The organism is Methylobacterium sp. Leaf361, from assembly GCF_001424445.1.
Taxonomy (GTDB): domain Bacteria; phylum Pseudomonadota; class Alphaproteobacteria; order Rhizobiales; family Beijerinckiaceae; genus Methylobacterium.
Genome location: NZ_LMPY01000034.1, coordinates 300,287 through 385,810, shown reverse-complemented (window position 1 = coordinate 385,810; position 85,524 = coordinate 300,287). Strand labels below are relative to the sequence as shown.

81 protein-coding genes and 3 pseudogenes are annotated in these 85,524 nt (G+C 71.5%); 25 read left to right on the top strand and 59 right to left on the bottom strand.

What is annotated here, in order from left to right; genetic code table 11:
• Window positions 1-299: 299 nt before the first annotated feature.
• Together ASG32_RS22480 and ASG32_RS22475 are read right to left on the bottom strand one after the other, a co-directional pair.
• Window positions 300-1,508, bottom strand: a complete 1,209-nt coding sequence (locus ASG32_RS22480; RefSeq protein ID WP_056530881.1) for an IS91 family transposase — start codon at window positions 1,506-1,508, stop codon at window positions 300-302.
• 4 nt (window positions 1,509-1,512) lie between these two features.
• Window positions 1,513-2,421, bottom strand: a complete 909-nt coding sequence (locus ASG32_RS22475; RefSeq protein WP_056530878.1) for a tyrosine-type recombinase/integrase — start codon at window positions 2,419-2,421, stop codon at window positions 1,513-1,515.
• Window positions 2,422-3,009: 588 nt separating this feature from the next.
• On the opposite strand from ASG32_RS22475, the gene ASG32_RS22470 reads away from it, so the two are divergent.
• Entirely contained in the window at window positions 3,010-5,871 is a 2,862-nt protein-coding gene (locus ASG32_RS22470) for a winged helix-turn-helix domain-containing protein (protein ID WP_082557999.1), read from the top strand.
• 64 nt (window positions 5,872-5,935) lie between these two features.
• Here ASG32_RS22470 and ASG32_RS22465 read toward each other — a convergent pair whose 3' ends face one another.
• From ASG32_RS22465 to ASG32_RS22405, 14 genes are all read right to left on the bottom strand, one after another.
• Window positions 5,936-7,048: an alkene reductase gene (locus ASG32_RS22465; RefSeq protein WP_056530872.1), complete on the bottom strand. Its 1,113-nt coding sequence runs from the start codon at window positions 7,046-7,048 to the stop codon at window positions 5,936-5,938.
• An 89-nt stretch (window positions 7,049-7,137) separates the two neighbouring features.
• A complete protein-coding gene (locus ASG32_RS22460; protein ID WP_020096133.1) occupies window positions 7,138-7,653 on the bottom strand; it encodes a VOC family protein in 516 nt (171 codons plus the stop codon).
• Between the two features lie 22 nt (window positions 7,654-7,675).
• Complete coding sequence (gene paoC, locus ASG32_RS22455) at window positions 7,676-9,889, bottom strand: aldehyde oxidoreductase molybdenum-binding subunit PaoC (RefSeq protein ID WP_056530869.1); 2,214 nt, start codon at window positions 9,887-9,889, stop codon at window positions 7,676-7,678.
• A gap of 1 nt (window position 9,890) precedes the next feature.
• Complete coding sequence (locus tag ASG32_RS22450; RefSeq protein WP_056530865.1) at window positions 9,891-10,841, bottom strand: xanthine dehydrogenase family protein subunit M; 951 nt, start codon at window positions 10,839-10,841, stop codon at window positions 9,891-9,893.
• Complete coding sequence (paoA, locus tag ASG32_RS22445; protein ID WP_043713390.1) at window positions 10,841-11,416, bottom strand: aldehyde dehydrogenase iron-sulfur subunit PaoA; 576 nt, start codon at window positions 11,414-11,416, stop codon at window positions 10,841-10,843. The genes ASG32_RS22450 and paoA overlap by 1 nt, the downstream gene beginning before the upstream one ends.
• Before the next feature lie 101 nt (window positions 11,417-11,517).
• Entirely contained in the window at window positions 11,518-12,354 is an 837-nt protein-coding gene (locus ASG32_RS22440; protein ID WP_056530862.1) for a VOC family protein, read from the bottom strand.
• A gap of 234 nt (window positions 12,355-12,588) precedes the next feature.
• Window positions 12,589-12,747: a M55 family metallopeptidase gene (locus ASG32_RS35325; protein WP_234080784.1), complete on the bottom strand. Its 159-nt coding sequence runs from the start codon at window positions 12,745-12,747 to the stop codon at window positions 12,589-12,591.
• A 3-nt stretch (window positions 12,748-12,750) separates the two neighbouring features.
• The gene (locus tag ASG32_RS22435; protein WP_056530859.1) at window positions 12,751-13,827 is read right to left on the bottom strand and encodes a P1 family peptidase; all 1,077 of its coding nucleotides are present in this window, start codon (window positions 13,825-13,827) and stop codon (window positions 12,751-12,753) included.
• Window positions 13,824-14,726 (bottom strand): glutathione ABC transporter permease GsiD, encoded by a 903-nt coding sequence (gene gsiD, locus ASG32_RS22430; RefSeq protein WP_056530856.1) that lies wholly within the window; start codon window positions 14,724-14,726, stop codon window positions 13,824-13,826. The genes ASG32_RS22435 and gsiD overlap by 4 nt, the downstream gene beginning before the upstream one ends.
• A 7-nt stretch (window positions 14,727-14,733) precedes the next feature.
• Window positions 14,734-15,654: a glutathione ABC transporter permease GsiC gene (gsiC, locus tag ASG32_RS22425; RefSeq protein WP_056530854.1), complete on the bottom strand. Its 921-nt coding sequence runs from the start codon at window positions 15,652-15,654 to the stop codon at window positions 14,734-14,736.
• Window positions 15,655-15,759: 105 nt separating this feature from the next.
• Window positions 15,760-17,307, bottom strand: coding sequence for a glutathione ABC transporter substrate-binding protein GsiB (gsiB, locus tag ASG32_RS22420; protein ID WP_244492113.1), 1,548 nt, complete (start codon window positions 17,305-17,307; stop codon window positions 15,760-15,762).
• A gap of 31 nt (window positions 17,308-17,338) precedes the next feature.
• Complete coding sequence (locus ASG32_RS22415; protein WP_056530848.1) at window positions 17,339-19,252, bottom strand: dipeptide ABC transporter ATP-binding protein; 1,914 nt, start codon at window positions 19,250-19,252, stop codon at window positions 17,339-17,341.
• A gap of 8 nt (window positions 19,253-19,260) precedes the next feature.
• Window positions 19,261-20,238 carry an isoaspartyl peptidase/L-asparaginase gene (locus ASG32_RS22410; RefSeq protein ID WP_020096123.1) on the bottom strand — a complete coding sequence of 326 codons (978 nt, stop codon included), beginning with the start codon at window positions 20,236-20,238 and terminating at the stop codon, window positions 19,261-19,263.
• A complete protein-coding gene (locus ASG32_RS22405) occupies window positions 20,235-21,173 on the bottom strand; it encodes a MurR/RpiR family transcriptional regulator (RefSeq protein WP_056530963.1) in 939 nt (312 codons plus the stop codon). The genes ASG32_RS22410 and ASG32_RS22405 overlap by 4 nt, the downstream gene beginning before the upstream one ends.
• Here ASG32_RS22405 and ASG32_RS34575 point away from each other — a divergent pair.
• From ASG32_RS34575 to ASG32_RS22375, 8 genes are all read left to right on the top strand, one after another.
• A complete protein-coding gene (locus tag ASG32_RS34575; RefSeq protein WP_170868042.1) occupies window positions 21,069-21,284 on the top strand; it encodes a hypothetical protein in 216 nt (71 codons plus the stop codon). The two genes, ASG32_RS22405 and ASG32_RS34575, sit on opposite strands and share 105 nt — an antisense overlap.
• 306 nt (window positions 21,285-21,590) lie before the next feature.
• On the top strand, window positions 21,591-22,058 hold the full coding sequence (locus ASG32_RS35830) for a hypothetical protein (RefSeq protein ID WP_331327395.1): 468 nt from the start codon (window positions 21,591-21,593) through the stop codon (window positions 22,056-22,058).
• A gap of 275 nt (window positions 22,059-22,333) precedes the next feature.
• Window positions 22,334-22,978, top strand: a complete 645-nt coding sequence (locus ASG32_RS22400; RefSeq protein WP_026605400.1) for a TetR/AcrR family transcriptional regulator — start codon at window positions 22,334-22,336, stop codon at window positions 22,976-22,978.
• A 21-nt stretch (window positions 22,979-22,999) separates the two neighbouring features.
• The gene (locus ASG32_RS22395; RefSeq protein WP_056530844.1) at window positions 23,000-23,983 is read left to right on the top strand and encodes an MDR family oxidoreductase; all 984 of its coding nucleotides are present in this window, start codon (window positions 23,000-23,002) and stop codon (window positions 23,981-23,983) included.
• A 152-nt stretch (window positions 23,984-24,135) separates the two neighbouring features.
• Window positions 24,136-25,356, top strand: a complete 1,221-nt coding sequence (locus ASG32_RS22390; RefSeq protein ID WP_020096119.1) for an ABC transporter substrate-binding protein — start codon at window positions 24,136-24,138, stop codon at window positions 25,354-25,356.
• 12 nt (window positions 25,357-25,368) lie between these two features.
• Window positions 25,369-26,604, top strand: a complete 1,236-nt coding sequence (locus tag ASG32_RS22385; protein WP_103985789.1) for an MFS transporter — start codon at window positions 25,369-25,371, stop codon at window positions 26,602-26,604.
• A gap of 20 nt (window positions 26,605-26,624) precedes the next feature.
• The gene (locus ASG32_RS22380) at window positions 26,625-27,446 is read left to right on the top strand and encodes an enoyl-CoA hydratase-related protein (RefSeq protein ID WP_020096117.1); all 822 of its coding nucleotides are present in this window, start codon (window positions 26,625-26,627) and stop codon (window positions 27,444-27,446) included.
• Window positions 27,443-28,891 (top strand): fatty acid--CoA ligase family protein, encoded by a 1,449-nt coding sequence (locus tag ASG32_RS22375; RefSeq protein WP_244492111.1) that lies wholly within the window; start codon window positions 27,443-27,445, stop codon window positions 28,889-28,891. The genes ASG32_RS22380 and ASG32_RS22375 overlap by 4 nt, the downstream gene beginning before the upstream one ends.
• Window positions 28,892-29,204: 313 nt before the next feature.
• Here ASG32_RS22375 and ASG32_RS22370 read toward each other — a convergent pair whose 3' ends face one another.
• From ASG32_RS22370 to ASG32_RS22345, 6 genes are read right to left on the bottom strand one after another with little or no spacing between them, the layout of a single operon-like run.
• On the bottom strand, window positions 29,205-30,671 hold the full coding sequence (locus ASG32_RS22370; RefSeq protein WP_234080787.1) for a class I adenylate-forming enzyme family protein: 1,467 nt from the start codon (window positions 30,669-30,671) through the stop codon (window positions 29,205-29,207).
• Window positions 30,672-30,708: 37 nt separating this feature from the next.
• A complete protein-coding gene (locus ASG32_RS22365; RefSeq protein WP_020096114.1) occupies window positions 30,709-31,464 on the bottom strand; it encodes a CoA-transferase in 756 nt (251 codons plus the stop codon).
• Complete coding sequence (locus tag ASG32_RS22360) at window positions 31,457-32,284, bottom strand: CoA transferase (RefSeq protein ID WP_020096113.1); 828 nt, start codon at window positions 32,282-32,284, stop codon at window positions 31,457-31,459. Before ASG32_RS22360 ends, ASG32_RS22365 begins: the two co-directional genes overlap by 8 nt.
• A gap of 25 nt (window positions 32,285-32,309) precedes the next feature.
• Window positions 32,310-33,026 carry an enoyl-CoA hydratase/isomerase family protein gene (locus ASG32_RS22355; protein WP_020096112.1) on the bottom strand — a complete coding sequence of 239 codons (717 nt, stop codon included), beginning with the start codon at window positions 33,024-33,026 and terminating at the stop codon, window positions 32,310-32,312.
• A 10-nt stretch (window positions 33,027-33,036) separates the two neighbouring features.
• Window positions 33,037-34,194, bottom strand: coding sequence for a CoA transferase (locus ASG32_RS22350; protein WP_020096111.1), 1,158 nt, complete (start codon window positions 34,192-34,194; stop codon window positions 33,037-33,039).
• Between the two features lie 15 nt (window positions 34,195-34,209).
• On the bottom strand, window positions 34,210-35,025 hold the full coding sequence (locus ASG32_RS22345) for an IclR family transcriptional regulator (protein WP_056530838.1): 816 nt from the start codon (window positions 35,023-35,025) through the stop codon (window positions 34,210-34,212).
• Window positions 35,026-35,302: 277 nt separating this feature from the next.
• Here ASG32_RS22345 and ASG32_RS22340 point away from each other — a divergent pair, with 277 nt between their 5' ends.
• Both ASG32_RS22340 and ASG32_RS32805 read left to right on the top strand, forming a co-directional pair.
• The gene (locus ASG32_RS22340; RefSeq protein ID WP_020096109.1) at window positions 35,303-36,610 is read left to right on the top strand and encodes an MFS transporter; all 1,308 of its coding nucleotides are present in this window, start codon (window positions 35,303-35,305) and stop codon (window positions 36,608-36,610) included.
• A gap of 15 nt (window positions 36,611-36,625) precedes the next feature.
• Window positions 36,626-36,730: pseudogene (locus tag ASG32_RS32805) on the top strand (integrase core domain-containing protein); the annotation flags it as partial.
• Between the two features lie 213 nt (window positions 36,731-36,943).
• Here the strand turns inward: ASG32_RS32805 and ASG32_RS35320 are convergent.
• The 14 genes and pseudogenes from ASG32_RS35320 to ASG32_RS22280 form a co-directional block, all read right to left on the bottom strand.
• Window positions 36,944-37,712: pseudogene (locus ASG32_RS35320) on the bottom strand (transporter substrate-binding protein); the annotation flags it as partial.
• Between the two features lie 99 nt (window positions 37,713-37,811).
• Window positions 37,812-38,066, bottom strand: a pseudogene (locus ASG32_RS35315) (transporter substrate-binding protein); the annotation flags it as partial.
• Between the two features lies 1 nt (window position 38,067).
• Window positions 38,068-38,420: transporter substrate-binding protein (locus ASG32_RS35310; RefSeq protein WP_244492109.1), on the bottom strand; the 353-nt coding region annotated here is incomplete at its 3' end.
• 175 nt (window positions 38,421-38,595) lie between these two features.
• Window positions 38,596-39,432: an urease accessory protein UreD gene (locus tag ASG32_RS22330; protein ID WP_056530835.1), complete on the bottom strand. Its 837-nt coding sequence runs from the start codon at window positions 39,430-39,432 to the stop codon at window positions 38,596-38,598.
• Between the two features lie 2 nt (window positions 39,433-39,434).
• The gene (gene ureG / locus ASG32_RS22325; protein ID WP_020095176.1) at window positions 39,435-40,061 is read right to left on the bottom strand and encodes an urease accessory protein UreG; all 627 of its coding nucleotides are present in this window, start codon (window positions 40,059-40,061) and stop codon (window positions 39,435-39,437) included.
• A 42-nt stretch (window positions 40,062-40,103) separates the two neighbouring features.
• Window positions 40,104-41,816: an urease subunit alpha gene (gene ureC / locus ASG32_RS22320; RefSeq protein ID WP_056530832.1), complete on the bottom strand. Its 1,713-nt coding sequence runs from the start codon at window positions 41,814-41,816 to the stop codon at window positions 40,104-40,106.
• 10 nt (window positions 41,817-41,826) lie between these two features.
• On the bottom strand, window positions 41,827-42,522 hold the full coding sequence (locus ASG32_RS22315; protein WP_056530829.1) for an urease subunit beta: 696 nt from the start codon (window positions 42,520-42,522) through the stop codon (window positions 41,827-41,829).
• A gap of 10 nt (window positions 42,523-42,532) precedes the next feature.
• A complete protein-coding gene (locus tag ASG32_RS22310) occupies window positions 42,533-43,216 on the bottom strand; it encodes an urease accessory UreF family protein (protein WP_056530826.1) in 684 nt (227 codons plus the stop codon).
• Entirely contained in the window at window positions 43,210-43,674 is a 465-nt protein-coding gene (ureE, locus tag ASG32_RS22305; protein ID WP_056530822.1) for an urease accessory protein UreE, read from the bottom strand. Before ureE ends, ASG32_RS22310 begins: the two co-directional genes overlap by 7 nt.
• Before the next feature lie 90 nt (window positions 43,675-43,764).
• Window positions 43,765-45,072, bottom strand: coding sequence for a type III glutamate--ammonia ligase (gene glnT / locus ASG32_RS22300; protein WP_056530819.1), 1,308 nt, complete (start codon window positions 45,070-45,072; stop codon window positions 43,765-43,767).
• Between the two features lie 75 nt (window positions 45,073-45,147).
• The gene (locus ASG32_RS22295; protein WP_056530816.1) at window positions 45,148-46,476 is read right to left on the bottom strand and encodes an FMN-binding glutamate synthase family protein; all 1,329 of its coding nucleotides are present in this window, start codon (window positions 46,474-46,476) and stop codon (window positions 45,148-45,150) included.
• Window positions 46,477-46,579: 103 nt separating this feature from the next.
• Window positions 46,580-47,266 carry a GXGXG domain-containing protein gene (locus ASG32_RS22290; protein ID WP_056530813.1) on the bottom strand — a complete coding sequence of 229 codons (687 nt, stop codon included), beginning with the start codon at window positions 47,264-47,266 and terminating at the stop codon, window positions 46,580-46,582.
• Window positions 47,267-47,315: 49 nt separating this feature from the next.
• Complete coding sequence (locus ASG32_RS22285; protein WP_056530810.1) at window positions 47,316-48,224, bottom strand: glutamine amidotransferase family protein; 909 nt, start codon at window positions 48,222-48,224, stop codon at window positions 47,316-47,318.
• A gap of 101 nt (window positions 48,225-48,325) precedes the next feature.
• Window positions 48,326-49,012 carry an XRE family transcriptional regulator gene (locus ASG32_RS22280; protein ID WP_020095167.1) on the bottom strand — a complete coding sequence of 229 codons (687 nt, stop codon included), beginning with the start codon at window positions 49,010-49,012 and terminating at the stop codon, window positions 48,326-48,328.
• 308 nt (window positions 49,013-49,320) lie between these two features.
• Between ASG32_RS22280 and ASG32_RS22275 the strand changes: the two genes are divergently transcribed.
• From ASG32_RS22275 to ASG32_RS22260, 4 genes are read left to right on the top strand one after another with little or no spacing between them, the layout of a single operon-like run.
• The gene (locus tag ASG32_RS22275) at window positions 49,321-50,772 is read left to right on the top strand and encodes an FAD-binding oxidoreductase (protein WP_056530807.1); all 1,452 of its coding nucleotides are present in this window, start codon (window positions 49,321-49,323) and stop codon (window positions 50,770-50,772) included.
• A gap of 59 nt (window positions 50,773-50,831) precedes the next feature.
• On the top strand, window positions 50,832-51,251 hold the full coding sequence (locus tag ASG32_RS22270; protein ID WP_026605246.1) for a DUF4383 domain-containing protein: 420 nt from the start codon (window positions 50,832-50,834) through the stop codon (window positions 51,249-51,251).
• Complete coding sequence (locus tag ASG32_RS22265) at window positions 51,248-52,375, top strand: hypothetical protein (RefSeq protein ID WP_244492108.1); 1,128 nt, start codon at window positions 51,248-51,250, stop codon at window positions 52,373-52,375. The genes ASG32_RS22270 and ASG32_RS22265 overlap by 4 nt, the downstream gene beginning before the upstream one ends.
• Window positions 52,359-52,658 carry a hypothetical protein gene (locus ASG32_RS22260; RefSeq protein ID WP_056530802.1) on the top strand — a complete coding sequence of 100 codons (300 nt, stop codon included), beginning with the start codon at window positions 52,359-52,361 and terminating at the stop codon, window positions 52,656-52,658. Before ASG32_RS22265 ends, ASG32_RS22260 begins: the two co-directional genes overlap by 17 nt.
• Window positions 52,659-52,693: 35 nt before the next feature.
• On the opposite strand, the gene ASG32_RS22255 is transcribed toward ASG32_RS22260, so the two are convergent.
• The 11 genes from ASG32_RS22255 to ASG32_RS22205 all read right to left on the bottom strand — a co-directional run bounded on the left by ASG32_RS22255 (window position 52,694) and on the right by ASG32_RS22205 (window position 64,348).
• Window positions 52,694-53,038: a hypothetical protein gene (locus ASG32_RS22255; protein ID WP_020095162.1), complete on the bottom strand. Its 345-nt coding sequence runs from the start codon at window positions 53,036-53,038 to the stop codon at window positions 52,694-52,696.
• A gap of 128 nt (window positions 53,039-53,166) precedes the next feature.
• A complete protein-coding gene (locus ASG32_RS22250; protein WP_244492107.1) occupies window positions 53,167-54,078 on the bottom strand; it encodes a lysozyme inhibitor LprI family protein in 912 nt (303 codons plus the stop codon).
• A 112-nt stretch (window positions 54,079-54,190) separates the two neighbouring features.
• Complete coding sequence (locus ASG32_RS22245; protein WP_056530795.1) at window positions 54,191-54,610, bottom strand: hypothetical protein; 420 nt, start codon at window positions 54,608-54,610, stop codon at window positions 54,191-54,193.
• Between the two features lie 141 nt (window positions 54,611-54,751).
• Window positions 54,752-55,561, bottom strand: a complete 810-nt coding sequence (locus ASG32_RS22240) for a hypothetical protein (protein ID WP_056530793.1) — start codon at window positions 55,559-55,561, stop codon at window positions 54,752-54,754.
• Between the two features lie 67 nt (window positions 55,562-55,628).
• Window positions 55,629-56,393: a hypothetical protein gene (locus ASG32_RS22235; protein ID WP_056530789.1), complete on the bottom strand. Its 765-nt coding sequence runs from the start codon at window positions 56,391-56,393 to the stop codon at window positions 55,629-55,631.
• A 52-nt stretch (window positions 56,394-56,445) separates the two neighbouring features.
• A complete protein-coding gene (locus ASG32_RS22230; RefSeq protein ID WP_056530786.1) occupies window positions 56,446-57,789 on the bottom strand; it encodes a hypothetical protein in 1,344 nt (447 codons plus the stop codon).
• A gap of 12 nt (window positions 57,790-57,801) precedes the next feature.
• Window positions 57,802-59,229, bottom strand: coding sequence for a peptidoglycan-binding protein (locus tag ASG32_RS22225; protein WP_056530783.1), 1,428 nt, complete (start codon window positions 59,227-59,229; stop codon window positions 57,802-57,804).
• Window positions 59,226-60,587 (bottom strand): hypothetical protein, encoded by a 1,362-nt coding sequence (locus ASG32_RS22220; RefSeq protein ID WP_056530960.1) that lies wholly within the window; start codon window positions 60,585-60,587, stop codon window positions 59,226-59,228. Before ASG32_RS22220 ends, ASG32_RS22225 begins: the two co-directional genes overlap by 4 nt.
• Window positions 60,588-60,609: 22 nt before the next feature.
• Window positions 60,610-62,565 (bottom strand): AAA family ATPase, encoded by a 1,956-nt coding sequence (locus ASG32_RS22215; RefSeq protein ID WP_056530780.1) that lies wholly within the window; start codon window positions 62,563-62,565, stop codon window positions 60,610-60,612.
• A gap of 85 nt (window positions 62,566-62,650) precedes the next feature.
• A complete protein-coding gene (locus ASG32_RS22210) occupies window positions 62,651-63,751 on the bottom strand; it encodes an AAA family ATPase (protein WP_056530777.1) in 1,101 nt (366 codons plus the stop codon).
• 3 nt (window positions 63,752-63,754) lie between these two features.
• Window positions 63,755-64,348 (bottom strand): hypothetical protein, encoded by a 594-nt coding sequence (locus ASG32_RS22205; protein WP_056530774.1) that lies wholly within the window; start codon window positions 64,346-64,348, stop codon window positions 63,755-63,757.
• 274 nt (window positions 64,349-64,622) lie between these two features.
• Here ASG32_RS22205 and ASG32_RS22200 point away from each other — a divergent pair, with 274 nt between their 5' ends.
• The 3 genes from ASG32_RS22200 to ASG32_RS22185 all read left to right on the top strand — a co-directional run bounded on the left by ASG32_RS22200 (window position 64,623) and on the right by ASG32_RS22185 (window position 68,297).
• Window positions 64,623-65,255 carry a response regulator transcription factor gene (locus tag ASG32_RS22200; protein WP_042671988.1) on the top strand — a complete coding sequence of 211 codons (633 nt, stop codon included), beginning with the start codon at window positions 64,623-64,625 and terminating at the stop codon, window positions 65,253-65,255.
• 79 nt (window positions 65,256-65,334) lie between these two features.
• Window positions 65,335-66,219, top strand: coding sequence for a hypothetical protein (locus tag ASG32_RS22195; RefSeq protein WP_244492106.1), 885 nt, complete (start codon window positions 65,335-65,337; stop codon window positions 66,217-66,219).
• Between the two features lie 431 nt (window positions 66,220-66,650).
• Window positions 66,651-68,297 carry a hybrid sensor histidine kinase/response regulator gene (locus tag ASG32_RS22185; RefSeq protein WP_056530766.1) on the top strand — a complete coding sequence of 549 codons (1,647 nt, stop codon included), beginning with the start codon at window positions 66,651-66,653 and terminating at the stop codon, window positions 68,295-68,297.
• A 15-nt stretch (window positions 68,298-68,312) separates the two neighbouring features.
• On the opposite strand, the gene ASG32_RS22180 is transcribed toward ASG32_RS22185, so the two are convergent.
• The 7 genes from ASG32_RS22180 to urtA all read right to left on the bottom strand — a co-directional run bounded on the left by ASG32_RS22180 (window position 68,313) and on the right by urtA (window position 74,835).
• A complete protein-coding gene (locus tag ASG32_RS22180; RefSeq protein WP_056530763.1) occupies window positions 68,313-68,609 on the bottom strand; it encodes a hypothetical protein in 297 nt (98 codons plus the stop codon).
• A gap of 100 nt (window positions 68,610-68,709) precedes the next feature.
• Complete coding sequence (locus ASG32_RS22175) at window positions 68,710-68,916, bottom strand: hypothetical protein (RefSeq protein ID WP_020095148.1); 207 nt, start codon at window positions 68,914-68,916, stop codon at window positions 68,710-68,712.
• 302 nt (window positions 68,917-69,218) lie between these two features.
• A complete protein-coding gene (gene urtE, locus ASG32_RS22170; RefSeq protein ID WP_020095147.1) occupies window positions 69,219-69,914 on the bottom strand; it encodes an urea ABC transporter ATP-binding subunit UrtE in 696 nt (231 codons plus the stop codon).
• A 2-nt stretch (window positions 69,915-69,916) separates the two neighbouring features.
• Window positions 69,917-70,627, bottom strand: coding sequence for an urea ABC transporter ATP-binding protein UrtD (gene urtD, locus ASG32_RS22165; RefSeq protein ID WP_042675143.1), 711 nt, complete (start codon window positions 70,625-70,627; stop codon window positions 69,917-69,919).
• Between the two features lie 89 nt (window positions 70,628-70,716).
• Complete coding sequence (gene urtC / locus ASG32_RS22160) at window positions 70,717-71,871, bottom strand: urea ABC transporter permease subunit UrtC (protein ID WP_056530760.1); 1,155 nt, start codon at window positions 71,869-71,871, stop codon at window positions 70,717-70,719.
• A gap of 5 nt (window positions 71,872-71,876) precedes the next feature.
• A complete protein-coding gene (gene urtB / locus ASG32_RS22155) occupies window positions 71,877-73,448 on the bottom strand; it encodes an urea ABC transporter permease subunit UrtB (protein WP_056530756.1) in 1,572 nt (523 codons plus the stop codon).
• A 91-nt stretch (window positions 73,449-73,539) separates the two neighbouring features.
• Complete coding sequence (gene urtA / locus ASG32_RS22150) at window positions 73,540-74,835, bottom strand: urea ABC transporter substrate-binding protein (RefSeq protein WP_056530753.1); 1,296 nt, start codon at window positions 74,833-74,835, stop codon at window positions 73,540-73,542.
• 325 nt (window positions 74,836-75,160) lie between these two features.
• Between urtA and ASG32_RS22145 the strand changes: the two genes are divergently transcribed.
• Window positions 75,161-75,379, top strand: coding sequence for a hypothetical protein (locus ASG32_RS22145; protein ID WP_056530749.1), 219 nt, complete (start codon window positions 75,161-75,163; stop codon window positions 75,377-75,379).
• Window positions 75,380-75,592: 213 nt separating this feature from the next.
• Window positions 75,593-76,372, top strand: a complete 780-nt coding sequence (locus ASG32_RS22140) for a Crp/Fnr family transcriptional regulator (protein ID WP_056530746.1) — start codon at window positions 75,593-75,595, stop codon at window positions 76,370-76,372.
• A 3-nt stretch (window positions 76,373-76,375) separates the two neighbouring features.
• Here ASG32_RS22140 and ASG32_RS22135 read toward each other — a convergent pair whose 3' ends face one another.
• Both ASG32_RS22135 and ASG32_RS22130 read right to left on the bottom strand, forming a co-directional pair.
• The gene (locus ASG32_RS22135) at window positions 76,376-77,095 is read right to left on the bottom strand and encodes an HWE histidine kinase domain-containing protein (RefSeq protein WP_056530743.1); all 720 of its coding nucleotides are present in this window, start codon (window positions 77,093-77,095) and stop codon (window positions 76,376-76,378) included.
• Between the two features lie 56 nt (window positions 77,096-77,151).
• The gene (locus ASG32_RS22130; protein ID WP_056530740.1) at window positions 77,152-77,883 is read right to left on the bottom strand and encodes a Crp/Fnr family transcriptional regulator; all 732 of its coding nucleotides are present in this window, start codon (window positions 77,881-77,883) and stop codon (window positions 77,152-77,154) included.
• A gap of 424 nt (window positions 77,884-78,307) precedes the next feature.
• On the opposite strand from ASG32_RS22130, the gene ASG32_RS22125 reads away from it, so the two are divergent.
• Genes ASG32_RS22125 through ASG32_RS22105 form a run of 5 tightly spaced genes read left to right on the top strand, consistent with a single transcriptional unit; the run spans window position 78,308 to window position 83,387 of the window.
• Window positions 78,308-79,258 (top strand): ABC transporter ATP-binding protein, encoded by a 951-nt coding sequence (locus tag ASG32_RS22125; RefSeq protein WP_082557998.1) that lies wholly within the window; start codon window positions 78,308-78,310, stop codon window positions 79,256-79,258.
• Window positions 79,255-80,148, top strand: a complete 894-nt coding sequence (locus tag ASG32_RS22120; RefSeq protein WP_042675144.1) for a branched-chain amino acid ABC transporter permease — start codon at window positions 79,255-79,257, stop codon at window positions 80,146-80,148. The genes ASG32_RS22125 and ASG32_RS22120 overlap by 4 nt, the downstream gene beginning before the upstream one ends.
• 27 nt (window positions 80,149-80,175) lie before the next feature.
• On the top strand, window positions 80,176-81,189 hold the full coding sequence (locus tag ASG32_RS22115) for a branched-chain amino acid ABC transporter permease (RefSeq protein WP_244492123.1): 1,014 nt from the start codon (window positions 80,176-80,178) through the stop codon (window positions 81,187-81,189).
• 33 nt (window positions 81,190-81,222) lie between these two features.
• A complete protein-coding gene (locus ASG32_RS22110) occupies window positions 81,223-82,590 on the top strand; it encodes an ABC transporter substrate-binding protein (protein WP_056530735.1) in 1,368 nt (455 codons plus the stop codon).
• Complete coding sequence (locus tag ASG32_RS22105; RefSeq protein WP_056530732.1) at window positions 82,587-83,387, top strand: ABC transporter ATP-binding protein; 801 nt, start codon at window positions 82,587-82,589, stop codon at window positions 83,385-83,387. The genes ASG32_RS22110 and ASG32_RS22105 overlap by 4 nt, the downstream gene beginning before the upstream one ends.
• 27 nt (window positions 83,388-83,414) lie before the next feature.
• Here the strand turns inward: ASG32_RS22105 and ASG32_RS22100 are convergent, their stop codons facing one another.
• The 3 genes from ASG32_RS22100 to ASG32_RS22090 form a co-directional block, all read right to left on the bottom strand.
• A complete protein-coding gene (locus tag ASG32_RS22100; protein ID WP_056530729.1) occupies window positions 83,415-83,624 on the bottom strand; it encodes a hypothetical protein in 210 nt (69 codons plus the stop codon).
• 98 nt (window positions 83,625-83,722) lie between these two features.
• Window positions 83,723-84,973: a hypothetical protein gene (locus tag ASG32_RS22095; protein ID WP_056530726.1), complete on the bottom strand. Its 1,251-nt coding sequence runs from the start codon at window positions 84,971-84,973 to the stop codon at window positions 83,723-83,725.
• Between the two features lie 55 nt (window positions 84,974-85,028).
• Window positions 85,029-85,307, bottom strand: a complete 279-nt coding sequence (locus ASG32_RS22090; protein ID WP_020095131.1) for a hypothetical protein — start codon at window positions 85,305-85,307, stop codon at window positions 85,029-85,031.
• Window positions 85,308-85,524: the final 217 nt, after the last annotated feature.

Here is an 85,524-nt window from a genome sequence, read left to right as displayed (position 1 = left end):
CCTGAAGAGTTTCGGTCGCCGCGAGGCGTACGAAAGTCTTGGATGAACGAACCCGCGGGATGGCGGGCGGGCCTATGGGGATTTGGGCTGGGCGTCGCCCCCAGCGGCGGAGCGACGGCGGGCAAACCTCGCCAGTGGCGTGCTTGGAAGTCCCCGGATTGGCAAGGCCTCAGCGCTTGGCGAAGCGAACCGGGGTTCGGCGATCGCGGGGGCACGGTTCATCCTGAGGTTCGGCACAGGGTGAGGCATGCCCCGAGGCGCGGTTCCTCGGGTGGTTGGCGGCGTCAGGTCATGCCGGGTCATGGCGAACCTGCCCGGTGCGACGTGGAGCGGAACGGCGGCCCACGGGGCTGATGCCAGCCCGCGAAGGACCCGACGATCGTCATGGGACCGCCGCAGCAGGGGCAAGGTGGCCGGGCCTGRCCGGGGCTGTCTTGCGGATCGGGTGCGTCGGCGCTGGGCCGCGGCGGGGCCGGGACGCCGAGGACCGCGCGGATGCGGTCCAGGCCTGCCGTCCGGTTCGAGCCCGTGAGAAAGCCGTAGTGCCGGATGCGGTGGAAGCCGCGCGGCAGGACATGGAGCAGGAAGCGTCGGATGAACTCCGCGGCCGACAGGGTCATGACCCGCGGCCGCCCGGCCTCGTCGCGCCKGTAGTCCTTGACGCGGAAGCTGACGCTCGCCCCGTCGAAGGCGAGGATGCGGCGGCTGGAGATGGCGACGCGGTGGGTGTAGCGCGCCAGATAGGCGAGCACGGCCTTCGGTCCGGCAAAGGGCGGCTTGGCGTAGACCACCCAGCGCTTCCGGCGCACCGGGGCGAGCGCGCGGGCGAAGGCCCTGGGATCCGAGAGTGGGGCCAGGGGGCCGAAGAAGGCGAGCGCCCCGGCCGCGTGGAGCGCGGCGAGCCGTTCGAGGAACAGGCGGCGGAACAGCAGGCCCAGCACCCGCACCGGCAGGAGGAAGCCGGGGCGCGCGGCGATCCAGCGGGTCCCGTCCGGGGAGAGGCCGCCGCCGGGGACGATCATGTGGACATGGGGATGGTGGGTCATGGCCGAGCCCCAGGTGTGGAGCACGGCGGTCAGCCCGATGCGGGCCCCGAGGTGCCTTGGGTCGGCGGCGATCCGCATCATGGTGGTGCTCGCCGCCCGGAACAGCAGGTCGTAGACGGCGGCCTTGTTGTGGAAGGCGATGGCGGCGATCTCGGCCGGCAGGGTGAAGACGACGTGGAAGTAGCCGACCGGCAGGAGGTCGGCCTCGCGCGCGGCGAGCCAGTCGCGGGCGGCCGCGCCCTGGCACCGGGGGCAATGCCGGTTGCGACAGGAGTTGTAGGCGACGCGCAGGTGGCCGCATGCGTCGCAGCCCTCGACATGGCCGCCGAGGCTGGCGGTGCGGCAGCGCTCGATCGCCGCCATCACCTTCAGCGTATCCAGGCTCAGATGCCCGGCCTGCTCGGCGCGATAGGCCGGACCGGCGGCGCGGAAGACGTCGGCCAACTCGATCGCGGCGGGCATCGTCTCAGTCCGGCGCTGCCCCCTGTCTATGGAACAGGGCGAGCCTGTCGAGGGGGCTGGTCACGGCCCGCACCGTCCGGGTTGCGACCTTGGCGTAGAGGGCGGTGGTGTCGAGCCGGCTGTGCCCGAGCAGGACCTGGATGACGCGGATGTCGACGCCGTCCTCCAGGAGATGGGTGGCGAAGGRGTGGCGCAGGGTATGGGGACCGACCCGCTTGGGGATCCCGGCCGCGCGCGCCGCCTCGACGACGACGCGGTGAAGCTGGCGTGTGCTGATCGGCCGTGCCCAGTCCTGGCCGGGGAACAGCCAGCCCTGGCGCTGCAGGACACCCTGCCGGTGGCCCTCGCTCCACCAGCGCCGCAGCAGGTCCAGGAGATCGGCYGACAGCATGGYATTGCGGTCGCGGCCGCCCTTGCCGCGTTCGATCCGCAGGATCATGCGGGTCGAGTCGATAYCGCCGATCCTGAGCGCGGCGACCTCGGCCACGCGCAGGCCCGCGCCGTAGGCGAGCGACAGGGCGGCGAGATGCTTCAGGCAGACCGTGGCATCGAGCAGACGCCCGACCTCGTCGGCGCTCAGCACGTCGGGCAGGGTGCGGGGATGGTTGAGGCGGACCAGCCTGCGGGCGAGATCRGGGCGGCTGAGCGTGTGGACGAAGAAGAAGCGCAGGGCGGAGACGATGGCGTTCATCGTCGGCACGCCGAGGCCGAGTTCCTGCTGGGCGATCTGGAAGCGGCGCAGGTCGTCACCGGTCGCGGTATCGGGCGATCGCCGCAGGAAGGCGGCCAGCCGCCCGACGTCGCGGATGTAGTTGCGCTGCGTCGCCCGGGAGAACCGGCGCAGGGTCATGTCGTCGATCAGGCGCTGACGCAGCGAGCCGCCGGCAGCGGCGGGAACGGCAAGGACGGTCATGGGATGGCTCCGCTCGAAGGGAGCCGGGATCGTCCGCCCGGGCCGGGCGACGCTCAATCGGCGCAGGGCCTTCGGCTCAACCCGCCGACGTCGACGCTGCCACCCCTCCCGCGCGAGCGGGTTCGTTCAANCGTCCGCCCGGGCCGGGCGACGCTCAATCGGCGCAGGGCCTTCGGCTCAACCCGCCGACGTCGACGCTGCCACCCCTCCCGCGCGAGCGGGTTCGTTCATCCACCCACCCTGGTCATCCGAGGTACAGACCAGTGGGGCTGGACTTGGCCGTAAGCGGAACGGCCGCTTCTGAACTCATTCGCCGGGAAATCGGACGGGCTCCTGGCGATCCAAGCCAGTCAACCTGATCGCCGAAAGCTCTTTCCTGATACGTCGATGTGGATGCCACCTGCCGGCATCGATCAGCCGGAGTGAAGATTTTGCAAGACCATTGCCGGAGGCATCCACCCCGACGCTTCCGCATGAGCAGACCGGACGAATGGCTGAGGCCTCCACGACATGCTAGCGGTGCTGCAACCGACAGCGTAGCAAGGCCATCTCTCCGGGATCGAACAGGAGTGCGATAGCGACAGCTGCATGGATACGCGGGAAGGCAGAGCCGTTCGCTACATCTTCGACGATTTCGTATTGAGCCCGTCCGAGCAGCGGCTTTGGCGAGCCGAAAAAGTCGTAAGGCTCGGGGGACGACCTTTGGAAATTCTGACCGCGCTCGTCGAACGCGCAGGTCAGGTCGTAAGCAAGGCGGATCTCCACAAGCGCGCATGGCCGCGAACGACGGTTGATGAGTCCAATTTGAAGGTCAACATCGCGGCGATCCGGCGCGCACTCGAAGGAGCGGAACCGGAGAAGCGCTTCATCGCGACGGTGAGCGGACAAGGGTACCGCTTCGTCGCGCCCGTCGACGTCATGTCCTGGCCGATTTCGGCAGCAGCGCGGCGCCATAACCTTCCGAGACCGACGGACCTGCTCGGCCGATCCGAGGATCTCGCGGCGATCGCCACGACGGTGCTGCAGCGACCGCTGGTCACGATCACGGGTCTCGGCGGCGTCGGCAAAACCAGCCTGGCCGTGACGGTGGGACACGCCCTCGTCGAGCAGTTCCCGGACGGGGTCTGGATGGTCGATCTGTGCGTCATCGACAGCGACCGCTATCTCGCGAGCGCGTTCGCTCAGGAAATGCGCATCGCAATCCATGCAGACGATCCACAGGCTGCACTGGCGACTGCCCTGGCGGATCGGCAGTGCCTGCTCGTCCTCGATTGTTGTGAGAACGCCCTCGATCAGGCGGCCCGGCTGGCCACCATGCTCGCGACCGCCGCGCCCAGAACTCACGTATTGGCCACGAGCCGGGAGCCGCTCCGGATGGCGCACGAGACCGTGCATCGCCTCCAACCCCTGCCGGCTCCGACAGCGTTCGGGACGCTCAACGCGAAGGATGTTCTGACTTTCCCGGCCGTGGCGCTGTTCGTCGCGCGCGCCTCGGCCGCTGCTCCAGACTTCAGCCTCGAGGACGACGACGCGTGGGCCGTCGTCGAGATCTGTCGCCGCCTCGACGGGTTGCCGCTGGCGCTGGAACTTGCCGCGACGCGGGTCGGGGCGTTTGGACTTCGCGGCCTCCTCCGTCTGCTGAACGAGCGCCTGGACCTTCTGGACGACGGCCGACGGGCAGGTCATCCCCGGCACCGTGGCCTGACCGCGACCTTGGACTGGAGCTACGGACTGCTGTCGCAGGGAGAGCAGACCCTGTTTCGACGGCTGTCCGTCTTTCACGGCGTCTTCCCGCTCGACGCCGCGCTCGCGGTCGGCCGTTCTGCTGGGGAGGCCGAGCATGCGTGCATCGGCCACTTGGCCGATCTCGTCGCCAAGTCGCTGATTGTCGCTATTCCTGGGTGGTCGGCCCGGTACCAGCTTCTCGACACGACGCGGGCCTACGGATTGCAGCGCCTCGCCGAGAGTGGCGAGGATGATGCGGTCCGTCGGCGGCACGCGGAGTTTTGTGTCGCGCAATGTCGCGACGTCTCGGCGCGCAGGAGCGCGAAGGCGGCATCCGACCCGCGCGAGGAGTTGGTCGCGCTCGTCCAAAACGTCCGCGCCGCACTCGACTGGTGCCTAACCGACCGGCGCGATCCCGTCCTCGGTCGAACGCTGGCAGCCGAGGCGCTTGTGGTGTGGGACACGCTCGCGCTGCTCCAGGAACGGATCGAGGCGAGCGAGTGGGCGCTCGCGTCGGCCGCCCCCGCCGACGGTCCGGAAGACCGGTACGAGATCACGCTGCGGGCGTCGCTCGCTGCGGCCCTGCTGCAGGTCGAGGGTCCGACGGCGCGGATTGCGGAGTTGTGGAGCGGGGCGCTCGCCCGCGCCGAACGGCTGTCCGACCGCGATGGCCAGTTGCGGGCGCTCTGGGGCTTGTGCGACTTCCAGACCTGGGTTGGGGACCACGGCGCCTCGTTCGCCCTGACGGAGCGCATCAGGACGCTGGCGGCCGCCAGCGGCGATCGCGCGGCCGGCGCGGCCGTCGACAGGCCCGCCGCCACCGCGCTCCGCTATCTCGGCCGTCTCGACGAGGCTCGCGAGGCAGCGGAGCGCCTGCTGGCCCGTGCGGCCCGCCGTGACAGTCCCGGCCGGCGGCTGGAGGATCACGGCTTGATCGCGGCACGCGGCACCCTCGCGAACGTCCTGTGGCTCCAGGGACGGCCGGATCACGCCGTCGCGGCGGCGCGGCGCGCGCTCGTCGAGGCCGAAGCCAACGGCCAGGCCTTCGCCCTTACGAATGCCTTGGCGCACACGGTGATCCCGATTGCACTCCATGGCGGCGATCTCGACGAAGCCGAGCGCGGCCTCGCCCGCCTCGGGGACCACGTCGCGCGTCACGCCATGCGCATCTGGCAGGTCATCGCCGATTGCCTCGAAGCGATCGTGAGCCTCAGCCGGGGCGATGCGGGCGGGCTGCACCGCCTCGAGGATGCCCTCGTCGAGATGGGGGAGATCGGCTTCCGGATGCGGCGTCCGGCCTATATCGGCTCGCTGGCGTCCGGCCTCGCGGCGCATGGCCACCTTCCGGACGCGCTCGCTCGCATCGACGACGCGCTCGCCGCCTCCGAGCACGGCGGCGAACTCTGGTGCCAGCCGGAACTGCTGCGCATCAAGGGCGAGATCCTCCTCGCCTCCACCGGCGTCGCCGGCGAGGCGGACGCGGCGCGGCACTTCCTGCAAGCGATCGATCTGGCCGGCAGCCAGGGAGCGGCGATATGGCGCCTACGGGCCGCGACGAGCCTCGCCGCGCTGGATGACCGGTATGGTGGCCCGGCAGCCCTCGCCGCCGTCCTCGGCGGCTTCGACGAAGGGCTCAACACGCCCGATCTCAGGGCTGCGCGGGCGCGCCGTGCTGGTCGGGGGGGACTTGGCAGCGATGCGGGCCGGCCGGTCTCCCTGGCCTGACGCCGCCGCCCATGAGCCGATGTGCGGCGAGGGCAGCGGATCGGCGCTCAACAGGCTCCCTCCTTTATGCGTTCCCTGAAACGTCCAAGGTCGGATAATCGGTATAACCCTCGGCTCCCCCGCCATAGAACGTCGCCTGATCGGCCTCCGCGAGAGGGGCGTTGCGGCGCAGCCGCTCGACCAAATCGGGATTCCCGATGAAGGAGCGACCGAAGGCGATCATGTCGGCGTAGCCGGAGGCGATCGCCTCGATGGCGAGCTGCCGGTCGTAGCCGTTATTGGCGATGTAGGCCCCACCGAAAGCGGCGTGCAGCGCCTTGTAGTCGAACGCGGACGACCCGTTCGGCCCGCGCGTCTGCCCCTCGACGCAGTGGAGATAGGCCAGTCCCAGCTCCCCAAGCCTCCGAGCGAGATAGCCGTAGGTTGCCTGCGGGTCGCTGTCGAGCGGGGTATCACCGACAGCCCGCGTCATCGGCGAGAGCCTCAGGCCGACGCGGTCGGCACCCCACACCTCCGCGACCGCCTCTACGACCTCAACGGCAAGCCGCGTGCGGTTCTCGACCGAGCCGCCGTAGCGATCTGTCCTCCGGTTCGTGCTGTCGCGGATGAATTGATCGAGCAGGTAGCAGTTCGCGGAATGCACCTCGATCCCGTCGAAGCCCGCCTGCATGGCGAGGAACGCGGCGCGCCGATAGTCGCCGATCAGATCGGGAATCTCGTCAGTTCGGAGCGCGCGCGGCATGGATGGAGGTGCCTGCGTGCGGCTCTCGAGGAAGACGAGCTCACCGGCCTGGATGGCCGAGGCCGACACGGGCGCCTTGCCATTCTCCTGGAGGCTGACATGCGACATGCGCCCGACATGCCAGAGCTGGCAGACGATCCGGCCGCCTGCCTCGTGCACGGCCGAGGTCACACGCGACCATGCCTCGGCCTGCACCTCCGTGTAGATGCCCGGCGTGAAGGCATAGCCCCGGCCCTGCCGTGAGATGTTGGTCGCCTCGGTGATGATGAGGCCGGCCGATGCGCGCTGCCGATAGTACGCGACGGCGAGATCCGAATGGACGCCGTCCATGCCGGCACGCGAGCGCGTGAGCGGTGCCATGGCGACGCGGTTGGCGACGTCGATGGCACCGATCTTCGTTGGAGAAAACAGATCACGATCTGCGGTCGTCGGCATGTGCGGGATCTCTCCTTGCCTCACAGGTTGCAGACGCGCGCGTTGCCCGGCATTGGGAATCCGACCGCTGCGTTTGCAAGTCTCGCCTCTCACTCCGCCCGGGCGGCCGTCGCGCTCCGGTTGGCGTACATGAGCTCCGTCGAGTGCGAGTAGATCTCGATCAGGTTGCCCCAGGGATCCTCGCAGTAGACCGCCTTGAACGGCTCTCCTTCGAACAGTGTCCAGACCTTCGAGCGCTGCTTGCCGCCCATCTCAGCGATCCGCCGCGCGAGGCCCTCGACGTCGGGGTCGACCAAGCAGAAGTGGAAGACGCCGGTCTTCCAGTAGCGGAAGTTGTCGTCGACGGCTTCCGACTTCGGTGTGACGAACTCGAAGAGTTCGATCCCCACCCCGTTCGCGGTGGCGAGGTGGGACACGTATCCCTCCTCAAACCGATCACCGAAGATCCCCTTGAATACCTCGCCGATATGCGAGCCGTCGTGCCTGACGTGCAGGGGCCCGATGATGTGCCGGCAGCTGAAGGCCTTGGTGTACCACTCGGTCGCTGCCCGGATGTCGGTGACGGTCAGGCCGACATGCGTCACGGGAACGGGATGATAGGCCATCTCTCTCTCCGCAGGTGAAGAATCAGGCCGCGCGCGGCAGCCGGTCGAGCAGCTTGTCGAGGGTGATGGGATAGTCGCGGACGCGGATGCCGGTGGCGTTGTAGACGGCGTTCGCCACCGCCGCGGCCGCCCCGCACAAGCCGATCTCGCCGATGCCCTTGGCCTTCATCGGGGACGAGACCGGGTCCGGATGGTCGAGGAAGACGACGTCGAGGTGCGGGATGTCGGCATGGACCGGCACCTCGTAGCCGCCGAGGTCGTGGTTGATGAAGAAGCCGTGGCGCGTGTCGACGACGAGCGCCTCCATGAGCGCCGACCCTACCCCCATCGTCATGGCGCCGATCACCTGGCTTCGCGCCGTGAGCGGATTGAGCACCCGGCCGGCATCGATGACCGCGAGCATGCGGCGGACGCGCATCTCCCCGGTGAACCGGTTCACGGCGACTTCGGCGAACTGCGCCCCGAAGGTGGCTTGGACGAACTCCTTGTCGAGGTCGCCGTAGGTGATCCGGTCCTCGGCGGTCAGTGATCCGGTCTCAACGGCGTCGCGGAGAGGTACGCTCCGACTGCCCGCCGTGACCCTCCCGTCCGCGAACGCCACGTCCTCGGCATTGAAGCCGAGCCGCGCCGCGACGCTCGCCCGCAGCGCCACGCAAGCGGCGTAGAGCCCGGACGTGGCGTTGTTCGCGCCGAACTGTCCGCCGGACCCGGCGGCTTCGGGGTAGTCCGAGTCGCCGAGCCGCACCGTCACGGCCTCGATCGGCACACCCATCATCTCGGCAGCCGTCTGGGCGAGGATGGTGTAGCTGCCGGTCCCGATATCGGTCATGTCGGTCTCGACCGACAGCCGGCCATCTTGCTCGAGCCGGACGCGGGCACCGGACGGCATCAGGAGGTTCTGGCGAAAGCCCGCCGCCATGCCCATGCCGACGAGCCAGCACCCATCGCCCACAGCGCCGGGCACCGGGTTGCGGCGCGCCCAGCCGAAGCGGTCCGCGCCGAGTTGGAGGCACTCGATCAGGTGCCGCTCCGAGAACTGCCGGTGCGGCTTGCGCGGATCGACCTGCGTGTCGTTCCGAATCCGGAAGGCGACGGGATCGATGCCTAGCTTCTCGGCCATCTCGTCCATCGCGATCTCGAGCGCCATCAGGCCCGGGGCCTCACCCGGAGCCCGCATGTCGTTGCCCTCGGCGAGATCGAGGGTCGCGAGCCTCATGGACAGCTCGCGGTTCGGGGCCGCGTAGATGAGCCGTGTCGGCGCGATCGCCGCCTCCGCGTAGGCGCCGGACAGATTTCCGTTGAGGCTGTGGTGGCCGATCGCTGTGAGCCGCCCGTCATGAGTCGCACCGAGACGGATGCGCTGGATCGTGCCGGCGCGGCGCGTGCCGTTATTCGCGATCAGCGGACGCTGCAGCGCGACCTTGCACGGGCGTCCGACGGCTCTGGCGCCGAGGGCCGAGAGGAGCGCGTCGCTCCGCATTATGAGCTTCGATCCGAACCCGCCGCCGATGAACGGCGCGTCCAGCCGCAGATCCTCCTTCGCGATGCCAAGCGCCTGCGCGAGGCTGTTGCGGTGCCAGGAAACGACCTGCGCCGAAGTCCAGATCGTCAGCTTGCCGTCGCGCCACGCGGCCGTGGTGGCGTGCGGCTCCATCATCGCATGAGTCTGGTCGGGGGTGGTGTAGATCTCGTCCAGGATCACGGGAGCGGCGGCGAGCGCTTCCTCGAACGCCCCGATCCGATCGACCACGGGGTAGTCCGGATTGTCGCGATCCGCGATCGGCTCGGCCTTGCCAGCCTCCGCCGCCAAATCGCAGCGCGCCGGCTCGGCTTCGTAGTCGACGCGGACGAGGTGGGCGGCCGCGCGCGCCTCCTCGAAGGTCTCTGCCACGACGAGCGCGACGGCTTGATGATAGTGGCGTACCTCGGCACCGCCGAACAGGTGGAGGGTCGTCCGGAACCCCGGCGGGGCGGAATCGTGCTCGAGCGTCGTCAGGATCGCGAGGACGCCCGAAGCCCTTCGTGCGGCCGCGGCGTCGATCCGCGTCACCCGACCGCGGGCGATCGTGGCGCCGACGATCCAGCCATAGGCAGGATCGGTCGCCGCATCGTGCCGCTCGTAGGCGTAAGGCGCCGTCCCGGTGACCTTCAGGGCGCCGTCGACGCGCCGATGGGGCTGCCCGACGATGGTCTGACCGTCGATGGAGTTCTGCCCGGCAGGCGTGTCGAACCGCATGTCACACCCTCCCTTCGCTCAGCACCAGTGCGAGCGCGCGCTCGGCGAGCGGGATCTTGAAGGCGTTCCCGGCCGTGGGCGTCGCGCCCTGGAAGGCCGCCGTGATGACGGCTGCCGGTCCACCCGGCAGGAGCGCCTCCGCATCCTCCACCCGCCACGGTCGCGGTGCGACGCCGCCGAATGCGACCCGCCCCGTCCCGTCCTTGTGCAGGACGACTGCGACTGACACGATCGCGAAGGCGTAGGAGGCCCGGTCGCGGACCTTGTGATAGTGGTGCGTCCCGCCCGGCGGTCGCGGGAGCGTCACGGCGGTGACGAGCTCGCCCGGTTCGAGCGGGTGCTCGATCTCCGGCCGGTCGCCCGGCAGCAGATGAAAATCGCCGATCGCGATCCGGCGCTGCGACCCGTCGGGCCTGACGGTCTCGACGGTTGCGTCGAGGACACGCAGCGCCACGGCCATGTCGCCCGGGTTCTGAGCGATGCAATGCGGGCTCGTGCCCACGACGGCGAGCGAGCGGGTGACGCCCCCGAGGGCCGAGCAGCCCGAGCCCGGCTGGCGCTTGTTGCACGGCAGGGACGTCTCGTAGAAGTACGGGCAGCGATTGCGCTGCAGCAGGTTGCCGGCGGTCGTCGCCTTGTTGCGCAGCTGCCCCGTGGCGCCGGCCACGATCGCCCGCGCGAGGACGCCGTAATCGCGCTTCACGCGCGGGTGGGCGGCAACCTCGGTGTTGGTGGCGAGCGCACCGATGCGCAGACCGCCGTCCGGCAGATCCTCGATGGCCTTCAGGGGCAAATGCCGGATGTCGACGAGATGGGCCGGCGCCTCGATCTGGAACTTCATCAGGTCGAGCAGGTTCGTACCGCCCGCGATGAACCGGGCGCCTGGCCGGGCGGCGACGGCCGCCACGGCCGCTTCGGCGCTCGCGACGCGCTCGTAGCTGAAGGGCCGCATCAGGGCCTCCCCGCGACGTCCGCCACGGCATCGGCGATGTTGGAGTAGGCGCCGCATCGGCAGATGTTGCCGCTCATGCGCTCGCGCAGTTCGCCATTGTCCAGCGTCATCGGTGCCATGAGGTCGCCGGTGGCGTAGCTCGGCACGCCCGCCCTGATCTCGGCGAGGACAGCCACCGCGGAGCAGATCTGGCCCGGCGTGCAGTAGCCGCACTGGAAGGCGTCGTGCGCGATGAACGCCGCCTGCATGGGATGAAGCCGGTCCGGCCGGCCCAATCCCTCGATCGTCGTCACCGCGTCCCCGTCGTGCATGGCCGCGAGGCTGAGGCATGCGTTGATGCGAATCCCATTCACCAGCACCGTGCAGGCACCGCAATGGCCGTGGTCGCACCCCTTCTTGGTGCCCGTGAGGTGCAGGTGCTCGCGCAGGGCGTCGAGCAGCGTCACGCGGCTGTCGAGATCGAGACGCCGCCGTTCGCCGTTGACCGTGAGCGAGAGGGAAAGCGAACCGGATGCCTCCGGAGCGTGCTGATCGACCGCCCTTTGATCGACCTCATGTGGCCTGGGAGGACTCATCGGGTATCCCTTCCTCGTCGATCCAAACTGGCGCGATGGCCGTTCCGCACGGCCGAAGCGCCGAAATCAGGCTCTCGTCTCCCCTCTTCGGCCACCTCACCTCAGCCCCGGTTCGTCGCCGCCCGGCGCGCCTCGGCGGCGTCAGCAAACGTCTTTTTTACGGGACCGAGCACTTGGACGAATTCGAGCTGCTCGCCCTCGGGCCCCTTGCAGTAGATGATCGACCAGCCGTTCGACGGACCCTCGTGGATCTTGATCGTATTGGTATCCCTCGGCGCCGCGCGGCGCTGCTCCTCGGAGTGCACGGGTACGGTGCGGTTCGCCCTGACCTGCGTCATGCCGCGGCGGGCGCACTCGGCCTCGAGATCAGCGATGAACTTGTCGAAGTTCACGTCATCGCGGACGTAGAAGCAGATGTGCATCGAGCGCGGGTAGGCCGGGCTCATGTGGTCGCGCGGCTCGGCCCAGCTGTCGACGCCGCCCATCGGCTGCGTGGCGTCGCGATACTGCAGGAGTTCGATGACGACGTTCTCGAACTGGACGAAGCGGACATCGAGCCGCTGGGAGCCACCCTTCAGGTCCGGGACGCCGATGGTGCGAGGATCGACGCGGCGCTCGCGGGCAACGATCTCTTGATCGGCCATCAGCGTGAAATGGACCGGCTCCCCCTTGAAATCGCCATCACGCATGACCTCGGTGCCGCCGAGTACCTCGGTGTAGAAGGCGAAAGCCCGGTCCATGTTCTGGACCGTGACGCCGAAATGCTGCACGCCTTGCAGGCGCGCGCCGAGTGGACCATCGTCACGTCCGCCCAGTCGCCCAGTCTGCGCGGAGGCAGTAGTTGCTCCGAGAAGGCCCACGGCTGCAGCGGCACCGGCAACCTGAAGGACTTCACGGCGAATGTGTCCGCCATGCCCGTCGTTGCTTTGATGGTTCATAACGATACACCGGCTCGAGGTTCTCAGCCCAGAGCTATACTAATGTCGCGAGCGATGTGCAGGTAAAAAAAGGTTAAATTCGACAAGGCGCCGGCTCTCTGATGGGGCGGCGCGCAGCACCGAAGGTCTGCTTCTTGGCTAATGACCGAGTGCAGGTTGTGGTGAAACTGGAATGCGCAAGTTGAGCTGCTATAAAGTCCGCTTCGAAGAAGCGGGCCCGGAAACGCGGACGGGCTAATACCGGCCCAACCCGGCTGCCTGGCAACGTTCACGTCGGCCTCGAGAGCGGTCATCAGCAGCCGCGCGCTCGTATTCGGGTTTGCCCGGTGTCGTCTGGACGCGGTGATAGATCCCGGCGACGCCCTCGATATTCGTCGAGATCGGGACGCGCATCGCTCAGACTCCGAGGATATCGGCCCAGCCGGGCAGGAGATCGGTCAGGGCGTCCCGCCGGTGGCCGTCGCGGCCCGTGACCGCCTCGGCCCGCCAAAGGGCGTGGACGATCGCTTGCTCGATCCCGTCCGCGGCGGCCTCGAACAGCGGGTCGAGCTCCGCGTCGTGCAGCAGGGCGGGCGCCGGCATCGGGCGGCCGGGATCCTGCGGCACCGTGTAGGCGGTCGAGAAGGCGAGCGCGATATCGCCGCTGCCGTGGCCGAACACCGAGCCGGTCCGGGCGAGGCCTGCCCCGGCCCGCAGGGCGAGGCGGCGGAGCTGACGCGCGTCGAGGGGCGCGTCGGTGGCGACGATCATGATGATCGAGCCCTTCTCCGGCGGTTCGGTGCCGGATTCCGGCTTCCCGGCGGCCCCCCGGAGCTGAGCGGCGAGCGGCACGCCGCGGACCCGAATCTGGGACGGCTTGCCGAAATTCGACAGGACGAGCGAGCCCAGCGTGAACCGGCCCCGCGCGCGCGCGCGGACCCGCCGGGAGGCGGTGCCGATGCCGCCCTTGAGCCCGAAGCTCGACATCCCGCGCCCGGCCCCGACCGACCCTTCCGCGACGGCGGCGCCCGCCGCGTCCAGGGCGTCGCGATAATGGGACGCCTCAACTGCCATCCGCTGAAGGTCGTTGAGGTAGCCGTCGTTGCACTCGAAGACGAGCGGGTTGAGCGTCGGCAGCGCGCGCCCGATTTCCGGATTGTCGGCGATCGCGGCGCGGATCTGGGCGGCGACCACCGCCGGCACCGCGAAGGTGTTGGTCAGGGCGATCGGCGTCTCCAGCACACCGAGTTCCTCGACCTGCATCAGGCCGACGGACTTGCCGAAGCCGTTCAGCACGACGCCGGCCGCCGGAACGCGGTCCCGGTATGTATCGCCGCCGTGCGGCCGCACGACTGTAACGCCAGTCTGAACGTCGCCCTCGGCCAGCGTGCAATGGCCGACCGTCACGCCCGGGACGTCGGTGATGGCGTCGCGCGGACCCCGCGGCAGGCGGCCGACGCGGGGCGCGGGGCGCGGGGGGCCGGCCGGCGTCACAGGCGGTCGATCTTCGGGTCGAGGGCGTCCCGGAGGCCGTCCCCGAGGAGATTGAAGGCCAGCACCGTGAAGAAGATCGCGAGGCTCGGGAACAGCGCGACGTGCGGTGCCGAGACCATGTCGGCGCGGGCCTCGTTCAGCATGGCGCCCCATTCGGGCGTCGGCGGCTGCGCGCCCATGCCGAGGAAGGACAGGCTCGCGGCCGTGATGATCGAGGTGCCCAGCCGCATGGTGAAGTAGACCACGATGCCCGAGATCGTGCCCGGCAGGATGTGGCGCAGGATGATCGTCCGGTCCGGAGCGCCGATGCTCCGCGCGGCCTCGATGTAGGTGCTGTTCTTCAGGACCAGGGTCGTGCCGCGCACGAGGCGCGCGAAGGCCGGGACGCTGAAGACCGACACCGCCGCCACGACGTTGACGAGCCCCGAGCCCAGGATGGCGACGACGCCGAGCGCCAGCAGGATGCCCGGGAAGGCGAACAGCACGTCGGACATGCGCATGACGATCCGGTCCCACCAGCCGCCGTAGTAGCCCGCCAGGAGACCGAGCACGGTCCCGACGAGCCCGCCGACGGCGACCGAGAGGAAGCCGGTCGCCAGGGAGATCCGCGCGCCCTCGACGATGCGGCTCAGGATGTCGCGCCCGAGGGGATCGACGCCGAGCCAGTGCGCGAGCGACGGGCCCTCGTTGATCCGGTCGTAGTCGAAGTCGTTGACCGGGTCGTAGGGCACGATCCACGGCGCCAGCACGGCGACCACGACCAGCAGGCCGATGAAGCCCAGGGCGAGGACGGCGACGCGCTGGCGCCGGAACTTGCGCCAGAATTCCGACCACGGCGTCCGGATGCCGGTGGGGACGGGCGCGACGGTGGGGACGGCGGGGACGAGGATATCGGTCACGGCCGGCTCACCTGTAGCGGATGGTCGGGTTGATGAGGCCGTAGAGCACGTCCACGACCAGGTTGATCAGGATGAACTCCAGCGAGAACAGCAGGACCAGGGCCTGGATCACCGGGTAGTCGCGCTGGTTCACGGCATCGACGAGCAGGCGGCCCATGCCGGGCCAGTTGAACACCGCCTCGACGACGATCGAGCCGCCGAGCAGGAAGCCGAACTGCAGGCCCATCATGGTCACGACCGGGATCAGGGCGTTGCGCAGGCAGTGCTTGGCGATCACGACGCGCTCCTTGAGCCCCTTGGCGCGGGCGGTGCGCACGAAATCCTCGCCGATGACCTCCACGAAGGCCGCGCGGGTGAAGCGGGCCATCACGGCGGCCACGGCCGCGCCGAGCGTCAGCGACGGCAGCACGTAGTGCCGCCACGTGTCGGCGCCGACGGTCGGCAGCCAGCCGAGCTCGACCGAGAAGATCTGCATCAGGAGGATGCCGAGTGCGAAGGCGGGGAACGAGATGCCGGACACGGCGAGCGTCATCCCGAACCGGTCGGGCCATTCGTTGCGGTAGACCGCCGAGACGATGCCGATGATCAGCCCGAAGGCGACCGCCCAGGCCATGCTGGTGAGGGTGAGCAGGAGGGTCGGCAGGAAGCGCTCGCCGATCTCGGTCGAGACCGGGCGGCGGGTGCGGATCGAGACGCCGAGATCGCCGCGGGCGAGGTTGGCGAAGTAGCGCACGAACTGTTCCGGCAGGGGCCGGTCGAGGCCGAGCTCTGTGCGTACCAGGGCCACCGTCTGGGCGTCGGCATCCTGCCCGGCCGCCAGCCGCGCCGGATCGCCGGGAAGCAGGTGGACGAACAGGAAGACGAGGACCGAGACGATCAGCAGCGTCGGCAGCAGCCCGAGGAGCCGCTTGAGCAGGAAGGTCAGCATAGGCTCGCGCCCGCGATCCGGGGTTTGCGTGAAGCGATCGCGCGGGACGTCCGCGCCGGGCCGGCCATCGTCCGGGCCGCTCGGCGCGGGGTCCGCTGGCGGCGGCTAGGGAGCGACGGCGATCTCGCCGGAATCGATGTTGCCGTCGGGCATGACGTAGACGCCGGAGAGCCGCGCGGAGGTCGCGTAGAGGTTCTGCTCGGTGACGAGCGGCGCCCAGGGGGCGTCCTTCATCACGATCTCCTGCGCCTTGGCGTAGAGCTCGGCGCGCTCCGCGTCGTTCGTCGAGACCAGCGCCTTGGCGAGAAGGGCGTCGAACTCGGCGTTGCTGTAGTAGGCGGTGTTGTTGAGCTTGGGCGGCCACGCCTCCGTCGCGAGCAGCGGCCGCAGGCCCCAGTCTGCCTCACCGGTCGAGGACGACCAGCCGGCATAGTAGAGGCGGACGCGGGCGGTCTTCGGATCGGGGGCGGTCTGCACCCACTCGGTGCGCTGGCCGGGCTCCAGCGCCAGGGTCTGCACCTTGATGCCGACCTGGCCGAGCTGCTGCTGGAGGAACTGGATCGCCTTCTGGGCGGTGGTGGTGGTGTAGGCGCTCCAGAGGGTCGCCTCGAAGCCGTTGGCGTAGCCGGCCTCCTTGAGGAGCTGGCGCGCCTTGGCCGGGTCGTAGGGCCAGGGATCCATCTTGTGGGCGTAGCGCACGCCCTGCGGGACGATGCCCTGCGCCGGGAAGGCGTAGCCCGAGAAGGCGACCTTGGCCAACGCCTCCTTGTTGATCGCGTAGTTGATCGCTTGGCGGACGCGCAGGTCGTCGAACGGCTTCTGCAGCACGTTCATGCTGAGATACCGCTCGATGATCGAGGCGTGGACCTCGATCTTCAGCTTCTTGCTGGCTTCGAGCATCTTGGCCTGCTCGTAGGGCAGCGGGAAGGCGAAGTCGGCCTCGCCGGTCTGCAGCATGGCGGCGCGGGTGCCGTTCTCGGGCACCGGCTTCCACGTGATGGTGTCGACCTTCGGGAAGCCGGTCTGCCAGTAATCGGCGAACTTCGCGCCCTTGACGTAATCGGTCTGCTTCCAGTCGACGAAGGTGAACGGCCCGGTGCCGACCGGGTGGAAGGCGATGTCCTTCCCGTACTTCTTCAGGGCCGTGGGCGAGATGATCGCCGCCGAGGCGTGGGCCAGCGAGTTGATGAACGGCCCGAAGGGCTCCTTCAGGGTGATGCGCAGGCTCGTGGGCGAGAGCACCTCGATCGTCTTGATGCGGTTGAACTGGTTGTACCGCGCGAGGTGGTTTTGCGGGTCGAGGACGCGGTCGAGGTTGGCCTTCACCGCAGCGGCGTCGAACGTCGTGCCGTCGTGGAATTTCACGCCCTCGCGCAGCTTGAACGTGTAGACGAGGCCGTCGGGCGATGTCTCGTAGCTCTCGGCCAGGACGTTGCGGACCTTCAGATCCTTGTCGAAGCCGAAGAGGCCCTCGTAGAACGACTTGGTGACGGCGGTCGTGAGCGTCGTGTTCGTATTGTACGGGTCGAGGGTCTCGGGCTGGCCGCTGATCGCCAGGATCGGGTCGCCGGCCGCGGCGGCGGGCGCGGTTGCCGCGGCGAGCAGGCCGGCGGCGAGGAGGAAGCGCTCGAACATGGTCAGACCTCGGGGCATGGGACGATCCTGCTGGCGGGGATAGGCGGTGTCAGGCGGCGAGGCCGCCGACCGTGTGGCGGGCGACGAGATGGCCGGGGCCGATCTCGACGAGGGGCGCGACCTGCGGCTCGTCGCCGAGCGCCCGGACTGGGCTCGGGATCTCGTCGGTCAGGAGCCGGCGGGCGCGCAGGTGCCGGTGGGCCGGGTCGGCGACCGGCACCGCCGCCATCAGCTTGCGGGTGTAGGGGTGCTGCGGGTCCTCGAAGATCGCCCGGCGGGGGCCGATCTCGACGATCTGGCCGAGATACATCACCGCCACCCGGTGGCTGATGCGCTCGACCACCGCCATGTCGTGGCTGATGAACAGGTAGGCGAGGCCGAACTCCCGCTGGAGATCGAGCATCAGGTTCACGATCTGGGCCTGGATCGACACGTCCAGGGCCGAGACCGCCTCGTCGGCGACGATGACCTTCGGGTTCAGGGCGAGGGCCCGGGCGATGGCGATGCGCTGCCGCTGTCCGCCCGAGAACTCGTGCGGGTAGCGCTGGGCCTGGTCGGGCGTCAGCCCGACGCGCTCGAGCAGCCACGCCACCCGCGCCTCGGCCTCCCGGCGCGTCGCGATCCTGTGGACCAGCAGCGGCTCCATGATCGAGAAGCCCACGGTCAGGCGCGGATCGAGGGACGCGTAGGGATCCTGGAAGATGAACTGGATGTTGCGCCGCAGGCCGCGGAGCCGCCCGGGGGGCAGGTCGCGGACGTTGCCGCCGTCGAACTCGATCAGGCCGCTCTCGCTCTCCACGAGACGCAGGAGCGAGCGGCCCGTCGTGGACTTGCCGCACCCGGATTCGCCGACGAGGGCCAGGGTCTCGCCGGGATGGAGATCGAAGCTGACCTGCTCCACCGCGTGGACGCGGCGGCGCACGCGATTCAGAAGGCCGCCGCGGATGTCGAACCGGGTGACGAGGTCGCGCACCCGCAGGATCGGCCCGGCGCCGGCGCGGACGGTGTCGTGGGGCACGTCGACCGTGGCGGGCGCCCCCTGCCCTGCCGGCTCTTCCCGGGCCTCGGCCCGCAGCAGGTCGAACTTCCGGGGCAGATCGCTGCCCGCCATGGCACCGAGCTTAGGCACGGCGGCCAGCAGCGCCTTGGTGTAGGCGTGGCGCGGCGCAGCGAAGAGCGCGGGCGCCTCCCCCTCCTCCACCTTGTCGCCGCGGTACATGACCAGCACGCGGTCGGCGATCTCGGCCACGACGCCCATGTCGTGAGTGATGAAGACGACGCCCATCTTCATCTCGGCCTGGAGGCTGCGGATCAGTTCGAGGATCTGCGCCTGGATCGTGACGTCGAGGGCCGTGGTCGGCTCATCGGCGATGAGCAACTGCGGCTTGCAGGACAGGGCCATGGCGATCATCACGCGCTGGCGCATGCCGCCGGAGAGCTGGTGCGGGTAGCGCGTGAGGACGTTGCGCGCCTCGGGGATGCGCACGAGGTCGAGCATCCGCAGGGCCTCGGCCCGGGAGGCTGAGGCGCTCTTCCCCTGGTGGATGCGGATCGATTCCGCGATCTGGTCCCCGGCGGTGAAGACCGGGTTCAGGGAGGTCATCGGCTCCTGGAAGATCATCGCGATCTCGGCGCCACGGATCGCCCGCATCTTGGCGTTCGGGGCGGCGGCGAGATCGAGCACCTCGCCCGAGCCGCGCCGGAACAGCATCTGCCCGGCCGCGATCCGGCCGCCGCCGTGCTCCACGAGGCGCATCAGGCTGAGCGAGGTCACGGACTTGCCGGACCCGGACTCGCCGACGATCGCCAGGGTCTCGCCGGCGTCGACGTGGAACGCGAGGTCGCGGACCGCCTCCACGACCCGCTCGGAGTTCGCAAAGCGGACGGTAAGGCCGGTGACGGAGACGACCCGTCCGTCGGGCAGAGCGGCAGGAGAGGCGGTCCCGGCTGCGATGGTCGGCATGGCGGATCTCAGCGCGCTGGTGCGGGGACGCGGCGGGTCTCGCCGAAGATCGCGGTGGCCGGCGCCTCGCCGGAGCGGACGAGGCCGCGATACATGCCCTCGGTGTTGAACGGCATTGCGACCCGGCCGCGCGCATCGACGGCGATCAGCCCGCCGCGGCCGCCGACAGTCGGCAGGTGCTCCTCGACAACCGCCCGGGCTGCCACCTCGAGGTCCTGGCCCCCGTAGGCCATGCGCGCGCAGACATCGTGCGCCGCCGCGACGCGGATGAAGGCCTCCCCCGTGCCGGTGCAGGAGACCGCGGCGGTCCTGTCGTCCGCGTAGGTGCCCGCGCCGATCAGCGGCGAGTCGCCGATCCGGCCGGGACGCTTGTTGGTCATGCCGCCGGTCGAGGTCAGGGCGGCGAGGTGGCCGTCCCGGTCGAGGGCGACGGCGCCCACCGTGCCGAACTTGCGGGTCTCGTCGAGGGGCCCCGACGCCGTGTCGTGGTCGAGGGCGACTTGCCCGGCGGCCAACGCCCGGCGAAGCTGGTCGCGGCGGGCCTCTGTCGAGAAAAAATCGGGCTCGACCATCTCGAGGCCGTGCCGACGCGCGAAGGTCTCGGCGCCGGCACCAGCCATAAGGACGTGCTCGCCGGCCTCCATCAGCGCGCGGGCGGCGCGGCCAGGCCGGCGCACCCGCGAGACGCCCGCGACAGCGCCGGCCCGCAGGGTGGCGCCGTCCATGATCGCGGCGTCGAGTTCGTGGGTCTCGGCGCTGGTGAAGACGGCGCCGTGGCCGGCATTGAAGAGCGGGCACTCCTCCAGGAGGTCGACGGCGACACTCACGGCGTCGAGGGCGCTCCCGCCGTCGGCGAGGCAGGCCGCTCCGGCCGCCAGGATTCCGGCGAGGGCCGCGTGGTAGCGCGCCTCGCCGGGATCGGCCTGGCCCGACGCGATCGTCCCGGCACCGCCGTGGATCACGAGTACGGGGCGGTGGTCGCTCATGGAACGGCTCCCGGAGGCGGGGTGTCGGGCAGGTCGTCGGGTCCGCCCTGCGGCGGCCAGGCGGCGTAGTCGCGGTCGAGCCAGGGCAGCACCGCTTCCGTCACGCGCGTCGCGGCCGGGACGAGATCCTCGGTGGCGTGGGCGAAGGCGCTCGCCAGGGCCTCCACGAGGGCCGTCAGGCTGGCATCCGAGGCGGCGAAGTAGTGGCAGTCGGTCTGCGCGTAGAGCGCGACCGTAGCGGTGGCGACGAGGGGTGAGTGCGGTCCGTCAGTCAGCGCCAGGACCGCGGCGCCGTGCTTCCGTGCGATCTCGGCCAGCCGCACCGTGTCGGCGAAGTACCGCGGGGTTGCGAGCGCGATGACGAGGTCGTCGGTCGTCAGCCGGCGCAGGCTCCGGGCGGCGAAGCCGGGCCCCTCCAGTGTCGCCAGCAGATGGACGTCCTCGCGGTTGACGTCGAGGTTGCGCGCCAGGATGCCGGCCGGCCAGCTGCTGCTGCCCAGGCCCACGACGTAGACCCGTCGGGCCCGGCGGATCGCCTCGACGGCCTGCGCACAGGTCTGGCCGTCGAGCCCACGCCGCGTCGCCTCGATGTTGCGGACGATGTCGGCCAAGGCTCCGTCGAGGATGCCGGACGCGGTCGCGGGCTGATCTCGGCTGCCGCGCAGCTTCTCGACCGGTGCGAGCGCCTTCTCATAGCCGAGGACGAGGGCCGCGCGGAACTTTGCGTAGCCCTCGTAGCCCACGGCGCGGGCAAACCGATTAGCGGTGGCGACGGAGACGCCAACCAAGTCTGCAAGCTCATTCACGGGCAGAGTCGCGGCGCGCAACGGATGATCAAGGACGAAGCGGGCGACCTCTCGGTGAGCGGAGCTGAGCGCCGGAAACGCGTGCGCGATCCGTTGCGCGACAGAAAGTTCCTTGGGTTCCAACGCCACGACGCTCGAGCCGATCAAAAATTCTCACTGCCGGACAGTCTGAGAATTTTTTCGATCACCCGCAAGCGCTTCGACGCTTATTTTCGCGGCACCAGTTGCACAAATCGCTGAACTTCCCAGACAAATTGGGTGACCTCGCTCCTAGTCAGATGCGCCTCCCCGTTCACGGCAACTGCGTTGGCCGATGGCTGCAGTTGCGCTCCTGCTGTGGGGGGCTCACTGCAGGTGCAATGGCGACCGGTGAGCCGATCTATGCTGATGTCTGCTTCGGAGATGCCGGCTGACGCCACCGAATGGCCGTGACGGGCGCGAAATCGTCGATCAACTTCCTAGCTCAAGGCCAAGGTCCGGCAGCAGCGCGTCCCAAACCCAGGTGACAGAACGGCGCTTTGACGCACGGCTGCGCATGTCGAGCGCGTGTCTCACCGGTCGCCATTGCACCCAACCCCACTCGACCCACGCCCGGACCTCGGACAGGGCCGCCGCCGCTCCCACGGCACCCCCGCCGCCGCCGAGCCTCGCTTGCCGTGCAGCCGGTGCCGCTCCCCCGCTTATGCCCATTCTGCGGCACTGCCGGTGCCGCGTGGTGGCGGCTGTTCATCCATCAACCCATCCCGGGAACTCCGTCTCGGCCGCGGCGACCCGCGCTTCACTGCCGATCGCACCGCCTTTGTCGTCATCCGTGGCACCGCCCCAACCGGCGCCCGTGCCATCTTCTGCATCGAAACGAAGAACAGTGGAGCCGGCCACGACCCCGCGCTGCCGCCTCATCCGCGGCACCAAGAAATCGGACGCACGACGACCGGCCTATTCATCGCCCCCGAGGGTCCCGCGCTGACCGGCCCGGCCTGCCGGCAGCTCGGCCTCGCCAGCGCAAGGATTTGAAAGTAGAGCGCCCTCGCCTCTCCGGTTCCATGCACAAACGGCCTCATCCACGACCGGCGAGCTCTAGCTAAGCCCGGCCCCGACAACCGCCCCTTGCGCTCCGGTGCGTTCGCCCTGCGGCATCGGGAGACGGCACCGACCCTTCGCCACTGGATCAGAAAGACAGGATCTCGGCGCGTCGCAGCTCGTCCTCCTGAGAGCTGCGCGCGGAACGCGGTCTGACAGGATCGCCCAGGCTCGTTGCATTTAATAATCAACCGGTCTATTTCTAATTCATGCAGTCCGATTCGGTCTCGGTTGTCACCGCGCGCAAGAGGGGTCGGCCACCTAGGCCTGAGCCGGCCTACGGCACGTCGCGGGCGGCCTTGATCCGGGTGGGCGTCGCGCTGCTATCGGAGAAGGGCTACTCGGCAACCGGCCTCGAAGAGGTCCTGCGCACCGCGGGTGTGCCGAAAGGTTCGTTCTATCACTATTTCGCGAGCAAGGACGTCTTCGGCGCCGAACTGATCGAGGCGTACGCAGCCTACTTCGCGCGCAAGCTCGACCGCTGGTTGCTCGATGAGAGTACGACCCCGATCGAGCGCATCAGGAACTTCGTCGCCGACGCGAAGGCCGGCATGGCACGCTACGAGTTCCGTCGCGGCTGTGTCGTCGGCAATCTCGGGCAGGAGATGAGCGCCCTGCCCGAGCTCTTTCGGGACCGTCTGCATGGCGTCCTCCTCGACTGGCAGGCGCGGACGGAGCGCTGTCTCCGGGACGCCCAGGCAGCCGGCCAGATCGCCGCGGATGCCGATTGCGCTGCGCTGGCGGCGTTTTTCTGGATCGGCTGGGAAGGCGCGGTCCTGCGCGCCAAGCTCGAGCGCAGCCCCGAGCCTCTCGACCTCTTCGCCACCCTATTCCTGACCTGTCTTACGCGCTGAGCGCCCCATGGAGTGCCCCGAATGTTCAAGGCAATCCTGATCGAGAAGGATGAGGCGGGCTACCGCGCCGGCCTACGTGAGATCGACGAGGCGCAGCTCCCCGAGGGCGACGTCACCGTGGATGTCGCCTACTCGACGTTGAACTACAAGGACGGGCTCGCGATCACCGGGAAAGGCCCGGTCGTGCGCAAATTTCCGATGGTGCCGGGCATCGACATCGCCGGCACCGTCCGCGAATCCCGGCATCACGACTACAAGGCCGGCGACCGCGTCGTCCTCAACGGCTGGGGCGTCGGCGAGACCCATTGGGGTGGGCTGGCGCAAGTCGCACGGCTCAAGGGCGACTGGCTGGTGCCATTGCCGGAGGCGCTCACGCCACGGCAGGCGATGGCGATCGGCACTGCCGGTTACACGGCGATGCTGTGCGTGATCGCCCTCGAGCGCCACGGCGTCACCCCCGACAAGGGCGAGGTCGTCGTCACCGGCGCGGCCGGTGGCGTCGGCAGCACGGCGGTCGCTCTCCTGTCGCGCCTCGGCTACACGGTCGTGGCGGTGAGCGGCCGTCCCGAGGAGGCCGATTACCTGCGCCGCCTCGGCGCAGCGGAGGTGCTGGATCGGGCGACATTCTCGGATCCGGGCAGGCCGCTCGCCCGGGAGCGCTGGGCCGGGGCCGTCGATGTGGTCGGTAGCCACACGCTGGCGAACGTCTGCGCCGCCATGAAGTACCGGGGCGTCGTAACGGCTTGCGGTCTGGCTCAGGGGATGGACCTGCCTGCGAGCGTGGCCCCCTTCATCCTGCGCGGCGTCAGCCTGCTCGGGATCGACAGCGTGATGTGCCCGCGGCCTGAGCGGATCGAGGCCTGGAACAGGCTGGTCCACGACCTCGATCCGGTCAAGCTCGAGGCGATCACGGAGGAGATCGGCCTGACAGAGGCTGTGGCCACCGCGGAACGCCTGATGTCGGGCCGGGTGCGCGGCCGCGTCGTCGTTGACGTGCATCGCTAGGCGTTCTCGCCGCCTCTCGCCGCCGTTCAACTGCGGAACAGACGGAAATCATACAGGGAAGACTTGGGTGTGATGGCTTAATACTGAACGCGGCACTGCCGCCGGACTGACAAAAACAAACACAGTCCGTTCATACCGATGGAGGAAAGACCATGAAGGGTGTATTCGCGCTGGCGATCCTGTTTGGCGGCCTGTCCGCCGTGCAGGCCGACCCGCTGCCGACCTTCCGTATCGGCGTGCTGAATGATCAGTCCGGGCTCTACGCCGACATCGCGGGGCCGGGCTCCGTCGAGGCCGCGCGCATGGCCGTCGAGGACTTCAAGCCGGACGTGAGAGGCTTCCGCGTCGAGGTTCTCTCGGCCGACCATCAGAACAAGCCCGATATCGGCGCGGCCATCGTGCGACGCTGGTTCGACGTCGACCAGGTCGACGCGATCGTCGACGTACCGACCTCTTCGGTCGCCCTGGCCGTGTCGAACATCGCGAGCGAGAAGGACAAGGCATTCCTGATCGCGAGCGCCGGGTCCTCGGATCTGACCGGGAAGAACTGCACCCGGACCAACGTCCATTGGACCTACGACACCTGGGCTCTCGGCAACAGCACGGCGCGCGCCGTGATCAAGCAGGGCGGAAAGTCCTGGTACTTCCTCACGACGGATTACGCGTTCGGTCACGCTCTGGAGCGCGACGCCACCGAGGCCGTGACGAAGGCGGGCGGCAAGTCCCTCGGACACGTCCTGGCTCCGTTCCAGAGCACCGACTTCTCCTCCTACCTGCTCCAGGCCCAGGGCAGCGGTGCGCAGGTGGTCGCGCTCGCCAATTCCGGCGGCGACACGATCAACGCCATCAAGCAGGCCTCGGAGTTCGGCCTCACCGACGGCGGCCAGAAGCTCGTCGCGCTCCTCGCCTTCATCTCGGACATCCACTCAGTCGGCCTGAAGGTCGCCCACGGCCTGACTCTGACCGAGGCGTTCTACTGGGACCTCAATGACGGCACCCGGACCTGGGCGAAGCGGTTCGCGGCACGCAACGGTGGCCGTTACCCGACGATGAACCAGGCCGGCACCTACGCGGCGATGCTCCACTGGATGAAGGCGATCGCCGCCCTCGACAAGGACAAGGCGCATCGCGGCACCGACATCGTCGCGCAGATGAAGGCGATGCCGACAAACGATCCGCTGTTCGGCCACGGCTCGATCCGCGCGGACGGGCGCACCATCCACGACCTCTACCTGTTCCAGGTCAAGGACCCGTCCGAGTCGAAGGGGCCGTACGACTACTACAAGCTCGTCGACACCATCCCCGGCGACCAGGCGTTCCGGCCCATGGCCGACGGCGGCTGCCCCCTCGTAGCCCATACGGCCGCGAAGTGAGGCAGCCTAGCCATGGCACGTCCTGACGCGGCCGACAGCGCGACCATCAGCGCAAAGCGGATGGCGATCGGGCTGCTGCTCCTGAGCGAGGTGGCGGCTATGGCGACGTGGTTCGCCACCACCGCCTCGATCGGCGCGATCCGCACGCAGTGGACGCTGAGCCCGTTCCAGGAGGCCCTGCTCACCAACAGCGTGCAGGCCGGGTTCGTCGCCGGCACACTGGTCAGCGCGCTGCTGGGGCTGGCCGACCGGTTCGACCTGCGCCGGCTGTTCTGCGGCTGCGCCGTCGCGGCCGGTCTCGCCAACCTCCTGATGCTGGCCTTCGCGCCGACCTCGCCGATGGTGCCGCTGCTGCGCTTCGTGACGGGGGCCTGCATGGCCGGCGTCTACCCGGTCGGCATGAAGATCGCCGCGACCTGGGCGGTGGGTGACCTGGGGCTGCTGATCGGCCTTCTGGTGGGCGCGCTCACCCTCGGCTCGGCGCTGCCCCACCTCGTCGCGGCCCTCGGCCAGCTCGACTGGCATCTGCCGGTGCTCGGTGCGGCGTTGGGCGCCCTCCTCTCGGCGGCCCTGATCCGCTTCGTGCAACTCGGGCCGATCCGGTCGGAGGCCCCGCCCCTGCGCTTGGAGAACGCCCTGGAGGCGTGGCGCAATCGCGGCGTGCGCTTGGCCAATCTCGGCTATCTCGGCCACATGTGGGAGCTCTACGCGATGTGGGCCTGGATCGGTGCCTTCATGGCGGCGAGCTTCCGTGAGCGTTACGGCAACGCGCCGCCGTTCCCGCCGGAACTGGCCGCCTTCGCGGTGGTGGCGGCCGGGGCGTTCGGCGCGATGCTGGGCGGCTGGGCGGCCGATCGACTCGGGCGCACTCTGGTCACCGGCGCCTCGATGCTGGCCAGCGGCTGCTGTGCCATCGCGGTGGGTTTCCTGTTCGGCGGCCCTGCCTGGGCGGTGCTGGCGGTGGGCGTGCTCTGGGGCGTCGCGGTGATCGCCGATTCGGCGCAGTTCTCGGCGGCGGTGAGCGAGCTGAGCGACCGCAGGCTGATCGGCACGATGCTCACCGTGCAGACCTGCCTCGGCTTTCTCCTGACGCTCGTCAGTATCCAGCTCATCGCCTTCGCCGGGACATTCCTCGGCTGGCGCTTCGCCTTCGCGCTGCTGGCCGTGGGGCCGTTCCTGGGTCTCGCTTCGATGCTGCGGCTGCGGCGCCTACCCGAGGCCAAGCGGCTGGCGGGAGGACGCAAGTGACAGCGAGGAGAAAGCCACCCGTGGCCTTCAAGACGATCACCTACGAGACGCTCGCGCCGGTGGCACGCATCACCCTGAACCGCCCGGAGCGCACCAACGCGATCAGCGCGACCATGCTCGACGAACTCGCGCAGGCGATGGACGCGGCCGAGGCCGACGATGCGGTGCGCGCCGTGATCGTGCGCGGGGCCGGCACGGCCTTCTCGTCGGGCTTCGATCTCAAGGATCAGATGGCGCTGCGCCCTGAAGGCGTGAGCCAGTGGCGCCCGATCCTGCGCAAGGATTTCGATGTGCCGATGCGCTTCTGGCACTGCCCGAAGCCGACCATCGCGGCGGTGCGTGGTCCCTGCCTCGCGGGCGCCTGCGAGTTGGCGTTGGCCTGCGACGTGACCGTGGCGGCCGAGGATGCCTTCTTCGGCGAGCCGGAGCTGAAGTTCGGGGCCGGTATCGTGGTGATGATCCTGCCCTGGATCGTCGGCCCGAAGATCGCCAAGGAGATCATCCTCACGGGCGAGGACCGCATTCCGGCGCGGCGCGCCTACGAGATCGGAATGGTCAACCGAGTCGTGCCGATTGCCGAGCTCGACGCGAGCGCGCTGCGCCTTGCCCGGCACATCGCGGCGATCGACCCGAACCTCGTCAAGGAGACGAAACGGGCCCTCAACCGGTCGATCGAGGCGCGCGGCATGCTGGAGGCCCTGGAGACGGCCCTCGACATCGACCTGCTGATCGAGGGCGAAGGCTCGCCGGACAAGCGGGCCTTCATGGACATCGCCCGGTCGCAAGGCCTCAAGGCGGCACTGGCCTGGCGCGACAGCCGCTTCCCGGGAGCCGGATCGTGACCGGGGCGCTGGCGGAACTCCTGGGCGCTGGGCTCGGCCGCCCAGGCAGCCGGGTGGACGAGAGTTCCGGCCCCGGGATGACGGGGCGCGACCTCGGTGCACACGCGGATCTGGTCGCCGGTCGGCTGCGTGCGGCAGGCATGCGCCCGCACGAGCCGGTGCACCTCACCATCGGCAACCGGGCGCTCGATCTCGGGACGCTGCTCGGCCTCTGGCGGGCGGGCGCGGTCGCGGTGCCCGTTCACCGAGCCGCTGCACCGCTCACCCGCGCGGCGGTCGAGCGGGCGACGCGTGCCCGCTTCCGGGCCGACGGGCTCAGCTTGGAGAAGATCGCGGAGGATGCGCCGCCGGTGCGGCCGCTCCTGGACGGGGCCGCCCTCGTGGTCTTCACCTCGGGCAGCACCGGCGTGCCGAAGGGCGTGGTTCTCGGACACGATGCCCTGGCGCGCAAGCTCGCGATCCTCGACCGGCTGCTGGGCTTTCGCCCGGACGACGTCGTCGCGGTGCCGCTCCAGCTGACCTTCATCTTCGGGATCTGGGCGAGCCTCCTGGCGATCCGCTCTGAGGCGAGACTCGTCCTCGTCCCGAAGTTCACGCCCGCGACGCTCGAGGGCCTGCTCGCCGCGGAGGGGACGGTGTTGGCCGCTGTGCCGACCATGCTGCGAGCCCTGCTGGCCGACGGTGTCCCGCCGGCCCCCCGTCTGCGGGCGGTGCTGACCGGCGGCGAGGCGCTCAGCCCGTCGCTGACGCAAGCAGTCCGCGGCGGATGGCCGAAGGCCGAGCTCGTCGACCTCTATGGCTCGACCGAGACTGGCTCCTGCGACTTCTGTCACCGACCGCGGGACGTCTCGGAGGCTGGGTCGATCGGCATGCCAACCGAGGGCGTGTCGTTCCGCATCGTCCGCGACGACGGCGCGCTCGCCGCTCTGGGCGAGACCGGCGAGCTGCGGATCCGAACTGCCTGCGGCATGCTCGGCTATCTCGACGGCGCCGAGCTCACGCGCTCCGCGCTGGAGGCGGACCACTTCCGCACAGGCGATCTCGCGCGCCTGCGCCAGGACGGTCACGTCGAGCTCGTCGGGCGCTCGAAGGAGATCATCGCGCGGGGCGGCAACAAGATCGCGCCCCTGGAGATCGAGAACGCCCTGTGCGCGCATCCGGACATCGCGGCGGCCCTGTGCGCCGGCGTGCCCGACCCGCGCCTCGGCGAGGCGATCCACGCGGTCGTCGTGCTGAAGCCTGACCGCGCGCTGTCGGCGGACGAACTCAGGCGCTGGGCATCGGCCCATCTCGAACGTTACAAGGTGCCGGACGTGATCGTCTTCAGCGACACGCTGCCGTCGGGCGCGACCGGAAAGGCGAGCCGGGCGATGGTCAGTACGCTCACGCTGATCCACGCGGAGACGACGTCGGCCGACCTGCAGGGCGCGCCAGTGAGCTCCTAGGCTGGGACGGGGGGCCGTCCGCACGATCGTCTTGTCCGCGCTCTCAGCACCGCGGGGAGCCTATTCGCGCGAGCGCCCTTCCGGCTCGAGAGCCGGTCCGCCCTGTCCTGATCGACGTGGACCTGCCGGCGCCGGTGCGCATGCCGCCGAAGCGGATCCGGGTTCGTCGCAAAAACGCGTGGTACAACAAGGATCCAGAGCTGCCGGCTTGATGCAATCAGGTCGGAGCCGGTTCTGGCCTGGGTCGGCCGCGAACGTGCGCCACACCGAGGCGGGGCGGTGAGACGCGCTGCCGTTCGCGTAGACATGTGTCCTAGGAAGCGGCCAACAAGCTACGCAGCGCCTTGCGGTCGGTCTTGCCGACGCCGTTGACCGGCAGCACGTCAAGCCTGCGAATCTGCGCCGGCACGTAGATCCGCGCGAGGGAACCCCGTACGAAATCCTTGAGCCCCGGCTCGTCGAGGCCCTCGCCCTCCCGCAGCACCACGAAGGCCACCGGTACCTCGCCGAGATCCGCGTCGGGGGCGCCGACCACGCAACAGTCGCAGATGGCCGGATGGGCAGCGAGTTGCCGCTCGATCAACGCGGGCGAGATATTCTCGCCGCCGCGAATGATCACGTCCTTGATGCGCCCCGTGATGGCGAGGAAGCCGTCGGCGTCGAAGCGGCCGAGATCACCGGTGCGCAGCCAGCCGTCCACGATCGGCTGGTCCGCGCTGCCGAGATAGCCGGCCATCAGGGCCGGGCCGGAGATGCGGATCTCCCCTTCCCGGCCGGCCTCGACCGGGCGATCCGTGGCCGGATCGAACAGGTCCACATTCTGGCCCGCGAGCACGGTCCCGATCGTGCCGATGCGACGCCGGCCCGGCGGGTTCATGGTCGAGGTGCAGGTCGCCTCCGACAGGCCGTAGGAGACGAGGAGCGGCACGCCGAAGGCCTCCTCGATCTGCCGATGCAGGGTCGGGGTGATCGGCGCCGAGCCGCAGCGCAGGAAGCGCAGGCCCGGGAAGCGCTCCCCGGGGCGCAGCAGGGGCAGCATCCGCGCGTAGATCGTCGGCACGCCGGTCATGTAGGTGATGCCGCCAGATCGCAGGCGGTCGAGGGCGGCCTCGGCCTGGAAGCGCTCCATCAACACGATCTCGGCTCCGGCCAGGAGAGGCACGATCAACTGGTTGTTGATGCCGTTCGTGTGATGAAGTGGCATGACGTGGAGAAGCCGGTCCGCAGGCCCCGTACCGGTGTGACGGAGCACGCCCGCGGCGTTGCAGATCAGGCCTTCGTGGCGCAGCAGCACGCCCTTCGGCCGGCCGGTGCTCCCCGAGGTGAAAAGCAGCATGGCCTCATCCCGCGGGCTGACCTCGGCCGCGAAGGCCGCGCCGTCGGCGAGGCTGTCCAGTGCGCGGACGTCCAGGCCGGTCAGAGCGACGGGCGAGGCGTCGACCTGGGCGACGATGAGATGCCGCATGCCGACGAGCGCAGCCTGCTCGGCCACCACCTCCGGCGCGAGCCCCGGCTCCAGGAAGCAGACGCAGGCGCCGGCCTGCATGGCCCCGAAGTAGGCCACGATGGCCGCCGCACTCTTGGGCGCGATCAGTCCGACCCGGTCACCCTTGGCGGCACCCCAGTCCCGGACTGCGCCCGCGGCGGCGTCGATCCGCGCGCCGAGGTCGGCATAGGATACGACGTCGGAGCCCGAGAGCGCCGTGCGGCCCGTCCCCGCATGATCCGCGATGGCCGCGCGCAGCCGCGCGCTGATCGAGTCCGGCATGGCAGCGCTCATGGCGGCGATCTCCTGTCCCGTCTGTCTGCCCCGCGCCTCAGCGCAGGCGGATGCCCGCATCGGCCTCGAACCGGCCCTCCGGGTCGAGGACCGCCAGCGCCGCCCGCTCCGCCGGGGTCGGCGGAGGCGTCGAGGCGGCACCGTCCGCCGAGAACGCGAAGCCGGTGCGGTCCCGGACCTCGTCGAGGCTCGCCTCCGGATGCCAGGAGGCCAGCACGAGCCGGCCCTCGCGCTTCGTGAAGACGGCGATCGGCGTGACCACGCCGTGCATGCCGCCGGCCGCGGTGACGAAGTCGAGGGTCTCGACGAGGGTGCGGCGGGAATGTTCCGTACGCCACGTGACCGCCCGGCGGGCGGTGGGCAGCATCACGGCGCCGCCGCCGCCGCCCGGCAGCCGCACCCGCGGCGCGTGCCAGTCGCCGATGCAGGAGACGTTCGTGCGGCCCAGCCCGTCGACCTGCGCGGCGCCCAGGAAGCACAGGTCCATCAGGCCGCGGGTGCAGAGATCGTAGAAATCCTCATTGGCGAAGATCGCCCGCGAGCCCTCGGCGAGGACCGGGTCGGAGGACGAGATCGGCACCTTCGACGGGTTCGGGTCGACGCCGCCGGCGACGTTGATGTAGGTGAACGCGAAGGGATAGGCCTGCTTGGCCAGGAGGCAGGCCAGCATCGGCAGGGCCGAGTTCACGCCGCTGAAGGTGATCTCGTTCGGCCGCACGAACCGGGCGAGATTGGTGACGATGTAGGAAAAGCCCGACCAGGCCTCGATCGCGTTGGACGGCGCCTCAGACATGGGCAGCCTCCCGGGCCTCGGGGCCGGCGGCGAGGTGATCGGCGAGCACGCCCGGGGCGTCGGCCATGTAGGCCTCCACGGCCGGGTAATCGATCTCGTAATCCGGCCAGAGCGAGCCGGGCCAAGCCCCGTTCGGCACGATGCTCAACGCCTCGACGAGGAAGTGGGGCACCAGCGTCAGTTCGGGCTGGTCGCGGAAGGAGGCGTCCGGGGCGACCCGCTCGGCCACCACGAGCACGCGCTTGGCCGAGCGGCTCATGATCCGGTCCCAGTGCGAGGTCCCGAAGACGCGCACGTCCCCCGACGCGCTGACCTCGTTGGCCTGGATCACCGCGAAGTCCGGCTGGATGCGCGGGATGGCGTAGACCGCCTCGCCGCTGCCGTAGGGGTCCTCGATCGTCTTCCAGCCGTTGAGCGCCGGCAGGTCCGAGCCGTGGATGCCGCCGCAGGGCATGAACGGCACGCCGAAGGCAGCCGCCCGCAGGCCCGCCGTCAGGCTGGCGCAGGCGTGCTCCTCCAGGCGGACCTCGCCGGACTCGATCGCCCGGCGGTACCAGGGCGCGAGGCCGAAATTGCCTTCCATGGCCACGATCCCCGCCTTCGCCCGCGACAGGGCGCCGGCGCGGCAGAGAATGTCGATGTCATAGCCGGGCGACTGCTTGACGACTTCGAGGTCGCGGCGGCCCTGGCGGATCAGCTCGCGCACGAACGCGAAGGGGCCGCGGTGCAGGAAGCTGCCGCCGAGCGCCAGGGAGCTGCCGTCCGGCACGCGGGCTGCGAGGTCTGCGAGGGGGACGATCTTCTGGGTTCCGGCGCTCACGGGGCGTCCTCCGATCGGGCGTGTGTCAGGCCGCGCGGTAGGCGCGGATCCGGTCCTTCAGCCCCGGGCGCGCGGCCGAGGCGACGAGGTCGGCGAGGTCGTCCGCGCGGGTGTCGCGGGCGGCGGCGCGGTTCAGGGCCGCCCCGGCCCAGGAAGACAGCCGCGTCGCCGCTTCCGAGGCGGCCGCGACGGTGTCGAACCACGAGTCGGTCGCCGCGACGGCGGTGAGGAACCCGTCGGACAGGGCCTCCGGGGCGTCGAAGACCCGCCCCTCCTGGAGGACGAGCCGGGCCTTGGAGCCGCCGACCCGCTCGGCGTAGCGCCGCGTGCCGAGCACCAGCCCGAAGGACAGGCCCGGCATGCGGAAGGTGGCGGCCGGATCGCCGACCCGCCGGCCGCAGGCGCAGATCACGTCGACCCCGGCGCCGAAGTTCCGCCCGTGCGCGAGCGCCAGCGTGTCGAACGGCGCGTGGGCCAGCGCCTGGAGGAGCTGCTCGATCCGCACGAACCGGAGCAGCAGGTCGCCCTCCGACAGGTCCGCGTAGCCGCCGAAGTCGAACCCGGCGCTGAAGTTGCGCCCCGCGCCCTTCAGCACGAGGAGCCGTGTCCCGTCGCCGGCCGCAGCCGCGACGGCGTCGAGCAGCGCGTCGACCAGGGTGGCCGACAGGGCGTTCATCTTGTCGGGGCGGTTGAGCGTCAGGGTCAGCGTGTCGCCGCTGCGCTCTTTCAGGAGTTCGTCCATGGCGCCGCCCTCAAGCCGTGCGCGCGCGAGCCGGCGCGGCCTCGCCGAACAGTTCGGCGTTGTGCTGCCCGAGGGCGGGCGGCTCCCGGTAGATCGGGAAGCCCTCCCCTGAGAACTTCAGCGGCGACACGAAGGTGCGCGTCTCAGCGCCGGACGGCAGGGTCACCGGCTGGACCCAGCCCATATGCGCGACCTGCGGGTCGGCCAGGGCGTCGGCGTAGCCGTTGATCGGTGCGCAGGGCACGCCCGCGGCGCGGAACCGGGCCAGCAGGTCGGCGCAGGTGAGGTCGGCGAAGTCGCGCTCCAGAATCGCCAGGAGTTCGCCCTGGTTCTGCGCCCGCAGGGCGGTCGAGGCGAAGCGCGGATCCTCGGCGAGGTCGTCGCGCCCGATCGCCGCGCAGGCGGCGCGGTAGAGGGCGTCGTTGCCCGCCGCCATGGCGAAGTACCCGTCCTGGGCGCGGAAGGCCTGATAGGGGGCGTTGCGCGGATGGGCCGAGCCCAGGCGCTTCGGGTCGCGGCCGCTGCCGAAATACTCGCTGGTCTGGAGCGCCCCCATCGCCAGGGAGGCGCCGAACATCGAGGCGTCGATGTGTGCGCCGGGTCCGCCCGCCCGCACCTGGAGCAGCGCCGCCGCGATGGCGTAGGCCGCGTAGAGGCCGGTGCCGAAATCCGAGATCGGTACGCCGCACTTGACCGGGGGCGCGCCGGGCTCGCCCGTGACGCTCATCACGCCGCTCATCGCCTGGAGCGTCAGGTCGAACCCGGCCTCGGCGGAGCGCGGCCCCTCCTGGCCGAAGGCTGAGATCGAGCAATAGACCAGGCCGGGCCGCCCGGCGCTGACGCGCACGTAGTCGAGGCCGAGCCGCTTCATCACGCCGGGGCGGTTGTTCTCCAGCACCACGTCGGCAGAGCCGATCAGGTCCAGGGCGCGCGCCTTGTCGGCCGGATCCTTCAGGTCCAGCGTCACAGAGCGCTTGTTGCGGTTGAGCGAGGCGAAGTTCTCGCTGAAACCCGCGTTGAGGGGCGGCCAGGCCCGCATCGAGTCGCCGCCCTCCGGATTCTCGACCTTGATGACGTCGGCTCCCATGTCGGCGAGCAGCATGGCGCAGAATGGCCCGGCCGCGACACTGCAGAACTCGATCACGCGGATACCGGACAGCGGTCGCATGGGCCTACTCCTCGATCAGGCAAGCGCCGCCGGCGCGCGCGGGGGCGCTGAGCCTCGGGCATGCCGCGGCGCGGCAGGGGATGAGACGGTGATGGGGTTGTAGCCGAGGGCCCGCGACAGGCTGCGCGCCGCGTCGACGACCACGTCGCTGAAGCGGCGGAGCGCCGTGGGATTCAGGCGATCGGCCGGCCCGGAGATACCGATCGCCGCGACGGGACGGCCCATGGCATCGTGGACGATCGCGGCGAGCCCGCACACGCGCTCCCGCCACTCCCCGCGATTGATCGCGAAACCCTGAATCCGGACCTGCTCGAGTTCCCGCCGCAGGAGGTCGAGGGTCGCGATCGTGCGCGGCGTGTGGACCTGGAGCGTCTCCGGCAGGTGGGCCAGCGCCTCCTCCTGATAAGCGAGCAGCGCCTTGCCGGACGCCACGCAATAGGCCGGAGCGCGGCCACCGATCGACGAATAGGCGCGAACCGGCTGGGGGCTCTCGATCTTGTGCAGGTAGATGACGTCCGCCCGGTCGAGCAGCGACAGGTGGATGGTCTCCTGGGTTTGATCGGCCAGGGTCCGCATGAAGGGCTCGGCGACCTGCCGGACGTCGATCCGCGCCACAACGGGACTGGCGAGCTCGAAGAGCTTCAAGGTGCAGGCGTAGGTGCCACCCGTCTGGGCGCGCACGTAGCCGGCGGCCACCAGTGTCTGGAGCGTGCGATGCACATTGCTCTTCGTGAGGTTGAGCGCGCGTGCCAGTTCGCTGACGCCCCGGGGCGTCTCGCTGCCGGCCAAGTGCTCGAGAAGCATCAATCCCTTGAGGAGGGTGCTGTCCATCGTTCCAACATTCGAAACGCCGTTCTGGTAAAAGCTAGCGTTGCCCGTGGCGCCTCGTCAAGTGCAGTCCTCTGAACGAGTTGCAACAACAATGGCGGTTTCTCGAATACCGGCCGCGCGGTCGCGAATTCTGCAGGTTCTCCATTGACTGCAGGCCAGGGCGTTCATAGCCTATCAATTCCTGATACGTCGTTCCAAATGATAGAACAACTTGCGTCGTTCTCAGGCCGGCACAGCCTTCCGAAGAGGAGGCCGATTCATTGACGGGAGAGAAACCATGGACGCTTCGGTGCAGCGACCGCCCTCGAAGAAGGACGTCTTCCGCGTCGTGAGCGGAAACTTCCTCGAAATGTTCGATTTTATGGTCTACGGCTTCTACGCCGCTGCGGTGGCAAAGGCCGTCTTTCCCAACGACAACGAGTACGTCTCGTTGATGCTGTCGTTGGCCACCTTCGGGATCGGCTTCCTGATGCGTCCGCTCGGCGCCATCGTGCTTGGCGCCTATATCGACCGCCACGGCCGACGAGCCGGGTTGGTCATGAGCCTCGCCATCATGTCGGTGGGCGTCGCGCTCATCACGTTCACGCCGACCTACGCATCGATTGGCATCGCCGCTCCCATTCTCGTCCTGATCGGCCGACTGCTGCAGGGGTTCTCCGCCGGCGCCGAATCCGGCGGCGTCTCGGTCTATCTGTCGGAGATCGCGACGCCGGGGAATCGCGGCTTCTACGTGAGCTGGCAATCGGCGAGCCAGCAGGTCGCCGTGGTCTTCGCCGCCGTTATCGGCGTGACCCTGCGCGGCTTCCTGACGGAGGAGCAGATGCTCGCCTGGGGATGGCGCATTCCGTTCCTGATCGGCTGCCTGATCATCCCCGTCCTATTCTGGATCCGGCGCTCGATGCAGGAGAGCGAGGATTTTGCGCAGCGGGCGAAGCATCGCCGCGTAACCCTCGGCGAGATCTACCGGTCACTTCTCCAGAACTGGGCGATCGTGCTCAAGGCGGTGCTGCTCGTCACACTGACGAGCGTCTTCTTCTACATGATCACGGCCTATACCCCGACCTACGCGCGTCAGGTTCTTGGCCTAAGTGCGCATGACAGCTTCGTGGTCACCGTCTGCGTCGGCGTGGCGAACTTCGTCTGGGTGCCCGTTATGGGGGCGGTGTCGGACCGGGTCGGGCGGCTTCCGGTGCTCCTGACCTTCTCGGTGTTGATCGGTCTCACGGCTTACCCGGTCATGGCGTGGCTCGTGACAGACCCGTCCTTCGGCCGCTTGCTGGCCGCCCTCATGTGGATGTCGTTCCTGTATGGCGGCTACCAGGGGGTGATGGTCGTCACGCTGACCGAGATCATGCCGGCCGAGGTTCGCGCCACAGGCTTCTCCCTGGCCTACAGTCTCGCACAGGCAATTTTCGGCGGCTTCACCCCGGCGATCTGTACCTATCTGATCCACGCAACGGGGAATCGAGCCATGCCAGGCCTCTGGCTCGCTTGTGCGGCCCTGTTCTCGATCGTGGGCGCTCTGACCCTCTACCGCAACGTGCACATCTCCCGACGTGGGACGACGGCTGTCACGCCGGCCTGAGCGCGGACCGGCACAAGCGCGTTGGCCGACTCGTTCAATGGCCGCCTGCGCGACGAGTGCCTGAACGCGAACTGGTTCTCGTCGTCGGCCGCCGCGAGGAGCGAGATCGATGCGTGGCGGCCGCAGGCCAGCCCGGCTGGACCACAGCTTCCGTCTCTGGGCGCCTCAAGGCGTTTCAGCTCTTCCGACGACGGACACGCGGCGCGGCCCCGTCATCGGCGTCGTCGACCCGCAGGCGGCGATCAAACGCGACATCGCCGGCCACAACCGACACGCCGAGCCCGTCATCTGGACCCGGCCGGCCACCGATATCCTCGCAGCCGTCAGCCTGGCCTACTGGTACCCTTTCGGGAACGGATCGGGCTTGATCAGTTCGGGGCTGGTGTAGACGATCTCGAACTGGCCGTCGGGCTTGGCCCGGCCGACCCGGGTCTTCGACCAGAGATGGTGGTTCTCGTCGATCTTCACGTAACCTTCCGGCGCCCCCTTGAATTCCAGGCCGGGCGAGGCCGCCACGACCTTGTCGACGTCGAAGGTGCCGGCCTTCTCGCAGGCCATTTTCCACAGGAACGGGCCGAGATAGGCCGCCTGCGTCACGTCGCCGATGACCGTCTTCTCGCCCCACATCTTCTTGAACGCGGCCACGAACGCCTTATTGTTCTCGTTCTGGATCGACTCGAAGTACTTCATGCACGAGTAGGCCCCGGCGATGTTCTCGCCGCCGATGCCGTCAACCTCGTCCTCGGTCACCGACAGCGTCATCAGCACCTGCTTCGACAGGTCGATGCCCGCCGCCTTCAGCTGCTTGTAGAACGCCACGTTCGAGCCGCCCACGATCGTGGCGAAGATCACCTTCGGCTTGGTGAGCTTGATCTTGTTGATGACCGAGTTGAACTGCGTGTGGCCGAGGGGGAAGTACTCCTCGCCGACGACCTTGCCCTTGAGCACGGTCTCGATGTGCCGGCGGGCGATCTTGTTAGAGGTGCGCGGCCAGATGTAGTCCGAGCCGATGAAGTAGAAGCTGTCGCCGCCCTTCTCCTTGTGGACCCAGTCGAGGCCGGCGAGGATCTGCTGCGTGGCCTCCTGGCCGGTGTAGAAGACGNGAGCCGATGAAGTAGAAGCTGTCGCCGCCCTTCTCCTTGTGGACCCAGTCGAGGCCGGCGAGGATCTGCTGCGTGGCCTCCTGGCCGGTGTAGAAGACGTTCTTCGACTGCTCCAGGCCCTCGTAGAAGGTCGGATAGTACAGCAGGCCGTTGTACTGCTCGAAGACCGGCAGCACCGCCTTGCGCGAGGCCGAGGTSMAGCAGCCCAWCACGGCGGCGCAGTGGTCGTTGACGAGGAGCTTCTTGGCCTTCTCGGCGAAGGTCGGCCAGTCGGAGGCGCCGTCCTCCTGGATGATCTTGATCTTGCGTCCGATCGTGCCGCCGGTGACCGAGCGGGCGTCGAGGTGGAGGAGNACGGCGGCGCAGTGGTCGTTGACGAGGAGCTTCTTGGCCTTCTCGGCGAAGGTCGGCCAGTCGGAGGCGCCGTCCTCCTGGATGATCTTGATCTTGCGTCCGAGCACGCCGCCGGCGTCGTTGATCTGCTGGATCGCCAGCTTCTCGCCCTGGCTCGGCCCGGTCTCCGAGATCGCCATGGTGCCGGTGATCGAGTGCAGGATGCCGACCGTCACCTCGCTGTCGGTCACCGCCAGAGCGCCGGCCTCGGCGGCCGCCGCGACGCGCGGCAGCGATGCCGCGAGCGGGGCCGCCGCCAGCCCGAGCAGCAGGCGCCGGCGGAGGGTGAAGTGCGCGGGATCGTCTGTCGCCATGGGGGGCAAATCCTTCAGATCGTTCGAGAAGGTGGGCCGCCCCGTCCGCACCGGATCAGCCGTCGCGCACGGATCGTCTCCTTCAGCACATTTCTTCAAAAGAAAATAAATTTCGCAAGATGAAAACATCGGCAGCCTGCCCATATCGGCGGCGGCGATCCCGGGCGCCGGCTTCCTATTTGCGGCGGCGCGCCGGGGCGAGCCCGGTTAGCGCCGCGAAGGCGCGACCAGCGGCCGCCTCCAGCCCCGCCGCCAGGGTGCCGCCGTCGGGCGCGAGGAGCCGGAGGCCGAGCCCGGCCGCGTTCGGCAGCAGGCTGAGCCCGGCCCGGCAGCCGGTGCGGTCGGCCGCGGCCTGGACGTCCCCGGGATCCGGCAGGCACGGGGCCGGACCGAGGATGACGAGGGCGCCGTAGGCCCGCCACGGGCCGAGCGGCGAGGCCGGATCGCGGAACTCGGCGCCGGCGATGCGCGCCCGCTCGCGGACCAGGACGGCCCCCGCCGCCGTCTCGATGCCGAGGGCGAGCTCGACGTGCTCGAACGGCCTGCCGCGGCCCTCCGGGTCGTGACACGCAATGCTCTCGGAGACGACGGCACGGGCCCCGGGCTCGAGCGTGACCCGGGTCGAGGCCGAGAGGGCGGCGCCGGGGAACAGGATCAGGGGATCGGGCACGCAGTGGAGGAAGGCATCGGCGCCGACGCGGATCCGCGTGTCCTGGCGGGCCGGCTGGTCGGCGCTGCGATGGACGACCGTGGCGGCCTGGGTGGTGACGTGCGCCGCCGAGCCCGGACCCATCGCGATGTCGAGGCCGAGACGGTCGCCGCGGTAGAGGCCGCCGGAGGCCGATTGCAGGTACAGCGTGATCAGCTCCGGCCGCTGCGGATACAGGCGGAACGGCTTCGTGATGTGGAACGGGTACGGCACGTGCTGGTCGGCGAGCACGCTGGTCCCGCCGCCGCGCACGAAGCCGAGGCGGGCCGTCGCGCGGCGGCCGGTCTGGACGTCGTCGGGCACGGCTAGGGCGCGAACAGGACGGCCCGGCCGATGGCATCCGCCACCGCGTCGATGCCGAGGCCCGCGCGCGCGTTCGTGGCGAGGACCGGCCTGCCGCTCCGGACCCGCGCGGCCTCCGCGAGCATCCCGTCGAGGTCGACGCCGACATGCGGCGCGAGGTCGACCTTGTTGATCACGAGGAGGTCGCAGCGCAGCACGCCCGGGCCGCGCTTGCGCGGGATGTCGTCGCCGCCGGCCACGTCGATCACGAAGATCCACCAGTCCACGAGGTCGAGGGAGAAGGTCGAGGCGAGGTTGTCGCCGCCGGATTCGAAGACGAGCAGCTGCAGGCCCGGGAAGCGCGCCTCCAGCGCGTCGCCCGCGGCGATGTTGAGGGTCGGGTCCTCCCGGATCACCGTGTGCGGGCAGGCCCCGGCCTCCACCGCCTCGACGCGGCTCGGATCGATCAGCCCGGAGCGGCGCAGCCGCTCGGCATCCTCCTTGGTGACGAGATCGTTCGTGATCACCGCGAGATCGACGCCCCGCGCCCGCAGCACGGGGATCAGCCGCTCGATCAGCGCGGTCTTGCCGGATCCGACCGGGCCGCCGATCCCGATCCGGGCGGCGTTCGCGGGAGTCACGTCGGTCATGGGGAGCGGGGCCGTGAGAGGGGTGGCGGGGTTCGGCGCCGCTCAGCGCAGCATGTAGCGCTGGGCGAGCGGCAGAGTCCGGGCCGGCTCGCAGGTGGCGAGCACGCCGTCGACGAAGACGTCGAAGGTCTGCGGGTCGACGCGGATCTCCGGGCAGGCGTCGTTCCAGAGCATGTCGGCCTTCGTCAGCGTGCGGGTCCCGCGGGCGGGCAGGAGCGCCTTGCGCAGGCCGAGCCGGCCGCCGAGATCGGCCTCGATCGCCAGGGGGTGGACGAAGCAGGCCGAGAGCGCCTGCTTGGCGCGCCCGAAGGCGCCCCATTGCGGGCGCATCAGCACCGGCTCGCAGGTCATCAGCGAGGCGGCGGAATCGCCCATCGCGCCCCAGGCGATGAAGCCGCCCTTGATCACGAGCTCCGGCTTGATCCCGAAGAAGGCCGGCCGCCAGACCACGATGTCGGCCATCTTGCCGGGCTCCAGCGAGCCGACATGCTCCTGGATGCCGAAGGTGCGCGCCGCGTTGATCGTGTACTTGGCGATGTAGCGCCTGATCCGGGCATTGTCGCCGAAGCCCGGCCTCTCCTCGGGGAGCGGGCCGCGCTGGTCCTTCATCTTCGAGGCGAGCTGCCACGTCCGGCAGACGACCTCGTGGATCCGGCCCATGCCCTGGCTGTCGGAGCCGTGCATCGCGATCGCCCCGATGTCGTGGAGCACGTCCTCGGCGGCGATGGTCTGGGCGCGGATGCGGCTCTCCGCGAAGGCCACGTCCTCCGGCAGGGCCGGGTTGAGGTGGTGGCACACCATCGTCATGTCGAGGTGCTCGTCGAAGGTGTTGACCGTGTAGGGGTTGGTCGGGTTCGTCGACGACGGTAGGCAGTGCGGCAGCCCGGCGACCCGGATGATGTCCGGCGCGTGGCCGCCCCCGGCCCCCTCGGTGTGGTACATGTGGATGGTGCGGCCGCCGATCGCCGCCAGCGTGTCCTCCACGAAGCCCGACTCGTTCAGCGTGTCGGTGTGGAGCTGGACCTGGAAGTCGTACGCGTCGGCGAAGCCCAGGCAGGCGTCGATCGCGGCCGGCATCGCGCCCCAGTCCTCGTGGATCTTGAGGCCGAGGACGCCGGTCTCCAGCTGCTCCTTCAGGGCGGCCGGCCGGTGGGTGTTGCCGCGCCCGAGGAAGCCGAAATTGACCGGCCAAGCCTCGGCGGCCTGGAGCATGCGGCCGGTGTTGAACGGGCCGCCGGAATCGATGCCGACGGTGATCGGCCCGAGCGAGCCGCCGAGCAGGGTCGTGACGCCGGAGGCGATCGCGTGGTCCGGCAGGCCGGCGGAATCGAAGTGCACGTGCACGTCGATGGCCCCGGGCGTCGCGATCAGGCCCTCGCAGTCGCGCACCGTCGTCCCGGCCGACACGATCAGGCGCGGGTCGACGCCGTCCATGATCGCCGGGTTGCCGGCCTTGCCGAGCGCCACGATCCGCCCGTCCTTGATGCCGAGATCGCCCTTCTGGATGCCGAGGACGGGGTCGATCACCACGACGTTGCAGAGGAGGAAGTCGAGCGCGCCCTGCGCGGCGGTCACCCCGGGCGCCATCCCGATCCCGTCGCGCAGGGTCTTGCCGCCGCCGTGCAGGCACTCGTCCCCATAGACGGCGTGGTCGTGCTCGACGACCGCCACCAGGGAGGTGTCGGCGAGCCGCACCCCGTCCCCGGTGGTCGGCCCGTAGAGGGCGGCGTAGTCGCGGCGCGGGATCGTCACCATGGCACTCTCCCTAGGCGCCTTTGAAGCCGCGGGCCTTGGCGCGGGCGAGGGCCGCCGCCCGCGCCGCGTCGTCGGGCAGGGTCCCCTGCGTCAGGTCGTTGAGCCCGGTCAGCTCCCGGGCGCCGCCGAAGCCGACCAGCGTCACGGTCTTGCGCTGGCCCGGCTCGAAGCGGATCGCCGTCCCGGCCGGGATGTCGAGGCGGTGTCCCAGGGCCGCCGCCCGGTCGAAGTCGAGCGCCCGGTTCACCTCGAAGAAGTGGTAGTGCGAGCCGATCTGGACCGGGCGGTCGCCGGTGTTGACGACGTCGAGGGTGACCCGCGGGCGGCCCGCGGCGAGCTCGATCGCGCCGTCGGCCGGCAGGATCGCGCCGGGCTCCAGGGTGTCGGCGGGGGCGCCCGCCCGGGCGCGGACCGGCTCGTGGACCGTGACGAGCTTGGTGCCGTCCGGGAAGACGCCCTCGACCTGCAGGATCGGCAGCATGGCGGCGATGCCCGGCATCACGTCCTCGGTCGACAGGATCGTGGAGCCCCAGCCGATGAGGTCGGCGACGCTGCGCCCGTCGCGCGCGCCCTCCAGGATCTCGTCGGTGATGAGCGCCACCGCCTCGGGGTAGTTGAGCCTGAGGCCGCGGGCCCGGCGCTTGCGGGCGAGCTCGGCCGCGGTGAAGATCGTGAGCCGTTCCAGCTCGGTGGGCGTGAGCAGCATCACCCGCTCCCTAGTTGGCGAACAGGCGCAGGTCGGCGCGCGCGTGCCGCATCGCGGCGACCTCGATCAGCGGCGTGAAGCCCGTGAGGACGATCGCGCCGTCGGGGTCCTCGGTCACGGGCCGCTCGGCGATCTCCGCAACGAGCGGCAGCACCGTCTGGAGGGCCTGCTGGCCCTGGATGGCGCCCACCTGACCGAGCCGGACCGTGGCCGAGACCAGGCCGGAGACGAGCTGGTAGCCGGCGACGGCCGCCGCCTCCGCTTCCGACAGGCCCAGCCCCCGCCACAGGGCGCCCTGCACGGTGGCGAGGTGCCCCAGCATGAGCCCGGACCGGATCGCGGCGCGGATGTCCCCGGCACCGGGCGTCGCGAGCCGCGCGTGGGTGGTCAGCAGGGAGGCGCCGTTGCGCCGGCTGCCGGTGCGCATCGCCTCGACGAGGGTGGCCGCCTCCACGGCGGCGTCGATGCGGCCGAGCCGGGCCGGATCGGGGCCGGCGCGGTGGGCGAGGATCAGGGCGACGCGGTCGCTCTCCGCCCACCGGAAGCGCACGAGGGCCGTGAGCGTCCGCGTCAGGCTCCCCGTGTCGAAGGCCGGGTCGCCCGCGACGAGCCCCTCGATCCCGTTGGAGAAGGCGAAGCTCCCGCTCGGGAAGGCGGCGTCGGCCTGCTGGAGGGACAGGAGCCGGCTCAGCACGGCGCCGCCTCGTCGAGGATGGTGTGGGTCACCTGCCGGTCGGTGACGAGGGCGCCGAGGCGGACGAGGTACGCGTCGGCCGGTCCGTCCATCGCCACCAGGAGGGCGCCGTCGGCGAAGCGGACCCGCCAGTGGAGGTTGCCGGCGTGGTAGCCGAGCTCGAGGGCGGCGGCCTGGCTGTCCGGGACGAGGCGGAGCCAGCGCTCGGAGCCGACCCGGGCGACGAGGGCGCGGTCCGCGTCCAGCGCCAGCACGGCCCCGTCGAAGAGCGGCTCGTCCCGCGGCAGGGCGAGGGCGATCTCCTCGCCGGACTGGGTGGTCGCGCGGATCCGCCGCCGAGCGACGTCGGTGCTCGACACGACGAGCACGTCCACCGCGCCGCGATGCGCGAGGTGGTGCAGGCGATGCGCCATCTCGGCGTCCTGCCGGCTGCCCAGGATACGATGGATCACACGCATGTCGGTCCGCGTCCCGCTCCCCGTGGCCAGGATCGATCTGGGCCTTGCAAGAGCCGGTCCGCCGCTCGGCACGTCACCGGCAGCACCGGCTCAGACATCGAGCGTGGTCTCGCGCTCCCAGGCGGTGAAATGGGCGCAGTAGCTGTCCCACTCATTTTGCTTCAACTTGAGGTAGGCGACGGAGAACGCGCCGCCCAGATTGTCCCGCAGGGCCTCGTCGGCCTCGAAGGCCCGCAGCGCGTCGAGCAGGTTGAGCGGCAGGCGCGGCGCGCCGGTGACGGCGTGGCCGTCGCGGTACATGTCGACGTCGCTGTGCGGCCCGGGATCGGCCGCCGACGCCAGGCCGTCCAGGCCCGCGGCCAGGATCGCCGCCTGGAGCAGGTACGGATTGGCCGCCCCGTCGGGCAGGCGCAGCTCGAACCGGCCCGGCCCGGGCACGCGCACCATGTGGGTTCGGTTGTTGCCGGTCCAGGTCACGGCGTTCGGCGCCCAGGTCGCGCCCGAGATCGTGCGGGGCGCGTTGATGCGCTTGTAGGAATTGACCGTCGGGTTGGTGATCGCGGCGAGCGCGGGCGCGTGCCGCATGATCCCGCCGAGGAAGTGCCGGCCCCGGGTCGAGAGGCCGAACGGCATCTCGGGATCCGCGAAGGCGTTCACGGTGCCGGCATTGTTCCACACCGAGACGTGGCAGTGGCAGCCGTTGCCGGTCAGCCCCGGGAACGGCTTCGGCATGAAGGTCGCCCGCAGGCCGTGCCGCTCGGCGACCGAGCGGACCATGAACTTGAAGAAGGCGTGCTTGTCGGCGGTGGCCAGCGCGTCGTCGTACTCCCAGTTCATCTCGAACTGGCCGTTCGCGTCCTCGTGGTCGTTCTGGTAGGGCTTCCAGCCCAGAGCCAGCATGTGGTCGCAGATCTCGGCGATCACGTCGTAGCGGCGCATCAGCGCCTGCTGGTCGTAGCAGGATTTCTCCGCCCGATCGTGGTGATCCGAGATCGCCGATCCGTCCGGGCTCAGCAGGAAGAACTCGGCCTCGACGCCGGTCTTGACCCGCAGGCCCTCGTCGGCGGCCCGCGCCACGAGCTGCTTCAGCACCACCCGGGGCGCTTGGTCGACGGGCGCGTCCGCCATGGTGCAGTCGGCCGCCACCCAGGCGACGTCCGGCTTCCAGGGCAGCCGGATCACCGAGGCGGCATCCGGCATCGCGAACAGGTCGGGATGGGCCGGTGTCAGGTCGAGCCAGGTGGCGAAGCCCGCGAAGCCCGCGCCGTCGCGCTGCATGGCGCCGATCGCCTGCGCGGGCACCAGCTTGGCGCGCTGGCAGCCGAACAGGTCCGTGTAGGAGATCATGAAGTACTTCACGCCGTGCTCGGCGGCGTAGGCGGAAAGGTCGGTCGTCACGGCAGCCCCCTGAGCGCGGATCGGGTGGGGGCCGGCCGCGCCCCGTTCCGGCGCGACCGGCGGGGTTGAAGGGCCCTAGAAGCCCGCTTTGCCCGGGTACCAGTCGGTCCCGGCCAGCGGCACGCGGGCCATGGCGGCGGCCTCGAGCGTCAGCGCCACGAGGTCCTCGGGCTCCAGATTGTGCAGGTGGTTGTGGCCGCAGGCGCGGGCGATCGTCTGCGCCTCCAGGGTCATCACCTTCAGGTAGTTGGCGAGCTTCCGGCCGGCGCGGACCGGGTCGAGGCGGGCCGCCAGCTCGGGGTCCTGCGTGGTGATGCCCGCCGGGTCGCGGCCCTCGTGCCAGTCGTCGTAGGCACCCGCGGTCGAGCCGAGCTCGCGGTACTCCTCCTCGTAGGCCGGGTCGTTGTCGCCGATGGCGACGAGCGCCGCGGTGCCGATCGAGACCGCGTCCGCCCCGAGCGCGATGGCCTTGGCGACGTCCGCGCCCGAGCGGATGCCGCCCGAGATCACGAGCTGCACGCTCCGGTGCAGGCCGAGATCCTGCAGCGCCTGCACGGCGGGGCGGATGCAGGCGAGCGTCGGCTGGCCGACATGCTCGATGAACACGTCCTGAGTCGCCGCCGTGCCGCCCTGCATGCCGTCGAGGACGACGACGTCGGCCCCGGCCTTCGCGGCCAGTGCGGTGTCGTAATAGGGCCGGGCGCCGCCGACCTTCACGTAGATCGGCTTCTCCCAGTCGGTGATCTCGCGCAGTTCGCCGATCTTGATCTCGAGATCGTCCGGGCCGGTCCAGTCCGGATGCCGGCAGGCGGAGCGCTGGTCGATGCCCTTGGGCAGGTCGCGCATGGCGGCGACCCGGTCGGAGATCTTCTGGCCGAGCAGCATGCCGCCGCCGCCGGGCTTGGCGCCCTGGCCGACCACCACCTCGATGGCGTCGGCGCGCCGGAGGTCGCGCGGGTTCATGCCGTAGCGGGAGGGCAGGTACTGGTAGACGAGGATGTCGGAATGGCCGCGCTCCTCGTCGGTCATGCCGCCGTCCCCCGTGGTGGTGGAGGTGCCGGCCAGCGTAGCGCCGCGGCCGAGGGCCGACTTGGCGTTGGCGGACAGGGATCCGAAGCTCATGCCGGCGATGGTGATCGGGATCTTCAACGCGATCGGTTTCTTGGCAAATCGCGTGCCGAGGGTGACGCCGGTCCCGCAGGTCTCCCGGTAGCCCTCCAGGGGATAGCGGGACATCGAGGCGCCGAGGAACAGCAGGTCGTCGAGATGCGGGAGCTTGCGCTTCGTGCCGCCGCCGCGGATGTCGTAGATGCCGGTGGCCGCGGCCCGGCGGATCTCCGCCATGGTGTGGTCGTCGAAGGTCGCCGACTTGCGCGGCGGCATCGGCGGGTTCTGGTAGGTCATGCCCGGTCTCCCGCTTGAGCCGCTCCCGATCGGGAGCGGCTTTAAGTCCTTGATTCGACGCGCTCGCTTGCGCCGAACCGGTATCCACTCCGGCGGCGCGCTCTCAGTAGGCGTCGGCGTTGTCGATGTTGAAGCTGTAGAGTTTGCGGGCCGAGCCGTAGCGCCGGAACTCTTCCGGCCGGACGTCCGCGACCCCGGCGCGGTCCAGCAGGGCCGCGAGGTGCGCGCGGTGCTCGGGGCGCATCGGCTTCTCGACGCAGTCGGCCCCGAGGCTCTTCACGCTGCCGCGGACGAACAGCTTCGCCTCGTAGAGCGAGTCGCCCAGCGCCTCGCCGGCATCGCCCAGGACCACGAGGGATCCGGACTGGCCCATGAAGGCCGACATGTGCCCGATCGAGCCGTGCACGACGATGTCGATGCCCTTCATGGAGATGCCGCAGCGCGAGGCCGCGTTGCCCTTGATGACGAGGAGGCCGCCGCGCCCGGTGGCGCCGGCATATTGCGAGGCGTCGCCCTCGATCACGACGGTGCCGGACATCATGTTCTCGGCGACGCCGGGGCCCGCCGAGCCCTGCACCGTGACGGTGCCGCCGTCGTTCATGCCGGCGCAGTAGTAGCCGACCGAGCCCCGCACCGTGACGGTGACGGGCCCGTCGATCCCGACCGCCACCGCGTGCTGGCCCCGCGGGTTCAGCACCTCGAAGTCGGTGTCGTTGGCGCCCGGAGCGACGCCGTGGAGGGCCTGGTTCAGGGCGCGCAGGGGCGTCGCCGCCAGATCGAAGACGGGCATGGGCGAGATCCGTGGGCGAGATCCGTGACGGGAAGGCTGCGGGGGCGGCTCAGGCGGCTTGCCGCTGATCCCAGAAGTAGACGGTGGCCGGCTCGGGCTCCCAGACGCGGGCGGCTTCGATCCCCGGCAGGCCGACGAGCGCCCGGTATTCCGAGCCGAAGGCGACGTAGCGCTCGGTCTCGGCCATGGTCGCGGGCTTGCAGGCGATCGGGTCGCGTAGCACCCCGAAGCCGGACTTGGTGCCGACCACGAAGGTGAAGAACCCGTCGAGATCCGTGAGCGCCCCCGCGAGCGCCCCGCCGAGGTCCCGGCCCCGCGCCATCGCGGTGGTGAGATAGGCCGCCGCGACCTCGGAATCGTTCTCCGTCTCGAAGGCCATACCGTCCCGGGCGAGGCTCCGGCGCAGGTTGTTGTGGTTCGACAGCGAGCCGTTATGGACGAGGCACTGGTCGGCGCCCGTCGAGAACGGGTGCGCGCCCATCGTGGTCACGGCCGATTCCGTCGCCATCCGGGTGTGGCCGATCCCGTGGGTGCCCGACATCCCGGCGATGCCGAAGCGCGCCACCACCTCCCGCGGCAGGCCGACCTCCTTGTAGATCTCCACGCTCTCGCCCGCGCCCATCACGCGCAGATCGGGCGCGAGGCTCTTCAGGGCGGCGCGCGTCGCGGCGAGGCGGTCGGACGCCACGGTGATGACCGCGTGCGAGCTCTTCACCGCCACCCGCGCCGAGCCGCCGGAGGCCTCCGCGAGGCGCTGCTCCAGGGCGGGGAAATCCGCCTCCGGGCGTGCCGACTGCACGGTGATCTTCGACAGGCCGGGGGCCGGCGGCCCGTAGATCGCGAGGCCGGCCGAGTCCGGCCCCCGATCCGTCATGGTGACGAGCATGTCGGCGAGCAGCGCGCCGAGCTGCGGCTCCAGGGCGGGGTCCTTCAGGAACAATCCGACGATGCCGCACATGGCACCACCTCCGTCGCGGGTTCGCCCGGAGCATAGGCGGCCTGCGCGGCGGAAATCAACCCTCAAGAAATAAGATTTCTTCCTGAGAACAACGCGGCCCGTCAGCCGGTGCGGCCCGACTGTGGATACGCGATCACCGAGAGGTAGCGGGCCGGCAGCACGAGCAGCTCCGCCGGCCCGTGCGGGGCATCGGCGTCGAAGAACAGGCTGTCGCCGGGCTGCATGTGGAAGTGCCGGTCCCCGTGCCGGTACAGCACTTCGCCCTCCAGCATGTAGAGGAACTCCAGGCCGGGGTGCTGGAAGGTCGGGAACACGTCCGAATCGGTCGTGAGCGTGATCAGATACGGCTCGACCGTCACGCCGCTGGTGTTCTCGTGGATGTGCCCGAGCAGGTTGTACTGGTGCCCGGCCCGCGTGCCGCGCCGCTCCAGCTCGATCCCCTCGCCGGCCTTGACGAAGACCGCGTTGCGGACCTCCTCGTAGCCGCGGAAGAAGCCGGTGATCGGCATGCCGAGCGCCTGGGCGAGCAGCTGCAGCGTCGTCAGGGACGGCGAGATGTTGCCGTTCTCGATCTTCGACAGCATGCCGGGCGACAGGCCGGTCGTCGCGGCGAGGTCCGCCGAGGTGATGCCGAGGCGCTTCCGGCGCTCGCGCACCGCGTGGCCGATCGCGCGCTCGAGGTTGTTCTCGCGTGGCTCGCGGACGGCGTGCGGATCCTGCAGCAGGACCGGCTCCCGCTCCGGCCGCGGGGCCTCCCCTGCCGTCCGGTTCGAAGCGCCTGACGGCATGGCGGATCTCCCTCCTCGGCGATCGTGGGCTCCGGCCACGCGGGTCCTCCGCCGCCGTGCCGCGGCGTCGGACGCCTGTCAACGTCGCGATCCGCGACCCGTCGAGGAACCGCGGTTGAGGACGGATCGGCGCGTGGCGCCGACGGCCGGAGCGCGGGCGCTCGACCGCGCCGGGGGCGGCGTGGCATCGTCCCGGCCGGCGGCGCACCGCGCTCCGTGCGTGATCTCACGCCGCCGGATCCGAACCCGTCGCAGGGTTGGCCGGCGGGGCGAGCCGGTCGCCCCGCCGGCGCGAATCGAGGGTGGGCATGGCCGGGACAGGACCGAGCAGGCGCGGGATCCTCGCGGGCGGCGGCGCCGCGGCGGCCGCCGCGCTGCTGCCGCGGGCGGCCCGGGCCGCGCCGCGGATCATCCTCAACGACGCGAGCGGCCTCAACCCGACCCCGGTGACGCGCCACGCCGTGCTCCCGACGGGCTCGACCGACGCGCTGATCGAGGCCGTGCGCGCCGAGATCCGGGATGCCGCCGCCGCCGGCCGGCCGGTCGCCGTCGGCGTCGCCCGCCATTCCATGGGCGGCCAGAGCCTCGCCCGCGACGGGACGGCCGTGACCCTGGAGGGCGGCCCGATCGAGCCCGACACCGCCGCCGGCCTCTACCGGGTCGGGGCCGGCGCGCGCTGGTCGCAGGTCATCCGGCAGCTCGACCGGATCGGCTACTCGCCGACGGTCATGCAGTCGAACAGCGATTTCGGGGTCGGCTCGACCTTCTGCGTCAACGCCCATGGCTGGCCCGCGCCGCACGGCCCGTTCGGCTCCACCGTCCGCGCCGTCCGCCTCGTCCTGGCCGACGGCAGCCTCGTGACCTGCTCCCGCGAGGAGAACGCCGAGCTGTTCGGGCTGGCGATGGGCGGATACGGCCTGTTCGGGATCGTGGTCGACCTCGTGGTCGAGATGGTGCCGAACCGCCTCCTGACGCCGACCTTCGCGGTGATGCCGGCCGCGGATTTCGCGCCGGCCTTCGCGGCGGCGGCGCGCGACCCGCGCCTGCGCATGGCCTACGGCCGGCTCTCGGTCGCGCAGGCCGGGTTCTTCGACGAGGCGATCCTCGTCACCTACGCGGAGGCCGAGCACCCGCCGCAGGTGCTGCCCGCGGCGGCCGCCCAGGGGGCGTTCTCGGCGGTCTCGCGGGAGATCTACCGCGCCCAGGTCGGCAGCGAGTTCGGCAAGCGCGCCCGCTGGATCGCCGAGACCCGGCTCAACCCGACGCTCGATCCCGGCCTCGCCACCCGCAACAGCCTGATGAACGAGCCGGTGGCCAACCTCGCCTCGCGCGACCGCAGCCGCACCGACATCCTGCACGAGTACTTCGTCCCGCCCGAGCGCTTCGACGCGTTCCTCGCCGCCTGCCGCGAGACCATCCCGCGCTCGGGCTGCGACTGCCTCAACGTCACCCTGCGCTACGTGGCGGCGGACCCGGACTCGGCGCTGGCCTACGCGCCGGGCCCGCGCATCGGCGCGGTGATGTCGTTCTCGCAGGGCCTCACCCCCGGCGACGAGGCCGCGATGATGCGCATGACCGAGGCCCTGATCGAGCGCGTCGTGGCGATCGGCGGGGCCTATTACCTGCCCTACCGCCTGCACGCCCGGCGCGACCAGATGGCCCGGGCCTATCCCAGGCTCGACGCCTTCGTGGCCGCCAAGCGCCGCTACGATCCGGGGCTGCTGTTCCGGAACGCCCTGTGGTCGACCTACATGGCCTGACCGCGCCCCGGCACGGATCCGCCTCGCGCGGGCCGCGCGTGCCGACTCAGGAGACGCCCATGAGACCCACGCCCCCGCAGGTGGCCGCCCTCGCCTTCGCGGCCATCCTGCTGTTCGCCGCCGCCACCGACTACGTCCCGGCCTTCCGGGACGCGGAGGGCCGCGTCTTCGGCCTGTTCCGGCTCGACGTCTACAAGGACGCGCTCCACCTCGCCTCCGGCCTGTGGGCGCTGGCCGCCGGCCTGTGGTCGCGCTCCGCCGCCGTGACCTTCCTGCGGGCCTTCGGGGCGATCTACCTCCTCGACGGCGTCGTCGGCGTGCTCACCGGGTCGAGCTTCCTCGACCTGTCGCTGTTCCTGAAGGGCTTCCAGGACAGCCCGCTCCTCTCCAACGGCCCGCACCTGAGCCTCGGCCTCGCCGGCGTCGTGCTCGGCTGGTGGCCGTGGCGCGCCCGGACCGCGGCCGGGGTCGCCGCGTGAGCCCCCCGCCCCCCCGCCGCCGGCGACGGGTCGTCCGCTGGGCGATCGCCGGCCTCGCCGTTCTGGCCCTCGCCTGCGCCCTTCCCGTCGCGGCGATCGAGGGGGGCTGCACGGTCAGGCCCGATCCCGCCGGGCCGGGGCGTTCGGCGGGGGGCTCGCGCTTCGGGATCGCCCCCGAGGGCTACAAGCGCGCGGCCGGCGACAGCTACCTCACCTTCCCCGAATGGGACATCGTCCACGCCTACGCGGACCTCGCCGGGGTGACGCGTTCCGCCTCGGAATCGGCCTTCGACTACTGGGCGGCGACGACGGGCTTCTGGACGAGCCTGTGCGGGGCGACCCGGGCGGCCGGGCGCACCGGCGACGTCACCGCGGGCCAGACGGTCACCAACTACGTGATCGGCCTGAGCTTCACGGCCGAGATGCTGATCCAGGGGGCCTACGAGCGCACCCTCGGGGCGCTGACCGCGCGGTGGCGGGGGCCCGAACCGACCGACGAGGACCGGTTCAACGCCCGGCTGCTCGCGGATTACGCCGCATTCCTGCGCCAGACCCCCTGGTACCGCTACCCGTTCGACGCGGAGCTGTCCCGGCTCTGGCACGAGGTCCCGTTCACGCCGTCCCTGCGGGCGGTCGAGCGGCGCGGCGCGCTCACGCTGCAATACGGGGTGAAATGGGCCTACGCCCAGGGGATCGCGTGGCTCGCCGGGATGGACCCGGCCGGCCTGACGATCCGCAGCGTCGTGGCGGGGCTCGATGCCGGCGACGCGGCCGCCGACCCGCGCATCACCCTCCTCGGCCCCGTCCCGGCCGGCGACGGCGGCCCGGCCGCCCTGATGGAGACGCCGCGCTACCGGGCCTTCACGGAGATCGTCCGGGGCCTCGGCGCGCGGGGCCGGACCGTCCTGGAGATCGCCGGCAACCACCGGATCCTCACCACCGTCCTCCTGCCGCCGGGCCGGACGGTCACCCTCGCCGGGGCCGAGCCGCTGTTCGCGATGCCGATCCAGTCCGAGCCGGGCTGGCAGCGCGTCGGCTACGACACCGCGGTGGAGCAGCTCGTCGCGCAGATCCGCGCCGTGGAGGCCGCGGGGGGGCGGTTCGAGCATGCCTACGATTACTGATCGGCGCCCGCGGCGCGGCCTGCCGGTCGGCGCCGTCGCGGCGGCGCTCGCCGGGGGGCTCGGCGTGACCGCGCTGACCGCCCTCGCGGTCCAGCCGGAGACCGTGGTGGCGCTCGGGAACCCCGCCGCCCTGGCGGCCGCCGACGACGGGGCCCTGGTCTCGTCCGGCCGCGCGTACCTGGTGCTCCGGCCCGCCGCGCCGGGCGCGGTCCGGCGCCTCTACGCGGGCGGTGCCTGGCTGGTCCTGCCGGCGCCCGGGACCGGCTGCCTCGGCGTGCGCTGAGGACAGCGCCCGCGGGGCGGCCGGAGGGCCGGTGCTCAGTAGGGATCGGAGCGCTCGAGGATCTCCTGCCCCATCAGCACGCAGCTCCCGGGCATCGGCGCGTAGATCAGCCGGATCCGATACGCGCCCTTGTAGATGCTGCCCTCCACCTCGATCACCTGGAAGCGTCGCGTCCCGACCAGGGACGCGACGGTGCCTACGGACCGGACGGACGCGGGATCGACCGTGGCCCGCGCGTCGCCGTCGCTGTGGAAGCGCAGCAGCTTGAGGGCCTGCCGCTCGGCGTCGGCCGCGCAGGGGGGAATGGGGGCCGCGACCGCGGCGGTCGCGGCCAGGCCCGTCACGGCGATCAGCGGCAGCGCCCGCAGGATCCGTCTCATCGGCACGCGACCCCGTATTCGTGGACCTCGGGCAATTCGCCGTCGCCCGTCGTGGTCACCGAGAGCGTGCCGGCGGCTCCGGGCCGGCGCAGGGCCCGGATCAGGCGCGGGGGCGTGCGGTCCCATCGTCACCGGCTGCTCGGGGCGCCCGCCGGCGCGGGCGGGCTCGATCCCGGGGCCGTCCGGGCCGCCGGAACCGGGTCGGGCGGCGGATAGGCGGGGTCGGTCAGGCAGGTCGAGAGCCAGGTCTCGGCATCGGCGTCCGGGGCCAGCTCGACGTCGAGGACGGGCCGAGGGCCCGCGGGTGCCGCCGCCGCGCCGGCGGCGACGGCCGGGGCGGCAGGCCGCGCCCAGCGGCCGTCGGCGTTGTCGGGACCCGGGCATTCCGCGTCGTCGCCCCCGCCGATCGTGCAGGTCGCGACCGTGCGCGCGGCGCCGTCGACGACCCGCGCGACCGTGCGCGTCTCGGAGGTGTGGCCGCTCGCCCAGTCGTCGGACAGCGTGCAGACCCGGTCGCCGTTCTGGTAGCGCCGGCTGCCGAAGCACCCGTAGACCCGGTCCTGCCCGACGGGCAGGAAGTCGCACGCCGTGTCGAACCCCGCGAAGGGGCCGCCGGTGAACCGCGCCGCGAAGGCCCGCTGCCGCAGCGCCACCGCGATCCAGTGCGGTCGGGCGGGATCGCTCTTCGAGCGGCCGGACAGGTCCTCGGTCCGTGCCCGGATCGCCTTCAGCACGACGGCGCGCGCGTCGGCCGCGTCCAGGTCGCCGAGCCACGTGTCCCGGGCCGCCACCCAGCGCTTCTGGCTGGCGACCAGCATCGCGCGGATCTCGGCGTCGTCCGTGCTGTGCAGGAGGCCGGAATAGGCCGCACCCAGGGCGGCGTCCGCCTTCCGGAGCGCCGGGTCGGCGCAGATCATGCGCTCGAGCGGGCTGGCCGCCTTGCGGCAGTCGATCGCGCGGGCCGACGACGGCGCCAGGAGGGTTGCGGGGAGGAAAGCGGCGAGGGCTGCCGCGAGGGTGGCCGCCGGGAGTCGCGTCACGGCCGGCCCCGCGCTGAGCATCGCCCCGAACCTCGCCCCGAAGCTCGCACCGGACTGCGCATCGGAACCTCGCCTCTGGGCCGCGTGCCTGGAGCCGGTCGACATCGGGGGCCTACTGCGCCGCGGCATCGACGATGCGGCACAGGTTCTGGTCGACATCCTGACCGATCTGACCGGCCTGCACCATGAACAGGGCGTCGACCCGGCTGCCCGCCCCGGCCTTGCGCACGACGACCCGCAGCGTCTGCGGTCGCCCCGAACCGGATGTCTCCTGCTGGGCCGTCAGGGTGCCGAGCGCCTTCTCCACGTGCACGCCCACGAACCCCTCGGCCAGGACCGCCCGCGTCACCCGGTCGAACGCGGCCCTGGGGCTGACCGAGGGGAAGATCATCCACGTCTTGTAGGTGATGGCCTGGAGCATCGGCGTCCCCTCGCTCCGGTAATGGTCGCGGCACGTCTCCGCCGCGGCCGCCGGGAGCGGGAGCGTCGACAGGATGGCCGCGTAGATGAACGCGTTCCGCATCGATCCCATGGGGCGCCTCTCACTTCGCTCTGCTGGTGGCTCTACTGGTGGCTCTGTCGGTGACCTGCCGGACCTGTGCAGCGGGGGCCCGGTCAGGCGTGGATTCGCCGGATGAGCGAGGCCGGGCCGCACCGGCCGGCCCCGCGGGTCTCAGAGCTGCGGCGTGGCCGCTGGCCGGGGGCGCGGCGCCGGCGCCATCGCGCGTGGCGGCGGAGGCTCGGTCCGAGGCGGCGCGCCGGGCGCGTCCGCCGCGGCCGCCTCGGACTTCGGAGGCTCCGCGACCGGTGCCGGCCGCGGGGCCGCGACCGAGCCGCGGACCGTGTCGCGCAGGAAGTCGCCGGTGCTGGTGCCGGCCTCCCGGGGGGCCGGAGCCGGCGTCGCCCGGGCCGCCGGCGCGGCCTGCCCGGCGCCGCCCGCGCGCGGGACGGGCGCCTGCGACACCGCCGGGGCCCGGCGGGGCTCGCCCGGCGGCACGGTGATCCGGAACGTGTACGGCACCGTGGACCCATCCCCGAAGGTGACGTCGATCGACAGGGTGTCGAGTCCGGAGAAGTCGGGCCGTGCCGTGTAGTAGAGCGACATCGAGTCCTTCTTGGCGTCCTCGCAGCCGTCCGGCTGCCGGATCTGCGCCCCGGTCTCGTCGACCTTGCCGCTGAGGATCCGGAACTCGCGCCGCTGCTCGATGCGCCCGCCGCGCGGCGGCCTGACGAGCTCGATCGTGGCCGCGCGCGAGCGGCACCCCTGCGTGGCGAAGTAGTAGGTGAAGCCCTGGAGGAAGATCCGCTGGCCGGCGCGCGCGGTCTTGTTCTCCACCTCCGCCCGGGCCGGCAGGGCGAGGCAGAGCGAAATGCAGAGCGGCAGGCAGAGCGCCGATCCGAGGGCGAGGACGCCGGCGCCGATGCGCCGACGCGGTCGGGCCGTTGCCGCGGATCGGGGGGCGTTCGGGAGGCGCTGATGCACGGGACTCGTCCTCGGCTTGGCGGTGGGGGTGCGGGCGGCCGGTCCGGCCGTCCGCGCCGCAGCTGCGTCAGAGCTGCGGCGCGGCGGGCGGGCGCGGTGGTGCCAGCTGCTGCGGCGGCGGCGGCGCGGGCGTGCCGGACACGGGCGCCGCGGCCTCGGCGGCCTTCGGGGGTGGCGCGGCCGGCGCCGGCCGGGTGGCCGGGACCGCGCCCCGGACCGCGTCGCGCAGGAAGTCGCCGGTGCTCGCCTCCCGAGGCGCCGGAGCCGGAGTCGCAGCCGGAGTCGCGGCCGGAGTCGCCCGCTCGGCGGGAGCGGCGCGCGCCGCCGGGGCCGGCCGCGCGAGGCCCGCGTCGCGGGGGGCAGGTGCCTGGGACACCGCCGGCGCCCGCCGGCCCTCGCCCTCGGGCACCGTGATCCTGTAGGTGTAGGTGGCCTCCTCGCCGGTGACGAACGTGACGATCACCGACACCGTGTCGTGGCCGGCGAAGTCGGGCCGGGCCGTGTAGTAGAGCGTCCGCGCGTCCCGCTCGACGTCCTGGCAGCCGTCCCGCGACGGGGTGCCGTCGATGTTCTGGCCGAGGACCAGGAACTCGCGCCGCTGCTCGATGCGGCCGCCGCGCGGGGGCGTGACCAGCTCGATCGCGGCCGCCGGAACGGACGGGCAGCCCGGTCGGGTCTCGTGGGTGGCGTAGCCGTCGAGGCGGACCCGCTCCCCGGGCCGCGCGGTCACGCTCGTGGATCCCGCGAGCGCCGGTCCCGCGAGGCAGAGCCCCAGGAGGCCGACGAGGATCCCGGTGCCGCCGGCCCCTCCCGTCGTAACGCGTCGTGCCATGGGATCCTCCTCGGGTTCGCGGGTCGGGCGGTTCCGGTCCGCGGCGAGAGCCTCACTTCGCGTCGCCGCGCGTCAGGACCGGCTTGCCGCCGTCGGTGCGGAACCGGACCGCGTAGGTGCTGTTCGCCGACTGGGCGTTGCAGGTGATGACCACCGGGCCGCCCATCGGGTTGGGCATCTCGCAGGTGCCCTTGACCTTGAAGGTGGACTGGTCGCGCTCGGCGTACATCAGCTCGTCGACGGGCTGGTGCAGGGTGCCGCCCTCGACGAAGCCCTTGGCCGAGGCCATGAACGCCATGGCCTTGCCGTCGGTGGTGCCGAAGATGAACCCGGCCTTCGGGCTGCCGACGACGGAGGTGTTCACCGCCTCCGGGGCGCAGGTCGCGGTGAGGTCCTCCCCGTCCATCATCAGGGACTCGCAGCGGCCCTTGAAGGACAGCTTCAGGAAGGTGCCCGGCGGCGGATCGCGCCCCTCCGCGCCGTCGCGCGGCGGAGGCGGCGCCTGTGACGGCGCCTGTGCCGGTGGCGGCGACGGCGGCGGCGACGGCGGAGTCTCGGGCGGGGCCGGAGCCCGGGCCTCGGCCCGCCGGTCCCAGCCGCCGCGGGGCTGGCCGGGCTGCCAGACGCAGAGACGGGCGCCGTCATTGTCCCAGCAGGGGCCGCTCGGCGACAGGGCGCCGAGGGCCTCGGCGGCGCGCAGGCCCCCGGACGACCCGTTCCAGAAGGCCGTGGCCTTCAGCGGGTTCTGCGGGTCGCGGACGAGTTGCGCCACGACGTCGAGCTTGCCCGCGGCGTAGGAGCGGATCTCGAAGCCGCGGGCGCCGGTCTGCCCGGTCTCCGACCGGAACTGGCAGGCCCCGTCGAGGCGGACATCGCCCGCGACCTCGAGGTAGCAGTCGGCGGCCCGCGGGGCTCCGGCCTCGGGCGCCGCCGCGGGGGCGCCGCCGAAGCCGGGGCGGCCCTCGCCGACCTTCCAGGCGCAGATCCGGCTCCGGGACCCGGTCCAGCAGGCGCCCTCCGCGGTGACGCTGTCGGCGGGGCCGTCCTCGGGCTTGCCACCGGGCTCCCGGTTCCAGGTCGCCGTGCCCTGGCCGGGCGCCGTCACCGACACGACCACGCCGTCGCGCAGGTAGCCGTCGGTGTAGGTGGCGAGGCGGAACCCGCCCACGCCGTAGCTGCGCGCGTCGGTCAGGAACTCGCAGACCCCGTCGATGACGGTCCTGCCGTCGGCCGCGAAGAAGCAGTCGGCCTTGCGGACCTTGATCTGCGCCTGCGCGGCGGCGGGCAGGAGGAGGCCGGCCAGCAGGCCCGCCATCAGGGCGGCGGTGCGATGGCCGATGCGGTTTCCGGCCCGGGGGGCCGGGAACCGCGCGGGATCCTTGCGACGGGGACCCATGATGGCCGTCTCCTATGGATTGCCGAGGAGGCGGCGCGCCGCCTGGATGGTCCGGTCGTTGCGCTGGTCGACGACGCGGCCCTGGTAGAGATTCCGGTCGGCGAGGCGCTGCTGGAGGGCGGCCCAGAAGCCGGCGCCCCACTGGTCCTGCTCGAGATTCTGCAGGATCTCGGTGGACTTGAGCTCGAGGGCGCGGATCGTCAGGTCGGCGGCCTTCGCGGGGTCCCGCTGCAGGCCGGCGCCGCCGAGATCGTACAGGAAGGCCGCCGAGGCCGCCGCGGGGGCGAAGGAGCGCTCGACCGCGAGGCGCTCGAGATACCGGGCCGCCAGGGGGCCGTCCGGCGCGGTGACCCGCTGCTCCCGGTTGGCCGGGGACAGGTGCATCGCGGCGTAGAGGTACTGCGCCACCGGGACGCCGCTCTCCGCCAGGCCCCGGAGCTTCGCCGCGTCGGCGGCGTTGGAGACCGCGCTCTTCGACAGCGCGATGAGGTCCTCGACGCTCGGCGTTGCCGCGGGCGGTGCCGGAGGCGGCGGGCCGGCGGGCTTCGCGGCGCCGGTGTTGCCGGCTCCGGGGTTGCCCGCCCCCGCACTGCCAGCTCCCGCGTTGCCCTGCGGGCCGGCACCCCGGCCGGCCAGGGCCTGCACGGCCGCGCGCGTCTGCGGCGTCGCCGTCCCGTCGGCCGGCCCGGTGTAGAAGCCGCGTTTGGCGAGGTCGCGCTGGATCGCCGCCACGAGGTCGGGGGGCTGGCGGCCGAGCTCGTCCGTGAAGGTGGTGACCGCCCGCGGCAGCTTGGCCGCCACCGTGTTCATGTAGAGGTCGGCGGCCTTCTGCGGATCCCGCGGGACGCCGCTCGCGGCATCGGTGTAGCAGCCGGCGATCCAGTAGAGCGTCGACCAGGAATCGAGGTAGTTGGTCCGGGCCGCGACCGGGTTCGCCTGGAAGGCCAGCCCGTAGCGGCAGCCCCGCTTGAAATCGTGCTGGCCGCGGGCGGGGTCGAGCAGGAGCTCGGTCATGCCGCGCTGGGCCCCGGGGAAGCCGAGGTCGGCGGGCTTCTGGTAGTAGGTCAGGGCCTTGGCGGCGTCGGGCTTGACCGGGTTCTTGGCGTAGACCGCGGCCCATTCGGGATTGTAGAGGGCGCCCATGAACGACCGGGCGCTGACGTCGCCGGCCTCGGCGGCCGTCCGCAGCTTCTCGAAGGCGGCCCGGTCGCCGTCCTTGCCGGCCTTGTCGAGCAGGTCGAGATAGAGCTTCTCGTTCTCCTTGCTGTCGGCGGGCTTGCCCCACTCGCCCGCGGGCTTCAGCAGCGCGAGGGCGAGGCCGGCCAGGAGGGCGACCGCGGCCTGAGGCAGGACTAGCCAGGCGAGGCGGTAGCGCGCGTCCGCGTACCAGAGCGTCGCGTGCGCCCGGAGCCGGTCGGTCCCGATCGTGACGCCGCTCATGACTTGGCTTTCATGTAGGCGCGCAGGGCCGTGATGACCGCGGAATTGCGCTTGTTCTCGACCGGGAGCGTGTAGAAGCCGCGGGCGGTCAGCGCGGCCTGGATCGCGCCCCAGAACCCGTCGCTCCAGCTGCTCGACTCCGGGTACAGCAGCCAGAAGGTGACTTGGTCGTCCTTGAGGTCGACGCCCCGCAGGGCGAGCGCGGCGGCCTTCCGGGGATCCTTGGCGACGTTGCCGTAGCCGGAATCGTACAGCACCGCCGCCTCGCCGGCCGCCATGCCGTTGCCGGCGGCCGCGGCGCGCTCGTAGGCGGCGACGGCGACCTGCGCGTCCGGCGCGAAGACGTCGCCCTTGTTCATCACCGGGTTGAACAGGCGCGCGTAGGCGGTGAGCGCGTCCGCGTCCCCGGCCTCGGCGCGGCGCTTCAGGTCGGCCATCTTCTGCCGGTCGCCGGTCCGGGCGGCGGCCTGGAGGGCCAGCACCTCCGGATCCGGACCCTTGGGCGCCATCCGCCGCGGCTCAGGCCGCGGGGTCGCGACCGTGTTGGTGATCCCCGCCTCCACCTGGAGGGCCGTGATGATCCCGGGATTGGGCCGCCCGTCCACCGGGCCGATGTACCGGCGCTGCTCGGCCAGGTGCCGCTGGATGCCCGACACCAGGGCGGGGTTCTGCTGCCCGAGATCGTTGATGAAGGCGTCCATCGTCGGCCGGTGGCGGCGCCACAGCACCGCGGTCACCAGCCCCCCGGCCCGCACCGGGTCCTGCGGCAGGCCGCTCTCGGGCTCGACGTAGCAGGTGGCGAGCTTGACGGTCAGCCGCTCCTCGCCGGTGATCGTGCGCTCGAGCGTCTCGGGGGCGTCGATCCAGGTCTGGGCCAGGCGGCAGCCGCGCCGGAGGTCGCGGTTGGGGTTGGCCGGGTCGAGCAGCACGTCCGCGAGGCGCGTGACCGCCAGGAGATCGCCGATCGCGGCGCCCGGTCCGTAGAGGGCGGCCGCCCGGGCGAAATCGTTCGGCGCGGGCTTGTTCGGGAAGTAGGCGGCGGTCAGGGGGTCGTAGAGCGTCCCGAGCTTGGTCGCGGCGTCGATCTGGCCCTGGGTGGCCGCGGCGGTCAGCGCGTCGAACGCCGCGCGGTCGCCGTCCTTGCCGGCCCGGTCGCGCAGGGCGCTCAGCTCGGCGAGCCGCGCCTTCGAGGCGGTGGCCGGCTGACCCCAGACACCCTGCGCGGCCAGCGCCATGCACAGGCCCGCCACCGCGCAGGTCACGGCCTGCGGCAGGGCGAGCCAGGCCAGGCGGTAGCGGCGATCGTCGTACCAGAGGGCCGCGTGCGCGCGCAGCCAGTCCTCGCGGGCGATGCTCATGGCCGCGACGGCTCCCGGGCCGTCACGACAGGGCGGCGGGGCGCGGGGCCCCGCCGCCGAGCGCCCGCTCGACATCCACGAGCTCGAACTGGCCGTAATCGCCCAGGGGATCGCTGGCGAGGCGCATCGCCTGGGCCTCGCGCAGGCGCTCCAGGAGCGTGCGCATCTCGCGGGCATTCGCCCAGTCGTGCCGCTGCGCGCGCTGCTCGACCCACGGGATCAGCAGGGTCTCGAAGCGCGGCGGCAGCCGGAACGATTGCCGCGACGCCATCAGGCGCAGGATCTCGACGAGGTCGTACGGGTCGTAGGCCGGGAACGCGACGGTCTTGGTGAAACGGCCGGCGAGGCCGGGATTCGTGTCGATGAACCGGGCCATGTCGCCGGTGTAGCCGGCGACGATCACGATGATCCGGTCGCGGTTGTCCTCCATGAACTTGAGGAGGGTGTCGATCGCCTCCTTGCCGAAGTCGCTGCCGCCCCCGCCGCCCTCGGCCAGCGTGTAGGCCTCGTCGATGAACAGGATGCCGTCGAGGGCCTCGCGGCAGCGCTCCAGGGTCTTGGCCGCGGTCTGGCCGACATAGCCCGCCACCAGCCCGGCCCGGTCGACCTCGACCACGTGCCCCTTCCGCAGGACGCCGAGCGTCCGGAAGATGTCGCCCATGATGCGCGCCACCTCGGTCTTGCCGACGCCGGGCGGCCCGGTGAACACCATGTGCTGGCTCACCGCGCCGACCTCGATGCCCTCGGCGCGGCGCCGGGCATCGACCAGCACCCGCGCCGCCACGGTCTTCACCTGCTCCTTGACCGGCGCGAGCCCGATCATCGCGTCGAGGCGGGCCATGACCTTCCGGGCCGCGTCCATGTCGACCGCGCCGCCGGCCTGGCGGCCGAGGGCCGCGGCGATGTCGGCGGGTTCGAGCCGGTTGATGTCGCCGCCGGGGCTGGCGGCGAGGCGCAGCGCCTGCGCCTGGCGGGCCTTCTCCAGGACCGTGCGCATCTCGCGGGCGTTGGCCCAGTCCTCGGCCTTCGACCGGGCCCCGACATAGGCGGCGAGGTCCTTCTCGAACCCCTCCGGCATGACGAAGCCCTGGCCCGCGGCCATGCGCTTCAGGATCTCGGCGAGCTCCGGCGGGCTGTAGGGCGGGAACTCGACGGTCTTAGTGAACCGGCTGGCGAGGCCGGGATTCGCGTCGATGAACCGGCGCATGTCGTTGGTGTAGCCGGCGACGATCACGATGATCCGGTCGCGATTGTCCTCCATGAACTTGAGGAGGGTGTCGATCGCCTCCTTGCCGAACTCGCCGCCGCTCCCGCCGCCGGGAGCCAGCGCGTAGGCCTCGTCGATGAACAGGATGCCGTCGAGGGCCTCCTTGCAGCGCTCCAGGGTCTTGATCGCGGTCTGGCCGGCGTAGCCCGCCACCAGCCCGGCCCGGTCGACCTCCACGAGGTGGCCCTTGCGCAGCACCTTGAGCGCCTTGAAGACGCTGCCGAGGACCCGGGCCACCTCGGTCTTGCCGACGCCGGGTGGCCCGGTGAACACCATGTGCTGGCTCATGGCCGCCACCGGCAGGTTCTGGGCGCGGCGCTGCTGCTCCACCTGCATCCGGGCGATGACGCCCTTCACCTCCAGCTTCACGGGGTCGAGCCCGACCATGCCGTCGAGGGTCGCGAGCGCGGTGGCCAGGAGGTCCTTCTTCTCCGCGGCTGCGCCGTCGTCGACGAAGCGGATCGGGCGGATCTTGCGGCTCGCCCGGGCCCGGTCCAGGGCGCGCCGCGTCGCCTCGATCCGCGCCGGGATGTAGCTCGCCGCGAGCAGGCCGCCGACGAGGCCGCCGAGGATCAGGCCGTTGCGCAGCAGCGCCGACGGCGTCGCGGCGAGCGACCCGAGCACGTCCGGCCGCAGGGCGACCAGCAGGCCGGTGGCACCCAGCACGATGACCGCGAAGAGCGCGACCGGATGCTTGTCGAGGCGTTCCATGGACGTGGCGAACCTTGGTGCTGGCCCTGGTGATGGCCTGGGTGCTGGCCTGGGTGCTGGGCGCGCGTGGCCCCTCGGGCCGCCCTCAGGCGTCCTCGCCGGTGGCGCGGAGCAGATCGACGATCTCCAGGCGGCGCAGGTCGCCGCCCTGCAGGGCGACCCGGGCGGCCTGGGCCTCGCGGGCCTTCTCCAGGAGGGTGCGCATCTCGCGGGCGTTCGACCAGTCGTCGGCACGGGACCGCTGCGCGAGCCAGGGGGTCAGCGCCGCCTCGAACCCCTCGGGGAGCGTGAATTGCTGCCGGGCCGCCATGCGCCTCAGGATCTCGCAGAGATCCTTCGGGCTGTAGGGCGGGAACTCGACGGTCTTGGTGAACCGGCCGGCGAGACCGGGATTGGTGTCGATGAACCGGCGCATGTCGTTGGTGTAGCCGGCGACGATCACGATGATCCGGTCGCGGTTGTCCTCCATGAACTTCAGGAGGGTGTCGATCGCCTCCTTGCCGAAGTCGCCGCCGCCCCCGCCGCCGGCGGCCAGCGTGTAGGCCTCGTCGATGAACAGGATGCCGTCGAGGGCCTCGTGGCACTTCTCGAGGGTCCTGGCCGCGGTCTGGCCGACATAGCCCGCCACCAGGGCCGCGCGGTCGACCTCCACGAGATGCCCGCGGCGCAGCACCTCGAGGGACCGGTAGATCTCGCCGATCGCCCGCGCCACCTCGGTCTTGCCGACGCCGGGCGGCCCGGTGAACACCATGTGCTGGCTGATCGCCGCCACCGGCAGGCCCTCGGCGCGCCGCCGCTGCTCCAGCTCCAGCCGCGCGATCAGGGCGTTGACCTCGCGCTTGACCGGCGCGAGCCCGACCATGGCCTCGAGATTCGCGATCACGGCCTCGGGGGACCGGGCCTCCACGACCCGGCGCGGCGCCACGATCAGGCGCGGCAGGGCCAGCAGGCCGCCGGCCGGCTGCCCGAGGCCGGCCTCCGCCTTCCGCGCGGCCGTCGCGGTCGCGGCGAGGCCCAGAGCCGCCAGCAGGGCGACGGCGATCCCGATCGCCGCCTTCCAGCGCAGCTCCGGCCCGGCGGCGTTCCACCAGGCGACCGGGCCGTAATCGGTGCTCAGCAGGAGCGGGGTGAGGACCGCGACCACCAGCCCGGAGACGACGAAGGGGAGGATGGCGGATTTCGACATCCGTCAGCCTCCGCAGGGCTTGCTGGTATTCCAGATCACGGGGATCCGCTGGACGCCGCCGGTCGTGTCGATCTTCAGGCCCGGCGTCAGCTCGACGAAGACGTCCTTGGCGGCGCCCTCGATGATGATCTCGCCCTTGCCGGTCTCGTAGGGCGCCGGGAACGGGACCGCGATGTTGATCGGGCCGTCGGCGACGTTGAAGGCGGGGGACAGGTAGTTCCCGGCCCGGATGCGCACCACGCCGCCGGCATCGGCCGCCATCTTCGACAGGCGCATCTGGCCCAGGGGGGCTCGGCAGGCCTTGGCCTCCGCGACGATCTTGTCCTTCTCGTCGGAGGGCAGGGTCTCGGCGGCCTTGTCGATCTCGCCCGCCTTGACCAGCGTCAGGGCCGGCCGCGCGGCCGTCCCGGCGGTCTCGCCGCTGCCCGAGAGCAGCACGCCCGCGACGGCGCCCGCCGCCACCAGGCCGCCCACGATCGCGATGAGGCTCGGCGAGAGGCCCGGCTTGGCGGCGGGCGGGGCGCTCGGGGCCGCGCGGGGCTCGGAAAGCCTATCCTGGGCCTGCCGCTCAGCATTCTGGTGTTCGACTTCCGACATCCAGCGGGCCCCCGAACATGGAACGACGTAATTCGTGCGTCGCGTCGGCGCGCACGACATGACAAGCAGCCTCGCTTTTTTTGGAAAGATTCGAAGAAATTAGCGGGCCGATGCCTGTCACCATGACCGGCCGACTTCTAGGCATGCGGAAAAAACCGGTCTACTAGTGTATATGACCTATCGTCGCAGCCTTGACACGCTGGGGATTTTCCTCGGCATGGCTCCGCGCCGCGACGTCATGGGGATAGATTCCGATGCTGCGACCGGGAGTGGCATGAACGGCTCCGCGCGAGAGACCCTGATCGTTGCCGACGACCACCCGCTGTTCCGCGAGGGCATGCGGCGCATCGCGGAGCGGCTCTACCCGCAGGCCCTGGTCCGGGAGGCCGCCACCATGGAGCAGGTCCTGGCGATGGCCCGCGCCGGGGCGCCCCCGCGGGCGTTCCTCCTCGACCTCCTGTTCCCCGGCCTCGATCCCCGCCACTCCATCGGCGCGCTGCGCGTCGAGTTCGAGCGGGCCTCGATCATCGTCGTGTCGATGATCGAGGACGAGGGCCTGATCCGGACCGTCATGGCCGAGGGTGCCGACGGCTTCATCGGCAAGGCGCTGCCCGCCGCGGAGATCGCCCAGGCGATCGCGGCGATCCGCGACGGCGAGTTCGTGATCCGGCGCAGCCCGGTCTCGGGTCTCGCCGCGCCGCGCGGCCCGCTCCCGCCCCTGACGCAGCGCCAGCGCGACGTGCTGCGCCTCGTCGCGCTGGGACGCACCAACAAGGAGATCGCCCGGGAACTGGAGATCTCCCCCTTCACCGTCCGCATCCACGTCTCGGCGCTGCTGCGCGCCCTCGACGTCACCTCCCGGTCCGCCGCGGCCGCGAAGGCCGCCACGGCCGGCGTCGGGGATTGAGGAGGCGGACCGTGCGGCGGGGCCGATCGTACACCTGTCCGAATGGCCCGGTGCCGGGCTCCGTGGCAGAGCCCGGCGCATGAGACGGGCGGGACGGGCGGGACGGGCGGGACGGGCGGGACGGGGAGACGGGCGCGCGGCCCGCGGGCGTTTTCTGACGGGCCCGGCCCTGGCGGTGCTGCCGGTGCTGGCGGCCGGACTGGCGGTCGGACTGGCTGCCGGGCTCGCTGCCGCGCCCGCCGCGGCCGATCCCGACCTCGCCATGCTGCCGCGCGCCACGGTGCTGGCGGCGATCTGCGGGCGGCCCGCCGACAAGGAGGCCGAGACCTGCCGGATGAAGGACGGCCGCACGGCGGAATTCTGGACCGCCGCGATGTTCTCCACCGAGACCGGGAGCCGGTTCACCGGCTTCGTCACGATGCCGGCCCCGGGCGCGGACGCCGCGGCGCCCGACCGGCTGAGCGTCGCGGCCGCCACCTACGTCCTCAAGGATATGCGCTGGCGCCTCGAAGACGTGCAGGTCCTGTCCGGCCGGATCGGGACCGGGAACCGCAACGGCGGCGCCCCGGAGGTGGACGAGCGGCTCGGCGCCGTGTTCAGGCCGCTGAGCCGGGGCCGCCTCCTGATGGGCCTGCGCCTCACGGTCTACGGGACGGCCGGATCGCAGGGCTTCTCGTACCTCCTCCTCCAGTTCCGCGACGCGCCGGCGCACTGGACGCTCGCGGGCGAGGTCGCGGCGGGCGCCGACGAGACGGCCGGCTGCGCGGAGGATCCCTGCCGGCTGGGATCGAGCACGGGACGGCTGGAGATCCTGCCGGAGGATCCGCGCGACCCTGCCGCGTGGCCCCCGGTCCGGGTCACGCTGAGCGGCACCGTGCTGGGCGCGGACGGGGCGCTGCGTCCGGCCACGGACCGGGATGCCCGGGTCTATCGATTCGATCCGGGCGCCGGTACCTACCGCTGACGGCGCCCGCGACCGTGCGTGCGGCCGGTCGACGCGATCAGACCTGCAGTGAAGTAAAAAATAATCTGCCGCATATTTTCCGCAGGAACGTCTCGCTGCAGCACGGGGACCATTGTAGCGGAGACTGAATAAGCGGTTCTAGCACCGAAGACTCGTCCGCGCCGCCACATCGCGGGCTCCCGTCGCGTCTGGTGGCGTCGATCACCTTCAGGTAGACTTGTCAGATCTGTCCGCGATCGGCGACGGCGGCGCGCCGTTGCCCGGATCCCGGGCGGCGACGCGGCAGGGCGACTGCACGATGAAGCGACAGCGGGAGACCGGGGCCGGCACGGCGCGATTCAGGGCGGACGCCGCGGGGTCCGCTCCGGTGGAGCGGGTGCCCTGCCTCGGTCTCGGTCTCGGCGTCGCAGCCGGCCGGGCCTGAGCCGCCGATGTTCGGGTCGCGGCGCCGGCGGGACGAGGCGTACGACAACGAGAAGGCGCAGGCGCTGATCCGGGCCGTCGTCATCGGCCTCGCCTGCCTGTATCTCCTGCCCCAGATCTACGGCGGGATCGCCCCGCCGGAGGCCCGGTTCGTCGCCTATCTGGTGACGTGCCACTGGGTCTTCGCCGTGGCGCTGTACGGCTGGATCAGCCGCAATCCCGGCAGCAACACGCCGCGCCGCGTCGTCACCTTCCTCCTCGACCTCGGCGGGATGACCTACACGATGGCGGTGGGCGGCGCGCCGTTCCTGCCGCTCTACGCGATCGTCATCCGGCTGATCGTCGGCAACGGCCTGCGCTACGGCGTCACCGCCCTGAAGGCGTCCACGGCGGCGGCCCTGGTCTCGATCGCGGTGACCACGTACTTCAACGCGTACTGGCGCGCGAACCCGTTCCTCGTCCTGACGCTGACGGCCATCACCGTCCTCGTGCCGACCTACATCTACAGCCTGCTGGAGCGCCTGCGCGGCGCCTACGAGCGCGAGCAGGAGGCGAGCCTGTCCAAGTCGCGCTTCCTGGCGCAGGCGAGCCACGATCTGCGCCAGCCGATCCACGCCATCAGCCTGTTCACCGCCTGCCTGCGCGGCGCCCGGCTGGGGCCGGAGGAGCTGCAGATGGTCGAGAACATCGACCGGTCGCTGCAGAGCGTCTCGCGCCTGTTCAAGTCGCTCCTGGACATCTCGACCCTCGACAGCGGCCGGGTGGAGCCCCGGCCCGAGCCCGTCGCGATCAACGACATCCTCGAGGATGTCCGGCGCCAGAACTCCGAGGCCGCCCAGATCGCCGGGACGGCCCTGCGCAGCCGCGCCTGCGCGGTCGTGGTGCGCACCGACCGGGCCCTGCTCACGACCATGGTCCAGAACATCGTCAACAACGCGATCAAGTACGCGCCCGGCCGGCCGATCCTGATCGCCTGCCGCCGGCGGGGCGACCGGCTCGCCATCCAGGTCTACGATCGCGGCCCCGGGATCCCGGTCGCGCATCAGGAGCGGGTCTTCGACGAGTTCTACCAAGTCCGCCGCCGCGGCGACCGGGACGTCGAGGGGGTGGGCCTCGGCCTGCCGATCGTCCGGCGGCTCGGCACGCTCCTGGACCTGACGGTGACGCTGCGCTCGGTGCCGGGGCGCGGGACCTGCGTGACGATCGGTGACCTGCCCCTCGCCCGGGCCCCGCAGCCCGCGGCCCTCCCCGCCCGGCTCGACCCGCCGGCGACGATCGGCGGCCTGCGCGTGCTGCTGGTGGAGGACGACGCTGCCGTGCTGCGGGCGACCGCCAGCCTGCTGGAGAAATGGGGCTGCCGCGTCCGGCCCGAGACCGGGATCCCCGACGCCGTGCCGGAGATCGACCTCCTCATCACCGATTTCGAGCTCGGGAACGGCGTCACGGGGACGGACTGCATCGCGGCGGTCCGGAGGCTCGCCGGCCGCCCGCTGCCGGCGGTGGTGATGAGCGGCCACGACGAGGCGCGCGTGCGCGAGGATCTGGGGGCGCCGGACATCCCGATCCTCTCGAAACCGGTCCGGCCGGCCGAGCTGCGCTCCGTGCTCACCGCCGCGAGCCTCCGGCTGCGCCCCCGGCCGGCGCCGGCCGCCTGAGGCGCGGTCGGCGCCCTACCGGGCCGGCTCGTCCGGGGCCCTGCCCGGCTCCCTGCCCGGCTCCTCGCCGGGACGCGCGGTCCCCGTCCGGCCGCCCTGCTGGTCGAGCATCGCCCGGAGCAGCGCGTCCCGCGCGAGGCCGTGCTCGGTCGCGATGCGGTCCACGATCCGGAGCGCCTGCGCGGCGGGGGAGCGGTCCGTCACCGGCAATTGCGCGAAGGCTTGGCCGAGGCGCGTTCCCGCGACGTATCCGATGACGATCCCGACGAGGACGCCGCAGGCGCCGGCCAGGATCAGGACACCGAACTTCATGACTCACCCGCCGGCTGCCGCGAGACTGCCGGCCTTCTGACCATCCCGCGCGGGTGATCTCAAGAGGCGGGCGGCCGGCTCGGCGGCCCCGGTCGCCGCGTCAGCCCTGCTCCGCGCGGTCCGCGCCGTCGCGGGCCTCGGCCTCCCGCCGGGCCGCGCGGGCCTGGGCGATCAGGTCGACGGCCGTCAGCGGGGCGTTCGCCCCCACGCCGCCGGCCAGCAGCAGGCCCGGCGGTACCGTCCGGACCTGGGCACGGCCGCCGCGGACGCCGCGGCGGCCGGCCCTTCGATCGGTCGCGTTCGTCATGACAGCGCGCCGCCCGTCAGCGCGGGCCGGCCTGCGGCCGCGGCCGCGGAACGGCGATGGTGACCAGCTCGCCGGTGATCGGATCCAGGATCGTCATGGGCCCCCCCCTTGGTTGTGCCCCATGGCGGACCTGAATTGTGTTTTAACATTGGCCAACCGAGGCCGTGTGCACAGATTTGGCGGTCGATGTCGGCCCCGGCCGCGCTCCGATTGTTGATTATCCGTCCCGATATCCGGATCGAAGTGCGGTATTCCCGGGCCCGGCGCTGGCGGGACGTGCGGCGGGACGTGCGGCGGGCCCGCTAGACGGACATCCAGCGGAGCACGTCGGCCTCGACCATCCCGGCCCGGGGGCCGGCCAGCACCACCTGCCCGCGATCCATCACCGCGTAGGAATCGCAGAGGTCGCGGGCCCACTCGAAATACTGCTCGACCAGCACGATCCCCATCTCGCCCTTGCCGCGCAGGTAGGTGATCGCCCGGCCGATATCCTTGATGATCGAGGGCTGGATGCCCTCGGTGGGCTCGTCGAGCACGAGGAGCTTCGGCCGCGTCACCAGCGCCCGGCCGATGGCGAGCTGCTGCTGCTGGCCGCCCGAGAGGTCGCCGCCGCGCCGGTGCAGCATGTCCTTGAGCACCGGGAACAGGTCGTAGATCTCCCCCGGGATATGGCGGTCGCGGCGCCTGAGCGGCGCGAAGCCGGTCTCCAGGTTCTCCTTGACGGTGAGCAGCGGGAAGATCTCGCGGCCCTGGGGCACGAAGGCGATCCCGGCGCGCGCCCGGTCGTAGGGCGCGAGGCCCTGGATCGGGCGGCCGTCGAGACGGATCGCGCCGGAGCGCACCGGCTGCTGGCCGACGATCGCCCGCAGCAGCGAGGTCTTGCCGACGCCGTTGCGGCCCAGGACCGTGGTGACCCGCCCGGCCTCGGCCGTCAGCGAGACGCCGCGGAGCGCCTGCGCGGCGCCGTAATAGAGGTCGATGCCGTCGACGGAGAGCATGGTCATCGTCCCAGATACACCTCGACGACCCGGGGGTCGGCCGAGACGGCGTCGATCGAGCCCTCGGCCAGCACCGCGCCCTCGTGCAGGCAGGTGACCCGGCAGCCGAGGTCCCGGACGAAGTGCATGTCGTGCTCGACCACCAGCACGGCGTGCTCGCCGGCGATGCGGCGCAGCAGGCGGGCGGTCTCGGCGGTCTCGGCGTCGGTCATGCCGGCCACCGGCTCGTCGACCAGCAGGAGCTTGGGGTCCTGCGCGAGCAGCATGCCGATCTCCAGCCACTGCTTCTGGCCGTGGCTGAGATCGGCCGCCGGGCGGCCCCGGTGGGCCAGCAGGCCGACGGTCTCCAGCAGCGAATCGATCCGCGCGGCCTCCACCCGGTTGCGCCAGCCGAACAGGGACGCGAAGGCGGCGCGCGGACCTTTGAGGGCGAGCAGGATGTTGTCGGCGACCGTGTGGCTCTCGAACACGGTGGGCTTCTGGAACTTGCGGCCGATGCCGAGGTCGGCGATCGCCGGCTCGTCGCTCCTGAGCAGGTCGTGGGTGCCGTCGAACAGCGCGATGCCGCTGTCCGGCCGCGTCTTGCCGGTGATGCAGTCCATCATGGTGGTCTTGCCGGCGCCGTTCGGGCCGATGATCGCCCGCAACTCGCCGCGGGCCAGGGTCAGCGACAGGCCGCGCAGGGCCTTGTAGCCGTCGAAGGTCACCCGCAGGTCGTCGAGGTAGAGGAGCGCGTCCGTCTCGCGCTTCCGGTTGGCGGGGCCGCGGGCAGCGGCATCCGGCGGTTCGAGGAGGTCGGTGCTCACGAGCCCTGCCCTTCTTCGGCGAGTTTCGGGGCGATGGCGGGCTCCGGCGGCAGCTTGGCGGCGGCGCGCCGGGAGCCGAACCGCTCGATCGCGGTGCCGACGAGGCCGCGCGGCAGGAACAGCGTCACGAACACGAACAGGCCGCCGAGTGCGAACAGCCACGCGTCCGGCATCGCGCCGGTGAGCACGGTCTTGGCGTAGTTGACCAGCACGGCGCCGAGCGCCGCGCCGACCAGCGTGCCGCGACCGCCCACCGCCACCCAGATGACCGTCTCGATGGAGTTGGTGGGCGCGAACTCCCCCGGATTGATGATGCCGACCTGCGGCACGTAGAGGGCGCCGGCGACGCCCGCCATCATGGCCGAGACCGTGAAGGCCAGCGTCTTGAAGTGCTCCGGCCGGTAGCCGAGGAAGCGCGTGCGGCTCTCGGCGTCGCGCACGGCGATCAGGATCTTGCCGTAGGCCGAGACCGTCATGACCCGGGCGATCAGGTAGCCCAAAGCCAGCGCGATTCCGGTGGCCACGAAGATGCCGACGCGGAAATTCTGGGACTGGACGGAGACGCCCAGGAGATCCTTGAAGTCGGTCAGCCCGTTGTTGCCGCCGAGCCCCATGTCGTTGCGGAAGAAGGCGAGCATCAGCGCGTAGGTCAGCGCCTGGGTGATGATCGACAGATAGACGCCGGTCACCCGCGACCGGAAGGCGAGCCAGCCGAACACGAAGGCCAGCAGGCCCGGCACCAGCAGCACCATCAGGGCCGCGAAGGCGAAGTGGTCGAAGCCGTACCAGTACCAGGGCAGCGCCTTGTAATTCAGGAACACCATGAAGTCGGGCAGGACCGGGTTGCCGTAGACGCCCCGGGCGCCGATCTGGCGCATCAGGTACATGCCCATCGCGTAGCCGCCGAGGGCGAAGAACGCGCCGTGGCCGAGCGAGAGGATGCCGCAATAGCCCCAGACGAGGTCGAGGCTGACCGCGAGCAGCGCGTAGGCGAGGTATTTTCCGAAGAGCGAGACGAGGTAGGTCGGCAGGTGCAGGCCGGAGCCCTCCGGCACCGCGAGATTCAGCACCGGCACGGCGAGGCAGAAGGCGGCCAGGACGGCGAGGAAGATCCAGCCCTTCAGGTCGATGAGGGGGGTGCGAGGCGGCATGGGGCTCACGATTCCACCGCCCGGCCCTTGAGCGCGAACAGGCCGCGCGGGCGCTTCTGGATGAACAGGATGATGAAGATCAGGAGGCCGATCTTGGCGAGCACCGCGCCGATATACGGCTCGGCGAGCTTGTTCACGACGCCGAGCGTCAGCGCCGCCACCAGCGTCCCCCAGAGGTTGCCGACGCCGCCGAACACCACCACGAGGAACGAGTCGATGATGTAGCCCTGGCCGAGATTGGGCGACACGTTGTCGATCTGCGAGAGGGCGACGCCCGCGATCCCCGCGATGCCGGAGCCGAGCCCGAAGGTCAGGGCGTCGACGTAGGGGGTGCGGATGCCCATCGCGGCGGCCATGCGGCGGTTCTGGGTGACCGCCCGGGTCTTCAGGCCGAAGGACGTCTTCCGCAGCACGAACAGGAGGCCCAGGAACACGGCGAACGCGAACACGATGATCCACATCCGGCCCCAGGTGATCGACAGGCCGTAGAAGTCGAAGGCGCCGCTCATGAAGGCGGGGGCGCCGACCTCGCGGTTGGTCGGGCCGAAGATCGAGCGCACGCCCTGCTGCAGCGCGAGGCTGACCCCGAAGGTGGCGAGCAGCGTCTCGAGCGGGCGCCCGTACAGGAAGCGGATGATGAACCGCTCGATCAGCACCCCGACGAGGCCGGCGACCAGGAACGCGCAGGGGATGCTGATCGCCAGCGACCAGCCGAACAGGACGGGCGCCTTGGTGCGGATCAGCTCCTGCACGAGGTAGGTCGTGTAGGCGCCGAGCATCACCATCTCGCCGTGGGCCATGTTGATCACGCCCATCACCCCGAAGGTGATGGCGAGCCCGATGGCGGCGAGCAGCAGGACCGAGCCGAGCGAGATGCCGTACCAGACGTTCTGGAGGGCGCCGATAATCGCGAGCCGCGTCTCGATCGCCGCGATGCCGCGGGCGGCGGCGGCGCGCACGGCCTCGCTCGGATCCGCCGCGAGACCGCGCAGGATGCCCATCGCGTCGCCATCGCCCCGGGCCTGGATGGCTGGAATCGCGGCAATCCGGTCGGGTTCCGCGGTGCGGGGCCTCGCGAGCAGCACGGCGGCGCGGGCCTCGGTGAGCGCCTGCCGGACGCCCGGACTGGTCTCGCGGGCGAGCGCCGCGTCGAGGGCCGGCAGCGCGGCCGCGTCCCGCGCCTTGAACACCGCGTCGGCGGCGGCCCGGCGCCGGGCCGGGTCGGGGCTCGCGAGGTCGAGCTGCCCGCGGGCGGCCTCGATCGCCCGGCGGACGCGGTTGTTGGCCCGCACCGGCTTGAGGTCGGGGCTGTCGGCGGCCGGGGCGCCGGTCCTCGCGTCCACGACGGCGCCGCCCTGCCGGATGAGCAGGGTCTTGTCCGGGCCCACCAGCAGGCGGCCGTCCGACAGGGCCGAGAGGATTGCGTCGGCGCGCGGGTCGCCAGAGGCGGCGAGGCCGGAGACGCCGGCCTCGATCTCGGCGTAGCCGTCGCCGGCGAGCTGGCCGTAGGGGTCGGGCGCCTGCGCGAGCGCCGGGGCGGCCAGCATCAGGAACAGGAGGGTCAGGAGACGGAGCATCGGGGCCGTTCTGCGAGCCAGGAGCGGTGCGCCCCACACGGGTGAGGCGCGTGTCCCCTCTCCCCGCTCGCGGGGAGAGGGGGTGCAGGGCTTACGCGCCGCCGCAGGACTTGGTCTTGGTGTTGTAGTTGCCGCACTTGAGCTTGACCCAGTCGGCCTCGAGGTCCTTCGAGCCCTCGAGCTGCTTCGACCACGCCTCGCCGGGGATCAGGCCCTCGGTCTTCCAGACCACGTCGAACTGGCCGTTCGCCTCGATCTCGCCGATGAAGACCGGCTTGGTGATGTGGTGGTTCGGCAGCATCTTCGCGGTGCCGCCGGTGAGGTTCTTCTGCTCGATGCCCGGCAGCGCGTCGATCACCTTGTCGGGGTCGGTGGTGCCGGCCTTCTCGACCGCCTTCACCCACATGTTGAAGCCGATGTAGTGGGCCTCCATCGGGTCGTTGGTGACGGCCTTGGGGTTCTTCTTGAACGCCTGCCACTTCTTGATGAAGGCCTCGTTCTCCGGCGTCTTGATCGACTCGAAGTAGTTCCAGGCGGCGAGGTGGCCGACCAGCGGCTTGGCGTCGATGCCGGCGAGCTCCTCCTCGCCTACCGAGAAGGCGACGACCGGGATGTCGGTGGCCTTGATGCCCTGGTTGCCGAGCTCCTTGTAGAACGGCACGTTGGCGTCGCCGTTGATGGTCGAGACCACGGCGGTCTTCTTGCCGGCCGAGCCGAACGCCTTGATCTTCGACACCTCCGTCTGCCAGTCCGAGAAGCCGAACGGCGTGTAGTTGATCATGATGTCCTCGTCCTTGACCCCCTTGGACTTGAGGTAGGCTTCGAGGATCTTGTTGGTGGTGCGCGGGTAGACGTAGTCGGTCCCCTCCAGCACCCAGCGCTTGGCGCCGCCGCCATCCTCCGACATCAGGTAATCCACCGCCGGGATCGCCTGCTGGTTCGGGGCGGCGCCGGTGTAGAACACGTTCCGCTCGCTCTCCTCGCCCTCGTACTGGACGGGGTAGAACAGGATGTTGTCGAGCTCCTTGAAGACCGGCAGCACGGACTTGCGCGACACGCTGGTCCAGCAGCCGAACACGGCCGCGACCTTGTCCTTGCTGATCAGCTCGCGAGCCTTCTCGGCGAAGAGCGGCCAGTTCGAGGCCGGATCGACCACCACCGGCTCCAGCTTCTTGCCCAGCACGCCGCCCTTGGCGTTCTGCTCGGCGATGAGCATCAGCATCGCGTCCTTGAGGGTGGTCTCCGAGATCGCCATCGTGCCCGACAGCGAGTGCAGGATCCCGACCTTGATGGTCTCCTGCGCCCGGGCGGCGCCCGCTCCCAGCGTGCCCATCGCCAGCCCGGCGGCCAGCGCGGCGGCCGAGGCCCAAGTTCCAAATGCCTTCATGGCGGTCCCCTGCGTCGTCTTCCTCGCGACGGGGCGGGCTTCGCAAATCGTGTGCCAATTATTTAGGCATGGCGCGCCGGGAGGCTGCTCGGGGCGCGCCGGCGCCCAGAAGGACGGCGTTTCGCCCGCCGGAGCGGCAACGCCGTGCCGCGTCCTGCGGCGTCGAGGGGGCACGTCGGGGGCAGGCGGACCAAGCGATGGGCACCGGCGACCGCAATCTCGCCAGCACGTTGAACGGATGCGGATCGATGCCACTTACCTCAGCCCGCGGGGCGGGCGGCGTCCGTCCGCCGGGGCGGGAGGGGGTCCTGGGCTGAAGGCTGTCATGGCAGAGCGCTACTATTTCCGCCTGAGGAGCGACGGCGAGACGATCGAGGACGAGACCGGCGTCCTCGCCGCGTCGGTCGCGCGCGCGGAGGCGGAGGCGCTGGTGCTGATCGAGGAGTTCCGGAAGGCCGGCGAGCTGCCGGACGCCGCGGCGGGCTGGCGGATGGAGATCCATGACGCGAACGGCACCGTCCTGCGCACGCTGCCGCTCTCCTGATACGCCGACCCGGCCCCATGCCCCGACGGGCACGACGCGGCGCGACTTGTCGCGACTTTCGCGGCCGATGCCGGGAGGCGGCCCCGGTCCGATCGCGCCGAGAGCCGCATCCGGGCGTGGCGATCATTTGATGCGTTCGCGGAGTAAGGATAAGCCGTCACGCGTTTACGCAGAGGCAGCTCCGCGCGCGGGGCAGGATGTCCGGGAGATCCCTTGAACCCCTTCCTTCGGAAGCTGGCCCTGCGCGCGAACCTGGACGAGGGCGACGTGGCCGCCCTGGCAGCGGCGACCAGCGATGTCGCGCAGGTCGAGGCGGGCCGCGACCTGGTCTCGGAAGGCGTGCGGCCCGACGCCGCCTACGTGATCCTCGACGGGTTCGCCTGCCGCTACAAGCTGGTGCCCGACGGGGGGCGCTCGATCCTCGCCTACCTCGTGCCCGGCGACGGCTGCGACCTGCACGCGTCCCTGCTCAACCGGGCGATCCATTCCGTGGCGACGCTGACGCCCTGCACCGTCGCCTCGGTCCCCTACCGGACGATCAAGGAACTCGCCGCCCTCCGGCCCAACATCTACCGCGCCCTCTGGTGGTCGATCCTGGTCGACGAGGCCGTCCTGCAGGAATGGCTCGTCGGGGTGGGGCGCCGGTCCGCCGACAGGCAGGTCGCCCACATCATCTGCGAGCTCTTCGCGCGCCTGAACGCCGTCGGCCTCGGCCTGGAGCCCGATTACCGCCTGCCGCTGGCGCAGTCCGAACTGGCCGACACGGCGGGGCTCTCGAACGTCCACCTCTCGCGCGTCCTCTCCGATCTGCGCAGGGCCGGCCTGATCGAGAGCGGGCGCAAGAGCGTGCGCGTGCCGAATCTCGAGCGTCTGCGGGAGTTTTCCGGGTTCACGCCCGACTACCTGCTCCTGCCCGGCCCGAACCCGGCCGTGGAGGCGCTCGGCGCGCTGCCGCAGATGACCGGGCAGGTGCGGGCGGCCTCGAGATCGTGAGCCTCACCGGCCGTCGCCGTCCCAGTCCGTCTCGGGATCCTCGGCCACGCGGCGCCCGATCTGGGCCGTGAGCGGCACGCGGATCGCGCAGCGCAGCCCGTCCGGCTCGTAGCGCAGGTCGACCGCCGCGCCGAGATCGTAGGCCAGCATCTCCGTCAGCACGTCCGTGCCGAAGCCGCGCCGTCCGGAGGCCTGGACACCGCTGCCGCCGGTCTCGGCCCAGTCGAGGCTGAGGACGGGCGGTCCGGCCTCCGCGTCCGTCACCCGCCACGCGGCGCGGATCCGGCCCTGGGGGAGCGCCAGGGATCCGTGCTCCACCGCGTTGCTCGCCAGTTCGTGCAGGGCCAGCGCGACGACCTGGGCGACCTTGGGGCGGAGGCGCACCCGCGGGCCCGCGAGGCTGGCCTGCTCGCCCTCGCGGGCGAGGTGGAACATCAGCTCGTCCGAGATCAGCGTGTGCAGGTCCGCGTCGCCGAACGCGTCCGTGGCGGCCTGCACGCGCATGATCGCCCCGAACCGGCCGTCGAGATGCGCCACGTAGCTCTCGACATCCGCGGCGCTCTCGGCGGAGCGGTGCATGACGGTGCGCATCATCGCCATCGTGTTGCGCATGCCGTGGCGCAGGCCGTCCGGGAGCCCCGCCGCGTCGAGCAGCCGGCGCAGGCGCGCGTTGTCGGCCTCGAGGGCCGCGAGTCGCTCCGCCGGATCGCGAGGGTCTGTCATGCCGGGCCACTCCGGATGTGTTCAACCTGGCTCAATCACCGCGGGGCGGGCAGGGTTCAGCGCGCGGCGGCGTGGCCGGCCTCGGTGAGATGGAGGTACGCGGTGTCGAAATGCGCGAGCCGGGCGAGCGCGGTCGGATCGTGGATCGTCAGGCGCCGGCTGCGCAGGGTGATCAGCCCCATGCCGCGCAGTTCCTGGAGCGTGCGGTTGATGTGCACGCTGGTCTGCCCCATCGCGTCGCCGAGATCGTTCTGCGTCATCGGCATCGCGCAGGTATTCCCGTCGCTCAGGCCGATGGCCGCCAGGCGCGCGTGCACCTCGCAGAACAGGTGGGCGAGGCGCTCGATCCCGGTGCGGCTGCCGAGGCTGACCGTCCACTCGCGCTGGATCGCCGCGGTGGCCAGGGCCTCGCGATGGAAGGCCATGTCGAGCCGCGGGCTGCGGGCGATCACGTCCCGCATCGCGGGGCCGGAGATCTGGCCAAGAAGCACGGGCGTGATCGCGCCGATCGCGTGATCCATCTCGTCGAGGAGGAAGATGTGCGGGTCGCACGGGTCGCCCGGGAGCAGGAGCGAGACGATCTGGCGGCGCCCGTTGGCGAACTGCCGGTACCGGCAGGCCCAGCCCTCGAGGATCACGTTGATCGCGCGCGGATCGTCGCCCTCGTGGATGATGTCGGTGCGCGCGGCGACCATGCGGCTCGGGCTCATGGCGTCGGCCAAGCACATCCGGTCGTCTTCGGAGAGCCCGACATAGCAATTTAGCTTGTGCACGAGCGGGTTTGGCATGGCGGCGTCTCCACGACGGCGTGGGGGCGCGAACCTACATTTTGTTTCAAGCCATGAATACTTATGCAGATTAGTTTGTGCTACCGTAAGGTGTCTTTCCGCCCGCCCCACCCGGCCGAATCGCCCGGATCCGGGCCCGTCACCGTCGCGAGGCGGCAAGATCTCGGCGGTTCGGGCGGCCCGTCGTCAGGACTAGAGCAGTGATCCCGCGCCGGCCTCTCCCGGAGGGAGAATGTTCGCGCGTCGTGTCGAAATTGAAAAGACTGTGCTTTTGACTTCGTGGACCCGGCGGAGCACGATTTGACGGGCGGGAATGCCGGAATATCGGCTCGGGACACGTCGTCGTCCTGTTCCTCGCCTTCTCTCAACGGGTTCCGCCGGTTCGCGCCGCAGCGGACGGCCTATCGTGGACGGATTCCTGCCCATGCAGCCTGCGCTGCGCCTCGTCCGCCCGGTCCGGGACGGGCGAGGCCCCCTCCCCCGGCCCGCCGGCCGCCCGGCGGCAGGCCCCGGCGGCGGCCCGCACCGGGACCGGGCGGACGCGGTCCTGTCGGTCGAGGGGCTGTCCCTCGCCTTCGGCGGCACCGTCGCCTTCGCGGAGATCGACCTCGCGGTCGGGGCCGGCGAGATCCACGCCGTGATCGGGCCGAACGGCGCCGGCAAATCCTCGCTGATCAACGCGATCACCGGCCTCTACGCACCGCGGGCCGGGCGGGTGCGGCTCGGCGCGGAGAGCTTCGCCCGGGTGCCGGCCGGGCGGCTCGCCGCGCTGGGCGTCGCCCGGACCTTCCAGAACCTCGCCCTGTTCGCGGGCCTGAGCGTGCGCGACAACGTCCTCGCGGGGCTCTCGGCCGCGCGGCGCGCCGGGCCCGCGGCCCAGATCCTGGGCCTGCCCTCCGCCCGGCGGGAGGCGCGCGCCCACCGCGCCGCCGCCGAGGCGGTGATCGGACGCCTCGGCCTCGCGGCGGTGGCCGACCGCCCCGCCGGCAGCCTCCCCTACGGACTCCAGAAGCGGGTCGAGCTCGGCCGGGCCCTGGTGGCCGGGCCGCGGCTCCTGCTCCTCGACGAGCCGATGGCCGGCATGACGGCGACCGAGAAGGCCGAGATGACCGGCTTCATCCGGGCGGCGCGGGATCGGTCCGGGGCCGCGATCGTCCTGATCGAGCACGATATCGGCGTCGTCATGCGCCTCTCCGACCGGGTGACCGTGCTCGATCACGGCCGCCGCATCGCCACCGGCACGCCCGCGGAGGTGCGGGCGGACCCGGCGGTCATCGCGGCCTATCTGGGGCTCGCGGACGGGGAGGCGGATGCCGCCGCTGATCCCGCCGCGGATGGAGACGCGGCCGAAGACGGGGACGCGGCCGCCGCATGAGCCCGGATCTCGCCTTCCTGATCGAGGTCGTCGTCGGCGGCCTCCTGTCGGGCGTCATGTACGCCCTCGTGGCGATCGGCTTCGTGCTGATCTACAAGACCTCGGGCGTGCTCAACTTCGCGCAGGGCGCGATGGTGCTGTTCGCCGCCCTCACCTTCGTGAGCCTGACCGAGCGCGGCCTGCCCGTCCCGGCGGCCCTGGCCGCGACGCTCGCCGCGATGGTGGTGGTCGGTCTCGGCGTGGAGCGCCTGGTGCTGCGGCCGCTCGTCAACCAGCCGCCCATCACCCTGTTCATGGCGACGCTGGGCGTCGCCTACGTGATCGAGGGCGCGGCCCAGCTCGCCTGGGGCACCCAGGTCCACGGCCTCGACCTCGGCATCGACGACACGCCGATCGATCTCGGCGGCGTGCTGGTCAGCCGGTTCGACCTGTTCGCCGCCGCGGTGGCGGGCCTGATGGTGGCGGTCCTCGCCGCCTTCTTCCGCTACACCCGCACCGGCCTCGCCTTCCGGGCGGTGGCGGACGATCCGCTCGCCGCCCTCAACACCGGCCTGCGCCTGCCCCGGATCTGGTCGGCGGTCTGGATCGCCGCCGGGATCGTCGCGCTGGTGGCGGGGCTGCTCTGGGGGGCGCGGCTCGGCGTGCAGTTCTCCCTGTCGCTGGTGGTGCTGAAGGCGCTGCCGGTGCTCGTGCTCGGCGGCTTCGACTCCGTCGCCGGGGCGATCGTGGCCGGGCTGATCGTCGGCGCGGCGGAGAAGCTGTCCGAGGTCTATCTCGGGCCGGTCATCGGCGGCGGCATCGAGGGCTGGATCGCCTACGTGGCGGCCCTGGGCTTCCTGCTGGTCCGGCCGTCGGGCCTGCTCGGCCTGCGCGCCGTCGAGCGGGTCTGAGCCGCCGTGGTGGCCCTCCCCCGCGCCGTGCCGCGCCCGCACCTGCCCACCGGGACCCTCGGCCTCGGCGCCCTGCTGGTCCTCGCCTACGGGATCCTTCCGCTCACCGGCACGAGCTACCTGTTCGAGGCGCTGCTGACGCCGTTCCTGGCCCTGGCGCTGGCCGGCCTCGGGCTCAACCTGCTCACCGGCTATGCCGGGCTGCTCTCCCTGGGCTCGGCCGCCTTCATGGCGGTCGGGGCCTACGCGGCCTTCAACCTGTCGCTGCGCCTGCCCGGCCTGCCGCTCCCGGCGTCGCTCCTGCTCGCCGGCCTCGTGGCGGCGCTCGCCGGGCTGGTGGCGGGGCTGCCGGCCCTGCGCCTGCGGGGCTTCTACCTCGCGGTCTCGACGCTCGCCGTGCAGTTCTTCGTAGCCTGGGCGCTGAACCGGATCGGCTGGATCTCCGACGACAGCCCATCGGGCATCGTCACCGCCCCCCGGCTGGCGGTGGCAGGCCTGTCCTTCGACGACCCGCGCGGCCGCTACCTGGTCACGCTCACGGTGGTCACGCTGCTGACCTTCGTCGCGTGGAGGCTCGTGACCTCGCCCACGGGCCGGAACCTCGTGGCGATCCGCGACAACGAGACTGCCGCCCGCCTCGTCGGCGTGCGGGTCGCCCGGACCAAGCTCCTGGCCTTCGCGGCCTCGTCCTTCGTGATCGGGATCGCCGGGGCGCTCTGGGCCTTCGCGTATCTGCGCACCGTCGAGCCGGCGGGGTTCAACCTCGACCGCTCCTTCCAGATCCTGTTCATCGTGATCATCGGCGGCCTCGGCACCCTGCGCGGCGCCTTCCTGGGCGCGGGCTTCATCGTGGTGCTGCCCCTGCTCCTGTCTCGCCTCGGCGCGGCGCTGCTCGGCGACGGGTTCGATTCCGGCACCCTGGAGATGGTCCAGCGCGTCGTGCTCGGCGCCCTGATCGTCGCCGTGCTGATCCGCGAGCCCGCCGGCCTCGCCGCCCTCCTCGACCGGGCGGGCCGCCGCCTCGGCCGCCGCGCGGCCTGATCCCCTCCCCGCCCGACCAACCCCAGGACGACCATGCCCCTGACGCCTCGTCTCCGCGCCGCGCTCCTCGCCGGCACCGTCGCGCTCGCCGGCGCGGCCCCCCGGGCCGCTTGGGCCGACGAGCAGTATTTCCCGCTCCAGAGCTACCGGGTCGGCCCCTACGCGGCCGGCGGGACCGGCTTCTTCGGCGGCTTCATCGACTATCTCAACCTGATCAACGCCCGCGACGGCGGGGTGAACGGCGTCAAGCTCACCTGGAGCGAGGGCGAGACCCAGTACGAGGTCGAGCGCGGCGTCGAGGTCTACGAGCGGCTGAAGTCCCGGCCCGGCATCGCCGCCTGGAACCCGCTCTCGGTGGGCATCGCCTACGCGATGATCGACCGCATCACCGCCGACAAGGTGCCGCTGATCACGATCAACCACGGCCGGACCGATTCAACCGACGGGCGCGTCTTCCCCTACGTGTTCCCGCTGCTGCTCAACCCCTACAGCGAGACGAGCGGCATCATCCAGTATCTCGGCACCCGCGCGGGCGGCCTCGACAAGCTGAAGGGCAAGACCGTCGCGGTGCTCTACCACGGCTCGCCCTACGGCAAGGAGACGATCCCGATCTACGCGCGGCTCGCCGAGCGGTACGGCTTCACCGTCGCGCAGATCGAGGTGCCCCATCCCGGCAACGAGCAGCAGTCGCAGTGGCTCACGATCCGGCGCCTGAGGCCCGACTTCGTGGTGCTGCGCGGCTGGGGCGTGATGAACCCGGTGGCCCTGAAGACCGCCCAGAAGACCGGCTTCCCGGCCGACCGCATCGTCGGCAATGTCTGGTCGAACTCGGAGGAGGACGTGATCCCGGCGGGCGACGCCGCCAAGGGCTACGTCGCCATCACGACCCAGGCCTCGGGCACCGCCTACCCGGTGATCCAGGAGGTCGTCGGCAGGGTCTACGCGGCCGGCAACGGCAACCTCGCCGACCGGAAGCGGATCGGCAGCGTCTACCACAATCTCGGGGTGCTGAACGGCATCCTCAACGTCGAGGCGGTGCGGATCGCGCAAGCGCGGTTCGGCCAGCGGACGCTCACCGGCGACGAGGTGCGCTGGGGCTTCGAGCACCTGCGCCTCGACGAGGCCCGGGTGGCGGCGCTCGGCGCCAAGGGCCTGTTCCACTCGATCAACGTCACCTGCGCCAACCACGAGGGCGAGGGCCGCGTCACCTTCCAGCAATGGGACGGGGCGAAGTGGACCGTGGTGTCCGACTGGATCGCCCCCGACTGGGCGAGCCTGCGCCCGCTCATCGAGGCCTCCGCGACCGCCTACGCCAAGGAGCGCGGCATCACCCCGCGCGACTGCGCGGCGGAGGAGGCCGCGGACGCGGCCGGCAAGCAGGCCGCCGCGGCGGCCCGGTGAGTGCCGCGCCGCCCCTCCTGCAGGTCGAGGCCCTGGAGGTCGTCTACGGCGGGGCGGTGCACGCCCTGCACGGCGTCGACCTCGCGGTCCGGGCGGGGGAGATCGTCGCCCTGGTCGGCGCCAACGGCGCCGGCAAGACGACCCTGCTGCGGGCGGTGTCGAACCTGCTGCCGGCCCTGCGCGGCCGGGTCACGGCCGGGCGCCTCGCCTATGACGGGCGCGACGTGACGCGGACCCGGACCGACGTCCTCGTCCGCGCCGGGCTCGTGGGCGTGCTGGAGGGGCGCCACTGCTTCCGGAGCCTGAGCGTCCAGGAGAACCTCGTGGCGGGCGGCCTCGGGGGCGGTACGGGCCGCGGCGGCGTGCGCGCCGATCTGGACCGGGTTTACGGCCTGTTCCCGCGGCTCGCCGCGAAGCGGGGCGTCGCCGCCGGCCTGCTCTCGGGCGGCGAGCAGCAGATGGCGGCGATCGGCCGGGCGCTGATGGGGCGGCCCCGGCTGCTCGTCCTCGACGAGCCGTCCATGGGGCTCGCCCCCCGCGTGGTCGAGGAGATCTACCGGGTGCTCGCCGGCCTGAACCGCGCCGAGGGTCTGACCCTGCTGGTGGCCGAGCAGAACGTCCGCCTCGCCCTGCGCCACGCCCACCACGCCGTGGTGCTGGAGAACGGGCGCAGCGCGCTGGCCGGCACCGCCGCGTCCCTGCGGGCGCGGGACGACGTCCGGTCCCTGTATCTCGGGGGCGCCGACGATGCCGGGGCCGCCGCGCTGCCGGAGACGGGCCGCCGCGCATCGGGCTGACGGTGCCGGCCCGCGTCAGGCCTCGCGTCAGGAGTCCCGGTCGGCCCGGCGCAGGGTACCGTGGGCGTCGACCAGCCACAGGGCGTTCACCGCGTCGTCCTCGATCGTCAGCGAGCGGCTGTTGGCGAGGCGCACCGCCTCCTTCGCGTCCGCGGCCGTGAGCACCTCGTCGACGCGCGGTGCGCCGATCTCGCCATCCTCGCCACGGACCGCCCCGCGCAGGCGATAATCCGGCATCCGTCGAACCCCCGTCTCCCCGCGGCCGGCGCCCGTCCGGGGCGTGCCGCGGGTGCGAAGATAGGCGCCGGCGCGGCGTGTCGAGGGTCGGCGGGCCGCTACGGCCCGTCGCGGCTCGCCAGGATCCGCTGCGGCTCCGCGAGGAACAGGGCCCGCAGCGCGGCGGCCGATTCGCGGGCCGGAAGGTCGAGGGCGCGCCGCGTCGCGGCGATCCGGGCGGCGCAGTCGCCCGAGGGGGCCGCCGCTGCGGCCATCGACCGCGCGGTGCCCGGGTCCGCGGCGGGCGCGGCCGCCCCGTCCGGCCGCGCGGCCCGTGTCCGGGCGAGGAGCGGGGCGAGCCCGTGCGACGCGGGCCGCTCGGCCCGCAGCCGCGCGTCGAGCGCCACGAGGTCGCCGGCCGCGAGGAGGCCGCAGGCCGCCGCGTCCCCCGCGCCGGCCCGCTCCAGCGTCGCCAGGATCCGCTGGCCCAGGGCGCGGACGACGGCGTCGTCGGCCGCCCGGAAGCGCCGCTGCAGGTAGCCGGCGGCCATCCGCCTCAGCCCCGCGGCGGCCTCCGCCTCCGGCTGGCCGGAGGCGGAGCCGTCCCGGTACCACCGGGCGATCGGGTCGAGCCCCGCCGCCTCGGCCTGGCGCAGGATCGGCAGGTTCCGCAGGATCGCGGCCCGCGCCCCGGCCGCGCTCGGATCCGCGTCCAGGGTGGAATCGGGGAAGCGGTCCGGTCCGACGACCTCGGTGACGATGCCGGCCGCGCGCAGCTCCCCGTCCGTCGGGATCCAGATCCCGGCCGGGGGCACCGCCAGCGCCCGCGTCACGAAGGCCGCCGGCAGGCCGGCGGCCCGGTAGGCCGCCCGCTCCGGCGCGGAATCCACCGGGCGCATCCGGCCCCGCGCCCCGATCTCGTAGGGGGCGTGGAAGCCGAGCCGCCCGCCGGCCGCGAGGTAGCGCGTCCGGCCGCGGACGAAGATCAGCGTGCAGGCCGAGGCGCAGGCGTCGGGGACGTAGGTGGCGAGGCCGCGGGCCGCCACGAGCGCCCCGATCGCCGCCCCCTCCTCCACGAGGCCGCCGTCGCTCGTGAGATGGATCCGGGCGATCCGCGGGTGCGCGGCGAGGATGGCCCGGACCCGCGCGGCGACCCCGGCCGCGAGATCGCCCGCGAGCCTCAGGTCCCGTCCGCCCGGCCCGACCGTGAGCCGGGCCGGGACGTCCGGCACGCCGGCCGCGCCGCGGCCCTTCGGCGGGTGTCCGGCCGCGGCCGGGCCGGCGGCACCGAGCGCCAGGGCGAGCGCCAGGGCGAGCGCGCAGGCGGCCGTCCCCGTCCGGCGCCTCCACCCGCGGGGGAAGACCGACATGGCAGGTTTCCATCGTTCGTGGTCGGAGAGGCCGGCGCGGCCGGCAGCGACGCGCCTACTGGAGGTAGGCGACGAACATCTCGGACACGGCCCGGGACGCGTAGGCTTCCGGGCTCTCGCCCCAGCGGATCGGGAAGGCCTCGGCCACCGGGCGGCCGGCGAGGATCTGCGCGACCTCGTCGGGCATCAGGCCGTCGTCGAGGGCGCTCGCGAGGGCGGCGCGTTCGTGGGAGGGATGGGAGCGGACGCTCCGGGACAGGGCCCGGCCGAGGGCGGCGGCCGGTTCGGGGCTCAGGTCGGGACGGGTGTTCCGGGTCGTGTCATAGGTCAGCATCGGTGGTCGCCTCGCGTGTCTGATGTCGTGCGCTCTCCTCCTCTTGGACGCGGCAACACGGCAGACACGGCGCAGTCATCCGGGCGAACCGTTCCTTGTTGGTGATCACGGCAAACCTCCGTCGGGCTCCGCATCGACTGTATGTCGACACCGTCAATGTAGACGCCGGGCCCGAGAATGTGCTGCCAAATTGGCGAGGACTTGCAGCGCAGGTTGT

What these genes read in the sequence shown, in the direction of transcription:
- ASG32_RS22470 (WP_082557999.1), top strand. Translation starts at nt 3,010, where the DNA reads ATGGATACGCGGGAAGGCAGAGCCGTTCGCTACATCTTCGACGATTTC.
- ASG32_RS22465 (WP_056530872.1), bottom strand. Translation starts at nt 7,048, where the DNA reads ATGCCGACGACCGCAGATCGTGATCTGTTTTCTCCAACGAAGATCGGT.
- ASG32_RS22460 (WP_020096133.1), bottom strand. Translation starts at nt 7,653, where the DNA reads ATGGCCTATCATCCCGTTCCCGTGACGCATGTCGGCCTGACCGTCACC.
- paoC (WP_056530869.1), bottom strand. Translation starts at nt 9,889, where the DNA reads ATGCGGTTCGACACGCCTGCCGGGCAGAACTCCATCGACGGTCAGACC.
- ASG32_RS22450 (WP_056530865.1), bottom strand. Translation starts at nt 10,841, where the DNA reads ATGCGGCCCTTCAGCTACGAGCGCGTCGCGAGCGCCGAAGCGGCCGTG.
- paoA (WP_043713390.1), bottom strand. Translation starts at nt 11,416, where the DNA reads ATGAGTCCTCCCAGGCCACATGAGGTCGATCAAAGGGCGGTCGATCAG.
- ASG32_RS22440 (WP_056530862.1), bottom strand. Translation starts at nt 12,354, where the DNA reads ATGAACCATCAAAGCAACGACGGGCATGGCGGACACATTCGCCGTGAA.
- ASG32_RS35325 (WP_234080784.1), bottom strand. Translation starts at nt 12,747, where the DNA reads ATGCGCGTCCCGATCTCGACGAATATCGAGGGCGTCGCCGGGATCTAT.
- gsiC (WP_056530854.1), bottom strand. Translation starts at nt 15,654, where the DNA reads ATGCTGACCTTCCTGCTCAAGCGGCTCCTCGGGCTGCTGCCGACGCTG.
- gsiB (WP_244492113.1), bottom strand. Translation starts at nt 17,307, where the DNA reads ATGCCCCGAGGTCTGACCATGTTCGAGCGCTTCCTCCTCGCCGCCGGC.
- ASG32_RS22415 (WP_056530848.1), bottom strand. Translation starts at nt 19,252, where the DNA reads ATGCCGACCATCGCAGCCGGGACCGCCTCTCCTGCCGCTCTGCCCGAC.
- ASG32_RS22410 (WP_020096123.1), bottom strand. Translation starts at nt 20,238, where the DNA reads ATGAGCGACCACCGCCCCGTACTCGTGATCCACGGCGGTGCCGGGACG.
- ASG32_RS34575 (WP_170868042.1), top strand. Translation starts at nt 21,069, where the DNA reads ATGATCAAGGACGAAGCGGGCGACCTCTCGGTGAGCGGAGCTGAGCGC.
- ASG32_RS22400 (WP_026605400.1), top strand. Translation starts at nt 22,334, where the DNA reads ATGCAGTCCGATTCGGTCTCGGTTGTCACCGCGCGCAAGAGGGGTCGG.
- ASG32_RS22395 (WP_056530844.1), top strand. Translation starts at nt 23,000, where the DNA reads ATGTTCAAGGCAATCCTGATCGAGAAGGATGAGGCGGGCTACCGCGCC.
- ASG32_RS22390 (WP_020096119.1), top strand. Translation starts at nt 24,136, where the DNA reads ATGAAGGGTGTATTCGCGCTGGCGATCCTGTTTGGCGGCCTGTCCGCC.
- ASG32_RS22385 (WP_103985789.1), top strand. Translation starts at nt 25,369, where the DNA reads ATGGCACGTCCTGACGCGGCCGACAGCGCGACCATCAGCGCAAAGCGG.
- ASG32_RS22370 (WP_234080787.1), bottom strand. Translation starts at nt 30,671, where the DNA reads ATGAGCGCTGCCATGCCGGACTCGATCAGCGCGCGGCTGCGCGCGGCC.
- ASG32_RS22365 (WP_020096114.1), bottom strand. Translation starts at nt 31,464, where the DNA reads ATGTCTGAGGCGCCGTCCAACGCGATCGAGGCCTGGTCGGGCTTTTCC.
- ASG32_RS22355 (WP_020096112.1), bottom strand. Translation starts at nt 33,026, where the DNA reads ATGGACGAACTCCTGAAAGAGCGCAGCGGCGACACGCTGACCCTGACG.
- ASG32_RS22350 (WP_020096111.1), bottom strand. Translation starts at nt 34,194, where the DNA reads ATGCGACCGCTGTCCGGTATCCGCGTGATCGAGTTCTGCAGTGTCGCG.
- ASG32_RS22345 (WP_056530838.1), bottom strand. Translation starts at nt 35,025, where the DNA reads ATGGACAGCACCCTCCTCAAGGGATTGATGCTTCTCGAGCACTTGGCC.
- ASG32_RS22340 (WP_020096109.1), top strand. Translation starts at nt 35,303, where the DNA reads ATGGACGCTTCGGTGCAGCGACCGCCCTCGAAGAAGGACGTCTTCCGC.
- ureG (WP_020095176.1), bottom strand. Translation starts at nt 40,061, where the DNA reads ATGACCGACGTGACTCCCGCGAACGCCGCCCGGATCGGGATCGGCGGC.
- ureC (WP_056530832.1), bottom strand. Translation starts at nt 41,816, where the DNA reads ATGGTGACGATCCCGCGCCGCGACTACGCCGCCCTCTACGGGCCGACC.
- ASG32_RS22315 (WP_056530829.1), bottom strand. Translation starts at nt 42,522, where the DNA reads ATGCTGCTCACGCCCACCGAGCTGGAACGGCTCACGATCTTCACCGCG.
- ureE (WP_056530822.1), bottom strand. Translation starts at nt 43,674, where the DNA reads ATGCGTGTGATCCATCGTATCCTGGGCAGCCGGCAGGACGCCGAGATG.
- ASG32_RS22295 (WP_056530816.1), bottom strand. Translation starts at nt 46,476, where the DNA reads ATGACCTACCAGAACCCGCCGATGCCGCCGCGCAAGTCGGCGACCTTC.
- ASG32_RS22290 (WP_056530813.1), bottom strand. Translation starts at nt 47,266, where the DNA reads ATGCCCGTCTTCGATCTGGCGGCGACGCCCCTGCGCGCCCTGAACCAG.
- ASG32_RS22285 (WP_056530810.1), bottom strand. Translation starts at nt 48,224, where the DNA reads ATGTGCGGCATCGTCGGATTGTTCCTGAAGGACCCCGCCCTGGAGCCG.
- ASG32_RS22280 (WP_020095167.1), bottom strand. Translation starts at nt 49,012, where the DNA reads ATGCCGTCAGGCGCTTCGAACCGGACGGCAGGGGAGGCCCCGCGGCCG.
- ASG32_RS22275 (WP_056530807.1), top strand. Translation starts at nt 49,321, where the DNA reads ATGGCCGGGACAGGACCGAGCAGGCGCGGGATCCTCGCGGGCGGCGGC.
- ASG32_RS22270 (WP_026605246.1), top strand. Translation starts at nt 50,832, where the DNA reads ATGAGACCCACGCCCCCGCAGGTGGCCGCCCTCGCCTTCGCGGCCATC.
- ASG32_RS22260 (WP_056530802.1), top strand. Translation starts at nt 52,359, where the DNA reads ATGCCTACGATTACTGATCGGCGCCCGCGGCGCGGCCTGCCGGTCGGC.
- ASG32_RS22255 (WP_020095162.1), bottom strand. Translation starts at nt 53,038, where the DNA reads ATGAGACGGATCCTGCGGGCGCTGCCGCTGATCGCCGTGACGGGCCTG.
- ASG32_RS22245 (WP_056530795.1), bottom strand. Translation starts at nt 54,610, where the DNA reads ATGGGATCGATGCGGAACGCGTTCATCTACGCGGCCATCCTGTCGACG.
- ASG32_RS22235 (WP_056530789.1), bottom strand. Translation starts at nt 56,393, where the DNA reads ATGGCACGACGCGTTACGACGGGAGGGGCCGGCGGCACCGGGATCCTC.
- ASG32_RS22230 (WP_056530786.1), bottom strand. Translation starts at nt 57,789, where the DNA reads ATGGGTCCCCGTCGCAAGGATCCCGCGCGGTTCCCGGCCCCCCGGGCC.
- ASG32_RS22225 (WP_056530783.1), bottom strand. Translation starts at nt 59,229, where the DNA reads ATGAGCGGCGTCACGATCGGGACCGACCGGCTCCGGGCGCACGCGACG.
- ASG32_RS22220 (WP_056530960.1), bottom strand. Translation starts at nt 60,587, where the DNA reads ATGAGCATCGCCCGCGAGGACTGGCTGCGCGCGCACGCGGCCCTCTGG.
- ASG32_RS22215 (WP_056530780.1), bottom strand. Translation starts at nt 62,565, where the DNA reads ATGGAACGCCTCGACAAGCATCCGGTCGCGCTCTTCGCGGTCATCGTG.
- ASG32_RS22210 (WP_056530777.1), bottom strand. Translation starts at nt 63,751, where the DNA reads ATGTCGAAATCCGCCATCCTCCCCTTCGTCGTCTCCGGGCTGGTGGTC.
- ASG32_RS22205 (WP_056530774.1), bottom strand. Translation starts at nt 64,348, where the DNA reads ATGTCGGAAGTCGAACACCAGAATGCTGAGCGGCAGGCCCAGGATAGG.
- ASG32_RS22200 (WP_042671988.1), top strand. Translation starts at nt 64,623, where the DNA reads ATGAACGGCTCCGCGCGAGAGACCCTGATCGTTGCCGACGACCACCCG.
- ASG32_RS22195 (WP_244492106.1), top strand. Translation starts at nt 65,335, where the DNA reads ATGAGACGGGCGGGACGGGCGGGACGGGCGGGACGGGCGGGACGGGGA.
- ASG32_RS22185 (WP_056530766.1), top strand. Translation starts at nt 66,651, where the DNA reads ATGTTCGGGTCGCGGCGCCGGCGGGACGAGGCGTACGACAACGAGAAG.
- ASG32_RS22180 (WP_056530763.1), bottom strand. Translation starts at nt 68,609, where the DNA reads ATGAAGTTCGGTGTCCTGATCCTGGCCGGCGCCTGCGGCGTCCTCGTC.
- ASG32_RS22175 (WP_020095148.1), bottom strand. Translation starts at nt 68,916, where the DNA reads ATGACGAACGCGACCGATCGAAGGGCCGGCCGCCGCGGCGTCCGCGGC.
- urtE (WP_020095147.1), bottom strand. Translation starts at nt 69,914, where the DNA reads ATGCTCTCCGTCGACGGCATCGACCTCTATTACGGCGCCGCGCAGGCG.
- urtC (WP_056530760.1), bottom strand. Translation starts at nt 71,871, where the DNA reads ATGCCGCCTCGCACCCCCCTCATCGACCTGAAGGGCTGGATCTTCCTC.
- urtB (WP_056530756.1), bottom strand. Translation starts at nt 73,448, where the DNA reads ATGCTCCGTCTCCTGACCCTCCTGTTCCTGATGCTGGCCGCCCCGGCG.
- urtA (WP_056530753.1), bottom strand. Translation starts at nt 74,835, where the DNA reads ATGAAGGCATTTGGAACTTGGGCCTCGGCCGCCGCGCTGGCCGCCGGG.
- ASG32_RS22145 (WP_056530749.1), top strand. Translation starts at nt 75,161, where the DNA reads ATGGCAGAGCGCTACTATTTCCGCCTGAGGAGCGACGGCGAGACGATC.
- ASG32_RS22135 (WP_056530743.1), bottom strand. Translation starts at nt 77,095, where the DNA reads ATGACAGACCCTCGCGATCCGGCGGAGCGACTCGCGGCCCTCGAGGCC.
- ASG32_RS22130 (WP_056530740.1), bottom strand. Translation starts at nt 77,883, where the DNA reads ATGCCAAACCCGCTCGTGCACAAGCTAAATTGCTATGTCGGGCTCTCC.
- ASG32_RS22125 (WP_082557998.1), top strand. Translation starts at nt 78,308, where the DNA reads ATGCAGCCTGCGCTGCGCCTCGTCCGCCCGGTCCGGGACGGGCGAGGC.
- ASG32_RS22120 (WP_042675144.1), top strand. Translation starts at nt 79,255, where the DNA reads ATGAGCCCGGATCTCGCCTTCCTGATCGAGGTCGTCGTCGGCGGCCTC.
- ASG32_RS22110 (WP_056530735.1), top strand. Translation starts at nt 81,223, where the DNA reads ATGCCCCTGACGCCTCGTCTCCGCGCCGCGCTCCTCGCCGGCACCGTC.
- ASG32_RS22100 (WP_056530729.1), bottom strand. Translation starts at nt 83,624, where the DNA reads ATGCCGGATTATCGCCTGCGCGGGGCGGTCCGTGGCGAGGATGGCGAG.
- ASG32_RS22095 (WP_056530726.1), bottom strand. Translation starts at nt 84,973, where the DNA reads ATGTCGGTCTTCCCCCGCGGGTGGAGGCGCCGGACGGGGACGGCCGCC.
- ASG32_RS22090 (WP_020095131.1), bottom strand. Translation starts at nt 85,307, where the DNA reads ATGCTGACCTATGACACGACCCGGAACACCCGTCCCGACCTGAGCCCC.